Raw genomic sequence first — 115,343 nt, 5'->3', positions numbered from 1 at the left:
CTTTTTTAGAGCCTATCGGTATTCATTTTCATATAGGCTCACAGATTTGTGATTTAGCCCCTATAAAGCAAAGTGCTAGCAAAATCGCAGAGCTAGCAAAATCCCTGCTAGCCTTAGGGATTGAGCTAAGGTTTTTTGACATTGGCGGGGGGCTAGGAATCCGCTATGAAAACGAGGAAGAAATCTCTCTTTATGATTATGCCCAAGCGATTTTAGCGGAGCTAAAGGGGAGTGATTTTACTATCATCTGTGAGCCCGGACGCAGAATCGTAGGCAACGCAGGCGTCCTACTCACAAAAGTGCTATACGAAAAGCACACGCAAAACAAACGATTTGTAATCATAGATAGCGGTATGAATGATTTGATGCGCCCTGCCCTATATAGCGCGACTCATCAAGTGCAAATCTATGACAAAGCCACACTAAAAAGAGGGGAAAAAACCAAAGCTGACATCGTAGGTCCTGTGTGCGAGAGTAGCGATACATTTTTGAGAAATGTTAAGCTCCCACCATTGCAAGCAGGCGATATACTAGGTTTTGGCAATGCAGGGGCTTATGGCTACTCAATGGCTAGCAACTACAACACGCGAGCAAAACCCGCAGAAATAGGCTTTTATGCGCAAGATAATGGCAAAATTAGCACACAAAGCATACGAGTGCTAAAAGAGCGCGAGGAGTTTGGCGAGCTAGTCGCAAACGAGCTAAAATGCCTACAAGATTTTGAAAAATCCATAAAAACTGCAAAATCTAAAAAACCTACAAATACAAAATCCAAAAATGCAACATTTAACCAAAAACCAAAAACTACGACAAAATCTAAACAAAACAATAAAAAAGCCTAAAAACTTAAAATGGTGATACAAATGCAAACTTATCTTTTAGATTATTATAACACTTTGCAAAGCCTTATAAATCGTGGCGATGCAAATGAGCATTCATTTCGCACTGCGCTTGAAAATCTATTAAACGCATTTAAGCCTACACAAGCCGCGCAAAGTCAAAGTAGCAAGCAAGGCGAGATTGTCATTATCCACGAGCCAAAGTCAAAACAAGGGCAAGGCAATATCCGCCCTGATTTTAAAGTTGTCCGCCAAATGCCACAAGACTCAAAAACCCAAATACCACAAGAAAAAATCGGCTATGAATCGCTTGTGGGCTTTATCGAGTGTAAAAACTATGGCGTGGATTTAAGCCCGCTAGTCAAAGGCAAACAAATCGAAAAATACTTAAGCGTGTGCCACAATATCATTTTGACGGATTACAATCGCTTTATTTTGCTCTCTTATGGCAAGATTATCGATGATTTTATCCTTTTCCCAAACGGCGTTGAATCAAACCTATTAAACGCCACGCAAGATAAAGCCACGCAAAAAACCAAGATCATAGAATCCACCACGAGAATCTCTCAACTTTTAAGCGCGTTTTTCCACACTACCGCGCAAATCACACAAAAAGATGAGTTAGTAAAAGTCCTAAGCACACAAAGTTTTTATTTAAGCACCGCGATTTTTAATGAGTTTAGCACGCAAGATTTAGAATCCAATGCCACAAATTTACTCACCGCCACCACACAGACAAGCACCACCACAGATTTTCACGCCGCGTTTGATAAATCTTATCAATCATTTAGGGATTTGGAGAGCACGGACATTAGCCCTATTGAGTTTTGCGACATTGTGGCACAGAGTATCGTATATGGCGCGTTTGTAGCGCATATCGAGAGTGAAATCTATGAGATTGACAAAATCCCCACCGAAATGTTTGTAGCCCTATTGCCACGACATTTTGTTACGCTCCGCGAGTTTATAGAGTCTTCGCTCCCAGCGCGAAATCTCCCTGATTCGATTACCTACGCGCTTAGCAATATCATTAAAACCATTGCACTTATCGATAAGCCAAGCCTAGCAACTAGCTTCCAAAAAGAGATTAGCGAGCTTAGCATTTATCTTTATGAGGATTTTTTGAAGGCGTATGATGATTTGCGAGGGGAGCAAAAGCGCAAAGAAGGTGGCGTTTTTTACACGCCAGAGCCTATTGTGGATATGATTGTGCGTAGCATAGATGAGCTACTGCAAACGCATTTCAATAAATCTTTTAGCGATGAAAATGTCAAGGTGCTAGATTTTGCCACAGGGACAGGGAGCTTTTTGGCAAAGGTGTTTGAGCTCATTTTAGAAAATCAAAGCGAAGTGTTTGCTAAAAATGTCATTATCAATAAATGTTTTAGGGATATTTATGGCTTTGAGATGAGTTTCGTGCCTTATATTGTGGCACATTTGAAATTAAGCTCACTGCTGAAAAATAAAGGATTTAGCGAGTTTAGCGCGTATCAAAAGTTTCAAGTCTATCTTACAAATACGCTAGATTTAGACACGGCGCGACAAATACACCTCCAAGTCCCCTTTGACACGCTAAAAAACGAGCGTGATAAATCCTTGCGACTAAAGCATAAAGAGGATTTGCTAGTGATTTTAGGCAATCCGCCGTATAATGTAAAATCCAAAAACAAAGGCGCGGAGATTTTGCAACTTTTAGATTCGTATAAAATGGGGCTAAATGAGACAAATATTCAACCCCTAGATGATGACTATATAAAATTTATTCGTTTTGCCCAATGGAAGCTAACCGAGCAAAATCAAAAGCACGGCATTATGGGCTTTATCACCAATAATTCATTTTTATCAGGGCGCACTCATCGTAAAATGCGCGAATCTCTGGCAAAAACCTTTGATGAAATCTATATTTTAAACTTGCACGGACATAACGAAATAGATGGCAAAAACGACAAAAATGTCTTTGATATTCGCATAGGCGTTTGCATAAGTTTGTTTGTGAAATACGACACCCACCCCCTAACCCCCTCCGCAAGGGAGGGGGAACAAAACGATAAATCCAAAAGCCCCTCCCTTGCGCGTAGCAACTCCAAATCCTCCCCATCCATTGCGGAGGGGGACAAAAGGGGTGGGTATAATTTAGCCCAAATCCACTACTTCTCCACCAAAGACAACGAAATCTTGCGTCGTAAAGATAAATTTGCGCTATTAAACAAAATAACAAACAAAGGGCTAAAATCTATCAAATGGAAAAAAATAAAACTAGATTCTCCATATTTTTGGTTTGTGCCAAAAAGTTTTAAAAACAACGAATACAATAAATTTTGGGCGTTAGCAAAAAACGAATCTTTGGGCGAATCAAAAGCAATTTTTGAGAATTTTAATAGCGGAATCAAAACAGAAAAAGACAAAATTTGCATTCATTTTAATAGACAAAATGTTTTGAATATCGTAAATGATTTTGTCAAATTAGAAATTGAAGCGATACGACAAAAATATCAATTAGGAAAAGATTCAAGAGATTGGAGCATAGAAAGGGCAAAGGCAGATGTAATATCATCTTGTTCCCCCTCCCTTGCGGAGGGGGTTAGGGGGTGGGTAAAAACCAATAAACACCAAAACCACCGACAACTTGCACCATATATGAAAGAATTTAGCCGAAAAATGCGCAAAAATCCCACTGACGCAGAAAATAAACTTTGGCAAGAATTGCGTGGCAAAAAACTAGGTTTTATGTTTAGACGGCAATTTGTGATTGATTCTAAATATATCGCGGATTTTGTTTGTATAGAAAAACGGCTTATTATCGAATGTGATGGCGGACAACACGCAATTTCCCCCTCCCTTGCGGAGGGGGATAAAGGGGGTGGGTATGATAAAATAAATCACCCCGACATTAAAAGAGATTTTTATTTGGAATCACAAAATTTTAGAATTTTGCGTTTTTGGAATAATGAGATTTTAGAAAATTTAGAGGGCGTTTTATGTGCGATTAAAGAGGCTTTGGAATCTGATTTTGCTTTTGCAAAATCTACCCACCCCCTAACCCCCTCCGCAAGGGAGGGGGAATCTTTGTCGTCATTACAAGCACGCGAAGCAAGCGCGGCAATCCAAAATAAAATCCAAAAAATCGCCTATCGCCCATTTGATTTGCGCTACACATTTACAAGTGGCAAAACAAAAGGATTTTTAGGTTATCCGCGATTTGAAACAATGAAGCATTTTTTAAGTGGCGAAAATTTGGGCATTTGCTTTACCAAAGATTGCGAATTAAATGCGTATGACAACGCAATCATAAGCGATAGACTTACGGATATTCACTACAATGGCGGACAAACCTATATCGCACCACTTTACACTTACCACGATGAATTTTGGCAAAACAACAAAATCCCAAATTTTACAAAGGAATTTAATAAATTTAAAGCAAGACACAAAGTGCTAAAAAATAAAACGCCAGAGCAGATTTTGGCATTTATTTATGCAAATTTGTATAATCCCGCATATCGCACAAAATATGTAGAATACCTAAAAATCGGCTTCCCGCGAATCGACTTTGAAGTAAGCCAATCAACATTTGAAAAATACGCAAATCTAGGGCAAAATCTAATCGACTTGCATTTGATGAAAACAATCCCGCAGGACAAAGAAATTGAGCTAAGATTCCGTGAAAATGCAAACAAATCAAACCCAAATTTCACGCTTGATAAGCCAAAATATGAGCCAAATCAAAACAAGATTATTTTAAACGCAGATTTGGAGATAGTGGGAGTGAGCGCGGAAGTATGGGGCTACACGATAGGTGGCTACAAAGTGCTTGAAAAATGGCTAAAATACCGCGCTAATGATAAAAATGGTGTAATAACGCTAGAGCAAAGCGACTTTACGCATATCCTAAATGTCGCCAAAATCCTAAAAGCCACCATAAACCTCCAAAAAGAACTAGCAAGTATCAAATAAATATCAACAAAGGAAAAAAATGTCAAAAAATAGCCAACAAAAACACAAAATCAAAAATGCCCTGCCCCAACATAGCCACACAAATCAGCACGATACAAACTTGCAATCTTTGCGCACGCAAATCGACAAAATCGATGAGCAAATACTAGATTTGCTAGAATCTAGGCTTAGCATCGTTACCAAAATCGGCGAAAATAAACTAAAAAACAACGCTAGCATATATCGCCCAGAGCGCGAGAGAGAAATCATAAAACGGCTTAGCACAAAACCTCTAAAATACCTAAATACAAACGCCATCGAAGCGATTTACCACGAGATTTTTGCCATTTCGCGAAATTTGGAGCTACCCCAAAAAGTCGCATATCTTGGACCGCTAGGTAGCTACACACATCAAGCCGCCGCATTGCGATTTGGTGCGCTTAGTGAATATCTGCCGATAAACACCATTAGCGCAATCTTTAAGGCATTAGAATCAAATCAAGCAAAATACGCCGTAGTGCCTATCGAAAACAACACAAATGGCATTGTAGGCGAGACTATCGACAACCTAGCAAGCCACACAAATTCTACCCAAAAAATCATCGCAGAAGTTATCCTACCCATTCATCATAGCTTTGCCTCTCTTAGCGAAAATCTAAGCGATATTAAGCGCATTTATTCAAAAGATATTGCGTTTGGGCAATGTGATAATTTCCTAAACGCGCATAATTTGCTAGCCCTAGAGCAAATCCCCACCGAATCCACCGCCAAAGCCGCACAGCTAGCAAAAGCCGACAAACAAAGTGCTGCGATTTGCTCTAGCATAGCGGCAAAAATCTATGAGATTCCCATAATGTTTGAAAATGTGCAAAATCATAGTGGCAACAAGACGCGATTTGTGATTGTGAGTGATTTTTGCAATGCAAAAAGTGGCAATGACAAGACTTCGATTTTTGCCACGCTAAAAGGCTTTGAAAAATCTGGCACGCTTCTTAGATTTTTGCAAGATTTTGAAGATGCCAAAATCAATCTTACAAAAATCGATTCTCGCCCCATTCGCATAAAAAATGGCGGGGATTTTAGCTCGGGGTTTTATATCGATTTTGATGGGCATAGAGATGATGAAAAGGTGGCTAAAATCCTAGCAAAATGGGGAGAGCAAGTAAAATGGCTAGGAAGCTATCCTAAAATGGATTAGCCACAAAACCAAGACAAAATCGCTAAATAAAATCAAAGGAAAAAACAATGGAATTTAAGCCAATCACGCTAGAATCTAAGCAGATTTTAGAGCCTTTTTTAGACAAAGAAAATTACGAAATTTCAGATATTGTCTTTGGAAATCTTTATATTTGGAAGCACGCTAGAGACATTGCGTATGCGATTTTGCACGATTGTGTAATCATAAAAACCCGATACACAAACGCCCTGCCCTATTTTTTCTATCCATTTGGCAATGGCGATAAAATCCGCGCTTTACAGGATTTACGCGAATTTTTAAAAAAGCAAAATCTACCCCCCCGCTTTGAATCCATAGAATCAAAAAATATCGATTCTATCAAATCCGTGTTTAACGGACTAGAATTTATAGCGCGTGAAGAGCGGTTTGATTATGTGTATAGCGTAGATGAGCTAATTAGGCTTGAGGGTAGGAAATTTCACAAGAAAAAAAATCATCTAAATCAGTTTTTGCAAAATAACAGCGAGCGAGGAAGCAAATGGGACTATGAAAAAATAAGCGCGCAAAATGCCGATGAAATCACTACTAAATGCAAAGAATGGCTAGAAGCAAATCCAAATAAAAATGAGGCGTTAGAAATAGAATTTATCGGTATAAAAAACGCGCTACAAGTGTATGAAAATCTAGGACTAAAAGGCGGGGCGATACGATTAGAAGGCGAAATCGTGGCATTTAGCTTTGGGGAAGTGATGAATGACAAAATGGCACTAGCACACATAGAAAAAGCAAATCCCAAAATCCCAGGGGCATATCAAATCATAAATCAACAACTTTTAGTAAATGAATTTAGCGCGCTAGAATTTATCAATAGGGAGGAGGATTTGGGGATTGAGGGGCTAAGAAGGGCAAAAAAAAGCTACAATCCTATCAAAATGGTAGAAAAATACGCAAGCAAAATCTAGCAAAAATTTTCAATTTTTTTGTGCTATAATGCGTGGATTTTGTGCGATTTGGAAAAAGATTTGCATACAAAATGCAAGCAAAATATGATAAAAAGCAAGAATGAAAAATGCGTAAAATCTTGCATTAAAATCGCGGCACTAAAATCGCGTTTTGCAAAAAGGAGTTTTTGTGATTGATTATGGTATAAAATTTTGGTCAAATGATGACTTTATCATAGAAGATGGCTTTGTCAAGGTAAATCATCAAAGCAAACCCACCCTACTTGAAATCGTCCAAGAAGTCCGCACACAAGGCTACAAAGGTCCTTTGCTAGTGCGATTCCCTCACCTCATAGATAAACAGATACGAGAGCTTTTTGGCTCTTTTAAAAACGCGATAAAAGAGTATTCTTACAAAGGTAAATTTAAAGCCGTTTTTCCACTCAAAGTCAATCAAATGCCAAATTTTATCCTGCCACTTGTTGATTGCGCTCAAGGGCGTTGCTACGGGCTAGAAGCAGGCTCAAAATCCGAACTAATCATCGCTATGGCTTACACAAATGATGAATGTCCTATCACGGTAAATGGCTTTAAAGACAAAGAAATGACTGCGCTAGGGTTTATCGCGGCAAAAATGGGGCATAATATCACGCTAACCATCGAGGGACTAAACGAGCTAAAATCCATAATCGAAGTCGCAAAAGAAATGGGGTCGCCATATCCTCATATCGGGCTTAGAATCCGCCTACACAGCACAGGCACGGGAGTATGGGGCAAATCTGGCGGGATAAATGCAAAATTTGGGCTTACTTCTACGGAATTGCTAGAAGCAATCAAATTGCTTGAACAATCAAACCTGCTAAATCAATTTAGTATGATTCATTTTCACATAGGTAGCCAAATAAGCGATATTTCGCCACTAAAAAAAGCCATAAGAGAAGTAGGCAATATCTATGCAGAACTGCGAAAAATGGGTGCAAAAAATCTCACTTGCGTAAATATCGGCGGTGGGCTAGCTGTGGAATACACCCAGCACGAGGGCGCAAACAATCGCAACTACACGCTAAGCGAATTTAGCGGAGATGTGGTTTTTTCACTCAAAGAAATTGTCAAAAACAAACAGGAAAAAGAGCCAGATATTTTCATCGAATCAGGGCGATTTGTCAGCGCAAATCACGCCGTGCTAATCGCGCCTGTGCTAGAGCTTTTTAGCCAAGAATATGACGAAAAGGCGTTGCGATTAAAAGAAAAAAATCCTCCGCTTATCGCTGAAATGCTTGATTTATACAAAACAATGAGTGAAAAAAATGCCATAGAATATCTGCACGATAGTCTTGATCATTTAGAGTCGCTTTTGACGCTCTTTGATTTGGGCTATATCGATTTGACAGACCGCTCAAATACCGAGATTTTAGTCCATCTAATCATAAAAAAAGTCATAAAACTACTAAAACACAAAAACCATAATGAAATCATTAGAATCCAAGAGCAAATCCAAGAGCGTTATTTGCTAAATTGTAGCTTTTTTCAGAGCCTGCCTGATTATTGGGGGCTAGGGCAAAATTTTCCCGTAATGCCACTAGATAGGCTAAATCGCCGTCCCACAAGAAGTGCTAGTTTGTGGGATATTACTTGCGATAGCGATGGTGAAATCGCTTTTGATGCAAAAAAGCCTCTGTATTTGCACGATGTTGATGTTACGCGTGAGGAATATTTTTTGGGATTTTTTCTTGTGGGGGCGTATCAAGAAGTGCTAGGAATGCGACACAATCTTTTCACGCACCCTACGGAATTTAGCGTGATTTTTGATGAGGATTTAAACAAAGGCTATGAAATCCAAAATCTACTTGAAGCCCAAAATGTGCTTGATGTGCTTGATGATTTGGACTATGACACAAAAGAAATTGAGCGACTGCTAAAACAAAGAATCGATGAGGCAAAAATCAGCGATGAGGACAAAAAAGAAGTGCTAGGGCAACTCTATGTAATGCTTAGCGAAAATGGCTACTTGCGCACGATAAAAAACACTGATGAAAATGAATAAAAATGAGTAAGAATGAGTGAAAAAAAGCATAAAAAGAGCGAAAATGAGTAGGCAAAATCATTTAAAAATTAGCGTGCAAAAAGCACCAAAAAATCTTAAAAATCTGGTAAAAATCTGGTAAAAATTTAAGTAAAAATCCAAACAAAAATTTAAGGAAAAACTAATGCCAAAAACGCCAAAACCAAAAAAACAAAACCCCAATCAAAAATCTAACAACATTTTGCAAAACAAGGATTTGCAACCAAACTTGCAAAATCCCAAAAAACTTGCCAAACAAAAATCCGACAAACAAAATCCTGCCAAACAAAAATCTGCTAAACAAAATCCTAAAGAGCAAAATCCTGAAAAACAAAATCTTGCAAAAAACGATGAAACAAAAAGCACAGATTTTGCCATCGCTTCTTTTGAGCCCACGCAAGCGGGATTTTGGGACATCATCAAAGAGGATTTTGCTACGCCAGAGCAAAAAGACCCCGCCCTAAAAAATCCTATCGAATTGTTTTTTAATTATCCGGGGGTTGTAGCGTTGTTTCATTATCGATTTGCGCATTTTTTGTATGTGCGGGATTGGAAAATCTTGGCAAGAATCATTATGGGATTTGCACAATTTCTCACAAATATCGATATTCACCCCGCTGCGCGTATCGGTAGGCGCGTGTTTATCGACCACGGCATAGGTGTCGTCATAGGCGAGACAGCAATCATAGGCGATGAAGTAACGATTTATCAAGGCGTAAGTCTAGGCGGAGTAAGCCTAAAACGCACCAAACGCCACCCTACCCTAGAATCTGGCGTGGTGGTGGGAGCTGGAGCAAAAGTGCTAGGAGACATCACAATCGGTGCAAATGCCAAAATCGGCGCAAATTCTGTGGTAGTCAAAGATGTGCCACGCGGTTGCACGGCAGTTGGGATTCCCGCTAGGATTTTGACACCACAAGACAAAAACGAAAACAACGAAACACAAAGCCAAAATCTAACCCAAAATCTCTCAAAAAATGCAAAAACCGATATAGATTCTAGCACAAAATCTAGCGCGAAATCTAATGTGGATTTTGGGCTAGAATCTAGCGAGATTTTAGAAATGGACACGCGCACAAAACTACCCGATGTCAGCAAAAGCGCGTTTTTATACTTGCTAGAACGCATTGAGATTTTGGAGCAAGAAAAAGCACTGCGAGAAGCGCAAAATGAGGGTGGGCATAGTAATGATGGAAGCGATTGTGAGGAAGCACTAGAAGAGCTAGCAAAGATGCGCAAAAACCTAGAAAAACGATATGAAAAATATATCGCTGCTTTTAAGGATTAGGTTTTTTTTTGGGTTAAAATTTTTGATACAAACACACAAAAACTATTTTGATATAATTTAAGGACACAAAATGGCAAGAATAGATGAGCTAAAAGAAGATTTATCATATCTTAAATTTTGGTTAGGTATTGATGTAGCTGTGATTTTGGGTATTTTGGGCTGGGGCTTTACAAACTATGAAAAAATAAGCTCATTTTTAATATGTCTTAGCTTAATAGCACTTGTATTTTTGCTAATTGTGCTATATTTATTAAACTGCTTTATACGGCAAAAAATCAAAGAAATAGGAAAAATATAAAGGAGCGACATTATGGAAATCGTATTTCAATGCGTAGGATTTTTGGTAGTGATAGCCATCGCTGCGATAGGTTTAAAAAATGGCATAGAAATGTCTAAACCTAAAGATTAGTTTATAAACACAAACAAGGAGTCCAAATGCACAAAAAATCTAAAATCAACAACGCACAAAATCTAGCCACACGCATAGAAAAAAACGCGCATAAGCACATAAACAAACGCATAGAAAATGCGCTAGCAAAAGGCATAAAATCTATGTTGCTAGCAGGATTTTGTATATTTGCCACTAGCCACGCAACAAACGCCCAAAATCCACAGCAAGAGTTAAGCAACAAGATAAATGGCGATTTAAAAGAGGGCAGGGATTTTGTCGTGCTAGAAAATCCTATCCCAAACGCCCAAAATACGATAATAGAAGTGTTTAGCTATTCTTGTCCGTTTTGCTATCGGTATTCCAAACATTTGCCAAATCTCATAAAATCACTCCCTGAAAATGTCGAGTTTAAGCCCTATCATCTAAGCAAAAAAGGCGATTATGGACAGCTTGCTTCGCAAGTCTTTGCCGTGCTAATCTTTAAAGACAAAAAAGCAAATATCCCCATCACAGATGCGGAAAAATCCCATTTTTTCAAAGCGCAAAAAGCCTATTTTAATGCCTATAATATCAACAAAGAGCGGTGGGGAGGGGGCAAAAATCCACAGGCATTTTTACACACGGGGTTAGATTCTGCGGGGGTAAAGCTAGATGATTTTTACGCCACATTGAAAGAAAAAGAGGTCGAAAAGATTTTAGCCTCTTGGGAGGCTAGCTATGGCGTGGCTACGATTCAGGGCATACCAGCATTTGTGGTAAATGGCAAATATTTGATTTATACCAAGTCCATTCATTCGCTAGAAGATTTAAAATACAAAATCATCGAATTGCTAAAAAAATAAAGCGATAAAAATGGCTTTTAGGGCTTATTTTTGGTTTTTTTGCGCGTTTTGTAGCTTTTTTCTTGTGGGGATTTCGCATTTATTTTTTCAAGGCTATTTGTTTATGCAGCCCTGCGAGCAGTGCGTCTATATTCGCTATGCGTTTGTTGTTATGGGATTTGGTGGGATTTTTTTGGGGATTAGCGATTTTTTATCCACGCGAAAATCTAGCCAAAATATGCGACAATCTAACGCTCTAAATAAGCATAATATTAAACATAAACATATCACACATAAACTTATCTTGCTAAGCAGGATTTTAGGCTTTGTTTTAGGATTTTATGGGAGTGTTAGGGGGATTGCATTTTCGTGGGTGTTGTTAAAAATTCATCGCGCGCTAAATGTTTTTGATGATTTTGATATGGAATCTAGCGAGGCGGATTTTAGCCAAAAAAATCTTAGTGAAGTAGATTCTAAAAAAACAAATCTTAGCCAAACGGATTTTAATAAAGCAGATTTTAGCGGTGTAGAATCATTTGGGGATTCTAGTGATTTGCAAAATCCATTAGACAATGAGTTAAAAAATGAGTTTTTTGAAATGCTAAATTTTTTTGAATTACCAAACTTCTTTGGTTTGTCAAACTTTTTTGGTTTGTCAAATTTCTTTGGACTACAAGGTTGCTCTATGCAGCCTAGTTTTGATTTTGGTTTGCCACTTGATAGGTGGTTGCCTAGCGTGTTTGCTCCCACAGGGGATTGTGGGCAGGATTTTGCATTGCCACCTAGCGATATTGCGCTATCCCCTTTGCAAGCGTATTTTGTAGAGCTATATTCGCAGGGCTGGTATTTATTGCCAAGCGCAAAATTTGGCTCTATGGCAGAGTGTTGTTTGCTAGCGTTTGGGGTGGGATTTTTGATTTTTTGCGTGGCGTTTGTTCACACACTGCTAGCGCGTATATTTTTCTCTAAAAACGCAAAAATATGCTAAAATCCACACAATTTTTTGGCATTTCTCACAACCACAACACTTCAAAATCTACCAAAAGGAGACTTTATGAAAATCCTAGTCATACAAGGACCAAATCTAAATCTATTAGGACACCGCGACCCTAGAATCTATGGACCGCTAACCCTAGAGCAAATCCACGAAAATATGCGTGCCTTTGCCAAGCAAAACAACTTTGAATTAGAATTTTTCCAAAGCAACTTTGAGGGCGAAATCATCGACAAACTCCAAGAATGCGTAGGAGGCGAATATAGCGGAGTGCTTATAAACCCAGCTGCTTATGCGCACACTTCCATAGGCATAGCCGATGCGATAATGTCGTGTGGCGTGCCTGTGGTAGAAGTGCATATTAGCAATATTTTTGCTAGGGAGGATTATCGCAAAGTGAGTTATAGTGGAGGGGTTTGCGCAGGCGTGATAACGGGATTTGGCGCGTATGGGTATCATATCGGGCTTATCGCGCTAGGGCAAATCATAGGCGAGCTAGAGGCTTTCAAAGCACAGCAAGAAGCCCAAGCAAAAGCCTCCGCAAACCAAAACAACTAAAATCAAAAAATAGCCAAAATCAAAAAACAAGTAAAATCTATGTCAAAAAAAACGCCCCCGCAATACTTCATCACGCAAGATGAAAGCGCGCAATATTTTGAGGTGGGGTATAGCTGTGATAATGCGATATTATTGCGACTAGGCAAAGAATGCGTCTTTATCACGGATTCTCGCTACACCACAGAAGCTAGAGAATATCTAGCAAGTGGCGTAGAGCTAATCACAAGCAACAACTTGCTAGAATCCGCCATAGAGGTTTTGGCAAAATCAAACATAAAATCCCTCAGCTTTGATAGCAATCAACTTAGTGTTAGCGCGTTTGAAAAGCTAAAATCTACATTGCAAATAGAGCTAAAATCTACGCCAAACTTTCATCAACTTTTGCGTATCAAAAAAACCGACCAAGAAATCGCCCTAATCAAAGAATCCCAAACAAAAAATAAAGACGCATATAAACGATTTGCAAATATCATAAATGAGATTTTGAGTGGCAAAAATAGCGCGTATAAATTTGTCCAAAAAGGGCAAAATCTATGCGAAAAAGAGCTTTTTGCACTCGCTAAAATCGTGCTAGAAAATGGCGGAGAATATGATTTGAGCTTCTCTCCCATAGTCGCTATCAATGAAAACGCTGCCAAGCCTCACGCACTGCCAAGCGATAAAATCTTGCAAAATGGGGATTTGCTACTTTTTGATGCGGGGATAAAATACAAGCGATATTGTTCAGATATGACGCGCACGGCAAAGATTGATTTTGATACAAAATCTAATATGGATTCTAGTGGCACAAATTTTAGCAAGACGCAATATTTTAAAAACAAAGAATTGCAAAAAATCTATGACATTGTGAAAAAAGCGCAGGAATTTTGCATACAAAATCTACGCGCTGGAATGAGTGGCAAGCAAATAGACGCGCTTGCAAGAGGGGTAATCGACAAAGCTGGTTTTTGCAAATATTTTTCACACAGCACGGGGCACGGCATAGGGCTTGACATACACGAGCAGCCCTTTATCTCCGCTAGAAGCGATACTATCATAGAAGATGATATGGTGTTTTCTATCGAGCCCGGAATCTATATCCCCCAACATTACGGCGTGCGGATTGAGGATTTGGTCGTGGTAAAAAATGGCAGGGCTGAGATTTTGTAGTTTTTAGATTTTTGTGGTTTTTTGATTTCGTAGTTTTTAAAATTTTGTGGTTTTGATTTTGCAATGTTTTTAAAACTTGCTATTTTTACGCGCTTTTTGCTTTTTTTTTGCATTGTTTTATTTATACATTCTCATAAAAATCCTTAAAACCCCCCAAAAAATTCTAAAAAAATCCAAAAATTCCCCAAAAACTTTCAAAAACTTCCAAAAAATTTCCAAAAAAAACAGACAAAAACTCCAAAAAAGACACTAAATGGACACTATCTGTCTAGTAAAATACGCATAATTGCATTACCAAAAATCTAAGGAGTGCAAAATGGCGTATAACAAAGAATGGGCAATGCGACAACGAATCCTAAGGAAAAAACAAATGATGCACGAACTATCTCTACAAGAGCAAGAAGCGCAAGAGTCGCAAAATCCAAAACAACCACCAAAAGTCCTACTACCCAAAAAAGAGCTATGGGCAACGCACAACGCAAAAGTCATAACCCTTACGATAGCGCGCGAATTTGGAGTGTCTTATATCACGGATACACATTGTTTTTGCGACCTTTTTGAAGACAACATAGCAGGGATAAGGAAGATTAGCGTTTCACTAGCGTTAAAACTTTTAGATTCTCATTATAGAGAATTTTGCTATCCATCATTTACAAAAGCAAATTTTGCCCTTTTGCAAAAAGAGATGGATCTTAGCCCTGTGGAATGCGATGCTTTGGCGTATATGTATTGTATGGCAGAGAATCGCCATAGTTCTTTTTATGATAAAAGGATAGATTTCTATATGCACACCACGCTTATAAGACGCATTTTTGGACATAGTCTAGCCGCTATCAAATCCATTTTTCAGCAAGATAACAGGCTAGTAAAAATGGGCTTTGTAGAAATAGATAAGTTTTGTAATAGAGATTTTTGCATTGGCAAGGGGCTAGATTTTATATTTACCATGCCACTTTGCATAAATACACTTATAAAAGAGTTTGGCTACAAGCCAAATCCTAGCCGACTAACCATAGAGGATTTTGACTATATGGACAAAAAGCTAAATCTAGTCCTAAACTACGCCAAAAAAGTCAAAAACGCCTCTATACTATTCTACGGCAAGGCAGGCATAGGCAAAAGCGAGCTAGTAAGCGCGATAGCCAAACATCTAGGACGCGAAGTCATCTGCGTAAAAAACTCCATAACCGACAATCAAGACACCAAAGCCATATATCGTATGAGGGCATTTGCTTCTTTGCAACATATTTTAAAAAGCGATAAACATATCGTGTTTTTTGATGAATGCGAGGATACGATATGCTATGACGCCCTAGAGCGCAAAGCAAGCATAAACACGATGCTAGAAAACACAAAAGTGCTAAACTTTTTTGCGTCAAATTCTTATGATATGGATTCTGCGTTTTTGCGGAGATTTGACATCGTGTGCGAGATAAAAGCCCCACCCAAAAGCAAAAAAATCGCCATCATAAAATCCACCTTGCAAAAAAGCAAAATCACACTTAGCCAAAACCTACTAGAAGCCGTAGCGACAAATGACAACCTAACGCAAGGCAACTTGCTAAAAAGCGCGGAGGTCGCAAGTAAATTTGGCAAAAAAGACGCACAGCAAGTCTTTATAAAGTGCATAAACGAAACCCTGCGTGCCAAAGACAAACCCGTCCTAAAACCCAAAAAACAAAAACAAACAAAATCTAGCGCAATGCCTTATAGTATGGAGCTAATCGAATGTGGCACGGATTTGCTAGCCCTAAGCCAAAATATCAAAAATCTATGTGCCAAGACACAAAAACAACAAAATCCGCTACACATCGCCAAAAAAGAAGCAAAAAAAGCGGGTAAAGAATTTGATAGGGATTTTTTGCTAGATTTTAGCGATACGCCAAAAAACAGCAAAAAAACCAAAAAACTATCAATCCAAAATGCCCCCTGCGGGATACGAATCCTAGCCTATGGCATAGCAGGCAGTGGCAAAAGTGAGTTTGCCAAACAGCTATCAAAAGAATGCAACAAAAAGCTACTAAGCTACAAAATGAGCGATTTGCTATCAATGTTTGTGGGAATGACAGAAAAAAATATCGCCAGAGCATTCAAAAAAGCCAAGATACAAAAAGCGATACTCCATATCGATGAAATCGATAGCATAGGCTACAACCGCCAAAATGCCACTCGCTCGTGGGAGCGCACGATTGTAAATGAGCTACTAACCCAAATGGAGGATTATGAGGGAATCTTTATCGCTACTAGCAACCATTTAGATTGCCTTGATAGCGCGATTTTACGGCGGTTTGATAGCAAGATAGAGTTTAAACCATTGCGTGGCGAGAAGCTAAAAAAAGCATTTGCAATGTATGCAAAATATTTGGGGCTAGAATCTAGCACAAAATCTAAAATGCACGATTTTACTCCCCACGCACAAAAATCAAGCACAAAATCTAGCAAGGATTTACAAGGTGGCAAAAAATCTAGCACGCAAGATTTTGAGGGCATTTTTGCAGTTGTAGAAAATGAGCTAGAAAAGCTAGAAAATATCTGCTTTGGGGATTTTGCGCTAATCGCTAGAGAAGCGCGATTTGCCCCGCTAAAAACAGCGCAAGATTTATTAGCCAAACTCCAAGCAGAATCCAAAATCAAAGACATCGGCAGAGGGAGTGCAAAGGTTGGATTTTAGGTTTTGATAAAATTGCAAGATAGATTTTGGGTTAAATTTGGCTTGTGTTTTGCTTATTAGATTTAAAAATCAAATGCGATTTTAGGGTTTGATTTTGCGATATTAGATTTTATGATATGAGATTTTATGATACAAGATTTTGCGTTTGGCACATCGCCATAAAGGAATAAGATGGATAATGCAAACCAAGCAGAAGCGATAACAAAAGAGCGTTTTGAATCTTTTATGTTTGCGCTAAAAGTTTTTTTAGCGCAAGCGAAGGAAGCAAAAAAGCGCGGAGATAATGATTATAATCCGTTAAAAGCTGTGCAAAAAATCGATAATGAAGTCAATATGCACAGCGGATTTTTGCATTCATTGCTTGATACAAATGGCGAGCATTATCAAGACGACTTGTTTTTGTCGTTGTTTTTGGATACTTTGAGTTTAAAAAAATGGTTTGGCGATACCAAAAATGCGCAAGTTTTAAAAGAGCATAAACATATTGACATTTATATCACTAATGACGAAAATCATATCATTATCGAAAATAAAATTTGCGCAGACGACCAACCAAAACAAATAGCGAAATATATTGAATCTATACACGATGAAAATTCTAATGAAAGTGTAAGCTATGAAAATATCGCTGTGGTATATCTAACACCATTTCCAAGAAAGCCTGAAAAAAATAGTTTGGGCGAATGGGATAAAAGCTATCTTTTTGATGAAAAAGGCAATCAAATAAAGTTTGAAAAAATCATTAAAGAACAATTTGATGAAAAAGCTAAAATTTATTTTTTAGATGAGGAAAAAACACTGCGCTATCAAAATCCTACTTACAAAAAGGATATTTTAGAATGGATAAAAAAATGCCAAAGCAAAAGCGGTGTAGGCAATATCACAAGCCTAAATTCTGCGTTGGAATTTTATAAAGACATAGTCCAAATCATCACAAAACAAAAGGAGAACAAAATGAACATAGTGGATTTTCTAAAACAAGACAAATCTTTGGTGTATTTTGACATAGCCCAAGAAATTATCAATAAAAAAGAACAAATAACGCAAGAATATAATAAGGCATACTTTTCAAAAACATTTGACAAAGAATCCAAAAATCTAAAAAATGAGGTAGAAAATCATCAAGAAAAATACAAGGATTGGAAAATACTATTAGAGGAAAAAGAATGCGAGAGATTTTGCTCAAAACCAGACACAGATTGGTGGAAAAATATTGTGGTTTATAATGAGAAGTATGAGGAATCAAAGCAAACTTTTCGTTTTATGTTTGAAGCAGAGCAAGGGGTGTGTTTTGGTGTGAGATTAAACATAAGAAAAGATAATAATAATATAAACTTTGTGGATAAGTATTATAGTGGTAAAAAAGTTAAAGAACTGCACGATAATTTTTTGCGCAAAGAATTTCCTAACATAAAATTTGATAATTATGGGTGGTTTGAAGGTTGGCTTGGTTCTAAAAAAATAGGCTCATTTAAAGATTATTTTTTGGATAATTATCAAAAAGTCAATGAAATCAACGAGTGGCTAAAAGAGCAAGAAAAGGATAAAAACTCAGACATCGCCAAACTTGCAAAAGAAATAAAAGACTACAAAATAGAATCATAAAGCCACCAAATCCAAAAGGAAGTAGCCAAATGCAAAAAATCCAAACCCCTTTTGCAAATGCCAAAATCGCGCGCCAAAACTATATCTATGAGCGACTAGCAAATGCGAGCAAAGCGCAACAGCGCGTAAGTATCACGCAGCTAGCAAATGACCTAAGCGTATCTACCAAAACAATTTCACGCGATTTGAATGAAAATCTAAGCCAAATGGGCGCGATAAAAATCGGCAAAGGCTGGATACTAGATGAAAAATACGCCAAAGATACCCTAAATAGCCAAGAAAAAATCACCATATCCGTCCTAGATAATCTAGCAAAATCCGTAGGCGAGGTTTTCTACCATAAAGCCCATAGTTTGCTAGCTAGCATTTCATCGCGGTTTTCTAGCCCTATTTTTGCGCATTTTAGCGCGGAGGATTTGCGCGAAAATGATTTGGCAAATTTTGCCCTGCTAGAATCTGTGATAAATGACAAAGAGCAAATCTCTTTTATCTTTCACGCCAAACAATACAAAATCGAGCCTTTGAAGCTGGCGTTTTTTGAGGGGTTTTGGTATTTGCTAGGGTTTGATATTAGCAAATCTAACAACAAAACTTTTAAGAAATTTTATCTAAAAGATATTAGCCAAATTACGCGATTAAAAACGCATTTTGAAATCACGGCAAATATCGAACAAAGGCTAGAAAAAGCAAATAATGTGTGGTTTAGCCTAGAAAATCCATATCAAGTCCAACTGCTTATCGACAAAGAAGCGGCAAAGTATTTTTTGCGAAAACCGCTAAAAGGGCAACAAAATCTTGGCACAAACCCTGATGGCTCGCTAGAAATCACCCTAGAAATCACAAACCAAATGGAAATAATCCCGCTAATACTTTATTATATCCCACACATAAAAGTGCTAGAGCCAGAGCATTTGCGCGACTCTGTGAAAAAAATCGTGCAACAATATTTGAGCGAAATCTCATAGATTTTGGCTTTCAGTCGTTTTTTTTGTCGCATTTTTTTTGGTGTGTTTTTTGGGGGCTTTTAGTAGTTTTTTTGGTGCGTTTTTTTGGATTTTTAGTAGTTTTTTTAACGCGTTTTTAAGCTCAAAATCTTATAAAACTTTTTGATTGATAATCCATATTTATCGATAGCCAAAAAATTTATCAATAATCAAAAAAATCTAAAAAAAAACGCATTTTGTAAAGATTAGATTTTGCATCTGCCAAACACCATTTTAAAGATACTTAAAAAAGGTTATATATTTTTTTACCTAATATGATTTGAAAAATGTCAAAAATTTGTGAAAAAAAAATATAACAATGGGTAGATTTGATACATTTTAAGACTGCAATGTTACAACTATGATTTTGTGCAAAAGCTCAAAGAATAAGCCAAATAAATTAGTAAAATAGCACAGGCTTTGCAAAAATTATAATCCATAGAAGCCATAAACAATGGATTTGTAGGACTTGTGCGCACACCATATATATGAACAAATATGCAACACTAAAAATTTAAATTTTATTGTGATATTTTTGTAACCAAAACCAACTAATTATATTGAATATTCTTTTTTATGATAGTTTAAAACACTTGCGCAACAAAAATTTTGCGCGCTATAAAATTGTGTTTGTGTTTTTGCAATTTGTTTAAATTCCGTTTTTTTTTTTTTTTGTATTCTAGCCTTTTTGATTTTTGTAGAAGCAAAAACTACAAATAAGGATTAAAAATGTGTAAAACAAAAGAGCCTATCTTACGCTCATATAAAATGATAACTGATAATGGTGGCGCACCAAACGCAGCAAGTGGAATCCTAACACTTGCAATATGTAAAACACCTATGAGAAGCGTAGCTGAAATGGGCGAATGGATAGCTGGATTCACCTCTTCTAAACTAGATGGCTCACAAGTGGGGCAGGAAAAACTAATCTATCTTGCAAAGATTGAAAATATACTCTCTTTTGCAGAATATTATCAACAATATCCACAAAAACGCATAGAAAACAATAAACAAGGAGACAATATCTACAAGCCTAATAGCAATGGTAGCTATGAGCAAGTGCCAAATGCTTACCATAATGATGAGTGGAATTGTCAAAACGACACACAAACAGATAGAGTGCTAATTTTTGGTGAGTTTTACTACTTTGCTCCAAATACCCGCTTAGTGCTTCCTAACGAACTAAGACCAGAGCTAAAAATACCGCAAAAGCAAGCAAGATTTGGTTATATTACCAAAGATTCTAACATTGTGTATCGATTTATCGACTTTGTGCGCGACAATAAAGATAAGTGTCAAGCATATAAAGATGAGAATGGCACAAATGGTGGTAGCGGATTAGTGTTTAGCAATAATGTGTGTAGCTCTAAATGCTAGAGAATTTACAAATGCTAAAAAAATATTAAAGATAAATAAACATACAAACAAAACTTAAGGAGTGCAAAATGTAAGTAATAAAACATAAAATACAAAGTCGGTTTAATAGCGTTTTAGTTGTTGGTTTGCTATATTAGTAGATATGTTATTTAACTGAAATGGCAGAGCAAACATTGTTTAGGGCTTGATATATGGTATTCAAAATGTAAATCCTAATTTGAATTGCCACAACATTATCAAGCAAATATTGATTTCTTAAAGAAAGGATTACAAATGCAAGGATTAAATGGATTAAAAAGATTGTTACAAAGTAGCTTAGTAGTATTATGTGTGTTGGGTTTTTATGGTTGTGATAATGTTGAAAATGTGGGAAAATCCCCTATCGAAGTTCGCATAGAAGGAAAATCAATTTGGGGACATGAAATTACTGCGGTGCATATAATATCGCTGGTAGATTCTATTACAATTAAAGATATGTTTGCAAATAGAGGAAATTGTATGCTTATCGAGACAGCTCCCCACAACAACAAAGAAAGAGAGCAAGAAATAAAAAAAGAATATTTTCCCTTTCCGCTAAGATTTGGTGATTCTGGAGAACGATGGTTTGGTTGTGAGGCTCATACATTTAAAGAAATTAAAATCGTTACAGATAAAGGAACTTATGACTTTAGTCTCTAATTTAATTTGGCTCAAAAACCCACTTTAAGTAATTTAAAAAGGTGGGTTAGAATATGATAAACTTCCATTAACAACAAATATATCGCTACATTTTCTTGGGATTTTTGTAAGATTTTCGGAGGCAACATATCTCACCAAAGTGTAAATAAAATCATCACAAACATTAAAATCTTAATCGCAAAAAATGTGAAAAAACTTCAAAAATACAAGGCGAGTTTAATGAAAGTAATTTTTTTAATAAATAGATTTCTGGGTGCAAAGCGAGTAAGAAACAAAAAATAGCGTGGAACCAATAAAAAACACCTGTGTTTTTTTACTTCGTCTAAAATCTTGCAACGCAAGCGGTGAAATACTAAAACAAATGAGCAAGTCTATGCCCAAATAGTGCAAAATTGTTCTGCAAGTGAATTGTTGTCCGTTTTATTGGATTGTGCAGAGTTAGAACCTAGTATTATTTATAGTGATGCTTGGAGGGCTTATATATTTTTTCTATTCTTAATTGCACACAAAAATTTTTCATTTTGCCACATTTAAGCTTTTTGTAAAAAATGAAGCATCCAAGCAAGACAATGTAGTTTTTTCTAAATAACACAAATGCGCAAAATCATTTGGATATTTCGTTTTCTACAAAATATCCAAAAGCAAAGTAAAAAACACTGCGACAAAATCTGTAAGAAGTTTATATAGCAATGCAAACAATAATACCTAGGCGTTGCATATACACATACCATCACTTTTTAAGATTTTTTTGCCATACTGCGAAGTCTTGGCTGTGATTTTTTGCCATTGTTTGGCTTTACCTCAATCACACTAGCAGAATCCAAAGCCCTTTGTGGCAATATCATTCTATCAAGCGGGGCATTTGTCGGCACCATAGGCAAGACATTTTCAAACCTATCTATTACCACATCAATAATGCAAACTTTTTTAGAATCTATTGCCTTTTGCAAAGTGGGGATAAAGTCCTCTTTGCGCTCTATGCGAAATCCTACCGCCCCAAAAGATTCTGCTAGGGCTACAAAATTAGGTTGCAAACTCAAATCCGTGTGCGAAAATCTATCTTCATAAAAAAATGTCTGCCATTGTCGCACCATACCCAAATAGTTGTTATTTAGCACGATATTTATCACGGGGATTTGGTTTTCTACGCAAGTCATTAGCTCTTGGATATTCATCAAAATGCTACCATCGCCGCTAATGTTAAAAATATGCTTTTTTGGGCTAGCAAAATACGCACCCATAGCAGCGGGCAAGCCAAAGCCCATAGTCCCTAGCCCACCGCTTGTAAGCAACTCTCTAGGCGCGCTAAAAGGATAAAACTGCGCTACCCACATTTGGTGCTGTCCCACATCAGTAGAAATGATAGCTTTGCTATAAAAATGTTTGCCTAGCTCTGTGATTATCCATTGAGGTTTTATCGTAGTGGCAGAATCATTAAAAAACAGCGGATTTTGCTCTGCATATTTTGCCAAATGCGCTCGCCATTCATCATAATTTGAAGCATTTATGGGCGTTTGTTTGCGCTCCGTATTTTTACCCCCCAAATCGCTAGAATCTAGCAACGCCAAAATCTCTTTGCACGCTAGCTTTATGTCTCCAACTATGGGGAAATCTATGTCGATTATTTTGCCAATGGAGCTTGGGTCTATGTCGATATGAGCGATTTTGGCATTGCGCGCAAACTCGCTAACCTTGCCCGTAACCCTATCATCAAACCTTGCCCCTAGCGAAATAAGCAAATCACACTCGCACATCGCCATATTTGCCGCATAGCTTCCGTGCATTCCTACCATTCCTAGCAAAAATGGGTTGCTAGATTCTAAGCAACCGCGCGCCATCAGTGTCTCAACGGCTGGAATCCCTAGCGTTGAAATGATTTGCTTTATCTCGCTATGCGCTACCCCTAGCACTGCGCCCCCGCCTATGTAGGCAAGCGGTTTTTTTGCCTCGCTTAGCGCGTCTAGTAGTTTTTTTACCTGCCTAGAATTTGGTTTTAGTGTGGGTTTATATGAGCGCAGGGAAACTTCTTTTGGGTAGGCAAAATCGCCAAATTTTGCCGAAATGTCTTTAGGAATGTCTATCAGCACAGGACCAAATCGCCCGCTTTTTGCGATATAAAAGGCTTCTTTTATGATTCTAGGCAAATCTTTTATATCTTGGACTAAGTAGTTGTGTTTGGTGCAGGGGCGAGAGATGCCAACCGCATCGATTTCTTGGAATGCGTCTGTTCCGATTTGGCTTGTGGGGACTTGCCCGCTGATAACCACAAGCGGGATAGAATCCATATACGCCGTAGCGATACCTGTAACGGCGTTTGTAAAGCCCGGACCTGAAGTGATGATAGCCACGCCTACATTGCCACTAGCGCGGGCGTAGCCATCTGCGGCGTGGATAGCGGCTTGTTCGTGTCGCGTTAAGATATGGCGAAAATATTGCTGTTTGTAGATTTCGTCATAGATATTTAGCACAGCCCCACCCGGATACCCAAAGATGACTTCCACGCCCTCTAGTCGCAAGGCTTGTATTAACATTTGTGAGCCATTTAGTGTTTTTGCCATTTTTTATCCTTAGTTATTGTTTTGAGTTGTGTTTTTGGGTTGTTGTTTTGGGTGTTTTGGTGTTTTTTGCGTATGGTTTTTTTTAGGCTTTTTTGTGATTTTGCTAGGTTTTGTTTGTGAAAATTGTCTTATGAATTTTTTTAGATTTTAGATTTTATATTTTTGTAAAAAAGTTTTTTTTACAAAAATTTTTCACAAAAACGCGTGGCAAATTTTTAAAAAACTTTTTCTAGCAAAATCTAGCGCATTCTAGCGATAGGCTTTCTAAGCGGATTTCGCGCTATTGTCCCTTTGCTTCAAAAATCGCTTTTATTCCATCTTTTTCTAAGACTAGATTTTTATCTTTGATTAAAAAATCCACAACGCTATCTGAAAAAAGTTTTAGCAAAGTGATTTCTATCTCCATAGCAGATGGCTCGCAAAGCATTTTTGTAGAGCCTGTGGAGGAAGTTTGGATTTTGTTTTTTTGGATTTTTAGATTGCCAAAAAACAAATTGCACCCCGCATAGCCATTAAACTTTTGGTCTTCTATGGTGATAAAGACTTGCTTTTCGCTATTTGTCGGGTCGATAGGGTTGTCATCTACGCTTAGGGTTATCAGATTCCAAGTATTGTAGATTTTTGTGCCCTCTTCCTCACAGCCACTCATAAATAGCCCGCATAGCGCGATACTTGTAAAAATAAAAAATATTTTTTTCATAATGTATGTTCCTTTTTTATAGATTTTGATTGCTTGCGTTTTGTTTGCAAGTTGATTTTTTAGCGCATTTTTTACTTTTATAATGTGCCTATACTTGCGTATTTTGCCTTAATCTAAGATTTTAGACTCATATACAAAATCTAGCAATGCAAACAGCACAAAAACAAGAATCTAAAAAACGCTTTTTTTCAAAACGCACTTTGCAAGCACACTATTTGCAAACAGGCATTTTGCAAAATCTATTTACAAAAACGCTATTTGCAAAATCTACTTGATTTTGATAGTTTTAGTCGCGTTTATTCGCCGATAGGTTTTCTAGGGTAGCAAAATCGATACCCTCTTCTGCGCACCGTCTCTATCGTAGAGATATTTAGCACTTTGTCCATTTTTTGACGGATTTGGTTTATCGCCACTTCAATGACATTTGGCGTAACAAGCTCTGGCTCTTCCCATATCGCATCTAAAAGCTGTTCTTTGGATACGATTTGGTCGCGCTGTCTTGCGAGGTGGGTTAGCACTTCAAAAGGCTTGCCTTTGACTTCAATTTCCTCTCCCTTGTAGGTTACGCGCTCTTCATCGGGGTTTATTATCAAATCCTCTATCTCTATCACGCTAGTCCCAAAAAATCTAAGCCTAGCTTGAATCCTAGCCAAAAGCACCGAAAAATCAAATGGCTTTGACAAAAAATCATCTCCGCCATTGTTAAACACTGCGACTTCTTGCTCAGGTCTTGCCTTGCTTGCTATGATGATGACAGGCACGCGTGGATAGCGAGCTTTGACTTCTGTGAGTAGCTCTATGGCATTGCCATCTTTTAGCTTGTAGTTTGCAAGCACCAAGTCATAATTGCGAATACTTATATAATACACGCCATCTTTTAGACTCTCTGCTATGTCGGTTTGATACCCATTTGTGTTGAGAGAATCGCTTAGTGTCTTGCTAAGTGTCGCATCTTCTTCTACTACCAAAATCCGCATTTGAAACCTTCCTTTCTTTGATTATGTTTGATTGCTTTGCCTTTTGATTAGTGTTTGTGGGATTAGTTTTGTGGCTATTATCCCAGCAAAATCAATACAGCTTTGTATTGATTTTAATCGGTGGATTATAACAAAGTTTTAGGAATTTTTCAGCTAATTTTTATGAAATTTTTATAATTTTTTAAAGTTTAAATAAGTTACAAATGCGACAAAGATTTTGCCAACATATAAACTTAACTAGCCTAGAAGTCGCGTAAAATCGTATTTTTTCGCTATTGTTTTAGAATCTATTGCACTAGATTTTAGATGTTGTTTATCTTTTTTGTGGCAAATTTGTGGCAAAACTCGCCCCAGCCAAACGGCTTATAAAGTTTGGCTAACGCATTTAAGTTGAATTTGATATAAACATATATCTTAGTCCATCTTTATGCGTTGCTCTTGTTTTTACTCCGTCTAGGTTTTCTTTGCTAGTTGCTTTTTCTCTCTCAAGTGCTAGCAAGAAAACCTTTTTTATTTTGCTTTTTACTTCTCTTTATTTGCTTTGATTTGCTTTTTTGCAAGCAAAATCTACTTCGTAAATCGCTAAACCTTAAAAATCTGCATAGTCCCAAAAAATACCCCCCTACTAAAAATCATACCTTAGAGTCAGCCAATAGTTTCTAGACGGCAAGATTCGCTGATATTGATTTGTGTAGTTTTGATTGCTGTTAAACAAAATCGGGTCCCAAAAGTTCGTATCTAGCAAGTTATTGATAGCAAATGTCGCAGCCAAGCCAAAATCAAATGTATAGCTTAATGCCAAATCCACTATTTGATAATCTTTGTAAAACTTGCCAATCGCCCCGCGCACGCGGTTATTTCCTGCGGTTTGGTTATTTGGCGCAGGGATAGGTGTGGGCGTTTGAAATTTTCCAGTCCAGCGTAAAAATGCCTCAAAGCCACCGATTTTATAGCTAGGTTTGATGACAAAGCTATGGCGTGGGATTAGATTTAGCGGTTCGCCTTTGTAGTAGTCTGCATACGAAGTAGCCCCGCTTCTTTGCGAAGAGCTTAAAATCTCCGTGTAAGTGAAAGCATAGCTCATATCAAGCCCGATTCCATAATAAATCGGTTTGAGTTTAAAGGCAAGTTCCGCGCCCGTTACAAGCGATTTATCGACATTTAGCACCCTTGAGCAAGTAGAATCGCTCGTGCAAGTGTTATCTGTATATGGTTGCGTAGAGACTTTGTCGCGAAAATCTGTGTAATATCCTGTAAGCGTTAGATTTGTGGATTCAAAATCAAAAATCGCGCTTAATTCATAGTTCCAGCTTTGCTCAGGCTTTAAGTCTTTGTTGCCTAGTGTGCCTGAATTATCCGCTGTCATATTCCACCCATCATATAGATAGCTTAGTTGCGGGACAAGCACACCGCTTGAGATTCCCGCCTTAAAAGTTAGCCAATTTGTAGGATTGACATTGACATAAAAGCGCGGATTTGGCACGGCTATGGATTTAAATTTATCACTATAATTTAGTCGCAATCCCAAAGTCGTGGATACATATTCGTTGATTAGATATTCGCCCTCGCCAAAAAGTGCGACTTGGTGCATATCCATTTTTACGCCATTAGATTTGCGCCAGAGATTTTCATAGAGATAATATAGCCCACCATTAAAGATGATAGCCCCCGCCCAATCCAAATCAAAGGCTTTGTTGTAAGTGGTTTGAAAAACTGCGTCTTGATTGATACTTGCATTTTCCCACGCCACAGAGTCGCCCTTGTTTGCGCCAATGCTGACATTATTATGCGAAGCCCAAAGCGTGGCAGAGTATTGCACATAAGTATTTAGTTTGCCCCAATCATAGTTCGCATCGTGGTTTAGCACAGAATTTACTTTGTAAAAATCGCGGATTGCTGTGATTTGATTGCCAGAAGTGTTTAGTGAGCCTACACGGGCAAAATACGCTTCTGCGTCAAAATAAAGGCTATTGTGTTCCTCAGGCGTGTAGTTAAAGCGAAATCCAGCATTCCAATTTGTAAAGCCCGTAGATGAATGCGTGGCATAGGGGTTTGCGTAAGGGTTTGTGGTTGCTCCACCACCGCCTCCCCCGCCACCACCGCCTCCGCCTGTGGCAGCTTGTAATCCCGCAGGTTTATAAAATCTATTGTTTTCGCCATATTTATAGCCACCGCGCAAATTTAGCGATAGCACTTTTTCTACTAATGGCGTGGTTACATAGGCATTTATGCCATAGGTATTTCCAAAAATATTGTGGTGTTCGGCAAGTTTTGTATCTATTTGCACACCTGCGGTTACTTTGTCCGTGTGCTTTTTGGTGATGATATTGATGACGCCACCCATCGCATCGCTACCATAAATCGTAGAAGCGGGTCCGCGTATGACTTCGATTCGCTCTATCATCGATGGCGGTGGCATATTTGAGTTTAACGCCTCGCCAAAACCATTTGTGCTAAATCCTTGCGCGACATTTTGCCGTTTGCCATCAATCAAAATCAGCGTGTAGCTAGAGCCAAGCCCACGCATAGAGATAGAGTTGCCACCTGTTTTTTGCATCTCTACTGACACGCCGGGCACATCTTGCACTACATCGCCTATGTCGCGAATCGGACGGCTCATAATCTCTTCTTTTGGGATAATGCTAATAGTCGCAGGGGCGTTTTTTATATCCTGCTCATAGCCACTAGCAGTTACCACGACTTTGTCTAGTTGCTTTGCGTCTATGTTGTCGTATTTGCTATCATTTTCCCACTCTTTGTCCGCGTTTTTGGTTAGTTTGTTGTATCGTTTGGATTTTTTGGATTTGGCAGAATCATTGCTTTTTGATTCTGCTGATTTGGTGGAGTCGCTTTGTGGATTTTGCGAAGAATCTATCGAGGCGGAATCCATCGAAGCAGAATCTACAAAAGAGGCGGATTGCGAATTGGATTGTGAAGCAGATTGTGAGCTAGATTGCGAAGCGGATTGTGGATTAGCAAAATCCGTGCTAGATTCTTGCGAAATATTGGAATTATCACTAGGGGTGATTATCGTGCTATTATCGCCCCCCCCCCCATTAGAATCACTAGAATGTGGCTTGTTTGGAGTGGCTACTAGCATACTAGAGAAGGCAAAAATGCTAGCAAGCGATAAAGTAATCTTGCCGTGTCTATCGTGCTTTGTAGCGTTTTTGTGCTTAGAAGTTTTCATTTGAAATCCTTTCGACATAAAATAGTGGCTTTTGTAAATAGTGATAAAAATACAAAAGCGAATCGCAATCATAATAAAACAATTTTAATAAAAATCTTAAATTTTAATAAATTGGTAACTATTTCTAAAAATTATCAAAAATGCTAAAATAATGAGAAAAAATCGTTTGATTACAAAAATGATAAAAATAGAAAAATTTTTGAATGTTGTTGTTTTAGATTTTGTATTTTTGGTTACTTTATTTGCTTAGTGTAGCAATGATTGCCTAATTATTTTCACACATAGGGGGCGAAGTATCCATAAGGCTAATCGCTAGATAAATCTAGCATTTTCACGCCTGCTTTTTGAATGATTGCTAAATCGCTTTTTTGCCACTGCCCTAGCCCACGCTTCACAGATTCTATCACGCAGTCTATCCCGCCTGCTAGCGAAAAAAGCCAATATTTATGATAATAAAGCCATTCTAATTGCTTCGCTTTTAGCCCCTCTTCATCTTTGGTGTAGGTGGCGACTACTTTGGCTATGTCTAGCTCTTGATGAAATATATAAGACTGAATGGCGTCTAAAAAATAGTTGGTAAATTTTACCTCGCTAAAAAGGGATTTTACCCCCTCGATTTGCTCGCTTATCTTGGCTAATTTATCAAAATCTATTTTGTCTAGCTGCCCTTTTTTGTTTAGATTTTCTACCCTCTCTAGCTCTTTTACTAGCCGTAAAAACACCGCTTCGATTTTCTTTTTTTGATTCTTGCCATATTTGATGATGTCTAGGCATTTTTTGTAAGCCAAAATGATATTTTTCTCGCTCATTTTTTGGCTTGGGGTTGCTAGATTTATCGCAGATTTTGGAGCAGGATTAGATTTTATCATTTCACACACTTTGGAAAAAGCAATCTCTTTTGTGCCATTTATACGCGCCCCGCCCTCTGTGGAATTTATCACTTCCATTTCTTTTGTGCGGGCTATGTCTTTTTCAAAAAAATGCAAAAATAGCTTCCAAACCTTGCTTGTTTCTACCTCGCCCCCACCGCCGTATTTTTGTATCATTATGCCCTGTTGTTTGTATTGTTTTTCTTTTGTGCCATAGATAGCATCTTGTGAATGCGTGCGTCCATCTTGCCCAAAAGCTAAATCCTGCCCGATAAACACACATCGCTTAAACTTCGCACCCATTGCGATTTCATACGCCATATTTGCAGCACTCATTCCTATGCCCAAATAGCCATACTCGTGGAATCCAAAAAGGCTTGTATAGCCAAAAGGGCGGAAACTAAATTGTTTTATGCCATTTGTTATGGCATTTTTTGTGTCATTATGCACGATGGAAGTAAGGCAAAAAATCACCCCCTCTTGCGCTTCTTTTGGCGTATCGGTGTAAAATCTAGCACTCTCTTTTACGCGCTCTAGGCTTATGACAATATCTGGTTTGATTCCGTGCTTATGCAGTATGGGGAAGCTCGCATCGACACAAAGCAAAGTCGCATAAGGCGCGATAGATTTTAGCAAGGGGAGTTGCTTATGCAGGCTAGGTCCTGTGGAAATGATAATCGCCGTGTCCCTGCCCGCTAAAGCGCGATATAGCTCATCGACATTTGGCGAGCGCAAAGAATCTGGCAAATTGATAATATGGTGCAAAATGCCTATGAGAGAATCTTGCGCGTCATTTCCCACACTCACTACTGCTTGCTCTATTGCTTTGATAAAATAACCATTGATTCGCAAAATATCATCTTGATATTTTTCATAATAATTACAAGATAGCAATAAATCATAGGTTTTGACAAAGATTCTAGCATATTTGTTGCTATCAAAAAGAGAATCTATGCGGATATAATTTGCCTGCGGAGAGTGGATAATCACTAGCTTTTGGGATTGCAATTCGCTTGAAAAATCAAGCAAATTTAGCACGATAAAAATAATCTCTAATTCTGGCTCAAACACCACTATGCGCTGTCTTTGCTCATTAAAAAGTAGCTTTAAAAGCACGCCATTGCCAAGCCCATACATATACAAAAATGGATAGTAAGAATAGCCTACTAAATCCGTATTTTTTTGCATTATCTCATCGATGGGTTTTGAGAGATACATTGGAGTCGGTATTTTGGGAGTCGGTATTTTGGGCGTTGGGATTTGTGGATTTTGGATTTTGGGGACTAGATTTTGGGCTAGATTTTGGTTGATTTTAGTTTCGTTATTTGCAGTTGCGTTATCAGCTAGATTTTCGGGGGTATTTTCGCCTTTGTCGATGATATTGTAGTTTGCAGGGTCGCTATCCATAAAGACTTCATATTTTTCATTTGGCTTGCAGTTTGTGAGTGCGTAAAAAAGTGCGGGGTCTATTTGGCTTAAGATAGAGAGATTTTTTGCAAATACATTATCTTTCATTCGCGTGCCTTGTTAGATTTTACTTTGTTTAGATTTAGGGATTTTTAAGATTTTGGATTTTGCGGACTTGCCATTTGATTTGCTCCCCTGCGCGAAATGGAATCACGCAATCGTTTGCAAAATCTTGCAAATCTTCTTTGCTAGCAAAATCTATATTCGCTTTTTTTTGCTCGCTTATGCCATCACTTATACGCACGGCGTTTGGGATAGTAGATTTCCCCCTCTCTAGCGTGATGACTTTGCGTGGTAAATGTATAAAATGTGATTCTAGCCCATAGATTTTCATCGCATTATCACTCACAAATGCTTGCAAATTTTCTAACGCATCGTGAGAATCAAAAAACTCTGCTAATTGTGCCAAAAGATTTGGCGCGCTAAAAATCCCCGCCGCACCTTGCGTGAACTTAGCTTGCAAACTATGCGGAGCAGAATCTGAACCAAAGCTAACTTTAGGATTTGCATTTAGCGCGTAAGAGGCTAGTGCCTCCCTATCAACCACGCGCTTTAGCACAGGTTTGCAAAAATAATGAGGCTGCAAAGCACCTCCCACAAGGGCGTTTATATCAAGGGTAATATGGTGCATAGTAAGCGTAGCATAAATATTGCTAAACTCATCTAAGAGGGGCAAAGAGCGGTGGTCGCTAAGATGCTCAATGATGATTTTTAATCGCGGAAAATGCGAAGCGATATAGGCAAAAATCTCTCCAAACTCATATTCACGCTCAAACGCCTCCCCCGCGCTCTCCCCGTGGATACAAAGGATAAATCCAAAATCTTGTGCTACGCTAAAAATATCTAGCATTTGCTGGCTTAGAATCGATTTTATTCCATTCTCACTACCCGTAGTCGCACCTTTTGGGTAAAGTTTTAAAATCTTACAATCGTTGTTATTGCCCTTTTTGTCGGTATGTTTTGCGCATTGTTCTAGCTCATTTGAGCTAAGATTTTGCGTGATATATAGGGCTAAAAATGGGGAAAAGTTTTTGATAGATTCTCTCAAATCTTGCGAAGTGTTAGGATTTTTGGTTAGTGATTCTAGCGCGTCTAAAATCCGCTTTTTATACGCAAGCGCGGATTTTAGGCTATCGATTGGGGGGTTTAGATTTGGCATTATCACCGCTCCCACAAACTCACTCGCACTAAACCCAAGCACCGATTTTAGCATAGCCCCATCGCGCAAATGCAGGTGCATATCAAGCGGATTTGTAAGTGTGATGTGCATATTTTTCCTTATTTGTGGATTTTTATGCTTTTGTTGCAGTGGATAATGACAAAAGCACAAAATCTTAAAACCTAATCCAAACGATAAGTGATATGAAAGCGAATAAGCGTTGGTTTTTGCGGGCGTGGGTAGTCTTTGAACGCTATGCGAATGGTTTTTGTAGAATTTTCATCAAGCAATTTAAATTTGGAGCTACGAAGTAGTCTAAGCCCCTGTATATCGCCATTTGGAAGCAAATAAAACTCTACCGCATTTTCGCCCTGCTGTCCTAGATAGCCCGCTGCTTGAGGATATTCTAAATAGCTTTGAGTTATGCGAGCGATTTCGCGCAGATTGTTTGTTATAAAATCTTTTTCTACACTACCCAAATCCCCCCATTCGCGTCCATATAGCTCGTTAATCGCACGCGAAGTGATTCTATCTCTGCCTTTGGAGGTTTGCGCTGGGGCTTGTTTTGGCTCTCTTAGGGATTGGTAAGTTTTTTTGGATTCTTGTTTTTCTTTTGGTATAGGGACTCTTTTGCTTTGTCGTTGCTCTTTGAAAGTAGATTCTTGCATATTTTGATTTACGCTTGGTGGAATGGGAGGGGTGGTCTCTGGGCTTGCGATAGATGGCGGAGGGGTGCCGGGCGTATTGTCATTTTTGTCAAAACTATCGCCTCTTTTTAGAAACAAAATATTATCTAGCTCGACTTTGTGGAGTTTTGGCTTTTTTAGTTGCTCATTGATAAACCACAGCATAGCCACTATGGCTATGTGCAAAATCACAGAAAAAAGAAAAGATAGCCAAAATCTATCTTGGGTGTTGTATTCTACGCTAAGGGCATTTGCTTGTCTCATAATTGATTCTCATTTAGTTTTGTAGTTTTTGCGTTGTTTTTTGTTTGCCATTTTTATCTTTTTTTGCGTTTATCTTTTGCCACTTTTTAGGGCGTCCCAAAAATCTTGATTGAACGAATGTTCGTTGCCGATGGGCAAAGATTCTAATGGAGAGGGTTTGGGAGCGATGGCTTGAGGGGTGGTTTGCGTCCTAGCGATAGGCTGTTTTGGTGCGACTTGTGCGGACAAAGGCGACTTAGTAGCGGGCTTTGAAATAGGCTGAGTTTTTAACCTAGTAGGATTTTTTGGCTCGCCTAGTGAATCTAGCACCGAGCCAACGGTTAGCGGTTTTGCGCCACCGCGTGGGATTTTGTCAATCAAAATATTATTTTTCTCTCCCAAAAGCACCATATAAAAATAATCTTTTGTTTCAAAGATTACGACTTTGTTTTTGCTATCGATTTGGCTTTGAGATACGACTTTTAGCGAGGCATTTGCAGAGCCACCCCTGCGGACAATATATCGCACAAACAACAAAAGCGCAATCACGCTGGCAAATACGGCTAGATATAGCGCGTAATCGCTTGCATTAAACTCCGCACCTTGCGCTATCGCACCCCAATCAAAAAAGCTATCATTTTGCGCGTTTTTGGGGTTTTGTGGATTTTGGGGATTTGATTTTGGTTGCAGGGCAGAATCTAGGCTTATATCTGTTTTTTGAGAAGCGGTATTTTCCGCAGTGTAGGCAAATGGATTTTCTTTACTAGCTAGTTTGGTAGAAATGTTTTTTATATCGCTAAATACTTCTTCTATCGGCGTGGCTTTGAGCGTGGTAGGCGTAGATAGCAAAGAATCCAACATCGCAGAATCAGCCGCATAAAAGCTAAGTCTAAGCGTGCTTTTGTCTTTGGAAATACTTGGTTTTAGATAGTAGCGTTTGCGTCCTTTGGCGTTTATGTAGAGGTTGTTATTATGCGGAATAATCTCTAGCTTAGCAATGGGAGAATCTGTGAATGTCTTGCTCCATTTAGTGCCTAGCCCCACGCTAGAAATCACGCTAAGTCGCTCATCTGCGATAGTCGCGCTACCCACTTCGCCCCTAAAGCTAGAATCTAGCAAAAGCAACACATCAAGCCTATCTTGGCTAGAATCTGGGAAAGATTGGATTTGTTTGACATTTGAAATATGTTGTGAGGGATTTTTCGATGGATTTTGTGAGTTTGATGAGGGGGCTTTAGACTGCGTCAAAGCAAACACAAAGCAGGGCAAAAACATAGCCAACGCAACAAATCGTTTTAGATTTTGTGTTGGATTTTGTTTTAGGCTTTTTTTTGTGCTTTGTGGCAGGCTAAGTAGCATTTTTTCCCTTTGCTTGTTTTGATTTTGTGTTAGATTTTGCGCTAAGTTCGGTATTTATCTAAATCCTTATTCCCTTATTCACTTATTCATAGGGATTTGTGCGCGCGATATAATAAATTATCGCGTTAGAATCTAAGATTTCATTTAGACGAATCGCTAGGCTTCGCTCATACACCATTACTTCGCCTTTGCCTACGATTCTGCCATTTACAAACACATCGATACTCTCCCCCGCTGGCTTTTGCAAATCAATAATCGAACCTTTTTCAAATTTGAGGATTTCGGCAAGCGGGATTTTGGTAGAGCCTAAATCCGCAGTAAAAACCACTCCCATATCAAGCAACCCCTCATAATCCTCCATCATCTCTTCGAGGTATGTCGCAAGCTCGATTTCCTCTGGAGTGTGAGTGCGTTTTTTATCAAGGATAGATTTTTGCTCTTTTGCCATTTTGTCCCCTAGCGTTTTATGTTTGGTGTTGGCTAAAATCTAGTCTTTATTTCTTATGAAAATACTGCAATGCCCCCCGCCATCTAGCCGAAAATGCAAGCCGTGATTGTAGTTTTTTATCACGCGCACGCCAAGATATTGAGGCGTGGAGATAGTGAAATTATGATTTTTGGATTGTGCGATGACTTTGGCGTGCCCTACCACGAGGTTTGCAAGCTCTTTTGCCATATCTTCTAGTGCTTCTAAGCTAGGATTTTCCTCGCCCAAAAAATTCTCACACATTGTATGCAAAAACTGCTTATTAAACACAAGATATACTTCTAGTTCGCGCTCTTTGCTAAAAGTATCTATCGAGGCTAGAAACCCTCTCTTTACGGGGATTATGGATTCCTCTGGGGAAACTCCAATAGAATTTTTAATCACTTCAAAAAAGCTCTCTTTTATGATTTCCATCGCGTATCGTCCTTGCTATGTGTTCTATGCTACAAGCCACATTTGCTAGCATAATGCAATATTGGCATGCGTCATACAAAATGCAATATTATAGCACTATTACACAATATTATGCAAAATCTAGCAATATTTGTGCCTTTTATGCGCAGATTTTGGGTAGATTTTGGGCATATATTTGGTTTGGATTTTTGTGATAAATGGTTAGATTTTATGCAGGCTTTATGCCACTTTTATGCGGGCTTAAAATTACTCTTGCTTAGGCAAAATTCTTGCAAAAAACACTGCTGACATAGCGGTTTTATCGCTTTGCAAATATATCGCCCAAATAGCACAAATGCTTGATGAAGCGTAGCTAGATTGTCTTTAAAAATATTTGTCAAATCCGCTTCTGTTTCTATCGCGCTTTTCGCGTGGCTTAGCCCTAGCCTATGTGCCACGCGAAAACAATGCGTATCCACCGCCATTACATTTGCTTGCCTGCTTTCTATCAGCACGACATTTGCAGTTTTTTGTCCCACGCCTGCTAGGGATTTTAGCTCTTCTTGCGTGCTTGGGATTTCCCCACCAAAATCGCTCATCACTTGCGTTGCCATTTTGATTAGATTTGTAGCTTTGTTGTTAAAAAACGAAACAGATTTTATTAAATCTTTTAATTCGTTGATATTTGCTTTTGATAGCGCGTTTGGGTTTGGGTAGCGGGCAAAAAGTGCGGGGGTTACGATATTTACGCGTTTATCGGTGCATTGGGCTGATAGCATCACGCATACCAAAAGTTCATAGACATTTTTATAGACTAGTTCAGTTTTTGCGTTTGGATAATGCTCTAAAAAGCGAGTTTTTATCGTGGCGATAGATTTTGGATTTGGTTTTTTTGTTGCGATTTTATGGGGTTTGCTAGATTTTGGTTGCTTGCTAGAATGTAGTTGCTTACTAGATTTTGGTTGTGATGACATTTTTGCTCTTTTTTTTAAGATTTTGTAGCAAGTTTATGCAAATATTTCAACTCAAATTAAGCCACAATTTAGCTAATAGGCTCTACGCAAATTAGCCTTGCTTCCTCTTCGCGCAGGGCTACTAGGGTTTGATTTACCTGTATGGATAGCGTGGATTTATTGGGAGCGATACATAGCATCGTGCATAGCGCACCGCGCACGACACCAAAAGAAGCAAGCCGCTCTTTGATAGCGTTGCTAGAAAAATGTATAGAAGAGATTTTGTAGCAATGATTTGGCTTGCATTTATCTAGCGTGCAGGTTTGGCATATTTCTAGCGTATTGGTGATATTTTCAAGCGTATGCGTCATTTTTGTTCCTTTTTTTGATTTTGGATAATCAAAGATTTTGCTAAATTTTTCTAAAATTTTGCATAAATAAAAAACCTTTGGATTTTAGCATTTATTTTCAAATTAAACGCGAAAAATGACTAACTTTTATCATAATCTTTATCATTTATTTAAAATAAAAACGCTAACATTACTCATAAACATTTTCAAATTACACCAAATTGAAAATAGATTTTGTAATAAAGGAAATAAAAAATGTCTGCTAAAAATTTCGCTTTGATACCGCTATGTCTTGCTTTAAGCCATTTTAGTCTAAATGCAAATGTGCTAAAATCTAGCGCGAAATCTAGCATAGATTCTAGCTCGCAATCTAGCGCAAAATCCACAACAAAATCTAGCACAAATGCCACTTCTGCCATTTATGCTACTTCTATGACTTCGCTAGATTCTAGCCAAAACGACTTAGCAAGCGACTTAGAAAATGGCTTAGAAAAAGACTCAAATGATTTAGAAAACGATTCGCTATCCACGCAAGACGCACAAAATAAAAACACACAAAATATAGCCACACAAAGCAACCCCCAACAAGACGCACAACCACCACGCCCCATCATCACCCAAATCCTAAACCGCACACAGCTTTACGGACACATAGGCACATTTGGCAAATCCTCCATACTAGGCAAAGAGAGGGATTCTTACCTCACGCTTCATTTTAGTGCAAACCTCTCTTATGATTTTTATGCCAAAAACGACCACTTGCTAAATGCTACCATAGGGATTTGGGGGGCGACTTCGCTTCTAGGCGGTGCTTTACGGCACAATGCCCACGAATACATCGGCAATCATTTAGGCGATGAAGTCGGCAATGATTGGAACAATAACAACGCATTTTTGCGCTATGAATATCGTGGTTTTAGCATTCAAGCGGGCAGGTTTGATGCGATTGTGGATTGGGTGGGGGAGCATATGCAGGGCGCACATATCGCCTATGATTTTAGATATGGCGAAATCTATGGCGCGTGGATAAATGAATACGCCCACTCAAGCCGAGAGGAAACAAGCAATTTTGTGGAGTTTAAAGAACTTTATTATGGTGGAAATGAGCTTGTGCTAGGGGCAAAGCTGGGGGTTGGCGAGTATCGTTTGGGTGATATTTATGCCTACTATCTTACTGATTTTTTCTATATGTTTGGGGCGAAGATTTCCCACGATATTCGGTTTGGTGGCTCGCCCTTTTCATTGCAGATTTTAGCACACGGCAACTATCTCTCTTCACAGCGCAAAGGCTGGGCAATAGGCTCTATAAATGAGGATAGAAAACTAGGCGATACTTACTTGCTAACCATTCAGCCAAACCTATCCTATGAGCGCGGAAGACTAGGATACAAAATCGGTGCTGGCTATGCCCGCACGGGCGCAAATGACTTCTTGCAAGCGCATATGGGTGGGAATCTATATCTTTTTGAAGCCGAAGATGAAACGCCATTTTTATACAATATCATCGCAGCGGGTGGCTGGCATAATGGCACGCATCAAACAAATATGTTTCAAGCAAATACAGATTCTGCGTGGGGATTTGTAGCACTCAAATACGACCCTGTGGCGTTTTAATCTAACGGCTCGATATTCTAAAGGTAACGAAGCTAGAATCTTAGGGGGAGAGCAGCTCCAAATCGCGCTTGGGGCGAATTGGAATATTTATAAAGGCTTGCATTTTGGGCTAGTAGGCGTGTATATGGAGCAAAACAATCGCGACAACAAAGATGGCACAAAACCCACGCACACAAGCTATGGAAAGGCGTTTTTAGAATATCGCTTTTTGACACCTAGTTAATATTTTTTAGTCCTAAAATCAATAATGCTAGCCTAGCCAAAAAGTTAGCATAAAATCTTTGCCATAGATTTTGCCTGCTTAAAATCTAAAATCTACTTTTTGTAGCATTTCATTTTTTAGCGTTTTAGCAGAGAACATAAAATCTTTTGGATTTTCAAAATAGGGCAAATGCACGATAGGCACGCCTGCGTATTTAGCGACAAAATCATCTATCAGCACTTGCAAATCATTATCGCTCAAATCATTATCATTTATGCTTTTTGGATTTTGCGTTTGTTTAGATTTTGTTGATAGTTTTTCGCCACTCATTGCGACACATAGCGCGTTTATATTCGCATTTTTTAGTGTTTCCAAACTTAGCAAAATATGATTTATGCACCCCAAATAATACCTCCCCACAAGCACGCATTCACGCGGATTTGCACGCATAAAATCAATCATACAATGCTTGTCATCAAGTGGCGTATATAGCCCCCCTGCTAGCTCGATTATGCAGTTTGGATTTTCGCTCAAATTTGGCAGGAGGATTTCTAAGCCATTATATTGCAGATTTTCGCGTATTTTTGCGATATGCGGGGAGGTGGGTGTGGCTAGCTTTATGCCCTCTTTGTGTAGTTTTATTTGATGATTGGGCGGCATAAAATCTTGTTTGCTAAAATCTTGCAACCTAGAATCCGCTTCATCAAAATCCTTAAAATCTACCTTACAATCTGCTATGTTCAAATTGTTAAAATTCTCAAAAATATCAAAATCTTGCGCCCCAAAATCTTGCTTGACTTGCTTATCTTGCCCGCCTTGTTCGTCAGCTTTTTTTTCAAAATCAAATGCAAAATCTAATAGTTCTTTTACACGCGAAGTGTCCGTTGGCTCGCCTGCTTGGATAAGTTTGAAATAGCTATATTTTCTAAACGCATAGCAAAATGCCGCGCTAAAATGAGTTTTGCCCGCGTCTGTGTGGATACCTGCGACATAGATTTGTGCCATTTTGCCTCTTTTGATTTTAGGATTTTTGTAGATTTTTATAAATTTTTGCTAAGCGAAATTTTTTAGATTTTCCCTTTTTTACCTTTTTGTCTCTTTTTGCCAAAATCAAGATTTTGCACTTTTTATAAGCTATGTGGATTTTTGAGATTTTGCGTTTTTAGTTTTTTTATCGCTATTTTATCGCTACAAAAACCTGCTTTTTATGGATAGATTTGCGCTAGCTCTTTTGCAAAATCCACACAGCTTTCGATATTTTGCTTAGGGGCGACATAGCGTGTGCTCTCTTTTGCTAGCACGCCAAAAGTCGTCATTCCAATAGCGATTGCCACATAACTGCCATCCCACCCAAAATTTTGCACAAATGAATAATAATTGCTAGGGGCTGTAAATATCAAAATCGAGCGTGGGGCTGGCTTTAGATTTTGTGGCAAAATTTTTGTTTTGTTTTCATAGGCGATGACTTGTTTGAGAGAGACTTTTGCGTCATTTAGCCTCTCATCTAGGCGTGATACGATTTTTTTGGCGCGGATATATAGCGCGTTTTTGCCTTTTAGCTTTTGGATTAGCTCATTTGCGAAATTCTCCCCGTGAGAATCTGGCGAGACATATTCAAGGTTGAAATTGTATTGTTGCAGGCTTTGTGCGCTTCCTGCGCCGATGACAAAGCTAGGGATTTGATAAAATTTACTCATCTGCGGACGAGAATCTATCTCTTTTGCAAGGGATTTGATAGCGTGCTTGGAAGTGAAAATCAATGCCTCTATATCGGGGTTTGATGGATTTATGCGCGCTTCGATTAGGGCACTATGCAGTGGCAAATATATGATTTCATTTACCACAAGCGTTTTTATATCTCTAAATGGCTTAGAATTTATTAACACAATTTCGCGCATTTACGCCCTTTTTGCAGATTTGCAAATTTGCAAAATCAAAGTTTTTTGTGTTTGGGTTTTTGGGGGTTGATTTTTAAAAATTTATATTGCAAAATCCCAAAATCTTATGCCAAAAAAGCCCCCCAAAAAAAATTCCCAAAAAACTCAAAAATCCCAAAAAACAACGACAAATTTTATAAATACTTGCTAATGATTGCCTCTAGCGTGCCGTCATTTTTCATTTCATCTAGGGCTTTTTGGATAGATTTTTTTAGCTTTGGTTTTTGCTTATTGATAGCTATGCCATAATGCTCTTCAGTAAGCCTAAAAGGCAAAAGGCTCGTGGTAGGATTTGTCCTTGTAAGCATAGTGGCGGGCATTTCATCGATTATCATAATATCAGCTTGATTGTAAATGAGTGCTTTTAGGGCTAGCGTGCTATTTGTATAGGCTTTTGGCGTAGCATTATCAAACCCGCTAAATCCTAGCTCTTTATCCCTCATCACATAAGAAGAGCCTGTCGTGCTTACGGCTACGGCGATTTTTAGCCCTTTTATGGAGTTGATTTTATCTAGCAATTCCTCTTTTGAACTGATATTTACAAAGCGCGAATCATTGTTTTTTATGATTACCATTTGGCTAGCTTCATAATATGGCGTGCTAAAATCTATGATTTTCTCCCGCACAGAATTTATCGTAATACTACTAATAGCAATGTCTGCCACCCCGCTATTTACCGCAGATATGACAGAATCAAACTTCATATTTTTGATTTCTAGTTTTTTATCTAGCCGTTTGGCGATTTCTTTGGCTATGTCAATATCTATGCCCTTTATCTCGCTACTTTCCACATACTCAAAAGGTCTAAATTCCGCAGCCGTAGCCATAGTGAGATTGCTATCTTTGCACCCTTGAAACAATAGCGATAAAAACAACGCGCAAAAAAATAGCGACTTTTGAAGCGAAAACACATTGCAAAAAAGGTTTTTGATAGCGTTTGAAGTGCGGGCTTGAATGCGTGTATGTGGTAGGCTATTTTGGCTAGGGTAGCTATTAGTAGAAAATCTCATTGTAACTCCTTTTTGTGTAAGTTTTTGCATTTGCTTGCAAACATTTGCTTACAATTTGCTTACAAAATGCGCTTTACAAATGTGCTTGCAAAATGCTCTTGGCGTAGATTTTGTGCCTTTGCTAGATTTTGGCTTTGGGCTTGTTTTCGCGCTTATTTGCAAAATCCAAAAGCAAGATTATAGCAAAGTTTATAAAAAATATCCCTTAATGACTTGTGATATACAATGCGATTTCATCGGCTAAAAAATAGTCCTTAGCAATTAGATTTTGAGCAACTAAATTTTGAGTAATTAGATTTTGAGTAATTAGATTTTGCCCTTTTATGTCGCATTTTCCCTCACTTATCAAAATAGCGATTCGTCTAGGATTGATAAGTTTTTCTAGCGCGTTTGCTATGTCTTGCTCCAAATTATCATTTGGGATTATTGTTTGCGAGATTATTTTTTGTGGAATTATTTTTGGGCGTTGCAGATTTTGCTGATTTTGTAGCATTTGTTGATTATTTGGGTGGATTTTTTGCGATAAATGATTTATTCCACTAGATTTTGCCTCCAAAGCCTCTAAAATCCGCTTTTTTAAGCTATGACTTAGCAAAATCCCAACCTCACTCCTAAGCCCCAAAAACACCCGCTCAAATGCCAAATCCTCCGCACTTAGCCACTCACATTTTTTGGATAAAGGCGAGGCAATATAGCTAGATAAAGTATCCTCCCCGCTGTATCGGCACTGCCCTACCCTACCCACCGCTGAAAGCCCGCAAGCAAGGTATTCTTCCCCACGCCAATAACTAAGATTATGCGCGCTTTTTGTGCTATTTTGCCCTGCAATATGTTTGGCAAAACTAGAAACTTCATATTGATAAAAATGATATTTTGTTAGCTCATTTCGCACTATTTCGCCCATTTGGCTAGATTCTAGCCCATCATCGCCACAAAAATCAAAATCCCTAGAATCTAGTTTTATAGAATCTAGCGCAGGGCTTTTGGATTGATTTTGGGCTAGATTTGGGCTAGAATCTTTCATTTTAGATTCTAGTTTGGCATATTTGGTCGCATTTTTTGCGCCATTTTCTTGCATAAGACAATAGGCTGAAATATGCGAAATAGGCAAACTCACAGCTTGTGCCACCTCGTTTTTTAGCAAGATTTTAGAATCTAGTGGCGTGCCATAGATTAAATCAATGCTAGAATCCCTAAAAATGCTAGCCAACTCCAAAGCCTTAAAAATATCCTTGCTAGTATGCGCGCGCTCCAAAAATCTTAATTTTGCATTATCAAAACTCTGCACCCCCATACTTATGCGATTTACACCAAAAGAGCGCAAAGATTTACACCAATTTTTATGTAGCAAATTTGGGTTTGCTTCTATGGTGATTTGGGCATTTTCACTCAATCTTGCATTATCAAAAATCACCCCAAAGATTCTCTCATAATCGCCCTCATTTAGTGTATTTGGCGTGCCTCCACCGATATAGATAGAATCCAAAACAACGCGACTAGATTCTCCCTCATAGGCAAAATCACCAAAATCTAGCACTTGAGAATCTAAACTGCTAAAAATGCTCATAAAACCCTTATGTTTAGACATTTTATTAGTTTTTTGCGTGGTAAATTGCTGATATGCTTTTAGCGAATGAGAAATATCCAAAATAAGCGCGTCTATGTATTGTTTTTTTAATCTCTCTAAATCGTGTGGCTTTAGCACCACCGAGCTAAACGCACAATACCCGCATTTACTCTCACAAAATGGAATATGAATGTATAAAATCATTTTTTGCTAAACACCTTTTTTTTGTCTTGCCTGCATTTTATGCAAATATGCAAAGATTTTGAATGCAAATTTAGACGCAAATAAAAACATAATCAAATACAAATTGCTAGCTCAAAAAAAGCATTGTAACCAAAAAATAGCCAAAAACACATTTTTGACGCAAAATTACCAAAAGTAACTTTTATGCGAAAATATGCTAAAATTTAGCGATAAATGCGCCACCTTTGCGACAAAAAACAAAAAAATGGCTACAATGATTTGCAGATATGGTTAGATTTTTTAGTTTTTTTTTAGATTTTAGTCCTAATGCAAAATCTAAATGCAAAAATTTCAAACACGACAAAAAACGCAACACAACGCAAAATACAAGGAATCCAAATGATAAAGCAACCCTCAAAGACAAAAAATCAACAACATAACAAAATAGCAAAATCAACAAACAAAAACAACATATCCCAATTCAACTTTATTTTAAACAATTTTAATCAAAAAATTTTGGGTGGCGCGTTGTTTGCAATCTTAGTAGCGTTAAATCTAGCAAATGCCGAAGTAAGTGGCGTTTTTGCAGGATTTCAAGTAGGCTATGGGGATTTGGCATACAATAAAGAAAACCGCGTGGGTGGCATAAGAGGCGTTCCTTACAATCACACGGTAAGTGAAATGCAATATGGTGGCATACTTGGATACAAACATTTTTTTAGTGATAAATTTGGATTTCGCTTGGGGGCGTATTTTACTTATACAAATCCGCGATTTATCGATGATGAAAACCAAAAACAAGATATTACTGCGATGAGCTATGGCGGAGCGTTTGATGTGCTATTAAACGCCATCTCAAAGCCAAATGTTGATGCGGGATTTTTTGGTGGATTTTATTTGGGAGCAAAGACTTATGATTCTAATAGATTAAGCGAGCTAGAAGCACAATGGAGACAAGCCCAAGCTACCGCTACGCAAACTGCCACACAAACCATACAAAAAACGCATTTAGATGTGGGGGCAAACTTAGGATTTCGGCTACATTATATGAAATACAATGGAATGGAAATAGGCGTTAGTATCCCATTTATCGAGCATCTTTTGTATCAAAGAAGTGCTAGCAATGTAGGCATAAATCTAAACTACCGACATAGTGTCAAATCAAACTATGCGGTGTATTTTCGCTACACGCTAAGCATAAATACAAGCAAAGCAAACAGCACACAGCAAATGGCAACTAAAAACAATGCAAAATCTAGCAAAACACCTAACAAAACTAGCCAAAATACACTTCGCAGTGGCAATAAAAACCCTAACCAAAAAACAAAACAAGCACCAAGAAGCAATCCTCCAAAAAACAATCCTCCAAAAAGCACACCTCCACGAAGCAATGCCCCACAAAATAAAGCCACAAACCCTCAAAATAGAAACATAAATATGCGAACCACAAACGCAAAAACAAGCAACACTTCAAAATACCCCTCCATCTATAATCGATAAAAAAGGAAAAAGCAATGACAAACCAACTAAAATCAAACCAAATAACGCACAAACTAGCCACACAAGAAAAACGATTTAGGCAAAAATCTGTTATCGCTAAAATGCTTGTGATTTGTGCATTTGCGTGCGCTATCTCAAGCAATGCCTTTGGAATCTGCCACGAATATCTATGCTTCAATGTCCGCGCAAGTGCTGGTGGGTGGTATGGGCTTGACAAAGGGGATAATGCCAAAATCAATGGCTATGGCTGGCTAATCGGCGCGTATGCTAGAATCGCAGATGACAAAGAGAGGCTACAAGTGCTAACCGATGTAAAAATCGGGCTAGGAGAATCAAATCTTAGCGGAAATGCTTTTAGCCTATATGGCAACAAAATGGAAGAGTTGTTTTACATTTTGCCCATTAAAGCTGGGTTTAATGTAACAAATCAAACATTTCCACTTTTTATAAACCTCGTATATGAAGCACAAACGCACAAAAGAGACTACGAACAAGGCAATGGATTTAAGCTAAATACGCGTGGCATAGGCGCAGAAATCGATGGTAGATTCCCATTAGGCAAGCTAGCCCTTGAATACGCATTTGGCGCGAAATGGATATTTGAATCATATTATAATATCTCGCAGACTTATGCAAATCGCGCAGAAATAGCCGATAGCGGATACGGGCTAAATGGAAGTGTGAGCATCTCTATGCCTATCATTGAAAAAGCCTTGATATTTATCAAAATGAGTGCTAGATATAGCCATATCGGGCAAAGCGAGCTACTATTGCACACTTCCAATCAAGGCGTTGTAGGGAATCCTGTAAATGTGCGCTACCCCGCTAGTGATAATATTTTGACAATGCTTGAAATAGGCTTTGGATTTTAGATTTTTGCTTTATTGAAGTGCGTTTAAGCGCGAATGTAATAAAAATTTGCTAAAATGCGCTTCTTTGTGTGCGTTGTTTGATGGCATAAATGGCATTTGGCAAAATCCAAACCCCCCAAACAAACGCAAAATCTAAAACCAAAAGGAACACAAATGGCACGAAAATGTTTTTTTACAGGCAAAGGACCAATGGTAGGAAATAATGTAAGCCACGCAAACAACAAAACCAAAAAGCGTAGCTTGCCAAATCTGCGAACCATCCGCATAAAGCTAGATGATGGCACAAGCCTAAAAGTGCGAGTAGCAGCCTCTACGCTCCGCACGATGAGAAAGCACAACTCATAAAATCAAACTGCTAGAATCCACTTTTAAAATCTATGATTTTTTAAAATGATTCTAGTGCGTTTAGCAATGCTAACAAATAGCAAAATCTAGCAATGCTTGATGAGAAACCAAAATGAAAAATCTTAAAAAGTTTATCCACCTGCTTAAAATCCATATAAATCCTATTTTGGGGTTATGTGGATTTCAAGCCAAAATCTAGCAAATATTTTTCAAATAATCAAAATCTATCCACACTTCGTATAAATCCCTAAAAACTACAAAATGACACGCCACACACAGCACAAATAAATAAAGCGAGGATTCTAGCTTGCTTAATAAAATCAAAAAACTTATCAAATGGGGCAACTCAAACAAGCCTGATATAGATTTATCCCCACAGCTTTATGAGCAATTTAAAGCGTTTAGATTGCCTTTGGTGCTGATACAGGTGTTTATCCTTGTGGGGACGATTGGATATTTTTTATTAGAGGATTATTCGATTGTGCAAGCATTTTTTCAATCCTCTTATACTTTCACAAATACAGGATTTGGCGCGCTAAATGAGCGAAATTTCACGCCTTTAGCGATACTTTTTACGGCGTTTTTGATGCTATGTGGGGCGGGGATTATCACTTTTAGTGTGGCGTTTATCGTAGGGATTGTCAATGCAGGCACGCTAACTAAAATCCTAAAGGAGCGAAAAATGATAAACAATATCGCAAGGTTGCGAAACCACTATGTCGTATGCTATCACAACGAATACACCATAGAGCTAAGCAAGCAGTTTAGAGAAGCGCATATTCCATTTGTAGTCGTGGATAATAGCGATGATTTTGAAGCACAAGCCCTCTCGCATAGATACCCATACCATATCGTTGGCGACCCGCAGTCCAATATCTCAATGCTAAAAACTCATCTATCCGCCGCGCGAGGGATTGTTACTTTTTCTAAAAATCTATCTGATAATATCGCGCTCATCGTATCATCAAAACTTTTTGCCCAAGAGCTAAATCGAAAACCGCTATATATCATCTCTAGCGCACATAGTGAAGAAGAACAAGACAAGCTCCAAAAACTAGGCTCAGATATTGTCATCTCCGCGCCAAAGCTTATGGCACAGCGCATAAGTGCGATGGTGTTGCGCCCTGATATGCAAAATCTATTAGAGCGATTTGCTTACAAAAACAACACGGGGCTTGATTTAGAGGAAGTGTTTGTCCCGCGATATAGCTGGTTAGTGCTTCGCAAGCTAAAAGATGGGCATTTTAACGAAATCGCAAAAGTTTTTATCGTAGGCGTTACCCAAAAAGATGGCAAATATTTCACTATGCCTGATGAAGATGTCGTCATCACAAGCGAATGCAAACTGCTGATGATAGGCACTCCAAGCGCGATAAGCGAAATCAAAAAAGTCATAATACAAAGCAAAAAACCAAAAGAGCTAGATTTTATTTAAGATTTTGCGTTTTTGGTTTTTTGAATAAAATTTCGCTTTTTGAAAAGAATCATATAAAATTTTATGCAGATATTCGCTCTTTTTAAGAGATAGCAAAATCTCACAAGTCCTATCCACGCTTCCATCATCGACAAAGCACAAAAAGCTATCTTTGGCTTAAGATTTTGGGCGAGGAGCAAATCTAGTTTCTCACAAAGCGCGTTGTAAGTCGTAGTGATGACGGCTTCTTCGTTGTAGCACGGGATAACTATTGATAATTTTGGGACAAATTTGATAGCAAAATTTTTAGTTAAATTTGTCATTTTTTTATATCGCCCCCTACCACAAATCTTTCTACGCCAAAGACTTTTGCATAAGTGGTGTTTGGCCACTCATTTGCGTTTTCATTTGGATTGCCCCAATCACCATATCCACGATAGTTTGAGTGAAAAGTATCCGCATTTACGATGACTTCTTTTGCGCCGAGTGCCTTTTGCGCTTCGATACTAGCAATCATTCGTTCCCATTTTAGTCGCATAGTAGCACATTCGCTTACTACAAATAGCGCAAATATTGCGCACACCACGCGAATCGCTACACTTACAAATCTCACACAATTCGCCAAATACGGCTTTATCAAAAGCCACGCAACGATGATTTGCGACATTCCTAGCAAGATATAAGGCACTTTTGCGCGTGATGGGACGCCTATTTGAATCGTGGCTGCGGTGGCTAGAAAATACGCCACAAATAGCCCACATAGTGCAAATAAGAGATTTGATTCGCTAAGATTCGCGCTGTTTTGATTTGCAAGATTCGCGCTTTTTTTGCATTTAAATCCCGCCCAAAAGCAAATCGCACCAACCAAAATCACAAAGGCAAATTTTGTGATAGGCACTGCGTAAATGGCGATTAGCGCGATTGATAGCGCGACAATGGCTACTTTTCGCAACCCAAATCTAAATCGCAAAAATGCCACGATTAACGCCGTAGCCACAAGCAAAAAGCCCATTGGGTCTCTGCTAAAAGTCCCTGCGAATCGCTTGAAACTATCCACCAAAGGCATTGCGATGAGTTCGCCTAGCGTTATGTAGCTTTTTGTGTCGTATAGCTCATTTACGATATTGCCACGCGCCGAATGTCCGGGCGATAGATACAAAATCAGCCACCCTGTGATAAAACCGACAATCCCAGCAACACACCAAGCGGAGATTTTCACGCGCTTATAAAGTGCGAATGCAATAAATGCAAATTGAGCGATGATTAGCACGATGCCAAATTCACTCGCCCACCCTGCAAATATACCTAAAAATAGCATTGCAAAAACGCCTGATTTTGCGATAGATTCGCGCTTTGATTTGCTAAAATTGCGCGAATCCTTTGCCAAAACTTCGCCCCAAAAGAGCCGAAACGGCACACACCACGCCATTATCAAAGTCCAAGCCCAAAGATAATTGCAACTCCCAGCAGCCCAATAAAACACGCTTCCAAAGCCCTCAAAGATAAAAAGACAAAGCATTGTAAAGCAAATCACACTAATATCTTGCGAATTGTTTGAGCGCGAATCATCACGAGAATCGCTCATAAAAGGCAGTCGTGCAAAAATGAGAATAAAAAATAGATAGACAAACGCCACGCAAACTAGCGCGTTTATAAATGGATAAAGTGCCGTGTGTGCGAGATATGAGCCAAATGCGACTCTTAATAATTCGCCTAATCGCCCATTCCAGCCTATATAGCTTTGATATGCTCCGCTTAATCCACCAAATCCAGCACCCAAATCATCGCTTTGCGTGGGAAATAGAAAATTTAGCGTGAAAAAGAATAAATAGAGTGAAGTAAATAATATGATGGGCTGATAGGATAAATCCCCCCCCCACACAATTTAATGCGTGGTATTTTACTAAATGATAATGGGTTGCCTAAAAATGGTGTAAGTGCGACTAAAATCATAATCAAAACATAATATTTTACAATCGATTTTGAAAATGGGCTAAAATCCATTTTATAGCTCATAGCACCAAGATTTGCACCCAAATCAAACGAATCTAACGCAAGATTTTGCGTAGTGGTGAAATTTAGTCGGCGATTGTGCGTTTCGATGCTTTTAATCGCATTTGAATCAATGCCATTTGCCCAAGCCACACTTTGCAAATCAATGCGCGAAATCGTCTTTGAGCGTAGCAAAAACCCCAAACGCGCAAAATGCACCCGCGCTTCATAAGCATAGATTTGCGATTCTTCGCTAGATTTACCGCTTATAGATTCTAAACTAGATTTACTGATAGATTCTGCGCTAGATTTTTCACTTAGCTCCGCGCTTTTAGTTTTATCGATTTTGCTTAGCACTAGATTTGCGCTCTCTACTTGCGAATCCGCCCACTTTTGCAAAGCAAAACTCCCCGCCAAAAGCAAAGTCGCCACCACGCTAAACACCACCAAAGAAATCTTAGCCCATTTTGGAATACTAAAAACTTCTTGCCATTTTCTAAATATTTCTTGCCATTGCGATTCTTGCCGTTTTGTCATTGTCTTTTCCTTTCATTTTTTTAGATAGATTTTGCGAGATTTTGCCTAAAAATTTGCCTAAGATTTTGCAAGATTTCAGCCTAAATTTTTCAGGCAAAATTTTTAAGCCCACATTTTTTAGCCTAAATTTTTGCAAAATCTTAGGCTAAATTTCACTTAAACAAAAAACACGCATTATACAAAAAAAACTAAAATCCCTTCACGCTTAGCCATAGTAGTATGTCTTCTAGCACTTGTGTTTTTAGATTTTCGTTTAGCACTTCGTGTCTAGCACCCTTGTATAGCAAAATCTCCACATCATCAAAACCCTGCGCACACAAATGCTTCCTAGCCCTCTGCACCCCTAGCCCAAACTCCCCGCTCGCATCATCGCTACCGCTTACAAAAAGTATCGGCAAATGCGGATTTTGCGGGAATGGATACGCGCCATAAATTTCTTGCATACCAGAAAAAAGATATAAAAAACTCTGCGCATCAAAATGAAAAGAGCATTTTTCATCAGCGCGATATTTTTCTACGACTTCATCATTGCTACATAGCCAGCCTAGCCCTGTTTTGTCCCCCTGCTTTGCAAATTTTTTATTAAATCCGCCAAAAAGGATTTTGGTTATGACTTTGCCACCAAACTGCCCTGCATTAAAAAAGCAAAATAGCTTTGCAAGTCTTATGCCCCATTTTAGCTCTTTTTGCCCCTCGCTCACGCTAGGCGAGCCAGACAAAATCAGCGCGTCCAAAGTATCGCCATATAGCATAAGATAGCGGCGCGATAGCAAAGAACCCATAGAATGTCCCAAAAGTAGCACTTTATCGGGCTTGTATTGCTCTTTTAGTAAGCAAGTGAGTTTATACAAATCATACGCGGATTTTTGGAAGCTATCCTCCCCCATACAGCCTAGCGTGATATTATCGCCATTTACGCTATCTCCGTGCCCTCTATGGTCGCTTACCGCGACTATGAAGCCATTTTTTGCTAGCTCTTTTGCCACCCATTCATATCGCCCTTTGTGCTCCACCATTCCGTGTGCGATTTGAGCGAGGTAGATGGGGGCTTGCGGATTTTGCGCAAAAGCTGGCTCATACACATCATAGCTTACTTCGCCAAAATCGCTTTTAAATGCAAGCGAACGAGTGATTTTGACTTCGTTTGTAGTGTGGGATTTTAGGCTATTTTTGGGTGGGGAGTTAAAATCTTGCATTTGCTTCCTTTGTGAGTTGGTGCTTTTTATAGGATTTTAGATTTTGGCAAAATCTATGTTTGTCAAAAACCATTTGTTAGCAAAAATTTTTAGACAAAGACGACACTAAAATCAAACATTTTATCTTATTGTGCTAAATATGTGCCTTAAGGCAAACAATCTCTTGGCGTAAAAACGCGTTTAAAAATCTCATTTTGGCGGGATAAAATCAAACACAGCGATTTCGCTATCGCTAAAAGCCCTCATAGGCGGTCCCCAAAATCCACTCCCCTCGCTTACATAGATATATCCGCCACCATCGATTTTGTGCAGTCCTTTTAGATATGGCTGCTGGGCAAGCACGGCTAGCGAAAATGGGAAAATCTGCCCTCCGTGCGTATGCCCGCTAAAAATAAAATCAATGCTTGCAAGCTGGTGTTTGTTTAGGTATTCAATCGCTTTTGGCTGGTGGGTTAGAAAAATGGTGGGAATATCTACCTCCCTATGAGCAAGCGCAGCAGAAAAATCAGGGCGAAAAACCCCCATACGATTTCCCATCAAATCCGTAACGCCCGATAGATTTACAAAAGGCTTTTTACGATTTTTGCTAGCGGGGCTTTTGTGCCAAATTATCATTGTTTCGTTGATAAGCGGGGTGATATTTATGCTTTTTAGCTTAGAGAGTATCGCTTCAATATCGTATAAATACTCGTGATTGCCAAGCACATAATACACGCCATATTTTGCGCGCAATGCCTTAAAGATTTCTAGGCTCTCTATCGCGTTTTCTAGCTTTGTATCGACAAAATCCCCTGTGATAACGATAATATCTGGATTTTCATCATTTAGCAAATGCACGATTTGCGTAGCGCGAGTAGTATCTATAAGCCCGCCGATATGCACATCGCTTATTTGCGCTACTCTTAGAGAATCCTCTAGCCCCTCTAGCTCCAAACTAGCCCGCTTAATGATAGGCTGCTCTAATCCGTGATATAGCGCGTATCCGCTATATACAAAGCAAAGGACTAAAATCGTGCGCTTGACTTTGGTAGTGAGCTGCTGGGGCTTGCGCAGGATAAAAAGCGTGATATTGATAAATAGCGCGATAAGCGCGGCGATGAGAAAAGAAAACGCCACACCCACCGAAATCGACACGATAAAAAATAGCCATTTAGGTGCAACCAAAAACGAGCGCATCCACATATAGCCGATACAAAAAAGCATATTTCCCCACAAAATGCACGCATATACGCGAGATAGCCACAGCCTATGCGAGATGGAGCGCACGAGCAAAAAATAAATCACAATGTGCATAAGCACAAAAACCCCGCTAGCAATAAGCGGGAAAAAGATGGTTTGCATTTGGGCAAATTCTGGCGTGTCTTGCATTTGTTCTCCTTAAATTTTGTTCTTTTTATTGTTGCTTTATTGCCAAAAGATTTTGCAAAATCTTAGTTTGGAAATTGTTTTAATAAATTATGCCAAAATCTGCTTATCCAAAACCCACTTTTATTAAAATCTTTTAAGCCGCATTTGCAAGCCCAAAAAAACTTTTTTAAAAAAAAATCATCTTTTATAGCCACGCTAAAAAATACCTCTCTCATCGATGTATCTCTCCAATCTATCGGCAAATATCGTAACAATATGAGAATCTTTGACTTGATTTGCTAGCTTTAAGGCAGCCATAAGGCACGCACCCGATGAGATTCCCGCTAGCACGCCTTCTTTTAGTGATAGCATTTTTACCCCCTCTATCGCCTCTTTGTCGCTGATTTTTAGCACTTTATCCACTAGAGTGCTATCCATTGTTTTAGGCGTTACTTTGTTGCCGATTCCCTCGATATGAGAGCATACGCCCTCATCTTCTTTGCCATAGCCACCGATATGTGAGCCTAGCGGGTCGCATAGTATTGTTTGGATTTTGGGATTTTGCTCTTTTAGGTATTTTGCGATTCCGCTAAAGCTCCCCCCACTGCCTGCACCTGCGATAAAATAATCAATCCTGCCATTTAGCTCGGTATAAATCTCTCTTGCCGTGTGGCAATAATGCGCCTGCGGGTTATCTGCGTTTTCAAACTGCCCTAAAGATAGCGCGTTTGGAATCTCTTTTAGCAATTCTTCTGCCCTATCAAGCGCGCCTTGTATGCCCTGCTCTTTGGGCGTGTTTATCACTTCTGCGCCAAGTGCGCGGATAAGGGATTGCTTTTGTTTGGAAAAATGCGCAGGGATAACCAAAATCAATCGATACGGCGTATGCAAAGTCGCTAATGCTAATCCTAGCCCCGTGTTGCCCGCTGTGGCTTCGATGATTACGCTATTTTCGTGCAAGATTCCTTTTTTTTGGGCTTGCTCTATCATATAGATTCCCGTGCGGTCTTTTAGCCCGCCTGCTGGGTTTGCATACTCGCATTTGCCATAGATTTTGTTTGCATTTGGCACGCTTAAATGTCCCAACTCCAAAAGTGGCGTATCTCGCACCGCTTGCGTGATAGAGTGTATCAGCATTTTTTATCCTTTTTTATGTTTGTTGATTTTAGATTTTCTATGCTTTTTGCATAGATTTTTTAGATTTTTAAGCGATATTTGCAAAATCTATTTTAGATTCTAATTTATTAGATTTTGGTTAGATTTTGCTTTTTTGAAGTGCGTTTTTTATATCTGCGACTAAATCATCGACATTTTCTATGCCCACAGATAGTCGCACCAAACTATCCCTAATCCCCACACTCTCCCTAATCTCTTTTGGAATCGAAGCGTGCGTCATACTAGATGGATGGCAAAGCAGGGATTCTACGCCACCTAGCGATTCTGCCAATGGTATAAGCGCACAAGATTGCACAAATACCCTAAAATCATACCCCTCTTTTAGCTCAAAACTTATCATTCCTCCGCCCCCATTTGCTTGGGATTGATGAATAGATTTTGAACTATTAGAATCTAGCAGGGGATAATACACGCGCTCTATCGCGGGATTTGATTCTAAAAATTGCGCGATTTTTAGGGCATTTTCACAATGCCTTTGCATTCTAACGCCCAAAGTCTTTATCCCTCGAATGAGCAAAAAACTATCAAATGGTGCTAGCACCGCACCAATGGCGTTTTGCAAAAATCCAATCTGGCTAGCCAAGTCTTTGTCCCCCACCACCACGCAGCCTGCGACTATATCGCTATGCCCTCCCAAATACTTAGTCGCAGAATGCACCACGATGTCCGCCCCAAAGCACAAAGGCTTTTGCAAATATGGCGTCATAAATGTGTTATCTACGATTAGCAAGATTTTGTGTTTTTTTGCGATTTTGGCTACGGATTCTATCGAAGTAACGGTCATTAGCGGGTTTGCAGGGGTTTCTAAAAATAGCGCTTTGATAGAATCTTTGCTTTTTTTGATAGCGGATTCTAGCGCGTTTTCATCGCGCATATCGACTATCTCATAGCCTAGCCCAAAATGGCTAAACACCTTATCTAGCACGCGGAAAGTCCCGCCATAGACATTGCTTGAGATTAAAATCTTATCCCCGCTTTTAAAAAGACTAAACACGCAACTACTTGCTGCCATACCAGAGGCAAAGCCAAATCCGTAGGTTTTTTTGCCTAGCTCTGCGCCCTCTAGCTCTGCGATTAGTCGCTCTAGGGCTGCTCTAGTGGGATTGCCCGTGCGGGAGTATTCATAGCCTTTGTGCTTGCCTAGTGATTCTTGTGCGTAAGTGGAGGTTTGATAGATGGGGAAATTTACCGCCCCTGTGGCAGAATCTATGCACTCTCCTGCGTGGATTAGAAGCGTGTCTTGGTGGAGGTTTTTTGTCATTTTTGTCCTTTGTTTGTGCTTATATTTTGGGCTATTTTATGGAATTTATGCGCACTTACACAGCCTTACAAACTAGCCTTTAACCCGCATTTATTCAAACACCACATCGCTAGATTTTATATCCTCGCTAAACACAGGGGCTAGCGTTTGATTATACGCTTCGTTAAAAAATCCCTCTTTTGCTAGATTTTCCATAGTGGCATTTATCCATTCTAGCAGTTCTTTATTGCCCTTTTTTACCGCAGGGGCGATGACATCATCTTGCCCTAGTTTTTTTATGCCTACTTGATAGTTTGGATTTTGCTTTGCCCACGCAAAAAGCAAAGTATTATCGTGTGCTAGCGCATCGCCCCTACCATCTTTTAGCGCGGCAAAAGTCTCGGTGTTTTGCTCAAATTTTAGTAGTTTTATTTCGGGGTGATTTTTTGTGAAATAAAAATCCGCTGTCGTGCCTTTATTTACGATTAGGACTTTGCCTGCTAGTTGGGAAACATCGATGATTTTGCCACCCTCACTTACCACGCCTAGCGCGACTTTCATATATGGCATAGCAAAATCCACTTGTTGTTCTCTCTCTGGCGTCTTTGTGTAGTTTGCCATCATTATATCCACTTTGTTTGAGCGCAAAAATTCAGCTCTATTTGCCGCCTCCACTAGCATAAATTTCACGCCATCTTGGCTACCCAAAAGCTCTTGTGCTAGCCTTTTTGCGATATATACATCAAAGCCTACATTTTGCCCTTGCTCATTTATGTAGCCAAAAGGTGGTTTATCGCCAAAGACGCCGATGATTAGCTCATTTTTTGCTTTTATGGATTCTAGGTTGCGATTTTCATCGCTACAGCCATTTAGGCTAAAAATCCCTAAAATCCCCAAAGACAACGCACACAAAGCCAACATTTTTTTCACTTGTTTTATGTTTTTTAGCACATTTTTCATTTTGTATCCTTTGTATCCTTTGTAGAAGTTTTTTGCATTAAATGCGAGTTTTTTTGCATTTTTCACACTTTTTTTCACACGCAACCGCCTGCTAAAATCACGCTTTTTTTTGCGCATCTTTTTGCAAATCTTTACGCATCAAAAAGCACGAAATTAAGTCTGCGATTATGTCATAAAATTGTTAAGCCTTTTGCATTTTGTGCTAGAATCTTGGATTCTAAATCTTTGCCACGCAAGACGCTATAAAAAATGACATAGATTTTGCTTCTAAAAAATCTAAAAATATGAAATTTTATAAAATCTATAAGGAAACGCGTATGTGCCAAGACACACAAGCAACACAAGCCACACAAAAAAAACCCAAAATCATATTTGAAAATCTATTATTTTTAGCCCCCCTTGCAGGCTATACGGATTTGCCATTTCGCAAGGTGGTAAAGCGTTTTGGCGTAGATATTACTGTGAGTGAGATGATAAGCTCTCACGCCCTAGCTTTTAGCAGTGCAAAGACGCTAAAAATGATTTCAAAATCCCCAAACGAAACGCCTTTTTCTGTCCAAATCGCAGGCTCAAAACCAGACATCATCACAAAGGCAATAGAAGTGCTAAACGCACAAAATGACCAAAACCACATTGACATACTAGATTTTAACTGCGGTTGCCCAGCCCCAAAAGTCGCAAATCACGGCAATGGAAGCGGGCTTTTAAAAGATTTGGATTTATTAGTAAAATGCCTAAATCTTATCAAAGAAAAAACAAATGCCCCATATACAAGCGTAAAAGTGCGACTAGGGTTTGACAAAAAGATTCCCATAGAGATTGCAAACGCGCTAAATGACACAAATGTGGATTTTGTCGTAGCGCACGCACGCACAAAAGCCGATGCGTATAAAAAAGAGCGCGTTGATTATAATGCTTTGGCGAGTATGAAGCAGATTTTATCTCACCCGCTCATCGCAAATGGCGAGATAGATAGCCCAAGCAAAGCTAGAGAAGTGCTAGATTTTACAGGTGCAAATGGCGTGATGATAGGGCGTGCCGCGCTAAAATCTCCGTGGATTTTTTGGCAAATCAAACAAAATCTAAAATCTAGCACATTTAGCACAAAATCTAGCGCAAACTTCGCAAACCAAGAGCTACCAAAAGTCATAAAGCGCGAAATCGTGCTAGAGCATTTTGACTCAATGATTGATTTTTATGGCGAGCGCGGGGCGATAATGTTTCGCAAAAACCTGCACGCCTATGCCAAAGGGGAAGAGGGGGCAAGTGCGTTTAGAAATGTGGTAAATAGCATAACAAATCCAACATCTATGCGCGAAGCGATAGAGGAATTTTTTGATAGTTCATTTATCACTTCGCCACTGCCCCAAATAATCGAGCTAAACAAAAAAAGTGTGTAAATGAAAAAAATTTGTTTGAGAATCATTTGTGCCTTTATGGTGTGTGCTATATGCGCTATGACTCCCGCGCAATGTGCCACCCAAAAAAAAGACACAACAAAAGCGCGAATAAATGACGCGAAATATTTTAAGCTAAAAAAACCAAGACGCGCTATGCGCAAAAATCTAACAAAATCTGCAAATTCTAATGATTTAGAAAACCCCAAAGACACGCAAGAAACCGAAATCTTAAAAGACGAATTAGCCCAAGATTCTATCACTAGGCTTGTGGATTCTGCTCCAAATGAAAGTAGCGATGAGATGGCTAAAAAAAAGCGAAATCTTATCGGAGATTTGCTCCATATCTATGTAAGTAGCGGGATACTAGGGGGAAGTGCCACTCACACTAGCAACAAAAACTCTATGAGCAAAGAAGTCCCCACTTGCCCAAACCAACTCTGTCGTGGCGACACCACAAGCGCGACATATCAAGGCGCGCTAGCCAAAGGCTACACCCTAGAAATAGGCGTAGAGCATTTTTTTGATAAATTTGATATTTTGGGTGTGCGACTTTTTGGGGAATTTAGCTCCAAAAATGGCGGACTAGGCAAGCTAGTCGCAGGCTCTAGCACACGCGATACAAGCACAAATAATATCCCAAATGGCGGGATAGGCATTATTGATGCTAGCAATCCAAACAATGTAAAAACAGATAATTTTACTTTTGATAAAACCCCGCAACCTAGCGAATCTCTGCAAGGCACGCTAGCAGATAATGGGACTTTTATGACATTTGGGATTGGGGGAGATATTGTGCTAAATGCGCCGATTGATTATTGGCTAAGAAAGGCGGTGGGGGCGGAGAAATCGTGGTGGAAAAATCGCTTAGCATATTTGCGCGTGGGGGTGTTTTTTGGCGGGGGGATAGAGTTTGGGCGATACACGCAAGGTAGCAATAGCAACAAAACATTTAAAAACGAGCTAGCTTCAGCAAATAATGCCGACTACAAAGGTGGCAAAGCTAGCAATTTAGATGATGTGTTTTTTGCTTCGGGAAGTGGGGGATTTTTGCGCTATGGAGTTTCGATGTATGTCACGCGCTTTTGGCGCGCAAATCTAGGCTACAAGCATAATTTTTACTCCATCGCCACAGAGCGGTGGTATGGGTATAATGGGCTACAATGTCAAATATCAGGTAGCACTTGCACGGCTGGTGCGGTGCGTGCAGATGACGCAAAAAGCGAAACGCTTTTTCGCCAAAAATATGTCCTATCTCGCGAAAATGAATGGTTTTTAAACTTCACATTGAGTTTTTGAGTTTTGCCATATTTGCCATTTGAGATGCCATTTATCTTTTGAAATATCTTAGAATCTAGTTGATTTTCTAAGCATATCGCCCTCATATAAAACGCAAAAGCGCAAATTATCGCTGTTTGCATTTTTTGGATTTTTAAGATACTGCGGGTTTCTTGCGAAATTTTAGTATGAGAAGTGTTGCTGTTATTGTGAGAATTTGCATAGCCGTCATTGCGAGCGGATTTTGTAAAAAATCCGCGTGGCAATCTATTTGATTAGATTTTATCAAAAGTGTGTTTTTGGTAGCTTGTAGCGATAGATTGCCACGCGTGGCATAGCCACGCTCGCAATGACAATGGGAGGGTGGATTACCACGATTCTAGTCTTTTTCATAAAAGCCTAGAATCTCTCAATGACGAAAATTTCTTTGTCATATTGAGCGCGTTAGCGCGAAATATCTCTGTTTTAGTTTTGAAGTTTAGAGATACTTCGCTTGCGCTTGAGTATAACAAAATTCTTTTGTGGATTGCCACAAATTTGTGATTTATTGCAAAGTCGCAGATTTCCTCAATGACGGCGTGTGTGGCTTGCCACGCGGATTTGTAAAAAGTCCGCGTGGCAATCAAAATCTAAAAAAGTCAAAACTTAGATTCTAATGCCTTTTTGACAAAATCTAAAATAATGGGATTTGGGGCTTGGAGATGGGAGGTAAATTCTGGGTGAAACTGCACAGCGACAAAAAATGGGTGATTTTGCAATTCTACCGCTTCGATAAGTCCGTTTTTTGATTCGCCACTGATGATTAGCCCGCTAGATTCTAGCATAGCGCGGTATTTGGGGTTTGCTTCGTAGCGGTGGCGGTGTCGCTCTTTGATAGTTTTTGCGTTGTCATAGGCTTTGGCTAGATTTGTGTTTGGTTTTAGATTGCATTCATATTCGCCAAGCCTCATCGTCCCGCCCATAGGCGAAGTGTGCGTGCGGATTTGGCTTATGCCCTGCTGGTCGATAAAATCCTCTATCAAATAAATAAAAGGCTCTTTGCAAGAGGTGTCAAACTCGCTAGAATCCGCCTCTTTTATCCCTAGCACATTGCGTGCAAACTCGATAATGGCAAGCTGCATTCCTAGACAGATTCCAAGAAATGGCATTTTTTGCGTCCTAGCATACGAAATAGCACAGATTTTGCCATCAATCCCTCTAGAGCCAAATCCCCCCGGGATAAGCACGCCATCGACATCTTCTAGCTCTTTTGCCACATTGCTAGAATCTAGATTTTGGCTATCAATCCACTTGATATTTACGCGCACATCGATATTTGCTCCCGCGTGGATTAGGGCTTCTGTCAAAGATTTGTAGGATTCTTTTAAATCCAAATACTTGCCTACAAATGCGATTTTGACTTCATCTTTTGGGGATAGGATTTTTTTGACTAGGCTATCCCATTCAAGCATATCAGGTTTTATTTGTGGCAGTCCAAATGCACGCGCTATGGGCACTAAAATCCCCTCTTTTAGATAATTTAGCGGGCATTGATAAATACTCGTAGAATCAAGGGCTTCTATCACGCTATCATTTGCCACATCACAGCCAAATGCTAGTTTGCGTTTTAGCTCTTTGCTTAGGGGTTTTTCGGTGCGGGCAATGATGATTTGAGGGGATATGCCGATTCTGCGGAGTTCTTGGACAGAATGTTGGCTGGGCTTTGTTTTTAGCTCGCCTGCGGCGCGAAGTAGTGGGATAAGCGTTACATGGATATTTAGCACTTGGTTTTCTTCTAGCTCGTGGCGGAGCTGGCGCATCGCTTCTAAAAATGGCATTCCCTCCATATCGCCTACCGTCCCCCCTAGCTCGACTACCAAAAAATCATTGCCTTTGCCTACGGCTTTGATTCTGTGCTTTATCTCATCGACTATGTGCGGGACGATTTGGATTGTCTTGCCTAGATATTTTCCCTGCCTTTCATTTTCGATTACGGATAGATAGACTTGCCCAGTGGTGAAGTTATTTTTCTTTGTAAGGCTTGTGTTTAAAAACCGCTCATAATGCCCTATGTCTAAATCCGTCTCCCCGCCATCAGCGGTTACAAACACTTCTCCGTGCTCTAGCGGACTCATAGTCCCCGGGTCGATATTTATATAAGGGTCGATTTTTAGCACTTCTACTTTGTAGCCACTTTGTTTTAAAAGTGTAGCGATAGAAGATGAGGAAATCCCCTTTCCAAGCGAGCTAAGCACGCCACCTGTTACAAAAATATATTTTGTGTTGTTTATTTTTTTCATTATTTTTAGCCTTTTTTGTGGGGTCGCTTAAATCTTGCGTGCAAGTAATTTTTAAACTTCGTGGTGTAATCTTATACAAAAGCAGCTTATAAAATCCTTGCAAAACCTACTTAAATCCTTACAAACTCATTATTTTTAGATTTATATTTTTGCCCTACAATTCTATTTTTTTATTTGGTTAATCGTTTATAGAAATACCATTTCAACATTTTCAAGGAATCTAAATGCTTATTTTTTGCCTTAGTTATATCGCTCTTTTGACACTGCCAAGCGTCATCATTGACATTGTGCAAATAAAGTATGTAAAATCCCGTGCAAAATCCCCCGCTGTGATTTTGCCCCCGCAAGATTATGCCACTTCTGCAAAATACGCGCTAGAAAATCTAAAACTATCTATCATCAATACTTTGTATGATACGATTATCTTTGTGGCGTGGGTATGCGTTGGGCTTAGATGGTGGCAAGAGATTTTGATAGAGGAATCTGGGCTTGGATTTATCGTATTTGTGCTGGGATTTTTGCTGATTTCGTGGGGGCTAAATCTACCTTTTAAAGCATACAAAGAGCTGTTTTTGGATAAAAAATATGGATTTTCAAACGCAAATAAAGCGATTTTTTTTAGCGATATGATTAAGGCTTTTGCGCTTATTGTGGTGTTTGGGTTTTTGGTGCTTTGGATTTTGCTTTGGGTTATGGAGTATGAGTATTGGTGGGTTTTGGGGTTTGGGATTATATTTTGTCTAGTGGTGCTGGTAAATATGCTTTATCCCACGCTTATTGCGCCAATGTTTAATACATTTACCCCTCTAAATGATGAGCATTTGCAAAGCAAAATAGAATCCCTTATGCAAAAAGCTGGATTTAAGGCAAATGGGATTTTTGTGATGGATGCTAGCAGGCGAGATGATAGGCTAAATGCGTATTTTGGCGGGCTTGGGACTTCTAAGCGCGTGGTGCTTTTTGACACGCTTTTAGACAAAGTAAGCTCTGATGGGCTTTTAGCCATACTTGGACACGAGCTAGGACATTTTAAAAACAAAGATATTATTTTTAATCTTTTTGTATCAGGCTTGATTTTGTTTGGATTGTTTTTTGTCGCGGGGCATTTGCCTTCAGTTCTTTTTGAGACATTAGGCGTGCTAGATAATAGTGCCACTACGATTGTTATGCTACTGCTTATCGCGCCTGTGATTGCGTTTTGGGTGATGCCTATTAGCGCGTATTTTAGTCGCAGGGCGGAGTATAAATCTGACTTATATGGCGCATCTCTTACAAGCCCGCATTGCCTAAAAGAAGCCCTCATAAGACTTGTAAATGAAAATAAATCATTTCCGCATTCTCACCCCCTATATACATTTTTTCACTACACTCACCCGCCACTTTTAGAGCGACTATGCGTGCTAGATGGACTTATTAGCACTTCTATGCAAAAAGATGAAGCACAGATAGATGATACGCATACAGATTGTGGCAAAAAAGATTCTAACAAGTCGCTTTAAAATGCTTTTTTAAAGCGACACAAACGCAGTAAAATCTAATGACGATAAAAGACGCGCTAGACTACGCTACGCAGATTTTTTTAGCAAATCCGCAGATTTTAAAAGCGCGATTTGAAGCGGAGATTTTGCTAGGAAATGTGCTAAAAAAAGAGCGAGTTTTTTTACACACACATAGCGAAAAAATGCTTGATTTGGAGCAAAAAGAGGCGTTTTTCGCGCTTGTAAAAAGACGAGCGCAAAATGAACCCATAGAATACTTAACAAATAGTGTGAGTTTTTTTGGCGAGGTTTTTTATGTGGATTCTAGCGTGCTGATTCCGCGCCCTGAGAGTGAAATATTGGTCGAAAAAGTGTGCGAAATAATACAAAAGCAAAATCTAAAATCTATCGCAGAAATCGGCGTAGGTAGCGGTGCGCTAAGCATAAGCGTGGCTAGGGCTTGCAAAAAAGTTCATATCACTGCTAGCGATATTAGTTTGCGCGCTTTAGAAGTAGCCAAAAAAAACATAGCATTTTTTGGACTACAATCACGCATAAACCTAGTGCAAACCTCTCTTTTAGACAATACAAAGCCTATCTATCCAAAATCTAGCCCAAAAATTGACACAAAATCTAGCCAAAAAATTACCCCAAAATCTAGTCAAAAATCTAGCGTGGATTTTGGTTTTGATTCTAGCGCGGATTTTGAGCTAGTGTTTTCAAATCCGCCATATATCGCAAATGATTACACCCTGCCCCCAAATGTCGCTTATGAGCCAAAGGAAGCACTTTTTGGCGGGGAAAAAGGAAGCGAAATCCTAGAATCTATAATCAGCCTTTGTGCTAAGCGCGAAATAAAGATTTTAGCCTGCGAAATAGGATATAATCTAGCACGGATTTTGTCCCCACTGCTTAGCGCAAATGGCTACGAAGCGGAATTTTACAATGACTTAAATGGCTTAAAAAGAGGCTTTGTCGCTATGCTTAAACACTAGATTTTATAGAAGTAACGCTAGATTTATGTAGCAATAAATTTAAAATAAGGAATCATTTGAAAAACGCACTCAAAAACATAACTAAATTTTCATCAAAAATCAAAAACTACAAAACACATTTAATGTTTTTGATTGCGTGGATTTTATGCGGAATATTTGTTTTGCAAGAATATATATATATATATATAAATCAAAATAAACAACTTAGCCCAAAATTCACACTTGCTTTTCCTGCAAATCCACAACCAAATTCACAAGCACCGCAAAATCCAAACTCCATATCTAAGCCCCCGCAAACGCCATTATTTTTTGATGTGCCAAATGCTACAAAATCCGCACACGCAAGCGCAATCATCGATATATCAAACTTGCAATTAACAAAAGCCAATAATGCCAAAAATATGTTGCTATATTTTGCAGGTAGCAGGGAGGGGGCTAGCGATGTTTGCATTTATCAAAGTTTTTTTGCGCAAAAAAATGTCGCCACGCTAGATAAAAATGGCTTTTTTTGGAGCGAGCCAAAAGCGATTTTGTGTCCGCAGGATTTATCAAAAATGAGCGGAAAATTTATCAAAAAGCTAGGCAATCCTGTGAGTTTTGTGGATAGTTTGGGCAGGGTGCATTTGTTTGTAGTGGGCGTGAGTATGGGTGGCTGGGCTACTTCTAAAATCTATCATTTTTTGTTTGTAGATTCTCTTAAACGCGTAAAATTTGTGCGCGAGCTGCATTTAAGCCCGATTCTAAATCTATCACACCTTGTGCGAAATCCTGCGATGGTGCTAGAAAATGGCGATTTTATTCTCCCCATTTATAATGAGTTTGCCAAAAAATATCCGCTTTTGCTTTATGTGGATTCTACGCTTGCGACTAAGACTATCTTTAAGCCCATTTCTCCGCGCTATGCTTTTAGCTCTCCAAATGCGATAAATCAGCTTCAGCCTAGCTTTGTCCCGCTAGATTTTGACTCATTTTTTGGCGTGTTTAGAAACTACAAAGGCGATAATATCAAAAGCGATAATATAATGAAAACGGCGATTTGTGAAAAGCAAGCAGATTTTGGCAATAGCAAGTGTGAGATTTTGCGTAGCAATTTGTCAAATTTTGATTTTTCTTCGGTGCTTTTTAGGCTAGATTCTCATATCTTGCTACTGCATAATCGCGTAAAAAGCGATGGTGGCAATCCTAGAGAGGAGCTATGGCTCTATAAATTGCAAGAATCTAGCGTGAGAAAAACTAGCGTGCAAAATGCTAGCGTGGAGGATTTTGATTTGCAAGAATCTAGTTTATCTAGCGATTCTAAGAAAGCGATATTTACCCCCGTAATGAAGCTAGATGAGCTACTAGGGAGGGAAGTCTCATATCCTAGCGTGGCGCAAAATAGCGAGTTTGTGCATATTTCTTATACTTTTGGGAGGGAGCATATCCGCACGGCTATTTTGCCAAAAACATATATTTTGCAAAAACTCTCAAAATCTAACAACCCAAAATCCGCAAAATCCACGAAATCCAAAAAAGAGGCTAAAACACGATGAATGAAATCCATATCTTTGCAAACCAAGTCGCAATAAGTATCGTGCTTGTATCAGTCGCGCTATTTTTAGCACAAAGATTTTTGCCAAATGTTTTTAGCAAAATCATTTTTTGCGTAGTGGGATTTTTTGTCTTGCTTGTGCCGTTTTTAGATTTTAGTCTAAGCGGGTATGTGTATGCGCTTTTTGGCACACCTAGCGTGCTTTTATTGATAGCAAGCGCGTGGAGCATAGCAGGGATTTTGACAAAAGATTTTATGTTTGTAAGGCAAAATTTTGGGAATGCGAGATTTTGGGAAACAAAAAATTGTAAGGCAAAAAATTGGCAGAAAGAAAATTGTGAAGCAAAAAATGATGGGACAAAAAGTGGCGATGCAAAAAATTGTGAGAATAATGTAAAATCATCATTTTTTGCTACCCCATTTTGCGCTTGTGGATTTTTTGATTGTGGATTTTTTGACCTGCGCGCAAAAATTGTGATTTTTGTCGTGTGCTTGGGGGTGTATTTGGAATTTTTGGGAGGGATTTTTAGCATTAGTGGATTGCTTAGTGTATGTGGTTTTGAAGGTAAATGGCTTGATTTTTATTATGCAGATTTTCAAGCGGTAGTTTTGTGGATTTTTGCTTTTTTTGCATATTTGATTAGCAAGCGATTTGGGGTTAGTTTGGTGTGTGCATTGCTAGTGTATCATAGCAAGATTTTGGGGGATTTGCCTGCGTGGGATTATTGTTTTGATGCGTTTTTGTGGGCTTATTGTGGGGTGAGTGTGGTTTATGCGTTTGCTAGATTTGCGACAAAGCACGACATATCAAAAAAAGCTAGTCTAAAAATCTAGCTTAAAAAATCTAATCTCAAAATCTAGCCCAAAAATCTAGTGAAGTAAAAATAGTTTCTTAAACATATCGTGGAATCTAACTAAGCAAAACCAACACGACTGCCAAAAAAGCAGTGAAAAGATTGTAAGCAAAAAAAGCAAATAGATTCTTACATTATGACATTTTGTATCATAATTAAAAATCTATTTAAAAAGTTTTCAACAACTACTCAAAAAACTATCCAAAACGCTAAGGGCTTTTTTAGCCAAAAGCCCTAGCCCATTTATGCTACCAAAGATTTATCACTATTGTAGCAATCTAAGCACATTTTGTTGGACTGCGTTTGCTTGTGCCATAGCAAAGCTACCGCTTTGAGCCAAAATATTGTGTTTAGAGAAGTTTGCGGATTCGCTAGCGAAATCCACTTCGCGGATTTGAGATTCTGCGGCTTTGACATTGACTTGCGTTACGGAGACATTATTTACGGTTACGACAAGTTGGAGCTGGACAGAGCCTATGTCTGCGCGGATTTTGTCAAGCTGTGCGCGTGCAGAATCCGCCATATCCATAACAAGCATTGCACCTTTTAGTGTCGTTACGCCCGCGCCGATACCTTTCCAATTCAAATCCGCTTGCGCGACATTGCCATTTGCACCATACGCGCTAGCCACATTTGCGCCAAAGATTCCGCGTAGCTCGCGCAAATTTGCCGTGTATTCTGCTGTGCCCTGTGCGGAGTGGAATCCCACATGGCTATAATTTACCCCGCTTACCAAAATATCGCGCGCATCTGTGCGGATAAGTGTTAGGCGTCCGATGATTGCGTGATTCCAGCCTGATATGCCGTTGAAATCCCCGCCACCAAACACGGTTGCCGCATCGCCTTCAGCGTGGATTTGTATCGCTCTGCCATCGGGGGCGGAGAGATTTAGTCGCCCTGTGATGTCAAGATATGCTAGCACGCCTGTGCGCTCTTTTACGCTGTTTATGGCGTTGATTAGCCGTCCATCAGAGTCATTTTTGCGCACATCATTTACCGTTCCTATGGTTGTGCCATTTATGACTAGCTTTTCTACCGTGCCAGACATTACGGGATCGACACTTGTGGCTAGGACATTATAAGCAGAGCGGATTCCAAGCGTATCTGAAAATTTGTTGATGATTTCGCTTAGGTGTCCTACGCCCATACCTGCGGAAGTAGAGATTTTGCAAGTCTCTAGCTCATAGCTATTTAGCCCATCTACTTCGCGGAAATTTAGCGCGACTTCGGTTAGATTTTTGCCTGCAGCACTTGCTAGCATACCTGTGCCTAGTATAGATGAGGATTCCATACGCACATGCCCGATTTTATCCGAGCTTGTGGGACCGATAGAGGCTTTGATAGTGGTGTTTGAGTATGCGCCGATTTGAAATTCTTTGTTAGAAAAAGAACCAGATAGCATTTGCTGACCATTAAAGCTAGTGGTATTTGCGATATTATCTAGCTCTTCTAGTAATCGCTGAATATCGGCTTGAAGCGCACGGCGAGACTCTAGCGTCTGCCCATCTTGAGCGGCTTGGATAGCTTTTGTCTTTATCGTATCCAAAATCTTAATTTGCTCATCCATCGCTTTATCGGCTACTTGTATCATACCGATAGCGTCATTGGCATTTCTTATCGCCTGTCCTAAGCTCTCACTTTGACTTCGCAAACTATCCGCAATCGCCATACCCGAAGCGTCATCAGCGGCTTTGTTGATTCTAAGCCCTGAGCTAAGCTTTTCAAGCGAGCTTGCTAGCAACCTATTGTTCTCTACGCCTGTGGTGTGCGCATTTAGCGCAGCAATGTTTGTGTTTATCCTGAAACTCATTTGCATCCTTCGCGGTGGAATTTGGCAAATGGATAAAGCAAGTGGTGTTCCAAAAATTTAAAGTAAATGGATTTTTGTCGATACTCGGCACGGATTTTTTGCGTGTAGCAAAAAATGTAAAAAATACAAAAATTTTCAAACTTCGTAAAAAAATGGCAAAAAAATAGCGAAAAAAACGGGGTTAAAATTTTACACGCAAACTTTTTAGCGCAAATTTTTGTAGCGCGATTTTTGGCAACGCATAAAAAGCGCGAAAATAAACGCATAAAATCAAGTATTTTCTAAGGAGTTGTGAAAGAATTTTCGGGGAGAAAAAAAGTAATAAGGCAAGTTGTGAGTTTTCGTAGATTTTAGATTTTACAAATTTTTGCAAAATCTAAAAAGATTCTAAACTAGAATCTTTTGCAATGATTTTATATGTTTTACAAAAGATTCTAGCTAGATTCTAGCTTTTTTAGAGATTACACCCTTGCAGCTTGCAGGGCTGACTCATAGTCTGGCTCTTTGTTGATTTCCTCGCAGATTTCTTGGTAGATGACTTTGCCACTCTCATCTAGGACAATCACAGCGCGAGTTAGCAAACCTTTTAGCGGGGTATTTGCTAGCAAAAGCCCGTATTCTTTGCCAAAAGTTTTTTCCATAAAATCGCTTGCCACCACGATATTATCGATATTTTCTACCGCACAAAATCTACCCGCACCAAATGGCAAATCCATACTCACCACAAAAACCACCGCGTTGCTTAGGCTAGCAGCTTCTTTGTTAAATCGTTTTGTCTGAATCTGGCAAATCCCTGTATCAAGGCTTGGGACGACATTTATGATTTGTTTTTTGCCTAGTGCGCCACCGACTTTGATATGGTTTAAATCCTTATCCACAAGCTCGATTTGTGGGGCAATATCGCCGACTTTTAGTTGCTTGCCTACAAGGCTTACAGGTGCTCCTTTGAAAGTTACTGACATTTTGTCTCCTTTTTATAAGATTTTAAAAATCACAATGCTACAATTTTGCCTCTTGCATTTATCGTGCCAAATGCGTTTTTTAAAACGCGTTTTTGCTAAAATCAAAAAGCAAAATGTAGCAAATGATTTACGCACAAAGAATTGTAACAAAATAAAACTAAATGCAGGTTAAAATGACAATTTAAATAAAAAGGGGCAAATTTTGAGCAAAAAATCCTACCTTATCGACACTTCTATTATTTTAGATGACCCGCAAAATCTCATTTATCTCTACCAAGATTCCAAAAACACTCTTTTTGTAAGCGATATTGTTTTAGAAGAGCTTGACAAAAAAAAGACTTCTAGCGAGGTTGGATTTTTTGCGCGAGAGTTTTTCCGCAATATCGTTGATGAAGCAGAATCTAGCACGCACAAATCCGCCAAGACTAGCGCAAAATCTACAAACGCCACCAAATCCACAAAATCCACTACCCCAGCCACCACCGCCACTTGCGCTACTTCTAAGATTTTGCCTAAAATCTTAGAGGGGGATTTTGTCCGCATAGTGCATTATGAAATCCGTCAAAGCATATCCACTAGCCCAAATAACCCAAATCCGCAAACAAAAACAACGCGCATTCCGCTTATTGTGATTTTTCGCCAAAACTACAAAACCAAATCCCTAGAATACGGGCTAAATGACGCCAAAATCGCAGAAATCGCCAAAGATTATAATTTGATTTTGCTTACCAATGATATGTCGCTAAAAATCCGCTGCCTTGCTAGCAATATTAAAGCAGAATCGCTATTTCGCGACCGCGTGGAAAATCCAAGCGATATAGATTTTTGGCATAGATTTTTGCTCCACAAAGACGCCGATATCGCCACGCTAGAAAAAAGCAAGGATTTTAGAGCCCTTAGCCAATGGAGTCTTATCCAAATCGATGAGCAAGATAATACCGATAGCTCACTATATCTCACGGGCAAAAAGCGATTTGGCATAAAAATGGGGAGCAAATCTAGCGGGAAATTTTATGAACTAGAACTAGATAACCTAATAAAAGAGGCAAATCCTTATATTTTGCCTATGAATTTAGAGCAAAAAATGCTTTTTGCCCTGCTAATAAATAAACAAAATATCGCCACCATCGCCACAGGCTCCACAGGCTCAGGCAAAACCCTAATCGCCCTGCAAGCAGGAATCTACCTCCAAAAAGAAGGCATAGTCGATGGCATAATCTACCTAAGAAACACCGTAACAGCGAGCGATAAAGAAGCCGAGCTAGGATTTCGCAAGGGCGATGAAGAACAAAAACTAGGGTATTTTATGTATCCGCTTTATAGCGCGATAAATTTTACGATAGATTCTTTGCAAAGCACTTCGATGAAAAACTACATAGAATATCGTGGCGATGTAAATACTATTCACAAAGAGGACGCCACAGAATATTTTATCAAAAAGCACAATATTCAAGTGGTGGATATTGCCCACGCACGCGGGATAACTATCCGCAAAAAATTTGTCATTTTTGATGAAGTCCAAAACGCCTCAAACGCCACGATTAAGCTCATTGGCACAAGGCTAGGAGAGGATAGCAAAATCGTGTTTTTGGGGGATTGGGCGCAAATTGACCATCCGTATTTGAGTAAATTTCGCAATGGGGCAGTAAGTTTATTGCAAAAGGCGTTAAGCGAGGATATTATCGCAGGAATCCAGCTACGACAAACGATACGAAGTAGTGTCGCACAATGGTTTGGGGAGAGTTTTTGATGGATTTTTTTGAGGGATTTTGGGGGTTATTGGGTAGTTGTTTATGGGTGTTTTTTAGGGATTTTAGAGATTTTAGAGATTTTTGGAGGATTTTTAGAGTTTTTTAAGTGATTTTGATAGTTTTTGATAATTTTTGATAATCTTTGATAGTTTTTATAGTGCTTGATAAATCAAACAACTTTTTTGCAGATTTTTTATGTTTGGATACTTCCTTGCACTTGAATTATGATAATGTTTTTTTGCTTATGGATTGCCACGCTTAACTAGCGTTCGCTCGCAATGACGATTTGCTTGGGGAATTAAAAACCCCTTCCCTTGCGGAGGGGGTTTTGCTTCGGCTAACGCCTCGCAACCCGTTGGGTTGGGTGGGTAGATTTTGCACTAGCAAAATTTACAATCTTGTCATTGAAAGAATTTGCATTGCCGTCATTGCGAGATTCTGCAACTTTGTCAAAAGTTGCAGAATCGTGGCAATCTATTTTATTCGGTTTGTCAAAAGCGTGTTTTGCGCTTTGTGGATATAGATTGCCACGCAAGTCTTGTGTTTTGCTCGCAATGACGGAAGTAGAATCCTTGCCTATAATGTCGGCGGTAAAATTTAAAAATACCCACCCCCTAGCCCCCTCCGCAAGGGAGGGGAAAACAATGCCGTCATGGCACGATTCTGCAACTTTGTCAAAAGTTGCAGAATCGTGGCAATCTATTTTGTTTATATTACATTGTAGATTGCCACGCGGATTTGACAAAACCGCTTGCGATAATGAAAGTTTGTCATATTTAGATTTCGTAAGAATTAGGCTATGCCCTTAGCATAACAAAGCAATGTAGCCATTACTAGATTTTGTGATTTTGTTAAAAATTTGCAAAATCGTAGTAATTTCATATTAAGTTCGCGACAAATGTAGCGTAGATTTTATGGCTATTTGCGCATAGATTTTGGTTTGTTTTCTAGCCTCTCTAAAATTAGGCAAGTAAGCCTATCGTGCAGTTCCTCACAGCCCTTTTTGGCGTAATACTCCGCCCCTCCCACTAGCTTAAAATTTAGCACGCTAGCCACCACTCCGCAGTAGATTCCCTCTCCGTTTTCGCATAGATTTTCGCTTATGGCGTGGGCGATGATGATATATTTTTTGCGTTTTTTGGAGTTGATTTTGCCACTTAGCGCGCCTATGCAGCCTAGTGGCTCGCCTAATTGACAGGATTTTTCAAACGCATTTTGCTTGGATTTACCTATCAAATATTTATCCGCAAGCCTAGCGCAATATAGCCCGCTTCTGGCATTTGGTGGCTTTGCTTCGCATTCTTTTTGTAGCATTTTTTGAGCTTTTTGAAAATCATTTGGATTTTGGTTTGAGATAGTGCTGCTTGAGCAAGCGATTGCAGAGCCTTTTTGGCAATGAGCTTTTAAGGCTTTTGATTTAGATTCTTGGGTGGTTTGAGTGTGGTTTGCTAGCGCGAAAATCTCTTTTTCTTTTTGCAGTTCTTGGAGTTGTTTTTGCGTGTATTTTGGCAACGATTCCAAAAAATCATCTAGCCCTTTTAGTTCTTTTTTTGAGTAGGGAAGTTTGGCTTGGGATTTTGGCTGTGGTGCTTGGTTAGTTGGTTGTTGATTTTGTTTTGTGTTTTTGGATTCGCTAGATTCTTTAGCTTCTTTTGCGTTCGTATTTTTTTGATTTGTGTTTTTAGATTTTGGGCTTTTTTCGTTTTTAGATTGCTTAGATTCTGCGTTGGTAGGGCTTTTTTGCCGTGTTTGCGTGTTTTTTTGTTTTGTAGTTAGATTTTTTGTTGCGCTTGATTTTGGGGTTGGTTTAGAGGCTGTTTTTACATTAGCTTGAGCTAGCGTCATAAATCCTTCACTACAATGTGCCTGCACAAAAAACGCCCCAACCAACACACAAAAAAACGCCCGCAAAAATACTTTACAAAATATGCGCAAATCTATTCTTTGAAAAAATATTGGCAAAAATATTGTTTGTATAAAAGTTTTTGATACTTGCTTCGCATAAAGCAAACTAACCAACTTATTCATTTTGCAAACGATATTAAAGCTATCTAGCCTGCATTAGCAAGCAAAGTAAATGCTAGTTATTCAACTCTTTCATTGCGGTGTTAAGAGCTAAAAAACCTATAAAACCTATTCCACAAAATACAATACCAAAAATTAAAAATTCCATAAACAATCCTTTTATTTCCTTTTTGCTTTGCCTATGTCTCTGCATTTTTTGTCTATTGCTTTGTTGATAAAAAATGCAATCACAAGCAGAAAAAATAATAATATCACCGCACCTGCAAGCAACAATAAATGAGCCACAGCATAGCTTGTGATACACCAGCCAGAGATGGCTAAAAAAGTAGCCACCACTATGCCTAGCCAAAATCGTAACATTGTCAATCGTTCTTTGATTTCATCAATTTTTGCCATAGAAAAATTCTAGCATACAATGTTTTGTTTTTTGACAACTAGACACAAGTTTTGATTGTTTTATTTCGTGTCAAATGCGCATTATTTCGCGCAAATATCCACAAGGTAAATGATATGTCGCCACTCAAAGCCACTTTTTTTGGCTAGCCCGATTTCACAAGTGCTAGAGCTACTAAAGCCGATTTTTACCCCGCCAAATATAGAATCTTTTTGGTAATGTTGTCGCGGTTGTGGCAAGCCACTAGCACACCCGCTATACAAATCATCACAATCCCTGCTAAAATCTTGCGCAAAATCTTTTAGATAATTTGCACCAAAATATTTTAACGCGCTTTCATTCAAACTAGGCGTGATAAAACCCTTGTTGCCCGCAAAGCCACAGCATTTTACCTGCAAATCCTGCGCTATGTTTGCCCCGCACGCATTTGCAAGAGAAAAAATACTCTCTTCCCATTTATGAGATTTTACGCTTAGATTTCTACTCCCACAGGGTGCATAGATTGCGACTTTTTCGCATTTTTCCTGCGCATTTGTTTGCGCTGTGTTTGTTTGGGCATTATTCTCACTTGCATTGCTATTTTCGCGCTTATTATCTAGGTAGATTTCATAAGGGACAATCTCTAAATGTGGCAACAAAACTTCATTCACAAACGCAGGCAAATCATAAAATCTAAGCGCGTTTGGCTCTCCAAAATTTATCTTGCCTAGATTTTCTTGCGCTTCAAAATCTTTGATTTGTTTTAGCATTTCTAGTGAGCAAGCAGAGTGGTCGCACACGATTGGGATTTTGCCATTTTGGCTTGCCTCTTTTAGCGCGATATACGCCTTTTTTGCTAGCTTTTTTCCCTCTTTTTTGTGATTTTTATACGCCTTGCCACAGCAAAGATTTTGTATATTTTTGGGATACACTAGCCCAAAGCCAGCCTTTTTGCACAGGCTTTCAAAAACCTCTTGCAATGGTCTATCTAGCGATTTTGCCATTTCTTTGTCAAAGGTTTTTGCAAAATCTTTTGGCGTTTTTGGTGCAAATATGCGATTTAAGCAAGAAGTAAAATACACCACTTCGCCTTTTAGATTTTTATCTCTCATCGTCTCCGTTGTGCTTAAAAACTGCGTTTTTTCATTTGATTTTGGCATAGTTTGTGGAAGCAGTGGCGTGCCTATCACGCTATGCAGGGCGCGTGTCAAAGCGTGCATATTTTTTCTGCCAAATATATCTTGCAATGCGTTGCTAAAACTCGTTAGATTCCGTGCTAGGCTTGTCATAAGGGCGATATTTTTGCTTAGATTTTGTGCGATAAATCCCAAAAATCCACCCTCTTTTTTCGCTCGTTTCGCGCTTAGTTTTAGCGCGATTTTTGCCGTGTCGATTTCTAGCGGGCATAGTGTCGCACACATTGAGCAAGTTGCGCAAGTTTGCTCCCCTAAATATTTATAGGCATTTTTTAGCTCTTTGTATTCGCGTTTTTGGTTCGCGCTTTTTTTGCGCATAAATTTTAGCCGTTTGATTTCTCTATATAGCGCGATTCTTTGGCGTGGAGTTAGGCTTAAATGCTTGCTAGGGCAGATTTTCTCGCAAAATCCACATTCCATACACGCATCTAAATAATCCTCTAGCACATTCTCGCTTGCGGGTTTTAGGTTTTTTAGGTGGATATTTTTGTCATTTGTGATGATGACATCGGGGTTTATTAGATTGCGACTATCAAATATTTGCTTTATTTTTTGGTTGATTTTGTAGGCTTTTTCTCCCCATTCTAGCTCGACAAATGGCGCAACCATTCGCCCCGTGCCGTGCTCTGCTTTTATGCTACCTTGTAGATTTGCCACCATTTTTGCCAAATCCTCCATAAAAGAGCCAAATTTGGTGATTTCAGCCTTGTTTTTTAGTAGCGGGGTAATGATAAAATGCACATTTCCACTCAAAGCGTGCCCAAATATGATTCCCTCATATTTGTATTGCGAAAAAAGATTTTGTATGTTTTGTATGCCTAATGCAAAATGCTCTATCTCAAAGCAAATATCCTCTGTGATGACAGTCGCTCCACTCGGGCGCGATGAGGCAGAGAGAGGTAGCAGGGCTTTTCGTATCTTCCACCACGATTCTTGCTCTTTTTTTTCAAAGCTAAAACGCACGCCAAAAAGGCTTTTTATGGGATTTAGCGCGTTTTGTATGATGGCAATATTATCTTGCAATGTTTCCAAAGAATCCTCTTCTAGTTGCACCAAAATCGCACAATTCCCCTCTTTTACTTTTGCCACTTCGCTAGGCATTCCCTCCAAGCTAGCCGCACTCATTAGGCAGGCATAGTCCATTATTTCAGCCGCACTTACGATATTATCATTTTTTGCCAAAATCTTTACAGCCTCGCTTGCAAGGGCTAGATTTTCATAAAAAAGCAACGCGCAAGCCTTGTGAGCGTAGTCTTGCACACATTCATATTCTACGCGTGAGACAAAGCCTAGCGTGCCTTCTGCGCCGATAAAGATATGGTTTAGTATGTCTTTTATCTCGCTAAAATCTACTAATGCGTTTAGGGCGTAGCCTGTGGTGTTTTTGATAGCAAATTTGCGCTTTATCATCGCGCAAAGCTCTCTATCAGCCAAAATCTCATCTCGCAAATCAAGCAGTGATTGGACGATGTGAGGATAGTTAGCGACAAAATGGGCTAGATTTTCGTCCTCTTTTGCGTAATCGCTAGTATCTAGGACAATGGATTTGTTTCTATGTATCGCGTTTTTTGTGTCGCTATTTTGATTTTGTTTTTGGCTTTGATTTTGTTTTGGGTGTAAATCCCCCAAAATCACACGGATAGATTTTATCGTTTGGTAGCTATTTTGCTTTACCCCGCAGCACATTCCGCTAGAATTATTAGAGAAAATCCCACCGATTAGGGCGTTATTTATCGTGGCTGGGTCTGGTCCTATTTTGCGTTTATAAGGTTTTAGGGCTGCGTTGGCATCTGCGCCGATTACGCCACATTCACAGATGATTGAAGTTGGGATTTTTGTTGGGATTTTGTGCGTAGCATTTGGGCTAGCTTCCTTAGAATCTATCTTAGAATCTGCCTTAGATTTTACGCTAGATTTTGTGCTAGATTTTGCATTAGATTTTTCCTCATCAAATTTTATTGCTATATTTTTCCAAAACTCATTTGCCACCACTAGCACGCTATCGCTACACGCCTGCCCGCTTAGAGAAGTCCCGCTAGCACGAAAGCTAAGAGGGATATTATATTTTTGGCTTAGGGCAAATAGTCGCTTTATCTCGCGCTCATTTTTTGCCCATATTACAAGTTTTGGGATATAGCGATAGCAGGAAGCATCGATTCCATAGGCAAATCTACGCGCATAATCGCTAAAGATTCGCTCCCCTAAAAATTCCTTTGCTTCATTTTTGAAATCCAAATATGTAGAATCTAGCTTGATAGAATCTACCTTACTAAATTTACCCTTGCTAGATTTACCCCCGCTTCGCACAAAATCTAAAAACGAATTTATGTTTCGCGTTTTTTGCGCCTTTTGCGCTATTTGCGATGTTTGCGATGATGGTGGATTTTGTAGTTGTGCTAGGTTGCTCATTTCTCGCTCCGTTGTTAAAATCTAATTCCAAATACAATGACGCTATTTTATCTCAAAAATGCTTAAATAATGATAAGGCATAATATTTATAAAAAATTTTTGACAAAATGCGGTTTGGAAAAAGTAGTTTGGCTATAATTTAGGGCAATAAAAGTCGGGGTTTTAGATTTAATCAAATAAACATAAAATAACAAAAATAATCAAAAAGGGCGGAGTATGAGCAAAATTGCGATTGTGCGGCTAAGTGCGCTAGGAGATGTGGTGGTATCTGCAAGCGTGTTGGGCGGGCTTGGGGGGTTGCTTGGTGGGCTATTGGTAGCGGACAAAAAAGAAAAATTGCAAATTGATTGGTTTGTAGATGAGCGATTTGGTGGGGTTTTGCGTGATTCGCCTTGTATTAGCACGCTTCATGCTTTGCCTTTCAAAAAATGGCTAAAATCCCCATTTGGAATCTATAAAATCTGGCGATACGCTCGCTCTTGTGGGCAATATGATGTAGTCATCGATATGCAAGGCTTGCTAAAATCTGCTATCGTTGGGAAATGTTTGCAAAGCAAAAAGTTTGTGGGATTTAGCGCAAAAGGGTGCAGGGAGGGGCTAGCTAGCGTGTTTTATACGCATAAAGTAGATGTGCCATATCATACAAATATTTTGGTTAGAAATTTTTTGGTGGCGTTTAGCTCTTTTGGCGTAGATGTGCGCAATATTTTGCGCAGAATCGGCAGGGAGGATTTGTATGAAAAAGGAATGGAAGAAATACAAAACACCACAAACATAGAAAAGCTAGAAAACACAGTGATGAATCTAAGGGGGTTTAAAAGAGTGCTTGATTTGCGTGGGGCGGGCTTTGGGATAGATATTTCAAAAGTGGTGGATTTTAGCGATAGATTTTTATCCTACCAAAAATCTATCGCCCTCAAAAAAAGCGCGCAAACAAACACGCACGATACAAAAACAAAAGCGCAAAATCTACCAAAAGAGATTTTAGAATCTAAAAAATTTTTATTTGTCATCGAGGCTTCGATAAAAGAAAAAACCTACCCCATTGACAAATACTGCACGCTAGCCCAGCTTCTCCAAAAGCATTATGAAAATATTGCAGTTTATGTGGTGTGGAATGATGATGAAAAAAAAGCAGATGCGCTAACCACCCTACTAGAATCCAAAAACATAAACGCTATCAAATTGCCACGACTTGATTTTAATAGCATAAAATTTGTGCTAAAAAATATGGACATAGTCATCGGTGGCGATACGGGGATAACGCATTTGGCGTGGGCGATTTGGCAACCTTGCGCGATTGTGCTACTAGGAAATAGGCTAGATTCTAGTGGTAAAAATATGCGAGAGAGTAGGCTAAAACGCGTGCTTTTGGGCAATCCTTTTGTGCTAAGTGAGGGCGAAGAGTTTGAAATCGCTTCTATTGCGCCTGCCAAAATCTTTGAATGCGTGAAAGAAAATCTAGAATAACAAATGCGCATTTTGCACATTTTTCACAAACGCTCAAAATCTAAAATCTAAAATCTAAAAAAAAGGAAAATAATGCAACAAACTATTGAATTATTTAAAAAACATAACGAAATCACAATCATTGACACGCCACTTGATATTTATTTAGAGATTCCGCATTTATCGTATTTGGAAGTCAAAAAAGAGGGCGGTGGCAAGGCATTGCTTTTTACAAATCCTATTGATTTGACAAAATCCACGCTTAACCCCGCAAATTCTAGCAAGACATTTTCTATGCCCGTATTAACCAATATTTTTGGCTCATTTAAGCGCGTAGAGCTAATCGCCTCTGCCAAACCAGAATCCATCGCCACTACTATTAAAGAACTGCTAAATCTATCCCCACCAAAAGGCATAAAAGGCATTTTTAGCGCGATAAAGCGATTTTCTAGGCTGTATTATACCCTGCCAAAGCTAGTCAAAAACGCCCCCGCACAAGAAGTGAGATTTTTAGGCAAAAATGTGGATTTAGGCATTTTGCCGATTCTTACGACTTGGGAGGGCGATGCCGCGCCATTTATCACTATGGGGCAGGTTTATACGCAGGATTTAGCGGGCAAGAAAAAAAATGTAGGAATGTATCGCTTGCAAGTGCATAGCAAAAACGAGCTAGGCTTGCATTGGCAAATCCACAAAGATTCTACGCATTTTTTTAATCAATACAAAAAAGCAGGCGAAAAAATGCCCGTATCTATCGCGCTAGGCGGAGACGCGCTATATACTTGGTGCGGGCAAGCACCCCTGCCAAATGGAATCTATGAGCTAATGCTTTATGGGCTTATCAAACGCACGCGCCCAAAAGTAGTCAAATGCCTTACAAACCCGCTTAGCGTGCCTGCAAATGCAGATATTATCATCGAGGGCTGGGTAGATACTACGCACTTAAAAGAAGAGGGACCTTTTGGGGATCACACGGGATTTTATACGCCTATCGAGCCTTATCCCGTGCTAGAGATAAGCGCAATCACAATGAAATCTAAGCCCATATATCCAGCCACTGTGGTAGGCAAACCACCGCTAGAGGATAAATATATGGGCTATTTGACAGAGCGCGTGTTTTTGCCACTTTTGCAAACAAGTGCTAGCGGGCTAATTGATTATAATATGCCTGAAAATGGCGTATTTCACAATCTAATCTTGGCAAAAATCGCTCCACAATATTACGGACACGCTCGCCAAATAATGCACGCTTTTTGGGGGGTGGGGCAGATGAGCTTTGTCAAACACGCGATTTTTGTAGGCGAAGATGCCCCGCCTTTGGAGGATTATAAAGCTATTTTTGATTTTGTGCTAAATCACTTTAGGCTAGATTCTCTAGTCTTTAGCGAGGGGGTATGCGATGTGCTAGACCACGCAAGCCCACATTATGCCTATGGAGGCAAGCTAGGGATAGATATAAGCGAATGCGAAGCAAAATCTAGTGGAGAAAATTTGGAAATTTTGGAGATTTTAGACAATGAAAATCTATGCACAAAAATACAAAATATAATGCCTAGCGCAAAACTTGTGCGACAATACGGCACAAATACGCGCAATCCTATCGCGGTAATAGGGGTGGGGGTAGAATCTAGCATAGATTTTAGCGGGGATAAGCCTTTAAGCGAATCTATCAAAAATCTAGCCACCCTAAAACCATATCTAAAAATCGTAGTCTTTGTAGATGAAGCCAAAAATGACTTAGATAATGGCTATATGCTTTTGTGGCGCGTAGTCAATAATATCGATGCTAGGCGGGATATTTGCGTGCATAATGAGATAGCGTATGTAAATGCGTGCGATAAAACGCGCTCAAAATCCCACCCAAGAGAGTGGCCAAAAGAGACGGATTGCGCGCGCTCTGTGATAGATTCTCTGCGAAAAAAAGGCTTTGAAATCGATGAAAATATGTTGCATAAATATCATATTTGCACTTCTAGCCAAACAAAATCGCAATGATTTTGCCACTAAAATAAAATCTAGCAAAGTCAAAAAATGCAAACCATAAGTGGCGATTTTGCGAATGCTATTTGCGCTGATTGCGTGGATTTTACCCCAAATGCTTTAAGCGAAATCCAAATCAAAGGTTCAAAATTTTTAGGCTTTGGAGTGAAAATCTGCGCTAATGCAAATGATGGCACGACAAAATCTAGCCAAAATGCCACGCAAAACCACACCCAAAATCTAATGCAAAATCCACAAAATCCACTGCAAAACGCCCTAAATAGCCTAAGAAAATCCCACCCAAAAGCCGTGCATTTTGTCTATGCGTATCGCGTGATAAACTCTCTAGGACAAATCATAGAGCGAAGCAGTGATGATGGAGAGCCAAAAGGTAGCTCTGGAATGCCTTGTCTAAGCGTCTTGCGCGGGTGGGAGATGGTAGATTTTGGGATTATTGTCGTGCGATATTTTGGCGGGGTAAAGCTAGGCGTAGGAGGGCTACTAAAAGCATATCACAAAGCCACACTAGAAGCACTAAACACGCTAAAATCTAGCAACGCAATCAGTAGCTACGCCCCCGAAATATCACTAACTTTGCGCATAAAATATAGCGAGCTAAACGCGCTAAAATACACGATAAAATCCTATAATCTAGTCGTAGAAAAAGAGGATTTTCTAAGCGAATGCGTGGAGCTAAACTTGCGTGGCGTTAAAGATGAAGTATCAAAATTTAGCGCGTGGGTGGAGAAAAATAAGCATTTGTTTTTGTGATTTGATTTTAGATTTTCACATATTATTTGCCGATACAAAAAAGCAATAAAACAAACAAAATCCACGCTAGCAATTTTTTTAAAAGCCTATTTTTAAAGCCTTTTTATAACACCCTCAAAAACGCCTCTAATGCGTTGATTTCCTCTTCGCTTAAATGAAGCGGACGCAAAATCTCATCGCTCTTTGGGAAAGGCGGATTATAAGTCTTGCCATCTTGTGGCTCTGGCTTTGCCATACCGAAATTATATCCAAACAGCACACCCCGCAAATGCGGGAAAAGCCCGTTGTGCATATATGGCGCACTCTTTGCCACGCCACGCAAACTTGGCGTTTTAAACGCCCCCACATCGCTAGGATTTTTGGTTACCTCATATCGCCCCAAATCCTCGTATTTCTCACGCCCATAGAAATGCAAGCCAAGATTATGAAACTTCCCATCGCTAAAAGCTACGCTATTATGGCAGTTGATACACCGCGCTTTGGTGCGAAAGAGGTGCAGTCCCCACACTTCCTCATCGTTTAGCCCCTTGCCATTGCCATTTAAGAATCTATCGAAGCGATTTTGTGCGGGCATTAGGCTTCGCTGATATGTGGCGAGGGCTTTGGCTAGGAGTTCTTTTGTGATTTTATCCGTGCCAAAGGCGATTTTAAAGAGTTCTTTATATTCTTTGATTTTGCGGAGTTTTTTTGCGGCTTTATCGGCGTTATACGCCATTTCTAGCGGGTCGGCTATGGGGAAAAGGCTTTGAGATTCTAAATCCTGCGCCCTCCCGTCCCAAAATTTCTCTTTGCCAAACGCGCTCATCACCACGCTTGGCGAGTTTCTACGCCCTAGCTGTCTATTATGCCCATAGCTCACACTTCTCCCATCGCCAAACCCTAGCTCTTTATCGTGGCAGGACGCGCACGCGATTTGATTTGACGCTGATAGTCTTGGCTCGTTAAAGAGCCTTTCGCCCAAATCACGCTTTTCTTTGGTATAGGGATTGTGCGCTGGGTAAGGTGGCGATTTTGTATGCTACAAAATATTTTTTTGTAGCAAAAAAAGAGATTAAAATGAAATTTAAATACAGGTTTCCACAAATTGTCATATTTAAGCTCAAGTGAAGTGTCAAAATATGTAAAATTTAAAGGCTAAATTTGCACCGCAAATCACAGTAATCCAAAAAATTAGATTCGCACAAATCTACTCCACTACTTCGCAAAATAGCGCGGTTTCGGTTGTCAAAGATAAATCAACGCCTTTATGAATCTTAAATTTATAGCCCAAATTCCACGATTCAATTAGTGGCTTTATCCCAAAATAATCGCTTGGTTGATGATAAATACTTAAAAGCATTGCTGGTTTTTGAGTGCAAATCGTTTCTTTTGCACCTTTCAAAAATTCCATCTCAAAACCCTCAATATCAACTTTGATAAATCCTACTTTTATATTATGCTCGCGCACAAAACTATCTAGTGTCGTTACCTCCGCACTCTCGCTTATCGTGCTATCATCACCAAAAATCGCGCTACTGCCACCGATACATTCTGGGCGATAATTGATTGTTAACTCGCCTTTTTCAGCACCCAAAGCCTTATTTACAGGGATTATGCGCTTTGAATTATTTAGCTCCAAAGTGCGTTTAAGTAGCTTAAAATTTTCCTTTGTCGGCTCAAAAGTGTAAATATTTTTATCGCAAAATTCTCTCTCAAATAGCACCGCGCTATCGCCGATACACGCGCCCACATCGATAAAATCCTTGTGTCTCATCACCTCCAAAGTCTGTGGCTCTAAAATATGCAAACTATGTTTGTGCCACATTACAGAGATTTCGCAAAAATTCGTAGGGAAAAAATAGCCATCGTAGCTGTAAAGATTTTCAGCAAGTTTGAAAATATTTGGATAAAACTCCGTGTAGATTTTTATGAGTTCATTGCGTTCATCGTCTGTGAGATTATCCACGCGCCAAGATTTGGATTCGTAGGCAAACTTTTCGCGGTAAATCTGCCGAAGTAGCCAAGATTTATTTTCCTCGCTTAATCCCGCACATAGCGCAAAAATCTCGCTTTCAATATTTGGGCTTGTGGAGATATATTTGCCGATACCTCCACCCCAAAATGCTATATAAAAATCATCGGGTGTATTTTGGAGTTTAAATTTTAACGGGGATTTGCCAAAGTAGTTGCTTTGCTGTTTTGATTTTGTGATTGTGGTTTTTGTCTTAAAAAATAGCGGGATTCCTAGAATCTTGTAAGTGGTTTTTATCGTGTAGAGTGTGGATTTGGGCTTATAGTGATTCCCCCCCCCCCCCAACTATTTGGCTATTGTTAAATTCGCTTACATTCATTAGAGTGCGAATCTTTGCAAAAAGCGGGAGAAAGAAAATATAGCGCGTGATTTTTTCGCGTGAATCGATGGCAAATCCTTGCGAATCAAAAATCTGCCCTTTGCGCTTTTTGCGAATGCCAAGTGCCTTTTTTGCCGCGATTTCAAGTGGTTGAAATGTGCGTTTGAATGTGTTTTTCATTGTTTGTCCTTTTTTCATTATTTGTCCTTTTAGGGTGGGATTTAAAAAGCAAAAATAATAACATAAAATTTTGATTATTTTTGCACAAACCTATGGAAAATCAAACATCTATTATTTTAGTTTTTTACAAATTTTTTAGCACCTCTTTTGCATTGCAGATGTCTTGTGCGATTTGGGATTTTAGCAGAGATAGCGAGTCAAAATGGCGATTTTCCCTTAGCTTTTGGACAAACTCTACCTCCACCATAAAATCCCTTACCATAAAATCCCTAAAATCCACCACACCCCCGCTAAAATCCCCAAAACTAGATTCCAAAATGTCACTAAAATCCGCAGGATTTGTAGCACCGCTAGAATCTACAAAATCTACAAAATCTACAAAATCCTTAAAATCCCCCAAAATATGCGTTTCGATAGAAAACCTCCCATCTGTGCTAAGCCTAGTCCCTATAAAACTCACAGAATCTAGCCCATTTGTGCGCGTGGCATACACGCCATTTGCGGGCAAGATATAGCCATTTACTTGCAAATTTATCGTGGGGAAAATCTCTTTTTTGCCTATGCCCTGCCCGCTTATGATATTGCCTTTTATTTTATATTTCCACCCTAGCATTTTGTTTGCCACTAGCATATCCCCGTGCATTATCAAATCTTTGACTACGCTAGAATGCAGTGGAATGCCATTTTGACATACTTTTGGGATTATGATAACTTCTCTTTTTTTACTTTGGTTTTTTTGGTTTTTGCCGTCTCTGTGCTGAAATATCTCGCGCAAATCCTCCGCTCCAAATAAGCGATTTTTGCCAAACGCAAAATCATAGCCGACAATAATTTTTTCCAAATTTGGCAATAGATTTTGCAAAAAATCTACAAATTCTGCCCCGCTAAAATCCCGCACAGATTCTAAATCTAGCCTAAAAGCTTGCAGCCTAGAATCGATTTTTTTTATTTTTTCAAATCTATCTTGCAACGAAGTCAAAAACTCTCCCAAATGCGTATCTATGATGATAATCGCGCAATGTTTTTGGCTAGATTTTGCGTTTAAATCATTAGAATCTAGCGCAAAATCTAGCAGGGCATTTATAAGGCTTTGGTGTCCCAAATGCAATCCGTCAAATTTCCCAATCGCCACGCTTGAAATCATATTATTTTTTGGTATGGATAAAAAATTCCTCATTTCCCTCTTTTCCTTTAATATGAGATTTTGCGATACGCATTATACAAAATCCTTTTTGTGCTAGATTTTTGCTAAATGCCGCTAGATTTTGCTGTATTTTATCATCGATTTTGCTTTGGAGTAGCACGCCTTTTTTGTTGCGTCTTGCGTCTTTGCCTACTTCAAATTGCGGTTTATATAGCAATATCATTTCATCACTTAGATTTTCTAGTGAATCCAAAATCTTATCTAGCCCAATAAAGCTAACATCGCATACTAGCAAGTCAAATGGCTTAGATTGCGTGCTAGAATCGTTTATGCAAGATTTTGCATTATATCGCGTTGCAAAATCCCTTATATCACAGTTTTCAACGCATTGTATGCGTGGATTTTGCCTTAGTTTGCTATGAAGCTGGTTGCTCCCCACATCTACGCAAAATATCCTCTCAAATCCAAATTCTAGCAAAACCTCGCTAAATCCGCCTCTAGACGCCCCTACATCGATAGCTTTTTTGCCACTGCCAAAATCACTACCTACACCCAAATCTTGCAAAAATCCTTTTAGTTTTAATGCCGAGCGCGAAACATAGATTTTATCATCGCTTAGAGAGATTTTTGTGTCTTGCCCCACTTCAAATGCTGGCTTTGTGATAGTAGCAAAATCCACGCTTACAAACCCCGCTTTTATCGCTTCGCTAGCCTTTTGCCTACTATCGACATAGCCATTTTTTACTAGCGCAATATCTAGCCTCATTGTTAGTAGATTCCCATTTATGCGATTTATATAATCGAAAAAGGCAAAATATGAAAACTAAAATCTAGCGCGTAAGATTCATCATCGACATTCATTTGCAAAGAAATATTTTTTTCATCAATCTTGCTAGATTTATCAAACGCCACCAAGTAGCATTGCGACCATTTATTTAGCGGAGTAATGATTTCATCAAATTCGTCTTTGGAAAATTCTTTTATGTAGTTTGGGGCGTGCGTATCGCCCTGCTTATCGATGATGGCAAACGAAAATCTAGCTAGATTTACTTTTTTATGATTTGCATCGGTAATCTCTACAAAAAAATATATTAAATTTGGATAAAACGAATGTTCTATATCGTTTAGAAATGTCGCAAACACCATTATTTCTACTTGATTGTCTTTGAGGATTTGGATACTTCTTGTGGCTTGGATTTTTTTTTCTTCTAGGGTTTGCGGGGCAAAGGGGCGTAAAAAATAAGTCGAGCAAGAAGCAAGCAAAAAAGGCGACAAAAACATAGCAAAAAGCAAAGGATTTAAAAAGCAAAAAACACGGATTTTAGATAGCAAAAAGCGCATAGATTCTCCTAATAATGTCAATGTTAGATTCTTTTAGATTTTATTGTTATGCCCTTAGATTTTATTATTTGCTAAAAATAAGCTAAAATTATAGCCACACTTGCAAAATAAATAAACCAAATCCATTTTTACAGCCCACAAAACAAAACCAAAACAAAACCAAAAACACCCCAAAATCACGCAAGACTTGCACCAAACCCCTAAGGACAACAATGCAAAACACACGACACCTTATCCAAACAAACGATTTAAGCAAAGATGAAGTAGAGCATATTTTGACAAAGGCAAAGGGATTTTTGCCATTTTTGGATTCTAACCTAAGGACAAATGCGCAAGAATCTAGCAAGCAAGATAGCAAGCCACAGGGGCAAATCACACAAAGTTTATTTGGCAAAAATATCATTACGATTTTTTTTGAAAACTCCACCCGCACGCTTAGTAGCTTTGAATGTGCGATAAAAAATCTAGGCGGAGCGGTTACGCGTCTAGATGTCTCGCGCTCCTCCACCACAAAAGGCGAAACCATAAGCGACACAGCTGCAAATCTAAATGCAATGAGCCCTGATGCAATCATTATCCGTCATCAAAACTCTGGCGCACCTGTGCATCTAAAAAAATCCGTATCTTGTCCAATCATAAATGGTGGCGATGGCGCACACGCCCACCCCACCCAAGCATTGCTAGATTTGCTAACGCTAAAACAATGCTTTGGCGAAAATCTAGAGGGCAAAAAAATCGGCATAGTAGGCGATATAAAATCCTCGCGCGTAGCAAATAGCAATATCGAACTTTTGAGCCGATATGGCGTGGATTTGACGCTTATTGCCCCGCCTCATTTTCTAGGAAATCACCGCTTAAAAAGCACGCACAATCTAAAAGAAGCGTTAAAAGATTTAGACGCGATTATCTCTTTGCGCACGCAGACAGAGCGACATAGCAAGCAAAATTATGGCTCTTTAAAAGACTATGCGCATAATTTTTGCTTAACGCGAAATCTAGTAGGCGATAAAGACATCGTAATAATGCACCCCGGACCCGTGCATCATAATATTGACATAGAAGATGAATTGTTAAAAGATTCGCGGTGCAAAGTCTTGCAACAAGTGCGAAATGGCGTAGCGGTGCGAATGGCAGTAATGGAGTTTTTTATATTGGAGCGAAATAACCTAAACAAAAACAATAAGGGAAAAAATGCAAAAACAGCTTAAAATCGGGCTTATAGGCGTAGGCGTAGTCGGCAGTGCGGTTGCCAAAATCTTGCAACAAAACAAAGACATCATCACCGCTCGCACAGGCGTAGAAATCATAATCAAAAAAGGAATCGTAAAAAATGTATCCAAGCACAAAGACGCGATAATCCCGCTAAGTGATAATGCCGATGAAGTCCTATATGATAACGAAATCGATGTCATAGTAGAGCTAATGGGCGGGGTGGAATATGCCTATAATATCGCAAAAATCGCCCTAAGCCAACACAAAGCGTTTGTAACGGCAAATAAAGCAATGCTAGCATATCATCGCTACGAGCTAGAACAACTAGCAAAAACACCCATCGGCTTTGAAGCAAGCGTATGCGGTGGAATCCCTATCATAAAAGCATTAAAAGAGGGGCTAAGCGCAAATCATATCTTAGCCATTCGCGGAATCCTAAATGGCACAAGCAACTACATATTAAGCAAAATGTGCAATGAAGGCTGGGATTTTGCACGCGCACTAAAACAAGCACAAAATCTAGGCTATGCCGAAGCAGACCCCACGCTTGATATAAACGGCACAGATGCAGCGCATAAACTTTTGATTTTGGCTAGCCTTGCTTATGGGATAGATTCTCGCCCCGAAGAGATTTTAATCGAGGGCATAGAAAATCTAGCAAAAGAGGATATTGAGTTTGCGCGCGAGTTTGGCTACACGATAAAACTACTTGGCATAGCCAAAAAGCGCGGAGAGCAAATCGAGCTTAGAATCCACCCTGTGATGTTAAACTCACAAATGCTTTTAGCAAAAGTCGATGGCGTGATGAATGCTATATCTGTGGTGGGCGATAGCGTGGGGGAGAGCGTGTATTATGGTGCGGGGGCTGGTGGGGAGGCTACTGCTAGCTCTGTGATAAGTGATTTAATCCAAATCGCACGAGGCAAAATCACGCAAGAAAATGACGAAAATGCAAGCCAAAATATGCGTGAAAATATGCGTGGCAATATGCTAGGATTTCACATTTCTCAACCCCTTAGTATAATCCCAAAAGAGCAGATTTTAAGCAGTTATTATGTGCGGATTTTAGCCATCGATACTTATGGCGTGCTAGAAAAAATCGCCTCTGTGCTAAGTCGCAACCATATTTCTATAAGCACTTTTTTGCAAAAACCAAGCGATGATGGCGAGAATTTTGGGGAGGATTTTAGTGAGAATTTTGGCGAGGATTTTGCAAAAGCGGATTTTGACAATCAAAATGTAAAAAACAACAAAAACCAAAAAGCCAAAATCTTGCTATCCACCCACACCACCACAGAATCAGCTATAAAAAACGCCATAATCGAGCTAGAAGCCCTAGAAGTTGTGCTATCTAAGCCTATTATTATACGAATAGAGGAGGCATAAGCATAAATTTCTGCTACAATGATAAACGCTATCGCAAATGCAACACCAAATCAGCGATACTTTTCCAATCAAAGCGTAAAAAACAAAGCAATGCAGTTTTTGTCGCTGGTTTTTATCTTTGTAGCATTTTTAGCATTATGCTAGATTTTGGCTTTTAGATTTTAGCAAATCGCAATCTTATAAGGAAAGCAATGCAAGCTATAAACAACACCCCTCACACTTACCACACAAGCACCACAAAAACCGCGTTTATCACAAAATCTATGACTTTTTTGTGCTGGCTTTTTTGCCTTTTTTTTGTCGCCGTTTGTATGAGTGGCTGTGGCAAGATGACAGGGCTTGATTTTGATAAATTTGATGAACTTGTAAGGCAAGATGCAAAAAAGCCAAAACATAAACAAAAAGTGTCTTTTAAAAAGATTAGAGATGACCATATAGGAAATAAGCCTAGAAAAAAAGCAAAAGCACAATGGAAACCAAAAACTAGGGAAGCAAAAACTAAGGAAGTTAGTTTGCGTGAATTTACTTTCACTTCCTCTTATGCCAATCCCACTACCAATGAAGAAAATGAAATGCTACTAAACCCGCTATCTCAAGCGGGTAGTTTTACCCTCCCGCAAGGGCTTAGCCCATACTATGCAGATGTCATAGAAGATGAAATGCTCCCTTTCCCACTAGAGCAAAAAAAGCCTAGAAAATATCAGCCAACTTCCCATAGTGAGCTAGTCTCGCTCGTGCAAAATCAAAGCATAAAACTTAGCCAAATCGATACAAGCAAAATCACAGATATGGGATATTTGTTTGCGTGCAATGAGGCGTTTTTGTCTTGCAGGGAGGATTTTAGTGGGATTGAGGATTGGGATACAAGCAGGGTGGTAGATATGCAATCAATGTTTGAGGGCAATGAGTTTTTTAACGCGGATATTAGCGATTGGAATGTCTCAAAAGTCCGCAATATTTCAAAAATGTTTCACAATGCCAAAAAATTTAACAAACCCCTTAGCAGTTGGGGCAATAAACTCCGCAGAAATATCCAAAAAGATTTGGTATTTGTAGGCACAAAGCTAGAATCAAAACCGCCAAAATGGTATCGCAGATAATCTTTGCTACATAATATTTTTAGATTCTGTCGCATAAAAGGCATCGCCCGCGTCTATGACAAAAAAAGCAAGATTTTCCCCCTATAAGATTCCCCTGCTAGATGGCGCAAAACAATGGTGTATCGCCCTAGCCTTGCTTAGCGTGCTTTGCATAGCAAAAATCGCGTATGAATACCACAAATACAGCGCGCTTCCTTTTGATAACCCCGCAGAGATACAAGCCCAAGTCCTACTTCAATACCAAAAAACAAAAGAAAATAAACCAGATAAACCCTACACCGTGATGAAGCTAGAATCCAAAGGGCATATTTTTTATATCACTTCCAAAGAAAATCTAAAAGACTTGCAAGGGCGTTTTATCCGCGTATATGGCAAGCTAAACAATAAACCAAACACAAAGACGCAATGTAGCTTTGTAGAATATTTTAAAAGTTGCTTTTTTATTGCATTTAGCATTTCGCTAATGCCACAAAAAGAATTTAGCGCACCGCTAAAACAATATTTTGCAAATCAGCACGAAAGCCAAATCCACGCAAGCCTTTTTGGCGCGCTTTTTTTTGCGGATTCTTTGCATAAACAATGGCGAGAAGTGGCAAATCGTTTGGGGCTAGCCCATATCATCGCTATTAGCGGATTTCATTTGGGTGTGTTAAGCGCGTTTTTGTTTGCCATTTTTGCGCCTTTTTATCGCTTCGCTCAACGCAGATTTTTTAGCTATCGCAATGAATTATACGATTTAGGTGCGATAATTTTGCTTTTTATGTGTGCGTATTTAGTCTTGCTAGATTTTACTCCGTCATTTTTGCGTGCGCTTGTTATGGGGGGTTTGGGATTTTTGCTACTTTTTTGGGGCTTAGAAATACTAAATTTCAAACTTTTAGCATTAGTTGGGTGCATTTGTGTGGCGTTTTTTCCTAGCGCAGCGTTTAATATAGGCTTTATTTTGTCAATGGCAGGCGTATTTTATATATTTTTGTTTGTCAAATATTTCCCCAAATTTCAAAGCAAGTTTTATGTTTTGTGGTATTGGGGGGCGTTTAATGTCGCAGTGTTTTTTAGCATTACGCCATTAGTGCATTATTTTTTCCCATATTTTTCGCCTTATCAGCTTGTTAGCATTCCTGTTAGTTTGGCGTTTGTGGTGTTTTTTCCTATGGCGATTTTTTTGCATATCGTTGGGTTTGGCGGGATAGTTGATAAATGGCTAGATATGGTGATAAATTTGCAAATTCCAAGTATTGATTATTATCTATCTTTGCCACTCGCACTTGCCTATGTGGCTCTAAGCCTTAGCGCGATTTTTTCTAAAAAATGCTATGTCGCGCTTCTTATTAGCGCGCTTATTTTTTGGGGATATTTGCTGTTTAGATTTTTCTCTTAAAACCGCAACATATAAAGAAAGAAAAACAAAATCTATAAAATCTAAAACGAAAACGCAATGTCGATTTGCTTTATCATCGCTGGATTTTGCGCATCGGTTATCATCACAAATGCGGTTTTATTGTCAATCTTTAGATTTAGCCTTGTTTGTGGGGTTTTAGCAACTACAAGGTTGATAATCTCTAAATTTTTATCATAGCATACCACGCGGGGAATCCACCTACCATTGGCGTTGATGATAAGCGTGCCTTTTGAAATGGTGTTTAACCAATACTGCCCGCTTACTTCGCGCAGGCTAAGGGTATTTCCCACGCTTATGGGCTTTGCATTAAAAAGCTGTGGATTTGTCGCGGCTATGTGGTATTCCCACTCATTTGTTGATAGCCTTTTGATTTCATTTAAGCGAAATCCTCTTCTTTGTAGCTCGCCTATCAAAATCATAGGGTCTAGCGCGTGCTCGGTGATAAGCGAAAATTCTATCATAGACATATTTTTTGCTTTAGCGGATTTGGAAGTGATGAAAAATGAATAGCCGATGGAGGATAAAACATTATTTAGCGTGTAGCTTAGTAGCACAGGCGAAGTCTCAGAGACAAACCTAGCCCTTAGCTCCAAAGGCGTGGGGAATTTTAACTGCAAAAGCCCATTATCTTTTAGCTCTTTTAGTAGTAGTGCGATATTTACGCGCTCACTCCCTGCGCCAGAGATGATAAAGCGGGCTTTGTTTTGGAATATTTTGTTTATGAAGTTTTTGTTTTGGTTGTAGGATTGCTCGCCTATGATTTCTTGGACTTTGTCATCGACTATGTCAGCTAGAGCTACGCTTAGAGAGAGTAAAAAACAGCATAAAATCTTTTTCATCTTTTGCCTTTGCGAAGTATTTTGTAGTGTTTTAATGCTTGTTGGCATTTGCCAAATCTAAAAAGCAGAATCTTATAAAACATAACATAAGATTCTGCTAGGTTTTTGGTAGTTTTGGGCTAAAAATGCCGTGAAATCTGTAAAAATCTATTTGCCAAAATCTATCTTGCTTGGTCAGATAGCCGTTTATAAGTTACATTATCCACGCGCCTAAATCCACTTCCGGGCTCATAGATAAAATACAGCGGAATATCAAGTCTTGGGACTTCGACTACCGCGCCATTCATACTTAGGCTAAAATTGCTATGCCCAAATGCAAGTAGCCATTTGTGATTATCATCTTTGTCAATCGAATAAGTATCGCTCGTAACGCCCTGATATTTGCGTCTATTAGTATCCAAATCCACAATATCAAACCATAGCATATTTTCAGCCTTGATTACCATTTTGCCTGCGATTTGTGGGGCTTGGGATTGCGCGTTTGTAATAGATTGCACAGGCTGTGCGGATTGCGTGGGTTGCAAAGACTGAAGCTGACTTTGCGTAGATATTTCATTTGCAAGATTTTGTTTAGCATTGCTATCTTGCGTGCTAGATTCTATATTTTGCTCGCTAGATTGCGCATCGCTTTGGTTTTCATCTTTTATTTCTTGCATTCCCTCGCTTTGTATCATTTCGCCTTGTTGGCTTTGGGATTGCTCATCATAGCTTGGTTTGGTGATGTCTTCTGGTAGTCCCAAATCATAATTTGACTCGCTTTTTGCCTCATTTTTGCTAGATAGATTTTGGTAAATAAGATATATCAGCACCGCGATAATCGTGCAAACAATCGTAAGATAAAATCTCTGCTTAGAAATGGCTTCTTTTTTGCGTGTGTCGATGCTATCATATCGCCTTTTTTGCGTATCAAAACTTACTTCATTTTGGATTGTTTTTTTGGATTTTTGAGATTTTGGCTTTTTTTGCTCGCTAGATTCTAGTTTGCTAGATTTTTCTTCTTGGCTTTCTTTGTCATCATTTTTTTGTGGCTCATCAATGCTAGGTCGCAAATCAATTTGTGGAATCTCTTTTTTGGGTGTTTCTTGCTGTGATTTTTCCTCGCTAGTGCCTACCCCAAAATCAAAAGAAGTGTCTATGCTAGGCTCTTTTTGGCTTGTTTGTTTGGTGTTAGATTCTTGCGTGGAGTTGGGTGTTTGTCGCTGTGTCTGTGGGGTGGAAGTGCTTGTAAGATTTTGGGGGTTATGCCCTGATTCTTGCGCGTTATCATTGCTATATTGGCTATATTGTATCCCACCATTTTCGTGGAAATTATCATAGGCTTGCAGCACGCTTGATAAATCTAGCTTATATTCGCGCTCCAAAATCTGCAAAAATCCCACCAAATGCACGCGCTTAAAATTTGAAAAATTTTGCTCAAAAATATCTTTTAAGCGAGAATTTGAAATCCTTGTCTGCTTAGAAATCTCTTTAAGTCCTATTTGTTGTAGTTTTTGGATATTGTTATCCATTCTAACTCCTTTTAATGTAGTAAATATGATATAAGAATTCCCGCTGCTACGCTTACATTTAGCGAGTCAAAATCACGGTGCATTTTTACGCTTAGAATTTTATCAAATTTTTTTGTTATTTTTCCGCATAATCCACTTGCTTCGCCACCAAGAAATAACGCCCATTTGTTGTTTGCTAGATTTTGTGCGTTTGTGATATTTTCGCCATTTGTCCCGCTACCATAGATAGCAAACCCAGCCTCTTTTAGCTCATTTATGATGCTAAGTGCGCTAGGGACGACACAAAAAGGCATACTAAGTGCCGCACCAGCTGAAGAGCGCAAAATGGTGGATAGTTTTTGGGCATTTTTTGCCGCATTTTTTTTATCATCTATGTCCAAAAAACTATCAGCTAATATAATCCCATCTACCCCCAAAGCATAGCCACTGCGGAAAATAGAGCCGATATTTCCCATATCATTTAGCCCACAAAGCACGATGATTTTATCAAAGGCTTTGATTTGTCTTAGGCTAAGAATATTTGGCGGATAAATGCTAGCTAAAAATCCTTGATGATTTCCCCCACGCGCTAAGGCTTGAGCTTTTTTGTTATCGATTTTTATGATAGGTTTATGAGTAGATTTTAGTTTGGCAAACATTGTTTTATCAACTTCTTTTGAGAGATAGATTTGGTCGATTTTATCGGCGTGATGGGCGATGGCAAACAGCAAAATCTGCTTTCCATAAATGATAAGAGATTCTCTATCGTGGCTAGAATCTTTTTGGCTAGCATTGTTTGGGCGATGTTTTGTTTGGCTATTTTTTTGGGGGCTAAAATCATTTTTTGCAACATCGCTATTAAGATATGGGCTAGATTTTTTGATAATTGTTTTGATAGTTTTTTGGGGGGATTTTTTTGCGGATTCTTTGATAGACTCTTTGATAGATTTTTGGGTAGCTTCGTTGATGGTCGCGGGATTTGTCGTTGGCATTTTATGCGTTCCTTTTTGTGTTTTTTTGTGTTTTTGACTTTTGTTTTTTAGATTTTTTTAAGATTTTGTTATTTTCACTAGATTTGAGTAGATTTCTTTGGTGTCTTTGCCTGTGAGGTTTGAAAGCATTTTGGCTTTGATTTTGGGGGGGATTTCTAGGGCGATAATGTCCTCTTTGCTTAGTCTTAGATACTCGCTTGGATTTTGGCTAGGCTCTAAAATAACCACCCATTCGCCCTGCAAGATTTTATCATCATTTTTGGTAGATTTTTGCTTTGAAGTATTTTCACTAAGCATAGACAAAATCTCATCTGCGCTTCCTAAAAAATGTCGTTGGTAGATTTTGCTAATCTCTTTTATCGCAAACACTCGTGTGCTAGGCAAAATCCTAGCTATGTCATTTAGCGTATCTAAGATTCTATGCGGGGACTCATACCAAATCGTTGGCGTAGTCGCGTTAGCGCATTCTTGGAGTTTATGCGCTCGCTCTTTTGGTTTGTGTGGCAAAAATCCACCAAAAACAAACCCCTGAAACGCAAACCCACTAAAACAAAACGCCACACTTAGCGCACAGCCCCCCACAAGCACATCATAGGGCAAATTATGCTTTTGCATATATTGGATAAGCAACGCCCCAGGGTCGCAGATACTAGGCATACCCGCATCGCTTATATACACGACTTCTTGGGAAAAAAAATCTGCCGTAAGTGCGGAAATGAAGTCTTGTTGGTTATGAGAATGCAGGGATATAAATCGTTTTGTCGCGGGGTTTAGCGTAAGGGTAAAATCGCTAGAATCTAGCGCGCCACAAAAAATCGCACCAAGCAAGCTAGAATCCCTCTCAAACCTCTCAAACAGATTTTTCAAAAGACTTTTTGCCACTCGCGTATCCTCACACAAGACAACTTGCGCAGTGGCTAAATGCTCCAAACTCCTAATGGTAATGTCTTTTAGATTTCCTAACGGAGTGGGGATAAATCTAAGCACTAAAATCTAGCTTTAGTCAAATATCACAAATGCTATTTTATATTGTATTTTTGGCGGAATTTTTCTACTCGCCCTGTGGTGTCAGCGATTTTGTCGCTTCCTGTGTAGAAAGGGTGGCAAAAGCTAGAAATATCTATGCGGATTTCAGGCTTTGTGCTTAGCACCTCGATTTGTTTGCCGCTTGTTACGCAAGTTACTTTGCAGGGGACATATTCTGGGTGGATACCTTTTTTCATTTGGCTACCTTTTTGTAAGTTTTTTTAAAAAATAAAAAGCACGATTCTAGCAAAACTATCATAAAAAAAAGTTTAATTTATGCAAAAATCATAACAACTTGTTTTGTTGCCATACCCACACATATCATAAAATGTGAAAATTCTATCATTGCAAGATTCTAGGTTTTTATAAAAAAATCGTGGCAATCTATTTTTGCCTCCATATTTTGCTTTTTTTTGCCTCTACATTTTTGCCATATTATTTGCCGTTACAAAAAAACATAGCCACTGCATAACCTAAGCACCATAAAATCCACCAAACAAAATACCCCCAAACAAAACACCCAAAAAAAATTAACATTTTTAAAACTATGCTACAATTTTTGATTTTATGCGTTTTAAAATTATGTTTTTTTTAACGCCACAAACGCCACAAAATTGCAAATATTTTGACTTCAAGCAAGGATTTTACCCCAAATGTTTTCCTACCTTTGCAAACGATTATTGCTGATTATCCCCACGCTTTTAGGCATTATTACGATAAATTTTTTTATCATTCAGCTAGCACCTGGGGGTCCTGTGGAGTATATGAGCGCAAAGCTAGAGATGAGCGCAAAAGGCGAGGCAAGTGCGGGGATAAAAGTAAGCGACTATAAAGCTAGCAAAGGTTTGCCAAATGAGCTAATCGAAGAGCTAAAAAAACAATATGGCTTTGATAAGGGGATTTTGGAGCGTTTTTTTATTTTGCTAAAAAATTATGCGGTGTTTGATTTGGGGCAGAGCTATTATCGCAAAATCAGCGTGTGGGATTTGGTGGTAGAAAAGCTCCCTGTATCCATTTCGCTAGGACTTTTTAGCACGATTTTGATTTATCTTATCTCTATCCCGCTAGGCATTTACAAAGCACGCAAAAACGGCACTATGCTAGATTCTCTTAGCTCCCTTATTATCGTAGCTGGCAATGCGATTCCTGCGTTTTTGTTTGGGATTTTGCTTATTATGCTTTTTGCTAGCGGGGCGTATTTGGATATTTTTCCTCTGCGAGGGCTTATGAGTGAGGATTTTGACTCTCTAAGCAATATTGGCAAAATCAAAGATTATCTATGGCATATTGCTTTGCCCGTGCTGTGCCTATCTATCGGTGGTTTTGCGTGGCTTACCCTGCTTAGCAAAAATTCTTTTTTGGAGGAACTACACAAGCAATATGTCCTAACCGCTTATGCAAAAGGTGCTAGCCAAAATCGCGTGCTATATCGGCATATTTTTCGCAATGCAATGCTGCTTGTGATTTCATCGTTTCCTGCGGCATTTATGGGGATTTTTTTTAGTGGAAGTTTGATGATTGAGATTATTTTTAGCCTTGATGGGCTGGGGCTTTTGGGGTATGAGAGTATATTAAGCAGGGATTATCCTGTGGTGTTTGGCACGCTATATATTTTCACGCTTCTTAGCCTTGTGGTGGGCATCATAAGCGATTTGGTTTATACGCTTATTGACCCTAGAATCCATTTTGAAAAAAGCTAGATTTGCTAGTTTTGTTTGGCGTTTTTGCGTGGATTTTTGGCATATTTTAGGCTGATTTTAGGTGGATTTTAGGCATTTGGCAATGCAAAAATGTGGAATAAACAATAAAGAAAACAAAAGAAACAAAATGCTAAATATTGATTTTGCTAACGATTTAGAAAAAGATTTTGGTATTAGCTTTGGGCAATATATGCAAGAGTGGCTTTATGGGGCAAGTGGGTATTATTCGCGCGCAAAAAGTGGCGATGAAAAAGTCGGCAAAGAGGGGGATTTTTATACGGCTGTGAGCGTGTCGCGCTTTTTTGGCGGGGCTATTGCAAAGCATATTATTTCTTTGCTAGAATCTAGCGAGCTAGATTTGCCATTGATAGTTGTAGAGTTTGGCGCACATAGTGGCAGGCTACTTAACGATATTATCGAGTTTTTGGAGGCTTTGAGCGAGGGGGTGTTAGAGCAGGCTAGATTTTATACCATTGAGCCATTAGCCTCTTTACGCGATTTGCAAGCGCAAAATCCACGCATAACGCCATTGCAAGATATAAATGCCCTGCAAGATTTGCTTAGCCAAGAATCTAAAAATGCCTCTAAACTAAGCGCATTTATGCTAAGCAACGAGCTTTTTGATGCGTTTGCTTGCGAGGTGGTGTGGGATAATAAGCTAGGTTTTGTAAAAACTCACAATGATTGTGCCACGCATACAGCGCAGATAATATGGCATAGCAATGAGGAAATAAAAAAAGAAATACAAAAGCTAGAATCTAAAATCAATTTGCAAGATTTTACAAATAAAGATTTTATGGCAAGGGAGTTTATGACAAAGGATTTTACTAAGCAAGATTTTATTGCACAGGATTTTGTCAAGCAGGATTTTGCGCAGGCTGGGCAACTATGGCTAAAATCTAAAATAGAGCATTTGCAAAAAATGCTATGCCAAAAACAAATACTAGGCATAAAAAATGGCGAAATAGCCGTTGGTTTGGAGGATTTTATAAAAAGCGTTTGTAGTTTTGCAAATGCAAAAAGTTTGATAAAATCGTGGCGTTTTTTAAGTTTTGATTATGGAAATTTGCAAGAAAAAAAAGCAGGGCAAAAAACAGAGCAAAATATAGGGCAAAATCACATAACCCTGCGCGGATACAAATCCCATAAGCTGCTTAGTTTTGAAGAGATTTGTGCGGATTTGGACGGGCTTTTTGGGGTAAGTGATTTGACTTATGAGGTGGATTTTTTGCAGATTATCGCTTTGTTTGAAAAATTTGGCGCAAAAGTGCATAAAAAATCGCGCTTAAATGTCGCACTTGTGGATTTTGGCATAGATAGATTGTTGCAAGATTTTTTTGTGTTTTGCCAAAGTGTAGAAAATCAAAAATCCGCAAAACCACACAATCAACAAAAACTGCAAAACCCACAAAATCTGCAAAATCCACAAAGCCCGCAAAATGCACAAAATCCAAATACGCAAAATCTACAAAACAAAAATATGCAACTCTACCAACAAGAATCCCTAAAAGTGCGAGAATTGCTAAGCCCAAATGGAATGGGAGAGCGATTTATCTGCGTAGAATTTGGCAATAAAACTTGAATAAGATTTTGCTTTTTTATTTAGATTTTAGATTTTGGGATAAGCCTAATCTAGCATACGCCTAAAAAAACTTGCAAAAAGCCGTTTTTTGCAAAAAATCTAATACCACACCTTAGCAAAATATAGCCCATTTGCGCTCACAGGCTCTCTCCACGCGCTTTTTTTAGCCTCCAACTGCAAAACAAAATCGCTAAAATCCACCTCCCCCCTAGACACCGCTAGGCTAGCCCCTATCATTAGCCGCACTTGTGCGCGCAAAAAGCCATTTCCCTCAATGTAGATTCCACATATTTCCTGCCCAAAATGATGAAAAATCTTTAATCTAGCGTCATAGATTTTGCGATTTGTGGTTTTTGCACTTGATTTAGATTTCCTAAAAAGCGCGAAGTTATGCTCGCCTATAAATGCCTGCAAACATTTTTGCAATATTTTCATATCGCCTACGCGCTCAAATGCCACAAATGGCGCGATAAATGGGCTTTGCAAATGTGGCGAAAAAAGATATAAATACGCGCGTTTTTTGGCATCTTTTATCGGGCAAAAGCTAGAATCCACTTCTTTTAATGCGCGGATTTTGATATGCGGATAGATTTTGGGGGATAGGATTTTCTCTAGCTTTTGCGCCTCCCAAAATCTAGGTGCGTAAAATCGAACCACCATTCCTAGTGAATGCACGCCTTTATCCGTGCGTCCAGCCCCTAGCACGCTAGATTTTATGCCTACGCTTTGCAAAGCGTTGCTGATAGTCTCGCTCACGCTTAAAATCTTGCGTGATTTTTGCGGGGCAAACCCGCTAAAAGCCCCGCCGTTGTAAGCGATTTTTAGCGCGAATGTTTTATAGTCCAAATTTGTAGCCGTGTTTTTAGCGGAGTTTGTAGAGAGGCTTGTAGCAGTGTTTGTAGCGAGATTTGTAGCGGATTTTGTCGCAGGCGACATAGCTTTTTGCCTTAAAGCAAAATCTAATACCTAGTGGCAATAAATCGCCGATACAGCACATAAGAGCCTACAAACCACACCAAAGGCAATGCAAAAATCCCCACAAATGGCGCATTTTGGCTTAAAATGTGCATAGCGACAAAATAAATCGAAACGCTTACAAGCAAATACACATAGCTAAGATTTTTTTGAAATCTAGGATTTGCCACGCCAAAAAGCAGGACTAAAAATATGCTAACAATGGGAAAAAGCGAAGCAATGATGGCTTGAGATAGTCGCCTAGCTTGCGTGTGGCTACCCTCAAATGCGCCACGCCAATATTCCCACAAATCATACGAACTAAGGTTTATATCATCTGTTTTTGAGTTTAGCCTCATCGTAGCAAAATCCGCTTTTTGCACTTCATTAGGCTTAGCAAAATACGCACTCCCATCAATCAAAGACAGACTAAAAACGCCATCTTTGTTGCTTAGCTCTCCCTCTTTTGCAATGATAAAAATCTCATTATTTTCGATTCCGCTAGAAAAAAGCACCAAGCCTTTGTAATGTCGGTTGTTTGCCTCATCTGCGTAGATTAGCCAATCCCCAAGCCTTTGCCCAAATTCGCCCGCTTTTATGTTGATATTGACTTCGGCTTTTTTTTGGTTTGCAAAGCTAGAATACGCACTGCGAGTGATAGGAATCAAAGCTAGCGAAAACACCAGCAAGACAACGCTAACAAACCCGCTTATCCACACAAAAGAGCGCAAAATCTTGCGCGGGGCAATGCCTAGAGAAAAAAACACAAGCAATTCATAATCATAAGAAAGCCTTGAAAGCCCCAGCACACACGCACAAAAAAAAGTGATGGGGATAACAAAAAAAATCGCATTTGGAATCGCATAAGAAAAAAGCTGCAATAAATCAAAAATATTGATTTTGATAGCTTGGGTAGCGGCGGAGAGTGAGATAAGTAGCACGACAGAGGCTACAAAAAATAACACCACAAAAAAGGGAATAAAAATCTGTGAAATAGTATAAAAAATATACCGACTTGTCATCATTTGCCTTATTTAAGAGAATCCAAACATATCGCAACAAAGCCACCTAGCACGATAAAAGGAACAAAGGGAATGTGCGTAAAAATGCGTGGATATGTGGGGGATTTTGCGCCTTTTTGGGATTTTGATTCAAAAAATTTAAGCGATATTTTAGCATAAATAAATACAACAATAAACCCCGCGCTAGCTAGCACGCACCCCCAAAAAATGCTCAAACTCAAAAAATAGCACCCAAATAATCCGCTAAATCCAGCACAAAAAATAATATCTCCCTCGCCTAAAATCTCTTTGCCTAAAAAGATTTTCCCAAAAAGCAATGGCAGGCAAAGAAGCCCCGCCCCTAGCAATATGTCTTTTACTACTTCTATGGATTCTGTTATCGCTTCTGCGGTGCTAAAAACCCCAAAAAACATTACAAAAAAGATTTTGCACGCACACAATGCCAAAAACGCCACATTATGACTATCTAAAATAGCAAAATACTTCCAATCAAACGCACAAAGCACAAATGCTAGCCCAAACATAGCACAAACCCACACATAAAAAAGCGACAAAATAATCATCTCTATCGCAATATCATCGCGCATAAAAGATGAAAAATCTAGCGGAATGTCAAATGCGGGGTTTTTTAAAAGATTTTCAAAAGGATTTTCAAACAAATTGCCAAAATGATTTGCAAAAGGGCTTGCAACAAAGTTTGTAGAAAAATTTGCCACAAAACTAGATGGAGAAAAAATGAGCGAAAAAACCATATCAAAATCTATCACAAACACACTAAGTAGCGCAAATATCAAACTTGCAAAAAGTGAAAGCAAAAAGCGAGGGGATTTACAAAATCGTGTAATAACATTTGGCACATTTGATACGCGGGATTTTGGTGGATTGGATTTTGGCTTAGGTTTTAGCAAATTGGAATCTAAAAAATGGGAATCCAAAAAGACAGAATCTAAAAAGGGGGATTTTTGCGTGCTAGATTCTAGCAAATTAGATTCTAATAAGCTAGATTTTTGCAAGCTAGATTCTAATAAACTAAAATCTAGCGAGTTATCAAAAAGCCTTTTGCTTAAAAAATACACAATCACAAAAACAATCCCCCCACCAAAACAGCCCAAAAATCCCCTTAAAATCGCATTATCAAAAATAGCTTCTAAAATCCCCATTAAAAAAACTCTAAGCTAGCAAAATCTATGCGATTAAAATCTAAAATCCAAAGCCAAATTCTAAGCCTGCTAAAAAATTATCACTTTTTGGGTAATGCCACGATTTTGTAATGCTTCCTTGATTAACGCTAATGCTTTGAGATTTTGCCAATGACTCATAGCGCAGATTTGTCCGCATATAGTAGTGAAATCGCTTTGCGATACGATAAGAAAACCCCACATACCCGCGCAGTGAATAGCTATACGCGCTCACGCTAGAATCCTGCCTGCTTGTATCAGCGATAAAGCGATAATACCCGCCCACCACGACATCATAGCCTACGCCATATTCTAAGCGAATCTTGCGAGAGAGTGCTTTCCTGCCCTCTACTTCTAGCCCTAGCTGTTGCAAGGTGCGCGAATAGCCACTTTTGCTTGTAATATCGCTAAGATAAGAATCTAGGCTATAAACTGCGTTTAGATAGATAGGCGAAGTCGCTTTGTAAGTGTTTGCGCCAAATTTTATGCGCATTTGGGTAGAAAAATTGGTGCTATTAGATTTTATGTCGTTTGGGAGAAAATCTGCAAGCATTTTATCTGTGAGATTGCCCCTGCCAAAGCCAAAATCTATATCGCCTACAAGTTGGATATTGCCTTTTGGGGGAGCGATTCTGCCGTGAAGCGTGATAAATCCGCCCGCATTTTGATTGCTGATTTTTGAAGATAAATGTGGATAATAAAATCCACCTCCGCCAAAGCGGACATTTTCCCCTGCCATTTCGCAATATTCACCACCCCCTTGCAACAAACAAGAAATCAAAAGCGTAGGCAAAAACGACATAAAAACTCCTTTTGGCTGATAAAAGATGAAATCAATTTTTTCATTGATTTTTTAAGGCTAGATTTTCATTATAAGCAAACAAAAATAATGCCACACTACATTAACCAAAAATACCAAAATCTAGCAAAATCCTTCATCTATAAAATCTTTTGGCACATAGCTAGCGCGTAGTCCCCTCTACTATCGGCACAAAAAGGCAATCCTCTAGCACCTCTTCATTTACAAGTCTGCCTTTTGCTTTGCCAAATCGCTTTATGACTTGGCGTTGTTCCTCTTTGCCATTTGGTGCGATGCGTTTTTCTAGCATAGGCGCGACCAAAATGCCTCCTTCTTCTAGTTGCTCAATAATCGCGCTAGGAATGCTAGAATCCAAACACGCCGAAAACAAAATCCTATCATAAGGCGCATATTCTCCCCAGCCATTTTGCCCATCGGCAAACTTTGTATTGATATTTAGCGTGCCACTTGCGCGGATTCTCTCCCGCGCTTGAAGCAACAGCCTCTCAATGCGCTCAATGCTAAACACGCGCCTAAATCCAGCATTAGCAAGCACCATAGCTTGATAGCCACTGCCTAGCCCTATCTCTAGCACGCTATCGCCCTGCCCTAGATACTGCGTCATTTTTGCCACTGTGAGAGGGGAGCTGATAAACTGCGCACCTTGAATGTCTAATGGGTGCAAATCATACGCAAGGTGGCTAAATTCACTCACAAAATCAAGTCTATTCACGCTAAGAAGTGCTTTTTTTACCCAAGATTCTAGGGTTAGATTTTGCAGGGCAAAGGCTTTGGCGATTTCCTCACACATTGATTCTAGTTGGCGTATCTGCCCTAGCTTTTCTATCACTGCGTAAGCCTTATGTTGATATATTTTCGCATTTTTTCGACTTCATCTAGCTCGATAGTGTGGCTTATGACTTCGGCGTCATCATCAGCATAGACTTTGCCATAAGGCGTGATAATCGCGCTAGATTTTGCCATTTGCAGATTTGCCCCACCGCTTGCGATGACAAAGCATTGATTTGCGATGGCTAGGGCTTTGCACAATGTCTCAAAATGCTCTTTTCTAGCCTTGCCCCATTGCGCAGGGACAAAAATCACTTCAACCCCGCTAAGTCGCTTCCACAAATCAATAAAGCGCAATTCAAAGCAAACAAGCGCACCGCAAGTCATATCGCCGATTTTAAATGGAATCAACTCATTTAGCCCGCCACTTGCAAAATGCAAATGCTCCTCGCCTAGCAAAAAAAGCTCGTGTTTTGCTTGCTTGTGGATAAGTTCTCCATTGTGAAAAACTTTTAGATTATTATAAAATTTGTGATTTTTTTTCTCTATCATCGTGGTGATGATAGTGCGCCCCTCTATGCTTGCATCTAGCAATTCTTGCGTAGCGATTTTGCTAAACTCATCTGCTTTATCCATCTTTTGGTAGCAAAACCCACTCAACGCAAGCTCGGGCGTCAAAATCACGCTGTTTTCCTCGCTAGATTTTGCCACCTGCAAAATCGCTTGTAGATTCTCGCTAAAATCCTGCTTGGTTTTGATTTGTAAAGAATAGATTTTTTTAGAAATCATCGAAATTTACGCTCCCTTTTTGATAATTTGACACTTTGGCTTCAAAGAAATTGGTTTTTTGCTCATTAAAACTTGCAAAATCATTTACCCATTTTATAGGATTTTGGACATTATAAATAGGCTCAAAACCTACTTTGCTTAATCGCTCATCGGCTAAAAACTGAATGTATTGGGCGATAATCTCGCTTGTAAGCCCCAAAATCTGCCCTTGAGTGATATAATCCCCCCACGCAGATTCTACCTCTACGGCTTTTTTAAACATCTCGATGACTTCTTCTTGCAAACTCGGCGTAAATAAATCCGCCCTCTCTCGTTTAAGAGAGTTTATTAGCTGTTGAAATAAATATAAATGCGTAACTTCATCTCGTTGGATAAACCGAATCATTTGCGCACTTCCTAGCATTTTGCCACTTCTAGCAAGCGTATAAAAATAGCAAAATCCGCTATAAAAATAAATCCCCTCCAAAATCTGATTTGCAAACATTGCTTTTAGGATATTTCTCTCTGTGGGATTTGAAGCCAAATCCATATAAACCCCCGCGATATGGTCATTTTTGCTCCTTAGCTGCATATCCACGCGCCACATATCATAGATTTCATCGGTGTTTGCGCTTATAGATTCTACCATTACAGCATAGCTTTGAGAATGCAGAGCCTCTTCATAGGCTTGACGCACTAAGATTAGATTGATTTCAGGGCTTGTGATGTATGGATTTACATTATCGATTAGGTTATTTGTCTGCAAAGAATCCATAAAAATCAGCTGTGCTAATGCCCTATCATAGCCGATTTTTTCTTGTGGCGTTAGCACGCCCTCATAGTCTCTTTTGTCTGTGTTCATATTGACTTCTTCGGGAAACCAAGTGTTTGCAAGCATTGTTTTCCATAGGTTGTAAGCCCATTGATATTTGATTTTGTTTAAATCAAAAATGCTCGTGGGGTCCCCACCAAAAATCCGTCTTTCATTGATATTTCTTTCAGTAGAATTTGGGTTGTAGATTTTTTTGCGTTTGACTACGCTTGTGGCGTCTTGTGGCTTATTTTGCGTAGTGGAGGGAGAAATGGTAGAGGTTGTCATTTGGCTATCCTTTGCGTTTATGTGGTTTTTTGTCGCGTTTTTTGTGATTGATTTTTGCGTTTTATGCAGGTTTTTGCTTTTTTTTTGCGTGATTGTTTGCGTTTTTATGCGCATTTTACTTGACAATCTTGCGTAGTTTTAAAATGTGGATTATATGCAAACACTATAAAGATTTGGCATACAAGCTAGCAAAATCTATCAATAATCAACTTAAAATCTTGCTGATAGATTTTAAGTTGATTTTGCAAGGGTAATTTTCAAATACCAAATACAAAAGTCTTGTCAAAAAAGTTTATAAAAAACGGAGAGGTTCTAGCAGTTTGGCAAAATTTATAAATTTTATCTTAAATGTATCATCGCTAGAATCTTGCCTCATCATTACTTTTATCTAGTCTTTTTTGAATCTTCTTGTTTTATAATCTCTACTTTATCGCACGCCCCCAGATTGCCTCCTTTGCAGGCTTTTTGATAATATTTTAGTTTGTCATCTTTGTTAGATTTTTGTTTGTGCGATGATAAAAAATACTCCTCAATAATTGTATCCCCCGCATATTCACACCCAAGCATATTTCCCAAATCACAAGCCTTATCAAAATAAAACCACGAGTTAGCTTCCTTAGATTCTCCCCATTCATTCAAGCAAGAATTTTGCATATAAGCTGATTCATAGTTTTCGCACTTTTGCCAATAAAATTGCCCTAGCCTTATACATTCTATGGCATTTCCGCTATCACATCTCCGCTTTGCTTTCCACCAAGTGCATTCATCATTCATTTCATCAAAGTCATACAAACTATTTGGTGGCTGATTTTGACTGCAAACATTTTTGTAGTGTTGTAAAATCTTTTTTTGATAAATGCTAGATTTTACTTTGTTACCTACTTTTTTATAGGTAGATTCTAGCATAGCGCAAGTTTTTATATCGCCCAAAGTGCAGGCTTTGTCTTCGTATTGCAAATATAGACTACTATCAAATTTTTTGTCTTGTTTGTAAGATTCTGCCATTTTTAAGCAAGAATCTATATTTTTTAGCTCACAACCATTGTGATAAAATATTGTAGCTGTTTTTGTATTGTTTTGTTTATCTCCTAGCCACAAACACGCAATCGCATCGCCACTACTACATTTTTGCCACTCTTTTTCTATATCTTGTAAAGCACTTTTTATTTGACATTTTTCATTTGCACATAGGTTTTTTGCATAGTCTAAAATCTCATTGTGCATTGCTTCCTCACTGCTTCCTGCTTTTTGATACATATCCAAATCACTAGATGCTAAAAATAAAAACATAGCGCATTTATCCGTATTATATGTGCTATCTAAGTTATTATCACAATACTTCTTTATATAAGGCAACGCCTCAAAATTATCATATCTGCCCAACAACTCATCAATCACATATTCACAATAATACACCTCGTTAGATTTTGCATTTTTTAAATCCACCATATCACAAACTTTCTTACTATATTCCAAATATCTGCTAGGACTATGATATGGATTTTCTTTGTCATCAATATGACTTGAATCGTCATAAATAAACTTGTTTCCATATATTGTTAGCGCAGATTTACAAGCACTTATATTCCCACTTTCACATAGATTTTCTAGCTCTACCACTTTGGTAGCACTAAGAGGACAGGCGTATTTTTTGCCATCCGCACAGATTCTATCTCTATCTTTTTTGGGCACAAAATCACAGGCTTGTGTATCGCCTTCCTCACACAGCAAAATCCTTTTGGCAGGCGAATAAAATTCGTATCCCATAAGCAAACTATCATTTTCAACAGATAAATTAGACAAGCCACCAAACAATCCATTATCAAAATTATCAAACAAAAATCTTTTATATCTATTATCTTCAAAACCTGTGATGAGAAGCACACGCCACACTCCCCAAATGCCACTGATTATTACAAATACCACACACGCAAAAATAAGGATTTTGTGTTTCAAATCTTGTTTTATAAAATCCTGCCACAAGCTACAAATACGCTTTGTAATTTGTATGCGACTTTTGGCGTTTGTTGTTTTCATTGCAACTCCTTACAAATGATACCTATATCGTTGCCAAATATTCCAAAAGTTTATAGAAATTCTCTTTTGTGGTAGAATCTACTTCAATTTCGCTATTTTTTACCCACCTACTTAAGCTACTTTTTTTACTACTTTTGATTGGCTCTCCACTAAAATCTAGCAAATTTAGCCTTTGTGCATCTGCTTTATCAAATAGATTTTCTATGTATTTGAAATCATCTTGTCCATCAAAAGCCTCATTTAATGTTATGATTTTTAATGTATCGGTTTCATTTGCTTTTATCGCTTTACCCGCTTTGTCATTATCCACTAGCAAAATCGCATAAGATTCCTTATGTGCTCTAGCTAGTTTTGGCAATTTTTGCAAAATCTCTTGTTGCTTTTTACTAAGCCCACTTTTGCCATCTTCTATTTTGCCTAGCCCACCGATTGGGATAAATGCAATATCTATATTCTTGCCTTTTTCTGCTCGATAAAGTAGCTTAAACTTTGTTAGATAATTATAATCTGTGATTCCCTCTACAAAGATAATCTTGCTATTTCCACCAACCATAGAAAAATGATTATCCACACCAAAAGCCTGCTTTATCTTAGCAAGCGAATCCAGCTCATCATCTATCATAGAAAAATCATTGATAATATCCACGCCACAAATATCGTTATTTGAGTTGGTTTGATTGCGAGATTTGCTATGCTTGCTAGATTGTCTTTGCTCGATAATGCGAATTTCATCTAAATGATTTATATCTATCATATATGGCGTATGCACAGCTGCTATAAAAGCAATATGATTGCGTCTTGCAAAATCTTTTAGAAAATCTCTCAAATCTCTTTGGGTAGGGATACTTAGATTACCTCCTAGCTCATCAAGCAAGACTATATCGCCACTATTTATCTCATAAGAATGCAAAAAATTAAAGAAAAAGTTAAAAAACCATTGAAATCCTTGGGATTGTTGCGATAGAGTAAGAGGTTCTTTTATCGTATTTTTCTTAGAAATAGATAGGGATATACGCGCACTCTCTAGTCTAAGCTTAAAATAATATTCACTTCCTCCCTGATATAGCTCGTTAAATTTTTTGGTTATGGTTTTTCTAATCTGCTTGTTGATATTTTCCTCTAGATTTTCCCTATATGAATCACTAGAATTATTAGAATAACATTGCGTAATTTGTTGGGCTATTTTGGAATCTATCGCTTTACAAAGACTTTGAAAAAAACTAGACTTACCAAAATCACTAGGCGTGGTTATCATATCACTATCTTTTGCTCTCTTTTCCTCATATAAAATAACTTGAGGAATAATACTTTTTTCACCTAAAATGTCTTGTGATATTTTCACACCACCAAAATCATATTCCAAAATCCTATCCACACTTGGAAAGAAAATATTTTTTAGTTCATCATATATCTCTTCAAAGATAGTAGAATCTGAAGCATAATCCTCATCCTCATATATAATTCTTAATCTATCCAAACTTAATCTCACCTTTATGATTTTAGTTGAATATACAGGCTCATCGACATTATCAAAATAGTCAATTACTCTATCTAGTAAGGATAGATTCTCATCAATTTTATATTCTTTTCTATCACCATAATAGATAGAACGGGTATGTGTCCTCCAAGCAATGCTATCAAAATAAACTTTTGTAGCTTGATTATAAAAAGATTTTATCTCTTTACAAAATTCATCATCTTGCATCTTAGCACTAGGTTTCCATTGACTTAATTTGTCTTTTATTTTTTTGAATGCAACCTTTTTGTCATCATTATAGCTAGCAAACAACTTATCGATTTGGCTAAATTTTTTGCCAAGCTCTTTATATGTGGCTTTTTTATCAATACTCTTTGTTGATTTTTGCTCCTCAATTTCTTTGTATTTTATTTCAGCAAAATCCTCTTTTATATTTAGATTACTTGCAGTCGTTTCTATTTTTTCCTGCGGATTTTGTTTTTCTATTTTTTGCCATTGTTCAAAATCTGCTTTTAGGACTTGCTTTAGCTCATTAGCGTCATCTAAAACGACATTAGCATTTTTTGCTTTTAATGTCTCATTTGTTTCTTCTATCAAAAAACTACAATTAGCGATAAATGCCCTATTGATATTTTTTACCTCGCTAATATCATTTATTTTTATCACGCGAAAGCAGCCCAAATCTTTACCCGCCCTAGTCATACAAAAAAACACAAATCCTAAATCTTGCAATACTAATCTTATCTCCTCCCTAGAATTTGTTTGGGATTTATCCACATCGTGCAATGCCAAAACATTCGCATTATTAAACAAATCTCTGCAATAATTTATATATTCATCTGTCGATAGACTTTTTTGCTTTGCGCCCTCATCTAGCGAAGTAGGCGTAAAACTAATGTTAAAATGCTTATTATCAAAACTTTTATCTAGTGAGCGAAGTTTAGGCAAAATCTCAACAGACGAAGCTGATAACCCCCCCCCCCCGCAGAAGCAAGGGTTTTTTCTACTAATCTTAAGCTTGGGGTTGCCTCCTCATATCCTACAAAATTTGGCTTATCGCTTTCTTTGAAAGATTTATCGCCAAGTGCCTTTAGTGCTGATAGCAGGTTGCTTTTGCCGATATTATTTTCACCGATAATAAAAAGCAAATCACCACTATCTCTTGGAGGTAAAACTAGCGTAGTTTTTTCTTCTATTCCTAGATTTTTGAAATTTGTGATTTCAAGTTTGCGTTCTTTCATTACAGCTCCTTTATGGTAGAAAGTTTAATATTTAGCGAAGTATAAAAAACCTTTAGAGGTTGCAACTTGACTAAGTCATTTTTGCTAGGATTTGACTTAGCAATGATTTTTGCACATTCTAGCAAGTATTCTAAAATCGCATCATAGATTTCATTTACGCTAATCAACGCTATAAAATCTATCTTTGTTTTATTCTCTTTTTTTAGCAAACTAGCGATTAGTTCCTCTTTTTTTAATTTGACTTCTTGGTTTGTTGTATTTTCTTTTTTGCCTAGATTCATAGCAGAGATATACTTGATAATCCCTATCTTGCTTACATTATCTTGCTTGTCGATAAACTCAAACAATCGCAAAATCTTAGATTCTATTTTGTCCCTCTGTCCTGTCTCATATAGCTCTATAAACTTATACGCTGTAGGTCGAGAAATATCCAAAAACTGCGCTAAATCGACAAGCCTAAAATCCGCTTCACGCATTTTATCGCGCAAAAATTTCACGCTAGATTTTGGGCTAAAAGTATCTTGCGTGGGCTTGTTGGTTAATTTTTGATTTTGTTTTGTATTTTTTTGTGTGTTACTCATTGTGTTGTTCATTATTTTCTCGTTGTGTGGATTGCATCAAAATCATATCAATTTTTTACGCAACAAAATATTAGTATTTTTTACATTATTTGTCAATATATATTTTACAAAAAATGTAAAATAACACACTTGGGTTATGTTGTATTTTGTCCGCAACGATACAGGCAAAAAATAGATTTTGCTATTTTTGTTTTAGAAAATCCACCACTTCAATCGCGCATTGCATATATGATTTTGCCACGCTAGAATCTGGCGAAAAATACACCACAGGTTTGCCCTCATCTCCGCCCCTGCCTATTGTGCTGTCTATGGGGATTTTGGCTAGCACTTTTGTGCCGTATTTTTGGGCTAATTTTTCTGCACCATTTGTGCTAAAAATATCGCTTTTTTCGCCGCAGCAGGGGCAGATATAGCCACTCATATTTTCGATGATTCCAAGCGTTGGGATAGATAGCTTGGCAAACATATCAAGACAGCGCGCGCCATCATCTAGGCTTACAAGCTGTGGCGTAGATACGGCTATGCCGACACTCACAGGCACGCTTTGTGCGATTGATAGCTGTGCATCGCCTGTGCCCGGTGGCATATCTAGCACCATTATATCCATTTCCCCCCACGCCACATCGCTAAAAAGTTGCGAAATAGCGCGCATAAGAATCGGTCCGCGCCAAATCAAACTCTCCCCCTCCCCAAAAAGTAGCCCAATACTCATAATATCCACGCCATAGGCGTTTATAGGGATAAGCCTTTTGCCACTCCCATCTAAATCTGGCTTTTTATCGCTCACTCCAAACATTCTAGGGATATTTGGTCCATAAATATCTACATCAAGCAAGCCGACTTTTTGCCCCTGCATAGCAAGGGCTATGGCTAGATTTGTGGCTATGGTGGATTTTCCTACGCCCCCTTTGCCTGAGCTTACCATTACAAAAGATTTTGCTTGGGGAAGTAGGTTTTTTTGCAATGGATTTTGTGGATTTTGCGCTGATTGTAGATTTTGTGGCTTGTGTGGATTTTGTGAAAAATTTTGCGGTGCTTGTGGATTTTGCAAGGCAGAATCTACTTTTGTTGCAGGGGTGTTTATATGGATTTGGCTAGATTTTATGCCCGCTTCATCTAGCTTTCGCTCGATATTATCCCGCAGAGCCTTTGCGACTGCCTCATCGCGTGAAGGGATATGCAAAATGATTGTGGGGCTACCATTTTCATCTATGCTGATATGTTTGACAAAACCATAGCTTATGATATTGTCGCTAAATTGAGGATAAATGACTTTTGATAAAATCTCTTTTATTTGTTGTTGCGTGGGGTTCATTTGTGTTCCTTTTGGCGTTTTTATGACTTAATTTATGTCTTGCATTGCGCTTGCATTGGTGGATTTTGTGAAAAAAATGATTTTTGCGCAAATTTTTGCAAAGCGAGATTTTATCATAGATTTTATAAATAGATTTTGCAAGTATTTTTATGCCAAATGCGTTTGAAACCGCTAATTTGATAGTCATAGCATAATAATTCTTTAGCTTTATAGACTAAAGTTTCTTACTAATTTTTATATAAAACCTTGACTTATTAACCAAAAATTTTTTAAAATATCGCACTTAAATTATTTAAGTGCTAATTTTTAATCGTTTAAACATTATGATTAGTGTTGTAATTTAAGTATAGATTTTTACATTCCAAAAGGAGAACCAAATGAAATTCAAACCACTTGGCGAACGCGTCTTAGTCGAAAGACTAGAAGAAGAAAGCAAGACTAGCTCTGGTATCATCATACCTGATAATGCAAAAGAAAAACCGCTTATGGGCAAAGTCAAAGCCATAAGCGCAAAAGTCGCAGAGGAAAAAACACTAAAAGATGGCGACACAATCGTTTTTGGCAAATATTCAGGGACTGAAATCAAACTAGATAATGTCGAATACATCGTGCTAGAATCCAAAGACATTCTGGGCGTTTTAGCCTAATCAAAATCTAAAATAAGGAGCAACAAATGGCAAAAGAAATTAAATTTAGCGATAATGCTAGAAACAAACTATATGAGGGCGTAAAGCAGCTAAATGACGCTGTAAAAGTAACGATGGGACCACGCGGACGAAATGTGCTTATCCAAAAAAGCTATGGTGCGCCAACTATCACCAAAGATGGCGTAACGGTGGCAAAAGAAATCGAACTAGCAGACCCCATAATGAATATGGGCGCACAACTCGTAAAAGAAGTCGCTAGCAAGACCGCTGATGCTGCAGGCGATGGGACTACGACTGCGACCGTGCTAGCATATAGCATTTTCAAAGAGGGCTTGCGAAATATCACCGCAGGTGCGAATCCTATCGAAGTAAAACGCGGAATGGATAAAGCCGCTCAAGCTATCATTGAAGAACTAAAAAAAGGAAGCAAAAAAGTCGGTGGCAAAGGCGAAATCGCCCAAGTAGCGACTATCTCCGCAAATTCTGATGAGAGTATCGGCAACCTTATCGCAGAAGCTATGGAAAAAGTCGGCAAAGACGGCGTAATCACCGTAGAGGAAGCAAAGGGAATCAATGATGAACTAACCGTGGTAGAGGGAATGCAATTTGACAGAGGCTATCTAAGCCCATATTTTGTAACCAACGCGGACAAAATGAATATCCAGCTAGAAAATCCATATATCTTGCTTACGGATAAAAAAATCTCTTCTATGAAAGACATTTTGCCCTTGCTAGAATCCACAATGAAAAGTGGCAAACCATTGCTTATCATCGCAGAGGACATCGAGGGAGAGGCACTTACTACGCTTGTGGTAAATAAACTTCGAGGCGTGCTAAATGTCGCAGCAGTCAAAGCTCCGGGCTTTGGCGATAGAAGAAAAGAAATGCTAAAAGACATCGCAATCCTAACAGGTGGCGAAGTCATAAGCGAAGAGCTAGGCAAAAGCCTAGAGAGTGCTGAAATCGCTGATTTGGGGCAAGCAGCTAGAATCGTAGTGGATAAAGACAACACCACCATAGTCGATGGCAAAGGCAAAACCGCAGAAGTGAAATCTCGCGTAGCCCAAATCAAAACCCAAATCGCAGAAACTACAAGCGACTATGACAGAGAAAAACTCCAAGAAAGGCTAGCAAAACTTAGCGGTGGCGTAGCAGTCATCAAAGTAGGCGCGGCTAGCGAAGTCGAAATGAAAGAGAAAAAAGATAGAGTAGATGACGCACTAAGCGCGACAAAAGCAGCCGTAGAAGAGGGCATAGTCGCAGGCGGTGGCGTAGCTCTTATCCGAGCCTCTCAAAAAGTAAATCTAAAACTTTCAGGCGATGAGCTAATCGGCTATGAAATCATCAAGCGTGCTATCAAAGCCCCTCTTGCGCAAATCGCGCTAAATGCGGGATTTGACGCGGGCGTGGTGGTAAATAAAATCGAAGAAACAAAAGAGGACGGCTATGGATTTGACGCTAGCAGTGGCAAGTATGGCAATATGTTTAAAGCAGGCATCATAGACCCGCTAAAAGTCGAGCGAATTGCCCTGCAAAACGCTGTATCTGTATCTAGTCTAATGCTTACCACAGAAGCGACAATCAACGAAATAAAAGAGGATAAGCCAGCCCCTGCAATGCCTGATATGGGCGGTATGGGAGGAATGGGCGGTATGGGAATGATGTAAAATCATAGCCCAAACGCCTTATAAACTTTTTTTTATATCTTTCTTGCCTAAAAAAGCTAGGATTTTGAAAAAATCCTAGCCTTGACTTCAAATCATCTAAAACAATATCAACCAAAATTTTTCAATGTTTTTTTTTAATGATTTTTTAATGATTTTTTTAATCAGTTTTTAATCCCTGATTTTTTCAATGTTTCAATTTTTTGAGCGTTGCAATTTTTTTTAGCGCAAACAAAATCACATAAATAGATTTTGAAAATTTTTGCGCAAATTATTTTTATGCAAATTATGTGCTAAGAATAATAAATCACAAATTGCCACGATTTTAGCTTTTTTGACAAAGTCGCAGATTCTCACAATGACGGCATTGAAAATTCTCGCAATGACAAAAACAAAGGATTGCCACGCATTGCAAGCAACGCTTGCAATCACAACAATGCAAGTTCTCACAATGTCGGGTTTTCCCCCTCCATTGTGGAGGTGGCTAGGGGGAGGGTTTCTTGTCATACTGAGCGTAGCGAAGTATCTCAAAATGTGCAAATAAATAGAGATATTTCGGGCTCACGCGCTCGCAATGACAAAAAAACTTCCGTCATTGCGAGCAAAAAGAGCGTAAGCGAATTTTTGCGTGGCAATCCACAATGCAGAATAAGCAAAATAGATTGCCACGATTCTGCAACTTTTGACAAAGTTGCAGAATCTCGCAATGACGGCAATGCAAATTCTTTCAATGACAAGATTGCAAATTTTGCTAGTGCAAAATCTACCCACCCTCACTCAACGGGTTGCGAGGCGTTAGCCGAAGCAAAAACCCCCTCCGCAAGGGAGGGGGCTTATTTTGGATTGCCACGCGCAACAAGTTGCGCTCGCAATGACGGCAATGCAAAATCTTTCAATGACGACATTACAAAATCTCACAATGACAGGATTTTCACTTCCCTTGCAGATTTGCACACTTCTTGTTCCCCCTCCCTTGCGGAGGGGGTTTGGGGGTGGGTAAATAAAACCACCAAACCCAAAAAACGCCTAGCGTTGTCCCTAGCCACAAGCGCGATTCTAGCTAGCATTAGCATAGATACTGCGGTGGCGTGGTGTCAGTGGAAAGGCAACAATGTAAATTCTTATCATACTTTGCAGTGTATAGGTAGTGATAATGGAAGTAGCCTTAGCTCAAGCACTTGGAAAACAAATTGGGGAAATACTTTTAATAGTATCTATACCGTAGAGCTAGGCACTGAAAATACTGCCCTTAGAATCAATGGTGATGCAACCCTAAACCTAGAATCAAACCTACGAAATATAAGGCTAGGTAGGCTAAATGCTAGCAATATTACACTAGGAGGGAGTATCAGTGGGAAAACCCTAGCTACCATAGGCACTGCAAATGTAACCTCTCTCACTTTGCAAGGTAATTGGGATAGTGTTTCTTTGGGCAATGGTTCTAACTTTGGCGCGATTACTATTTCTGGGACGATAAGCAACCTAACCCTAAATGGTGGTGCAATCATAGGTAGGCTCGAAAAACCCACTAATGCTACTACTTCTACAATAAATACTCTTACG

General features: G+C 39.0%; 95 protein-coding genes and 2 pseudogenes (1 of these 97 running past the window's edge). 41 read left to right on the top strand and 56 right to left on the bottom strand.

Annotated features, from left to right (window positions below; all coding sequences use genetic code 11):
• The 16 genes from lysA to ACWIUO_RS02465 all read left to right on the top strand — a co-directional run.
• Window positions 1-842 carry the 3' portion of a diaminopimelate decarboxylase gene (gene lysA, locus ACWIUO_RS02540; RefSeq protein ID WP_454176371.1) on the top strand. Its footprint begins 574 nt before the window's first position, so the window shows 842 of its 1,416 coding nt (coding positions 575-1,416); its start codon lies off the left edge, out of view; its stop codon occupies window positions 840-842.
• A gap of 21 nt (window positions 843-863) precedes the next feature.
• Window positions 864-4,793: a type ISP restriction/modification enzyme gene (locus tag ACWIUO_RS02535; RefSeq protein ID WP_454176370.1), complete on the top strand. Its 3,930-nt coding sequence runs from the start codon at window positions 864-866 to the stop codon at window positions 4,791-4,793.
• A gap of 19 nt (window positions 4,794-4,812) precedes the next feature.
• Window positions 4,813-5,970, top strand: coding sequence for a prephenate dehydratase (gene pheA / locus ACWIUO_RS02530; RefSeq protein WP_454176369.1), 1,158 nt, complete (start codon window positions 4,813-4,815; stop codon window positions 5,968-5,970).
• Between the two features lie 47 nt (window positions 5,971-6,017).
• A complete protein-coding gene (locus ACWIUO_RS02525; RefSeq protein ID WP_454176368.1) occupies window positions 6,018-6,911 on the top strand; it encodes a DUF2156 domain-containing protein in 894 nt (297 codons plus the stop codon).
• Window positions 6,912-7,080: 169 nt separating this feature from the next.
• Window positions 7,081-8,934 (top strand): arginine decarboxylase, encoded by a 1,854-nt coding sequence (gene speA / locus ACWIUO_RS02520; protein ID WP_454176367.1) that lies wholly within the window; start codon window positions 7,081-7,083, stop codon window positions 8,932-8,934.
• 163 nt (window positions 8,935-9,097) lie between these two features.
• On the top strand, window positions 9,098-10,240 hold the full coding sequence (gene cysE / locus ACWIUO_RS02515) for a serine O-acetyltransferase (protein WP_454176366.1): 1,143 nt from the start codon (window positions 9,098-9,100) through the stop codon (window positions 10,238-10,240).
• Between the two features lie 70 nt (window positions 10,241-10,310).
• The gene (locus ACWIUO_RS02510) at window positions 10,311-10,538 is read left to right on the top strand and encodes a hypothetical protein (RefSeq protein WP_454176365.1); all 228 of its coding nucleotides are present in this window, start codon (window positions 10,311-10,313) and stop codon (window positions 10,536-10,538) included.
• A 137-nt stretch (window positions 10,539-10,675) separates the two neighbouring features.
• Window positions 10,676-11,473, top strand: coding sequence for a thiol:disulfide interchange protein DsbA/DsbL (locus ACWIUO_RS02505; protein WP_454176364.1), 798 nt, complete (start codon window positions 10,676-10,678; stop codon window positions 11,471-11,473).
• Between the two features lie 10 nt (window positions 11,474-11,483).
• The gene (locus ACWIUO_RS02500) at window positions 11,484-12,440 is read left to right on the top strand and encodes a disulfide bond formation protein B (RefSeq protein ID WP_454176363.1); all 957 of its coding nucleotides are present in this window, start codon (window positions 11,484-11,486) and stop codon (window positions 12,438-12,440) included.
• A gap of 66 nt (window positions 12,441-12,506) precedes the next feature.
• A complete protein-coding gene (aroQ, locus tag ACWIUO_RS02495; RefSeq protein ID WP_454176362.1) occupies window positions 12,507-13,004 on the top strand; it encodes a type II 3-dehydroquinate dehydratase in 498 nt (165 codons plus the stop codon).
• Between the two features lie 18 nt (window positions 13,005-13,022).
• On the top strand, window positions 13,023-14,153 hold the full coding sequence (locus ACWIUO_RS02490) for a M24 family metallopeptidase (RefSeq protein WP_454176400.1): 1,131 nt from the start codon (window positions 13,023-13,025) through the stop codon (window positions 14,151-14,153).
• 316 nt (window positions 14,154-14,469) lie between these two features.
• Window positions 14,470-16,824 carry an AAA family ATPase gene (locus tag ACWIUO_RS02485; protein ID WP_454176361.1) on the top strand — a complete coding sequence of 785 codons (2,355 nt, stop codon included), beginning with the start codon at window positions 14,470-14,472 and terminating at the stop codon, window positions 16,822-16,824.
• Window positions 16,825-16,995: 171 nt separating this feature from the next.
• Window positions 16,996-18,429: a PDDEXK-like family protein gene (locus tag ACWIUO_RS02480; RefSeq protein WP_454176360.1), complete on the top strand. Its 1,434-nt coding sequence runs from the start codon at window positions 16,996-16,998 to the stop codon at window positions 18,427-18,429.
• A gap of 29 nt (window positions 18,430-18,458) precedes the next feature.
• Window positions 18,459-19,394 (top strand): helix-turn-helix transcriptional regulator, encoded by a 936-nt coding sequence (locus tag ACWIUO_RS02475; protein ID WP_454176359.1) that lies wholly within the window; start codon window positions 18,459-18,461, stop codon window positions 19,392-19,394.
• Between the two features lie 747 nt (window positions 19,395-20,141).
• The gene (locus ACWIUO_RS02470) at window positions 20,142-20,789 is read left to right on the top strand and encodes an Nmad2 family putative nucleotide modification protein (RefSeq protein ID WP_454176358.1); all 648 of its coding nucleotides are present in this window, start codon (window positions 20,142-20,144) and stop codon (window positions 20,787-20,789) included.
• 273 nt (window positions 20,790-21,062) lie between these two features.
• Entirely contained in the window at window positions 21,063-21,467 is a 405-nt protein-coding gene (locus ACWIUO_RS02465; protein WP_454176357.1) for a hypothetical protein, read from the top strand.
• A 737-nt stretch (window positions 21,468-22,204) separates the two neighbouring features.
• Here the strand turns inward: ACWIUO_RS02465 and ACWIUO_RS02460 are convergent.
• From ACWIUO_RS02460 to ACWIUO_RS02405, 12 genes are all read right to left on the bottom strand, one after another.
• Window positions 22,205-24,025, bottom strand: a complete 1,821-nt coding sequence (locus tag ACWIUO_RS02460; protein WP_454176356.1) for an acetolactate synthase large subunit — start codon at window positions 24,023-24,025, stop codon at window positions 22,205-22,207.
• 280 nt (window positions 24,026-24,305) lie between these two features.
• Window positions 24,306-24,725, bottom strand: coding sequence for an META domain-containing protein (locus ACWIUO_RS02455; protein WP_454176355.1), 420 nt, complete (start codon window positions 24,723-24,725; stop codon window positions 24,306-24,308).
• A gap of 296 nt (window positions 24,726-25,021) precedes the next feature.
• Window positions 25,022-25,702, bottom strand: a complete 681-nt coding sequence (gene hsrA, locus ACWIUO_RS02450; protein ID WP_454176354.1) for a homeostatic response regulator transcription factor HsrA — start codon at window positions 25,700-25,702, stop codon at window positions 25,022-25,024.
• A 625-nt stretch (window positions 25,703-26,327) separates the two neighbouring features.
• A complete protein-coding gene (locus ACWIUO_RS02445; RefSeq protein WP_454176353.1) occupies window positions 26,328-28,892 on the bottom strand; it encodes a TonB-dependent receptor domain-containing protein in 2,565 nt (854 codons plus the stop codon).
• Between the two features lie 305 nt (window positions 28,893-29,197).
• Window positions 29,198-31,276: a motility associated factor glycosyltransferase family protein gene (locus ACWIUO_RS02440; RefSeq protein ID WP_454176352.1), complete on the bottom strand. Its 2,079-nt coding sequence runs from the start codon at window positions 31,274-31,276 to the stop codon at window positions 29,198-29,200.
• Between the two features lie 34 nt (window positions 31,277-31,310).
• Window positions 31,311-32,498 carry a dihydroorotase gene (gene pyrC / locus ACWIUO_RS02435; protein WP_454176351.1) on the bottom strand — a complete coding sequence of 396 codons (1,188 nt, stop codon included), beginning with the start codon at window positions 32,496-32,498 and terminating at the stop codon, window positions 31,311-31,313.
• A gap of 71 nt (window positions 32,499-32,569) precedes the next feature.
• Complete coding sequence (locus ACWIUO_RS02430) at window positions 32,570-33,337, bottom strand: energy transducer TonB (RefSeq protein ID WP_454176350.1); 768 nt, start codon at window positions 33,335-33,337, stop codon at window positions 32,570-32,572.
• A 69-nt stretch (window positions 33,338-33,406) separates the two neighbouring features.
• Window positions 33,407-34,675 (bottom strand): hypothetical protein, encoded by a 1,269-nt coding sequence (locus ACWIUO_RS02425; protein ID WP_454176349.1) that lies wholly within the window; start codon window positions 34,673-34,675, stop codon window positions 33,407-33,409.
• An 82-nt stretch (window positions 34,676-34,757) separates the two neighbouring features.
• Window positions 34,758-35,123, bottom strand: coding sequence for a flagellar motor switch protein FliN (gene fliN, locus ACWIUO_RS02420; RefSeq protein WP_454170927.1), 366 nt, complete (start codon window positions 35,121-35,123; stop codon window positions 34,758-34,760).
• A gap of 39 nt (window positions 35,124-35,162) precedes the next feature.
• Window positions 35,163-35,576, bottom strand: coding sequence for a chemotaxis protein CheX (locus ACWIUO_RS02415; protein ID WP_454170925.1), 414 nt, complete (start codon window positions 35,574-35,576; stop codon window positions 35,163-35,165).
• Window positions 35,577-35,806: 230 nt separating this feature from the next.
• Window positions 35,807-36,529, bottom strand: a complete 723-nt coding sequence (gene nth, locus ACWIUO_RS02410) for an endonuclease III (RefSeq protein WP_454176348.1) — start codon at window positions 36,527-36,529, stop codon at window positions 35,807-35,809.
• 68 nt (window positions 36,530-36,597) lie between these two features.
• Window positions 36,598-36,879: a FeoA family protein gene (locus ACWIUO_RS02405; RefSeq protein ID WP_454176347.1), complete on the bottom strand. Its 282-nt coding sequence runs from the start codon at window positions 36,877-36,879 to the stop codon at window positions 36,598-36,600.
• 234 nt (window positions 36,880-37,113) lie between these two features.
• On the opposite strand from ACWIUO_RS02405, the gene ACWIUO_RS02400 reads away from it, so the two are divergent.
• On the top strand, window positions 37,114-38,472 hold the full coding sequence (locus ACWIUO_RS02400) for a hypothetical protein (protein WP_454176346.1): 1,359 nt from the start codon (window positions 37,114-37,116) through the stop codon (window positions 38,470-38,472).
• A 301-nt stretch (window positions 38,473-38,773) separates the two neighbouring features.
• Here the strand turns inward: ACWIUO_RS02400 and bioD are convergent, their stop codons facing one another.
• From bioD to ACWIUO_RS02375, 5 genes and pseudogenes are all read right to left on the bottom strand, one after another.
• Window positions 38,774-39,439 carry an ATP-dependent dethiobiotin synthetase BioD gene (gene bioD, locus ACWIUO_RS02395; RefSeq protein ID WP_454176399.1) on the bottom strand — a complete coding sequence of 222 codons (666 nt, stop codon included), beginning with the start codon at window positions 39,437-39,439 and terminating at the stop codon, window positions 38,774-38,776.
• 93 nt (window positions 39,440-39,532) lie between these two features.
• Window positions 39,533-39,679: pseudogene (locus ACWIUO_RS02390) on the bottom strand (AAA family ATPase); the annotation flags it as partial.
• A gap of 200 nt (window positions 39,680-39,879) precedes the next feature.
• Window positions 39,880-40,572, bottom strand: a complete 693-nt coding sequence (locus ACWIUO_RS02385) for a uroporphyrinogen-III synthase (protein ID WP_454176345.1) — start codon at window positions 40,570-40,572, stop codon at window positions 39,880-39,882.
• A gap of 173 nt (window positions 40,573-40,745) precedes the next feature.
• Complete coding sequence (locus ACWIUO_RS02380; RefSeq protein WP_454176344.1) at window positions 40,746-41,621, bottom strand: ABC transporter substrate-binding protein; 876 nt, start codon at window positions 41,619-41,621, stop codon at window positions 40,746-40,748.
• Window positions 41,622-41,826: 205 nt separating this feature from the next.
• On the bottom strand, window positions 41,827-43,392 hold the full coding sequence (locus tag ACWIUO_RS02375) for a coproporphyrinogen-III oxidase family protein (RefSeq protein WP_454176343.1): 1,566 nt from the start codon (window positions 43,390-43,392) through the stop codon (window positions 41,827-41,829).
• Between the two features lie 378 nt (window positions 43,393-43,770).
• Here ACWIUO_RS02375 and ACWIUO_RS02370 point away from each other — a divergent pair, with 378 nt between their 5' ends.
• From ACWIUO_RS02370 to ACWIUO_RS02355, 4 genes are all read left to right on the top strand, one after another.
• The gene (locus ACWIUO_RS02370) at window positions 43,771-44,871 is read left to right on the top strand and encodes an outer membrane beta-barrel protein (RefSeq protein ID WP_454176342.1); all 1,101 of its coding nucleotides are present in this window, start codon (window positions 43,771-43,773) and stop codon (window positions 44,869-44,871) included.
• A gap of 14 nt (window positions 44,872-44,885) precedes the next feature.
• Window positions 44,886-45,743 (top strand): hypothetical protein, encoded by an 858-nt coding sequence (locus tag ACWIUO_RS02365; RefSeq protein ID WP_454176341.1) that lies wholly within the window; start codon window positions 44,886-44,888, stop codon window positions 45,741-45,743.
• Between the two features lie 153 nt (window positions 45,744-45,896).
• Entirely contained in the window at window positions 45,897-46,088 is a 192-nt protein-coding gene (gene rpmB, locus ACWIUO_RS02360; RefSeq protein WP_454176340.1) for a 50S ribosomal protein L28, read from the top strand.
• A 307-nt stretch (window positions 46,089-46,395) separates the two neighbouring features.
• Entirely contained in the window at window positions 46,396-47,523 is a 1,128-nt protein-coding gene (locus ACWIUO_RS02355) for a potassium channel family protein (protein ID WP_454176339.1), read from the top strand.
• Here the strand turns inward: ACWIUO_RS02355 and ACWIUO_RS02350 are convergent.
• The 8 genes from ACWIUO_RS02350 to ACWIUO_RS02315 form a co-directional block, all read right to left on the bottom strand.
• Window positions 47,520-47,825 carry a hypothetical protein gene (locus tag ACWIUO_RS02350; protein ID WP_454176338.1) on the bottom strand — a complete coding sequence of 102 codons (306 nt, stop codon included), beginning with the start codon at window positions 47,823-47,825 and terminating at the stop codon, window positions 47,520-47,522. The two genes, ACWIUO_RS02355 and ACWIUO_RS02350, sit on opposite strands and share 4 nt — an antisense overlap.
• Window positions 47,822-49,384, bottom strand: a complete 1,563-nt coding sequence (locus ACWIUO_RS02345; RefSeq protein WP_454176337.1) for a DUF6056 family protein — start codon at window positions 49,382-49,384, stop codon at window positions 47,822-47,824. Before ACWIUO_RS02345 ends, ACWIUO_RS02350 begins: the two co-directional genes overlap by 4 nt.
• The gene (locus tag ACWIUO_RS02340) at window positions 49,312-50,031 is read right to left on the bottom strand and encodes a hypothetical protein (protein ID WP_454176336.1); all 720 of its coding nucleotides are present in this window, start codon (window positions 50,029-50,031) and stop codon (window positions 49,312-49,314) included. The genes ACWIUO_RS02345 and ACWIUO_RS02340 overlap by 73 nt, the downstream gene beginning before the upstream one ends.
• A gap of 188 nt (window positions 50,032-50,219) precedes the next feature.
• Entirely contained in the window at window positions 50,220-51,227 is a 1,008-nt protein-coding gene (locus ACWIUO_RS02335) for an alpha/beta fold hydrolase (protein ID WP_454176335.1), read from the bottom strand.
• A gap of 189 nt (window positions 51,228-51,416) precedes the next feature.
• Window positions 51,417-52,595, bottom strand: coding sequence for a metallophosphoesterase (locus tag ACWIUO_RS02330; RefSeq protein WP_454176334.1), 1,179 nt, complete (start codon window positions 52,593-52,595; stop codon window positions 51,417-51,419).
• A gap of 195 nt (window positions 52,596-52,790) precedes the next feature.
• The gene (locus tag ACWIUO_RS02325; RefSeq protein WP_454176333.1) at window positions 52,791-53,711 is read right to left on the bottom strand and encodes a PLP-dependent cysteine synthase family protein; all 921 of its coding nucleotides are present in this window, start codon (window positions 53,709-53,711) and stop codon (window positions 52,791-52,793) included.
• Between the two features lie 118 nt (window positions 53,712-53,829).
• Window positions 53,830-55,011, bottom strand: coding sequence for a trans-sulfuration enzyme family protein (locus ACWIUO_RS02320; protein WP_454176332.1), 1,182 nt, complete (start codon window positions 55,009-55,011; stop codon window positions 53,830-53,832).
• Between the two features lie 90 nt (window positions 55,012-55,101).
• A complete protein-coding gene (locus tag ACWIUO_RS02315) occupies window positions 55,102-55,911 on the bottom strand; it encodes a cysteine ABC transporter substrate-binding protein (RefSeq protein WP_454176398.1) in 810 nt (269 codons plus the stop codon).
• 404 nt (window positions 55,912-56,315) lie between these two features.
• Between ACWIUO_RS02315 and ACWIUO_RS02310 the strand changes: the two genes are divergently transcribed.
• Together ACWIUO_RS02310 and ACWIUO_RS02305 are read left to right on the top strand one after the other, a co-directional pair.
• Window positions 56,316-57,350, top strand: coding sequence for a tRNA dihydrouridine synthase (locus ACWIUO_RS02310; RefSeq protein ID WP_454176397.1), 1,035 nt, complete (start codon window positions 56,316-56,318; stop codon window positions 57,348-57,350).
• Window positions 57,351-58,646: a hypothetical protein gene (locus ACWIUO_RS02305; RefSeq protein ID WP_454176331.1), complete on the top strand. Its 1,296-nt coding sequence runs from the start codon at window positions 57,351-57,353 to the stop codon at window positions 58,644-58,646.
• A gap of 368 nt (window positions 58,647-59,014) precedes the next feature.
• Here the strand turns inward: ACWIUO_RS02305 and ACWIUO_RS02300 are convergent, their stop codons facing one another.
• Both ACWIUO_RS02300 and pyrG read right to left on the bottom strand, forming a co-directional pair.
• Window positions 59,015-59,251, bottom strand: a complete 237-nt coding sequence (locus ACWIUO_RS02300; protein ID WP_454176330.1) for a hypothetical protein — start codon at window positions 59,249-59,251, stop codon at window positions 59,015-59,017.
• A 12-nt stretch (window positions 59,252-59,263) separates the two neighbouring features.
• Entirely contained in the window at window positions 59,264-60,904 is a 1,641-nt protein-coding gene (pyrG, locus tag ACWIUO_RS02295) for a glutamine hydrolyzing CTP synthase (protein WP_454176329.1), read from the bottom strand.
• A 224-nt stretch (window positions 60,905-61,128) separates the two neighbouring features.
• On the opposite strand from pyrG, the gene ACWIUO_RS02290 reads away from it, so the two are divergent.
• The 4 genes from ACWIUO_RS02290 to ACWIUO_RS02275 are packed head-to-tail and all read left to right on the top strand — an operon-like array spanning window position 61,129 to window position 65,742.
• Entirely contained in the window at window positions 61,129-62,403 is a 1,275-nt protein-coding gene (locus tag ACWIUO_RS02290) for a M48 family metallopeptidase (protein ID WP_454176328.1), read from the top strand.
• Window positions 62,404-62,441: 38 nt separating this feature from the next.
• Window positions 62,442-63,377, top strand: coding sequence for a N5-glutamine methyltransferase family protein (locus ACWIUO_RS02285; protein ID WP_454176327.1), 936 nt, complete (start codon window positions 62,442-62,444; stop codon window positions 63,375-63,377).
• Between the two features lie 56 nt (window positions 63,378-63,433).
• Window positions 63,434-64,909, top strand: coding sequence for a sialidase family protein (locus ACWIUO_RS02280; protein ID WP_454176326.1), 1,476 nt, complete (start codon window positions 63,434-63,436; stop codon window positions 64,907-64,909).
• Window positions 64,906-65,742, top strand: coding sequence for a hypothetical protein (locus ACWIUO_RS02275; protein ID WP_454176325.1), 837 nt, complete (start codon window positions 64,906-64,908; stop codon window positions 65,740-65,742). Before ACWIUO_RS02280 ends, ACWIUO_RS02275 begins: the two co-directional genes overlap by 4 nt.
• A 285-nt stretch (window positions 65,743-66,027) precedes the next feature.
• On the opposite strand, the gene ACWIUO_RS02270 is transcribed toward ACWIUO_RS02275, so the two are convergent.
• Together ACWIUO_RS02270 and tpx are read right to left on the bottom strand one after the other, a co-directional pair.
• On the bottom strand, window positions 66,028-67,572 hold the full coding sequence (locus tag ACWIUO_RS02270) for a flagellin B (RefSeq protein ID WP_454176324.1): 1,545 nt from the start codon (window positions 67,570-67,572) through the stop codon (window positions 66,028-66,030).
• Window positions 67,573-68,033: 461 nt separating this feature from the next.
• On the bottom strand, window positions 68,034-68,534 hold the full coding sequence (tpx, locus tag ACWIUO_RS02265; RefSeq protein ID WP_454176323.1) for a thiol peroxidase: 501 nt from the start codon (window positions 68,532-68,534) through the stop codon (window positions 68,034-68,036).
• A gap of 202 nt (window positions 68,535-68,736) precedes the next feature.
• Here tpx and ACWIUO_RS02260 point away from each other — a divergent pair, with 202 nt between their 5' ends.
• On the top strand, window positions 68,737-70,284 hold the full coding sequence (locus ACWIUO_RS02260; protein ID WP_454176322.1) for a PhoH family protein: 1,548 nt from the start codon (window positions 68,737-68,739) through the stop codon (window positions 70,282-70,284).
• Between the two features lie 338 nt (window positions 70,285-70,622).
• Here the strand turns inward: ACWIUO_RS02260 and ACWIUO_RS02255 are convergent, their stop codons facing one another.
• The 4 genes from ACWIUO_RS02255 to ACWIUO_RS02240 all read right to left on the bottom strand — a co-directional run bounded on the left by ACWIUO_RS02255 (window position 70,623) and on the right by ACWIUO_RS02240 (window position 76,288).
• Complete coding sequence (locus ACWIUO_RS02255) at window positions 70,623-71,030, bottom strand: hypothetical protein (RefSeq protein ID WP_454176321.1); 408 nt, start codon at window positions 71,028-71,030, stop codon at window positions 70,623-70,625.
• A gap of 173 nt (window positions 71,031-71,203) precedes the next feature.
• Window positions 71,204-72,130, bottom strand: coding sequence for a hypothetical protein (locus ACWIUO_RS02250; protein WP_454176320.1), 927 nt, complete (start codon window positions 72,128-72,130; stop codon window positions 71,204-71,206).
• 339 nt (window positions 72,131-72,469) lie between these two features.
• Window positions 72,470-72,706, bottom strand: a complete 237-nt coding sequence (locus ACWIUO_RS02245) for a hypothetical protein (RefSeq protein ID WP_454176319.1) — start codon at window positions 72,704-72,706, stop codon at window positions 72,470-72,472.
• Window positions 72,707-72,787: 81 nt separating this feature from the next.
• Entirely contained in the window at window positions 72,788-76,288 is a 3,501-nt protein-coding gene (locus ACWIUO_RS02240; protein ID WP_454176318.1) for an FAD-binding and (Fe-S)-binding domain-containing protein, read from the bottom strand.
• A 216-nt stretch (window positions 76,289-76,504) separates the two neighbouring features.
• On the opposite strand from ACWIUO_RS02240, the gene ACWIUO_RS02235 reads away from it, so the two are divergent.
• The 3 genes from ACWIUO_RS02235 (at window position 76,505) to ACWIUO_RS02225 (ending at window position 80,488) form a co-directional block, all read left to right on the top strand.
• The gene (locus ACWIUO_RS02235) at window positions 76,505-77,758 is read left to right on the top strand and encodes a glycosyltransferase family 9 protein (protein WP_454176317.1); all 1,254 of its coding nucleotides are present in this window, start codon (window positions 76,505-76,507) and stop codon (window positions 77,756-77,758) included.
• 72 nt (window positions 77,759-77,830) lie between these two features.
• Window positions 77,831-79,732 (top strand): menaquinone biosynthesis decarboxylase, encoded by a 1,902-nt coding sequence (locus ACWIUO_RS02230; protein ID WP_454176316.1) that lies wholly within the window; start codon window positions 77,831-77,833, stop codon window positions 79,730-79,732.
• Window positions 79,733-79,768: 36 nt separating this feature from the next.
• Window positions 79,769-80,488 (top strand): YigZ family protein, encoded by a 720-nt coding sequence (locus ACWIUO_RS02225; protein WP_454176315.1) that lies wholly within the window; start codon window positions 79,769-79,771, stop codon window positions 80,486-80,488.
• A gap of 103 nt (window positions 80,489-80,591) precedes the next feature.
• On the opposite strand, the gene ACWIUO_RS02220 is transcribed toward ACWIUO_RS02225, so the two are convergent.
• The 6 genes from ACWIUO_RS02220 to ACWIUO_RS02195 all read right to left on the bottom strand — a co-directional run bounded on the left by ACWIUO_RS02220 (window position 80,592) and on the right by ACWIUO_RS02195 (window position 85,483).
• Window positions 80,592-81,449, bottom strand: coding sequence for a cytochrome-c peroxidase (locus tag ACWIUO_RS02220; protein WP_454176314.1), 858 nt, complete (start codon window positions 81,447-81,449; stop codon window positions 80,592-80,594).
• Between the two features lie 225 nt (window positions 81,450-81,674).
• Window positions 81,675-82,784 (bottom strand): FkbM family methyltransferase, encoded by a 1,110-nt coding sequence (locus ACWIUO_RS02215; protein ID WP_454176313.1) that lies wholly within the window; start codon window positions 82,782-82,784, stop codon window positions 81,675-81,677.
• Entirely contained in the window at window positions 82,759-82,998 is a 240-nt protein-coding gene (locus ACWIUO_RS02210; RefSeq protein WP_454176312.1) for a hypothetical protein, read from the bottom strand. The genes ACWIUO_RS02215 and ACWIUO_RS02210 overlap by 26 nt, the downstream gene beginning before the upstream one ends.
• Before the next feature lie 124 nt (window positions 82,999-83,122).
• Window positions 83,123-84,175, bottom strand: coding sequence for a riboflavin kinase (locus tag ACWIUO_RS02205; RefSeq protein ID WP_454176311.1), 1,053 nt, complete (start codon window positions 84,173-84,175; stop codon window positions 83,123-83,125).
• Complete coding sequence (tlyA, locus tag ACWIUO_RS02200; RefSeq protein ID WP_454176310.1) at window positions 84,144-84,908, bottom strand: 23S rRNA (cytidine-2'-O)-methyltransferase TlyA; 765 nt, start codon at window positions 84,906-84,908, stop codon at window positions 84,144-84,146. The genes ACWIUO_RS02205 and tlyA overlap by 32 nt, the downstream gene beginning before the upstream one ends.
• Before the next feature lie 26 nt (window positions 84,909-84,934).
• A complete protein-coding gene (locus ACWIUO_RS02195; RefSeq protein WP_454176309.1) occupies window positions 84,935-85,483 on the bottom strand; it encodes a hypothetical protein in 549 nt (182 codons plus the stop codon).
• Between the two features lie 212 nt (window positions 85,484-85,695).
• Here ACWIUO_RS02195 and ACWIUO_RS02190 point away from each other — a divergent pair, with 212 nt between their 5' ends.
• The 4 genes from ACWIUO_RS02190 to ACWIUO_RS02175 all read left to right on the top strand — a co-directional run bounded on the left by ACWIUO_RS02190 (window position 85,696) and on the right by ACWIUO_RS02175 (window position 90,562).
• The gene (locus ACWIUO_RS02190; RefSeq protein ID WP_454176308.1) at window positions 85,696-86,691 is read left to right on the top strand and encodes an aspartate carbamoyltransferase catalytic subunit; all 996 of its coding nucleotides are present in this window, start codon (window positions 85,696-85,698) and stop codon (window positions 86,689-86,691) included.
• Window positions 86,675-88,081 (top strand): homoserine dehydrogenase, encoded by a 1,407-nt coding sequence (locus ACWIUO_RS02185; protein ID WP_454176307.1) that lies wholly within the window; start codon window positions 86,675-86,677, stop codon window positions 88,079-88,081. The genes ACWIUO_RS02190 and ACWIUO_RS02185 overlap by 17 nt, the downstream gene beginning before the upstream one ends.
• A gap of 191 nt (window positions 88,082-88,272) precedes the next feature.
• On the top strand, window positions 88,273-89,181 hold the full coding sequence (locus tag ACWIUO_RS02180) for a BspA family leucine-rich repeat surface protein (RefSeq protein ID WP_454176306.1): 909 nt from the start codon (window positions 88,273-88,275) through the stop codon (window positions 89,179-89,181).
• 55 nt (window positions 89,182-89,236) lie between these two features.
• A complete protein-coding gene (locus tag ACWIUO_RS02175) occupies window positions 89,237-90,562 on the top strand; it encodes a ComEC/Rec2 family competence protein (RefSeq protein ID WP_454176305.1) in 1,326 nt (441 codons plus the stop codon).
• A gap of 41 nt (window positions 90,563-90,603) precedes the next feature.
• Here the strand turns inward: ACWIUO_RS02175 and ACWIUO_RS02170 are convergent, their stop codons facing one another.
• From ACWIUO_RS02170 to rpmE, 5 genes are all read right to left on the bottom strand, one after another.
• A complete protein-coding gene (locus ACWIUO_RS02170) occupies window positions 90,604-91,422 on the bottom strand; it encodes a hypothetical protein (RefSeq protein ID WP_454176304.1) in 819 nt (272 codons plus the stop codon).
• 161 nt (window positions 91,423-91,583) lie between these two features.
• Window positions 91,584-92,930: a hypothetical protein gene (locus ACWIUO_RS02165; RefSeq protein ID WP_454176303.1), complete on the bottom strand. Its 1,347-nt coding sequence runs from the start codon at window positions 92,928-92,930 to the stop codon at window positions 91,584-91,586.
• Between the two features lie 11 nt (window positions 92,931-92,941).
• The gene (rlmB, locus tag ACWIUO_RS02160) at window positions 92,942-93,661 is read right to left on the bottom strand and encodes a 23S rRNA (guanosine(2251)-2'-O)-methyltransferase RlmB (RefSeq protein ID WP_454176396.1); all 720 of its coding nucleotides are present in this window, start codon (window positions 93,659-93,661) and stop codon (window positions 92,942-92,944) included.
• Window positions 93,662-93,958: 297 nt separating this feature from the next.
• Window positions 93,959-94,888 (bottom strand): 16S rRNA (cytidine(1402)-2'-O)-methyltransferase, encoded by a 930-nt coding sequence (rsmI, locus tag ACWIUO_RS02155; RefSeq protein WP_454176302.1) that lies wholly within the window; start codon window positions 94,886-94,888, stop codon window positions 93,959-93,961.
• 32 nt (window positions 94,889-94,920) lie between these two features.
• Window positions 94,921-95,124 carry a 50S ribosomal protein L31 gene (gene rpmE / locus ACWIUO_RS02150; protein ID WP_454176301.1) on the bottom strand — a complete coding sequence of 68 codons (204 nt, stop codon included), beginning with the start codon at window positions 95,122-95,124 and terminating at the stop codon, window positions 94,921-94,923.
• 456 nt (window positions 95,125-95,580) lie between these two features.
• On the opposite strand from rpmE, the gene ACWIUO_RS02145 reads away from it, so the two are divergent.
• Window positions 95,581-96,627, top strand: coding sequence for a microcin C ABC transporter permease YejB (locus ACWIUO_RS02145; RefSeq protein ID WP_454176300.1), 1,047 nt, complete (start codon window positions 95,581-95,583; stop codon window positions 96,625-96,627).
• A 127-nt stretch (window positions 96,628-96,754) separates the two neighbouring features.
• Window positions 96,755-98,209 (top strand): SAM-dependent methyltransferase, encoded by a 1,455-nt coding sequence (locus ACWIUO_RS02140; protein ID WP_454176299.1) that lies wholly within the window; start codon window positions 96,755-96,757, stop codon window positions 98,207-98,209.
• Between the two features lie 99 nt (window positions 98,210-98,308).
• Here the strand turns inward: ACWIUO_RS02140 and truA are convergent, their stop codons facing one another.
• From truA to ACWIUO_RS02125, 3 genes are read right to left on the bottom strand one after another with little or no spacing between them, the layout of a single operon-like run.
• A complete protein-coding gene (gene truA / locus ACWIUO_RS02135) occupies window positions 98,309-99,145 on the bottom strand; it encodes a tRNA pseudouridine(38-40) synthase TruA (RefSeq protein ID WP_454176298.1) in 837 nt (278 codons plus the stop codon).
• A 23-nt stretch (window positions 99,146-99,168) separates the two neighbouring features.
• Entirely contained in the window at window positions 99,169-100,185 is a 1,017-nt protein-coding gene (locus tag ACWIUO_RS02130; protein WP_454176297.1) for an LptF/LptG family permease, read from the bottom strand.
• Window positions 100,186-100,193: 8 nt separating this feature from the next.
• The gene (locus ACWIUO_RS02125; protein WP_454176296.1) at window positions 100,194-100,937 is read right to left on the bottom strand and encodes a hypothetical protein; all 744 of its coding nucleotides are present in this window, start codon (window positions 100,935-100,937) and stop codon (window positions 100,194-100,196) included.
• On the opposite strand from ACWIUO_RS02125, the gene ACWIUO_RS02120 reads away from it, so the two are divergent.
• Complete coding sequence (locus tag ACWIUO_RS02120) at window positions 100,921-101,364, top strand: hypothetical protein (protein WP_454176295.1); 444 nt, start codon at window positions 100,921-100,923, stop codon at window positions 101,362-101,364. The genes ACWIUO_RS02125 and ACWIUO_RS02120 overlap by 17 nt on opposite strands.
• 21 nt (window positions 101,365-101,385) lie before the next feature.
• Here ACWIUO_RS02120 and ACWIUO_RS02115 read toward each other — a convergent pair whose 3' ends face one another.
• The 9 genes from ACWIUO_RS02115 to ACWIUO_RS02075 form a co-directional block, all read right to left on the bottom strand.
• Entirely contained in the window at window positions 101,386-102,165 is a 780-nt protein-coding gene (locus tag ACWIUO_RS02115; protein ID WP_454176294.1) for a hypothetical protein, read from the bottom strand.
• A 160-nt stretch (window positions 102,166-102,325) separates the two neighbouring features.
• Entirely contained in the window at window positions 102,326-102,973 is a 648-nt protein-coding gene (locus ACWIUO_RS02110; protein ID WP_454176395.1) for a protein-L-isoaspartate(D-aspartate) O-methyltransferase, read from the bottom strand.
• A 35-nt stretch (window positions 102,974-103,008) separates the two neighbouring features.
• Window positions 103,009-103,740, bottom strand: a complete 732-nt coding sequence (locus ACWIUO_RS02105; RefSeq protein WP_454176293.1) for a carbon-nitrogen hydrolase family protein — start codon at window positions 103,738-103,740, stop codon at window positions 103,009-103,011.
• Entirely contained in the window at window positions 103,730-104,818 is a 1,089-nt protein-coding gene (locus ACWIUO_RS02100) for a ribonucleotide-diphosphate reductase subunit beta (protein WP_454176292.1), read from the bottom strand. The genes ACWIUO_RS02105 and ACWIUO_RS02100 overlap by 11 nt, the downstream gene beginning before the upstream one ends.
• Before the next feature lie 384 nt (window positions 104,819-105,202).
• On the bottom strand, window positions 105,203-106,855 hold the full coding sequence (locus ACWIUO_RS02095) for a hypothetical protein (RefSeq protein WP_454176291.1): 1,653 nt from the start codon (window positions 106,853-106,855) through the stop codon (window positions 105,203-105,205).
• 22 nt (window positions 106,856-106,877) lie between these two features.
• Window positions 106,878-109,280 carry an ATP-dependent nuclease gene (locus tag ACWIUO_RS02090; RefSeq protein WP_454176290.1) on the bottom strand — a complete coding sequence of 801 codons (2,403 nt, stop codon included), beginning with the start codon at window positions 109,278-109,280 and terminating at the stop codon, window positions 106,878-106,880.
• Entirely contained in the window at window positions 109,259-109,573 is a 315-nt protein-coding gene (locus ACWIUO_RS02085) for an AAA family ATPase (RefSeq protein WP_454176289.1), read from the bottom strand. Before ACWIUO_RS02085 ends, ACWIUO_RS02090 begins: the two co-directional genes overlap by 22 nt.
• Window positions 109,573-110,154 (bottom strand): hypothetical protein, encoded by a 582-nt coding sequence (locus tag ACWIUO_RS02080; protein ID WP_454176288.1) that lies wholly within the window; start codon window positions 110,152-110,154, stop codon window positions 109,573-109,575. The genes ACWIUO_RS02085 and ACWIUO_RS02080 overlap by 1 nt, the downstream gene beginning before the upstream one ends.
• A 181-nt stretch (window positions 110,155-110,335) precedes the next feature.
• Entirely contained in the window at window positions 110,336-111,469 is a 1,134-nt protein-coding gene (locus ACWIUO_RS02075) for an Mrp/NBP35 family ATP-binding protein (protein ID WP_454176287.1), read from the bottom strand.
• A 377-nt stretch (window positions 111,470-111,846) separates the two neighbouring features.
• Between ACWIUO_RS02075 and groES the strand changes: the two are divergent.
• From groES to ACWIUO_RS02060, 3 genes and pseudogenes are all read left to right on the top strand, one after another.
• A pseudogene (groES, locus tag ACWIUO_RS02070) lies at window positions 111,847-112,113 on the top strand (co-chaperone GroES); the annotation flags it as partial.
• Window positions 112,114-112,142: 29 nt separating this feature from the next.
• Window positions 112,143-113,783, top strand: coding sequence for a chaperonin GroEL (gene groL, locus ACWIUO_RS02065; RefSeq protein ID WP_454176286.1), 1,641 nt, complete (start codon window positions 112,143-112,145; stop codon window positions 113,781-113,783).
• A 396-nt stretch (window positions 113,784-114,179) separates the two neighbouring features.
• The coding region (locus ACWIUO_RS02060) for a hypothetical protein (protein ID WP_454176285.1) at window positions 114,180-115,343 on the top strand (1,164 nt) is incomplete at its 3' end.

It is taken from the genome of Helicobacter sp. T3_23-1056, from assembly GCF_053654535.1.
This window is presented reverse-complemented; position numbering and strand designations above follow the sequence as displayed.

What these genes read in the sequence shown, in the direction of transcription:
- cysE (WP_454176366.1), top strand. Translation starts at nt 9,098, where the DNA reads ATGCCAAAAACGCCAAAACCAAAAAAACAAAACCCCAATCAAAAATCT.
- ACWIUO_RS02245 (WP_454176319.1), bottom strand. Translation starts at nt 72,706, where the DNA reads ATGGCAAAAATTGATGAAATCAAAGAACGATTGACAATGTTACGATTT.
- tpx (WP_454176323.1), bottom strand. Translation starts at nt 68,534, where the DNA reads ATGTCAGTAACTTTCAAAGGAGCACCTGTAAGCCTTGTAGGCAAGCAA.
- ACWIUO_RS02510 (WP_454176365.1), top strand. Translation starts at nt 10,311, where the DNA reads ATGGCAAGAATAGATGAGCTAAAAGAAGATTTATCATATCTTAAATTT.
- ACWIUO_RS02380 (WP_454176344.1), bottom strand. Translation starts at nt 41,621, where the DNA reads ATGAGATTTTCTACTAATAGCTACCCTAGCCAAAATAGCCTACCACAT.
- ACWIUO_RS02080 (WP_454176288.1), bottom strand. Translation starts at nt 110,154, where the DNA reads ATGAGTAACACACAAAAAAATACAAAACAAAATCAAAAATTAACCAAC.
- ACWIUO_RS02485 (WP_454176361.1), top strand. Translation starts at nt 14,470, where the DNA reads ATGGCGTATAACAAAGAATGGGCAATGCGACAACGAATCCTAAGGAAA.
- ACWIUO_RS02370 (WP_454176342.1), top strand. Translation starts at nt 43,771, where the DNA reads ATGATAAAGCAACCCTCAAAGACAAAAAATCAACAACATAACAAAATA.
- ACWIUO_RS02230 (WP_454176316.1), top strand. Translation starts at nt 77,831, where the DNA reads ATGCAACAAACTATTGAATTATTTAAAAAACATAACGAAATCACAATC.
- ACWIUO_RS02225 (WP_454176315.1), top strand. Translation starts at nt 79,769, where the DNA reads ATGCAAACCATAAGTGGCGATTTTGCGAATGCTATTTGCGCTGATTGC.
- ACWIUO_RS02440 (WP_454176352.1), bottom strand. Translation starts at nt 31,276, where the DNA reads ATGAAAGATAATGTATTTGCAAAAAATCTCTCTATCTTAAGCCAAATA.
- ACWIUO_RS02100 (WP_454176292.1), bottom strand. Translation starts at nt 104,818, where the DNA reads ATGACAACCTCTACCATTTCTCCCTCCACTACGCAAAATAAGCCACAA.
- ACWIUO_RS02445 (WP_454176353.1), bottom strand. Translation starts at nt 28,892, where the DNA reads ATGAAAACTTCTAAGCACAAAAACGCTACAAAGCACGATAGACACGGC.
- ACWIUO_RS02250 (WP_454176320.1), bottom strand. Translation starts at nt 72,130, where the DNA reads ATGACGCTAGCTCAAGCTAATGTAAAAACAGCCTCTAAACCAACCCCA.
- ACWIUO_RS02480 (WP_454176360.1), top strand. Translation starts at nt 16,996, where the DNA reads ATGGATAATGCAAACCAAGCAGAAGCGATAACAAAAGAGCGTTTTGAA.
- ACWIUO_RS02095 (WP_454176291.1), bottom strand. Translation starts at nt 106,855, where the DNA reads ATGAAAACAACAAACGCCAAAAGTCGCATACAAATTACAAAGCGTATT.
- ACWIUO_RS02085 (WP_454176289.1), bottom strand. Translation starts at nt 109,573, where the DNA reads ATGAAAGAACGCAAACTTGAAATCACAAATTTCAAAAATCTAGGAATA.
- ACWIUO_RS02270 (WP_454176324.1), bottom strand. Translation starts at nt 67,572, where the DNA reads ATGAGTTTCAGGATAAACACAAACATTGCTGCGCTAAATGCGCACACC.
- ACWIUO_RS02210 (WP_454176312.1), bottom strand. Translation starts at nt 82,998, where the DNA reads ATGAAAAACACATTCAAACGCACATTTCAACCACTTGAAATCGCGGCA.
- ACWIUO_RS02535 (WP_454176370.1), top strand. Translation starts at nt 864, where the DNA reads ATGCAAACTTATCTTTTAGATTATTATAACACTTTGCAAAGCCTTATA.
- truA (WP_454176298.1), bottom strand. Translation starts at nt 99,145, where the DNA reads ATGTCGCCTGCGACAAAATCCGCTACAAATCTCGCTACAAACACTGCT.
- ACWIUO_RS02125 (WP_454176296.1), bottom strand. Translation starts at nt 100,937, where the DNA reads ATGGTTTTTTCGCTCATTTTTTCTCCATCTAGTTTTGTGGCAAATTTT.
- ACWIUO_RS02465 (WP_454176357.1), top strand. Translation starts at nt 21,063, where the DNA reads ATGCAAGGATTAAATGGATTAAAAAGATTGTTACAAAGTAGCTTAGTA.
- ACWIUO_RS02320 (WP_454176332.1), bottom strand. Translation starts at nt 55,011, where the DNA reads ATGACAAAAAACCTCCACCAAGACACGCTTCTAATCCACGCAGGAGAG.
- aroQ (WP_454176362.1), top strand. Translation starts at nt 12,507, where the DNA reads ATGAAAATCCTAGTCATACAAGGACCAAATCTAAATCTATTAGGACAC.
- ACWIUO_RS02235 (WP_454176317.1), top strand. Translation starts at nt 76,505, where the DNA reads ATGAGCAAAATTGCGATTGTGCGGCTAAGTGCGCTAGGAGATGTGGTG.
- ACWIUO_RS02365 (WP_454176341.1), top strand. Translation starts at nt 44,886, where the DNA reads ATGACAAACCAACTAAAATCAAACCAAATAACGCACAAACTAGCCACA.
- ACWIUO_RS02180 (WP_454176306.1), top strand. Translation starts at nt 88,273, where the DNA reads ATGCAAGCTATAAACAACACCCCTCACACTTACCACACAAGCACCACA.
- pyrG (WP_454176329.1), bottom strand. Translation starts at nt 60,904, where the DNA reads ATGAAAAAAATAAACAACACAAAATATATTTTTGTAACAGGTGGCGTG.
- ACWIUO_RS02240 (WP_454176318.1), bottom strand. Translation starts at nt 76,288, where the DNA reads ATGAGCAACCTAGCACAACTACAAAATCCACCATCATCGCAAACATCG.
- rpmB (WP_454176340.1), top strand. Translation starts at nt 45,897, where the DNA reads ATGGCACGAAAATGTTTTTTTACAGGCAAAGGACCAATGGTAGGAAAT.
- ACWIUO_RS02205 (WP_454176311.1), bottom strand. Translation starts at nt 84,175, where the DNA reads ATGAGGAATTTTTTATCCATACCAAAAAATAATATGATTTCAAGCGTG.
- ACWIUO_RS02340 (WP_454176336.1), bottom strand. Translation starts at nt 50,031, where the DNA reads ATGACAAAACGGCAAGAATCGCAATGGCAAGAAATATTTAGAAAATGG.
- ACWIUO_RS02375 (WP_454176343.1), bottom strand. Translation starts at nt 43,392, where the DNA reads ATGATTTTATACATTCATATTCCATTTTGTGAGAGTAAATGCGGGTAT.
- ACWIUO_RS02425 (WP_454176349.1), bottom strand. Translation starts at nt 34,675, where the DNA reads ATGCTACTTAGCCTGCCACAAAGCACAAAAAAAAGCCTAAAACAAAAT.
- ACWIUO_RS02165 (WP_454176303.1), bottom strand. Translation starts at nt 92,930, where the DNA reads ATGGATAACAATATCCAAAAACTACAACAAATAGGACTTAAAGAGATT.
- ACWIUO_RS02385 (WP_454176345.1), bottom strand. Translation starts at nt 40,572, where the DNA reads ATGCGCGAAATTGTGTTAATAAATTCTAAGCCATTTAGAGATATAAAA.
- tlyA (WP_454176310.1), bottom strand. Translation starts at nt 84,908, where the DNA reads ATGAGGCTAGATATTGCGCTAGTAAAAAATGGCTATGTCGATAGTAGG.
- ACWIUO_RS02145 (WP_454176300.1), top strand. Translation starts at nt 95,581, where the DNA reads ATGTTTTCCTACCTTTGCAAACGATTATTGCTGATTATCCCCACGCTT.
- rpmE (WP_454176301.1), bottom strand. Translation starts at nt 95,124, where the DNA reads ATGAAAAAAGGTATCCACCCAGAATATGTCCCCTGCAAAGTAACTTGC.
- ACWIUO_RS02335 (WP_454176335.1), bottom strand. Translation starts at nt 51,227, where the DNA reads ATGCAAGATTTTAACTCCCCACCCAAAAATAGCCTAAAATCCCACACT.
- ACWIUO_RS02325 (WP_454176333.1), bottom strand. Translation starts at nt 53,711, where the DNA reads ATGCTGATACACTCTATCACGCAAGCGGTGCGAGATACGCCACTTTTG.
- ACWIUO_RS02430 (WP_454176350.1), bottom strand. Translation starts at nt 33,337, where the DNA reads ATGAGACAAGCAAATGCCCTTAGCGTAGAATACAACACCCAAGATAGA.
- ACWIUO_RS02350 (WP_454176338.1), bottom strand. Translation starts at nt 47,825, where the DNA reads ATGACAAATTTAACTAAAAATTTTGCTATCAAATTTGTCCCAAAATTA.
- ACWIUO_RS02190 (WP_454176308.1), top strand. Translation starts at nt 85,696, where the DNA reads ATGCAAAACACACGACACCTTATCCAAACAAACGATTTAAGCAAAGAT.
- ACWIUO_RS02195 (WP_454176309.1), bottom strand. Translation starts at nt 85,483, where the DNA reads ATGCGCTTTTTGCTATCTAAAATCCGTGTTTTTTGCTTTTTAAATCCT.
- ACWIUO_RS02075 (WP_454176287.1), bottom strand. Translation starts at nt 111,469, where the DNA reads ATGAACCCCACGCAACAACAAATAAAAGAGATTTTATCAAAAGTCATT.
- fliN (WP_454170927.1), bottom strand. Translation starts at nt 35,123, where the DNA reads ATGGCAAAAGAGCAAAAATCTATCCTTGATAAAAAACGCACTCACACT.
- pheA (WP_454176369.1), top strand. Translation starts at nt 4,813, where the DNA reads ATGTCAAAAAATAGCCAACAAAAACACAAAATCAAAAATGCCCTGCCC.
- ACWIUO_RS02475 (WP_454176359.1), top strand. Translation starts at nt 18,459, where the DNA reads ATGCAAAAAATCCAAACCCCTTTTGCAAATGCCAAAATCGCGCGCCAA.
- ACWIUO_RS02140 (WP_454176299.1), top strand. Translation starts at nt 96,755, where the DNA reads ATGCTAAATATTGATTTTGCTAACGATTTAGAAAAAGATTTTGGTATT.
- ACWIUO_RS02415 (WP_454170925.1), bottom strand. Translation starts at nt 35,576, where the DNA reads ATGGAAATCATAAAAGAGAGCTTTTTTGAAGTGATTAAAAATTCTATT.
- nth (WP_454176348.1), bottom strand. Translation starts at nt 36,529, where the DNA reads ATGTCATCACAACCAAAATCTAGTAAGCAACTACATTCTAGCAAGCAA.
- ACWIUO_RS02120 (WP_454176295.1), top strand. Translation starts at nt 100,921, where the DNA reads ATGAGCGAAAAAACCATATCAAAATCTATCACAAACACACTAAGTAGC.
- ACWIUO_RS02105 (WP_454176293.1), bottom strand. Translation starts at nt 103,740, where the DNA reads ATGATTTCTAAAAAAATCTATTCTTTACAAATCAAAACCAAGCAGGAT.
- ACWIUO_RS02185 (WP_454176307.1), top strand. Translation starts at nt 86,675, where the DNA reads ATGCAAAAACAGCTTAAAATCGGGCTTATAGGCGTAGGCGTAGTCGGC.
- ACWIUO_RS02525 (WP_454176368.1), top strand. Translation starts at nt 6,018, where the DNA reads ATGGAATTTAAGCCAATCACGCTAGAATCTAAGCAGATTTTAGAGCCT.
- ACWIUO_RS02115 (WP_454176294.1), bottom strand. Translation starts at nt 102,165, where the DNA reads ATGTCGTTTTTGCCTACGCTTTTGATTTCTTGTTTGTTGCAAGGGGGT.
- hsrA (WP_454176354.1), bottom strand. Translation starts at nt 25,702, where the DNA reads ATGCGGATTTTGGTAGTAGAAGAAGATGCGACACTTAGCAAGACACTA.
- ACWIUO_RS02470 (WP_454176358.1), top strand. Translation starts at nt 20,142, where the DNA reads ATGTGTAAAACAAAAGAGCCTATCTTACGCTCATATAAAATGATAACT.
- ACWIUO_RS02275 (WP_454176325.1), top strand. Translation starts at nt 64,906, where the DNA reads ATGAATGAAATCCATATCTTTGCAAACCAAGTCGCAATAAGTATCGTG.
- ACWIUO_RS02500 (WP_454176363.1), top strand. Translation starts at nt 11,484, where the DNA reads ATGGCTTTTAGGGCTTATTTTTGGTTTTTTTGCGCGTTTTGTAGCTTT.
- ACWIUO_RS02110 (WP_454176395.1), bottom strand. Translation starts at nt 102,973, where the DNA reads ATGTGTGAGGAAATCGCCAAAGCCTTTGCCCTGCAAAATCTAACCCTA.
- ACWIUO_RS02290 (WP_454176328.1), top strand. Translation starts at nt 61,129, where the DNA reads ATGCTTATTTTTTGCCTTAGTTATATCGCTCTTTTGACACTGCCAAGC.
- ACWIUO_RS02305 (WP_454176331.1), top strand. Translation starts at nt 57,351, where the DNA reads ATGAAAAAAATTTGTTTGAGAATCATTTGTGCCTTTATGGTGTGTGCT.
- groL (WP_454176286.1), top strand. Translation starts at nt 112,143, where the DNA reads ATGGCAAAAGAAATTAAATTTAGCGATAATGCTAGAAACAAACTATAT.
- ACWIUO_RS02170 (WP_454176304.1), bottom strand. Translation starts at nt 91,422, where the DNA reads ATGAAAAAGATTTTATGCTGTTTTTTACTCTCTCTAAGCGTAGCTCTA.
- ACWIUO_RS02405 (WP_454176347.1), bottom strand. Translation starts at nt 36,879, where the DNA reads ATGACGCATACGCTTGAAAATATCACCAATACGCTAGAAATATGCCAA.
- ACWIUO_RS02400 (WP_454176346.1), top strand. Translation starts at nt 37,114, where the DNA reads ATGTCTGCTAAAAATTTCGCTTTGATACCGCTATGTCTTGCTTTAAGC.
- ACWIUO_RS02330 (WP_454176334.1), bottom strand. Translation starts at nt 52,595, where the DNA reads ATGCAAGACACGCCAGAATTTGCCCAAATGCAAACCATCTTTTTCCCG.
- ACWIUO_RS02460 (WP_454176356.1), bottom strand. Translation starts at nt 24,025, where the DNA reads ATGGCAAAAACACTAAATGGCTCACAAATGTTAATACAAGCCTTGCGA.
- ACWIUO_RS02285 (WP_454176327.1), top strand. Translation starts at nt 62,442, where the DNA reads ATGACGATAAAAGACGCGCTAGACTACGCTACGCAGATTTTTTTAGCA.
- ACWIUO_RS02130 (WP_454176297.1), bottom strand. Translation starts at nt 100,185, where the DNA reads ATGACAAGTCGGTATATTTTTTATACTATTTCACAGATTTTTATTCCC.
- ACWIUO_RS02505 (WP_454176364.1), top strand. Translation starts at nt 10,676, where the DNA reads ATGCACAAAAAATCTAAAATCAACAACGCACAAAATCTAGCCACACGC.
- ACWIUO_RS02455 (WP_454176355.1), bottom strand. Translation starts at nt 24,725, where the DNA reads ATGAAAAAAATATTTTTTATTTTTACAAGTATCGCGCTATGCGGGCTA.
- ACWIUO_RS02315 (WP_454176398.1), bottom strand. Translation starts at nt 55,911, where the DNA reads ATGTTGGCTTTGTGTGCGTTGTCTTTGGGGATTTTAGGGATTTTTAGC.
- pyrC (WP_454176351.1), bottom strand. Translation starts at nt 32,498, where the DNA reads ATGCACATCACACTTACAAATCCGCTTGATATGCACCTGCATTTGCGC.
- ACWIUO_RS02175 (WP_454176305.1), top strand. Translation starts at nt 89,237, where the DNA reads ATGACAAAAAAAGCAAGATTTTCCCCCTATAAGATTCCCCTGCTAGAT.